Annotated in this window: 110 protein-coding genes and 11 pseudogenes; 50 read left to right on the forward strand and 71 right to left on the reverse strand. The window is 68.9% G+C overall.

Annotated elements, in window-relative coordinates; all coding sequences use genetic code 11:
* Positions 1–91 precede the first annotated feature (91 nt).
* Positions 92–1,182 (reverse strand): annotated as a pseudogene (locus ACH4K4_RS27940) (IS630 family transposase).
* 245 nt (positions 1,183–1,427) lie between these two features.
* Between ACH4K4_RS27940 and ACH4K4_RS27945 the strand changes: the two are divergent.
* Positions 1,428–1,586, forward strand: a pseudogene (locus ACH4K4_RS27945) (transposase); the annotation flags it as partial.
* 106 nt (positions 1,587–1,692) lie between these two features.
* On the opposite strand, the gene ACH4K4_RS27950 reads toward ACH4K4_RS27945, so the two are convergent.
* From ACH4K4_RS27950 to ACH4K4_RS27970, 5 genes are all read right to left on the reverse strand, one after another.
* A complete protein-coding gene (locus ACH4K4_RS27950; RefSeq protein ID WP_398171069.1) occupies positions 1,693–2,097 on the reverse strand; it encodes a DUF6010 family protein in 405 nt (134 codons plus the stop codon).
* Positions 2,094–2,390: a DUF3817 domain-containing protein gene (locus tag ACH4K4_RS27955; RefSeq protein WP_398171317.1), complete on the reverse strand. Its 297-nt coding sequence runs from the start codon at positions 2,388–2,390 to the stop codon at positions 2,094–2,096. The genes ACH4K4_RS27950 and ACH4K4_RS27955 overlap by 4 nt, the downstream gene beginning before the upstream one ends.
* A 2-nt stretch (positions 2,391–2,392) precedes the next feature.
* Complete coding sequence (locus ACH4K4_RS27960) at positions 2,393–2,869, reverse strand: DUF2269 family protein (protein WP_398171070.1); 477 nt, start codon at positions 2,867–2,869, stop codon at positions 2,393–2,395.
* Complete coding sequence (locus ACH4K4_RS27965) at positions 2,866–3,183, reverse strand: hypothetical protein (RefSeq protein ID WP_398171072.1); 318 nt, start codon at positions 3,181–3,183, stop codon at positions 2,866–2,868. The genes ACH4K4_RS27960 and ACH4K4_RS27965 overlap by 4 nt, the downstream gene beginning before the upstream one ends.
* Positions 3,184–3,247: 64 nt before the next feature.
* Positions 3,248–3,937, reverse strand: coding sequence for a DJ-1/PfpI family protein (locus ACH4K4_RS27970; protein WP_398171074.1), 690 nt, complete (start codon positions 3,935–3,937; stop codon positions 3,248–3,250).
* A gap of 199 nt (positions 3,938–4,136) precedes the next feature.
* Here ACH4K4_RS27970 and ACH4K4_RS27975 point away from each other — a divergent pair, with 199 nt between their 5' ends.
* Entirely contained in the window at positions 4,137–5,075 is a 939-nt protein-coding gene (locus tag ACH4K4_RS27975; RefSeq protein ID WP_398171075.1) for a GlxA family transcriptional regulator, read from the forward strand.
* A gap of 89 nt (positions 5,076–5,164) precedes the next feature.
* A pseudogene (locus ACH4K4_RS27980) lies at positions 5,165–5,485 on the forward strand (transposase); the annotation flags it as partial.
* Positions 5,486–6,173: 688 nt separating this feature from the next.
* Here the strand turns inward: ACH4K4_RS27980 and ACH4K4_RS27985 are convergent.
* The 3 genes from ACH4K4_RS27985 to ACH4K4_RS27995 form a co-directional block, all read right to left on the reverse strand.
* Positions 6,174–6,443: a lamin tail domain-containing protein gene (locus ACH4K4_RS27985; protein WP_398171076.1), complete on the reverse strand. Its 270-nt coding sequence runs from the start codon at positions 6,441–6,443 to the stop codon at positions 6,174–6,176.
* Between the two features lie 7 nt (positions 6,444–6,450).
* Positions 6,451–6,633 (reverse strand): hypothetical protein, encoded by a 183-nt coding sequence (locus ACH4K4_RS27990; protein ID WP_398171077.1) that lies wholly within the window; start codon positions 6,631–6,633, stop codon positions 6,451–6,453.
* Positions 6,634–7,114: 481 nt separating this feature from the next.
* Entirely contained in the window at positions 7,115–10,762 is a 3,648-nt protein-coding gene (locus ACH4K4_RS27995; protein WP_398171078.1) for a hypothetical protein, read from the reverse strand.
* A 242-nt stretch (positions 10,763–11,004) separates the two neighbouring features.
* Between ACH4K4_RS27995 and ACH4K4_RS28000 the strand changes: the two genes are divergently transcribed.
* Both ACH4K4_RS28000 and ACH4K4_RS28005 read left to right on the forward strand, forming a co-directional pair.
* Positions 11,005–11,415, forward strand: a complete 411-nt coding sequence (locus ACH4K4_RS28000; RefSeq protein WP_398171080.1) for a peptidase inhibitor family I36 protein — start codon at positions 11,005–11,007, stop codon at positions 11,413–11,415.
* Between the two features lie 80 nt (positions 11,416–11,495).
* Positions 11,496–12,371 (forward strand): hypothetical protein, encoded by an 876-nt coding sequence (locus ACH4K4_RS28005; protein ID WP_398171081.1) that lies wholly within the window; start codon positions 11,496–11,498, stop codon positions 12,369–12,371.
* Between the two features lie 161 nt (positions 12,372–12,532).
* On the opposite strand, the gene ACH4K4_RS28010 is transcribed toward ACH4K4_RS28005, so the two are convergent.
* Positions 12,533–12,688: a hypothetical protein gene (locus ACH4K4_RS28010; protein WP_398171083.1), complete on the reverse strand. Its 156-nt coding sequence runs from the start codon at positions 12,686–12,688 to the stop codon at positions 12,533–12,535.
* Positions 12,689–13,425: 737 nt separating this feature from the next.
* On the opposite strand from ACH4K4_RS28010, the gene ACH4K4_RS28015 reads away from it, so the two are divergent.
* Complete coding sequence (locus tag ACH4K4_RS28015; RefSeq protein ID WP_398171085.1) at positions 13,426–13,761, forward strand: helix-turn-helix domain-containing protein; 336 nt, start codon at positions 13,426–13,428, stop codon at positions 13,759–13,761.
* Positions 13,762–14,047: 286 nt separating this feature from the next.
* Here the strand turns inward: ACH4K4_RS28015 and ACH4K4_RS28020 are convergent, their stop codons facing one another.
* Complete coding sequence (locus ACH4K4_RS28020; protein ID WP_398171086.1) at positions 14,048–14,815, reverse strand: alpha/beta fold hydrolase; 768 nt, start codon at positions 14,813–14,815, stop codon at positions 14,048–14,050.
* 144 nt (positions 14,816–14,959) lie between these two features.
* Here ACH4K4_RS28020 and ACH4K4_RS28025 point away from each other — a divergent pair, with 144 nt between their 5' ends.
* Together ACH4K4_RS28025 and ACH4K4_RS28030 are read left to right on the forward strand one after the other, a co-directional pair.
* Entirely contained in the window at positions 14,960–15,865 is a 906-nt protein-coding gene (locus ACH4K4_RS28025; RefSeq protein WP_398171319.1) for a LysR family transcriptional regulator, read from the forward strand.
* A gap of 1,032 nt (positions 15,866–16,897) precedes the next feature.
* The gene (locus ACH4K4_RS28030) at positions 16,898–17,335 is read left to right on the forward strand and encodes a flagellin (protein WP_398171088.1); all 438 of its coding nucleotides are present in this window, start codon (positions 16,898–16,900) and stop codon (positions 17,333–17,335) included.
* A 288-nt stretch (positions 17,336–17,623) separates the two neighbouring features.
* Here ACH4K4_RS28030 and ACH4K4_RS28035 read toward each other — a convergent pair whose 3' ends face one another.
* Together ACH4K4_RS28035 and ACH4K4_RS28040 are read right to left on the reverse strand one after the other, a co-directional pair.
* The gene (locus tag ACH4K4_RS28035) at positions 17,624–17,839 is read right to left on the reverse strand and encodes a hypothetical protein (RefSeq protein WP_398171089.1); all 216 of its coding nucleotides are present in this window, start codon (positions 17,837–17,839) and stop codon (positions 17,624–17,626) included.
* Positions 17,840–17,885: 46 nt separating this feature from the next.
* Positions 17,886–18,155: a hypothetical protein gene (locus tag ACH4K4_RS28040; RefSeq protein WP_398171090.1), complete on the reverse strand. Its 270-nt coding sequence runs from the start codon at positions 18,153–18,155 to the stop codon at positions 17,886–17,888.
* Positions 18,156–18,491: 336 nt separating this feature from the next.
* Between ACH4K4_RS28040 and ACH4K4_RS28045 the strand changes: the two genes are divergently transcribed.
* The 3 genes from ACH4K4_RS28045 to ACH4K4_RS28055 all read left to right on the forward strand — a co-directional run bounded on the left by ACH4K4_RS28045 (position 18,492) and on the right by ACH4K4_RS28055 (position 19,901).
* Positions 18,492–18,782 carry a hypothetical protein gene (locus tag ACH4K4_RS28045; protein WP_398171091.1) on the forward strand — a complete coding sequence of 97 codons (291 nt, stop codon included), beginning with the start codon at positions 18,492–18,494 and terminating at the stop codon, positions 18,780–18,782.
* Between the two features lie 815 nt (positions 18,783–19,597).
* Positions 19,598–19,726, forward strand: a complete 129-nt coding sequence (locus ACH4K4_RS28050; protein WP_398171092.1) for a hypothetical protein — start codon at positions 19,598–19,600, stop codon at positions 19,724–19,726.
* Complete coding sequence (locus tag ACH4K4_RS28055) at positions 19,713–19,901, forward strand: hypothetical protein (RefSeq protein ID WP_398171094.1); 189 nt, start codon at positions 19,713–19,715, stop codon at positions 19,899–19,901. Before ACH4K4_RS28050 ends, ACH4K4_RS28055 begins: the two co-directional genes overlap by 14 nt.
* A 153-nt stretch (positions 19,902–20,054) precedes the next feature.
* Here the strand turns inward: ACH4K4_RS28055 and ACH4K4_RS28060 are convergent, their stop codons facing one another.
* A complete protein-coding gene (locus ACH4K4_RS28060; RefSeq protein ID WP_398171096.1) occupies positions 20,055–20,435 on the reverse strand; it encodes a DUF6415 family natural product biosynthesis protein in 381 nt (126 codons plus the stop codon).
* On the reverse strand, positions 20,435–20,593 hold the full coding sequence (locus ACH4K4_RS28065; protein ID WP_398171097.1) for a hypothetical protein: 159 nt from the start codon (positions 20,591–20,593) through the stop codon (positions 20,435–20,437). Before ACH4K4_RS28065 ends, ACH4K4_RS28060 begins: the two co-directional genes overlap by 1 nt.
* A gap of 325 nt (positions 20,594–20,918) precedes the next feature.
* On the opposite strand from ACH4K4_RS28065, the gene ACH4K4_RS28070 reads away from it, so the two are divergent.
* Positions 20,919–22,382 carry a helix-turn-helix domain-containing protein gene (locus ACH4K4_RS28070; protein WP_398171099.1) on the forward strand — a complete coding sequence of 488 codons (1,464 nt, stop codon included), beginning with the start codon at positions 20,919–20,921 and terminating at the stop codon, positions 22,380–22,382.
* An 86-nt stretch (positions 22,383–22,468) separates the two neighbouring features.
* Here the strand turns inward: ACH4K4_RS28070 and ACH4K4_RS28075 are convergent, their stop codons facing one another.
* Positions 22,469–23,110, reverse strand: a complete 642-nt coding sequence (locus ACH4K4_RS28075) for a type III effector protein (RefSeq protein WP_398171101.1) — start codon at positions 23,108–23,110, stop codon at positions 22,469–22,471.
* Positions 23,111–23,238: 128 nt separating this feature from the next.
* Here ACH4K4_RS28075 and ACH4K4_RS28080 point away from each other — a divergent pair, with 128 nt between their 5' ends.
* From ACH4K4_RS28080 to ACH4K4_RS28090, 3 genes are all read left to right on the forward strand, one after another.
* Complete coding sequence (locus ACH4K4_RS28080; protein WP_398171102.1) at positions 23,239–23,670, forward strand: Hsp20/alpha crystallin family protein; 432 nt, start codon at positions 23,239–23,241, stop codon at positions 23,668–23,670.
* Between the two features lie 98 nt (positions 23,671–23,768).
* Positions 23,769–24,164 carry a DUF2267 domain-containing protein gene (locus ACH4K4_RS28085; protein WP_398171103.1) on the forward strand — a complete coding sequence of 132 codons (396 nt, stop codon included), beginning with the start codon at positions 23,769–23,771 and terminating at the stop codon, positions 24,162–24,164.
* Between the two features lie 65 nt (positions 24,165–24,229).
* Positions 24,230–24,673, forward strand: a complete 444-nt coding sequence (locus ACH4K4_RS28090; RefSeq protein ID WP_398171105.1) for a DUF2267 domain-containing protein — start codon at positions 24,230–24,232, stop codon at positions 24,671–24,673.
* Positions 24,674–25,446: 773 nt separating this feature from the next.
* Here the strand turns inward: ACH4K4_RS28090 and ACH4K4_RS28095 are convergent.
* Complete coding sequence (locus ACH4K4_RS28095; protein ID WP_398171106.1) at positions 25,447–26,034, reverse strand: VanZ family protein; 588 nt, start codon at positions 26,032–26,034, stop codon at positions 25,447–25,449.
* Between the two features lie 291 nt (positions 26,035–26,325).
* Here ACH4K4_RS28095 and ACH4K4_RS28100 point away from each other — a divergent pair, with 291 nt between their 5' ends.
* Entirely contained in the window at positions 26,326–26,517 is a 192-nt protein-coding gene (locus ACH4K4_RS28100; protein ID WP_398171108.1) for a hypothetical protein, read from the forward strand.
* Between the two features lie 1,031 nt (positions 26,518–27,548).
* Here the strand turns inward: ACH4K4_RS28100 and ACH4K4_RS28105 are convergent.
* Positions 27,549–28,106 (reverse strand): TetR/AcrR family transcriptional regulator, encoded by a 558-nt coding sequence (locus ACH4K4_RS28105; protein ID WP_398171109.1) that lies wholly within the window; start codon positions 28,104–28,106, stop codon positions 27,549–27,551.
* Positions 28,107–28,194: 88 nt separating this feature from the next.
* Between ACH4K4_RS28105 and ACH4K4_RS28110 the strand changes: the two genes are divergently transcribed.
* Complete coding sequence (locus ACH4K4_RS28110) at positions 28,195–29,352, forward strand: FAD-dependent monooxygenase (RefSeq protein WP_398171111.1); 1,158 nt, start codon at positions 28,195–28,197, stop codon at positions 29,350–29,352.
* 544 nt (positions 29,353–29,896) lie between these two features.
* Here ACH4K4_RS28110 and ACH4K4_RS28115 read toward each other — a convergent pair.
* The 3 genes and pseudogenes from ACH4K4_RS28115 to ACH4K4_RS28125 all read right to left on the reverse strand — a co-directional run bounded on the left by ACH4K4_RS28115 (position 29,897) and on the right by ACH4K4_RS28125 (position 31,727).
* Positions 29,897–30,265: a hypothetical protein gene (locus tag ACH4K4_RS28115; RefSeq protein WP_398171112.1), complete on the reverse strand. Its 369-nt coding sequence runs from the start codon at positions 30,263–30,265 to the stop codon at positions 29,897–29,899.
* Positions 30,266–30,474: 209 nt separating this feature from the next.
* Positions 30,475–30,840, reverse strand: a pseudogene (locus ACH4K4_RS28120) (transposase family protein); the annotation flags it as partial.
* Between the two features lie 284 nt (positions 30,841–31,124).
* Positions 31,125–31,727 carry a TetR/AcrR family transcriptional regulator gene (locus ACH4K4_RS28125; protein WP_398171114.1) on the reverse strand — a complete coding sequence of 201 codons (603 nt, stop codon included), beginning with the start codon at positions 31,725–31,727 and terminating at the stop codon, positions 31,125–31,127.
* 694 nt (positions 31,728–32,421) lie between these two features.
* Between ACH4K4_RS28125 and ACH4K4_RS28130 the strand changes: the two genes are divergently transcribed.
* Positions 32,422–33,378 carry an alpha/beta fold hydrolase gene (locus ACH4K4_RS28130; protein ID WP_398171321.1) on the forward strand — a complete coding sequence of 319 codons (957 nt, stop codon included), beginning with the start codon at positions 32,422–32,424 and terminating at the stop codon, positions 33,376–33,378.
* Between the two features lie 411 nt (positions 33,379–33,789).
* Here the strand turns inward: ACH4K4_RS28130 and ACH4K4_RS28135 are convergent, their stop codons facing one another.
* The 6 genes and pseudogenes from ACH4K4_RS28135 to ACH4K4_RS28160 form a co-directional block, all read right to left on the reverse strand.
* Entirely contained in the window at positions 33,790–34,041 is a 252-nt protein-coding gene (locus ACH4K4_RS28135; protein ID WP_398171335.1) for a hypothetical protein, read from the reverse strand.
* Positions 34,042–34,220: 179 nt separating this feature from the next.
* Complete coding sequence (locus ACH4K4_RS28140; RefSeq protein WP_398171116.1) at positions 34,221–34,409, reverse strand: alpha/beta hydrolase fold domain-containing protein; 189 nt, start codon at positions 34,407–34,409, stop codon at positions 34,221–34,223.
* Positions 34,410–34,485: 76 nt separating this feature from the next.
* Positions 34,486–34,878: pseudogene (locus tag ACH4K4_RS28145) on the reverse strand (alpha/beta hydrolase); the annotation flags it as partial.
* On the reverse strand, positions 34,815–35,006 hold the full coding sequence (locus ACH4K4_RS28150; protein ID WP_398171117.1) for a hypothetical protein: 192 nt from the start codon (positions 35,004–35,006) through the stop codon (positions 34,815–34,817). The gene ACH4K4_RS28150 and the pseudogene ACH4K4_RS28145, both read right to left, overlap by 64 nt.
* A 529-nt stretch (positions 35,007–35,535) precedes the next feature.
* Complete coding sequence (locus tag ACH4K4_RS28155) at positions 35,536–36,402, reverse strand: proline iminopeptidase-family hydrolase (protein WP_398171118.1); 867 nt, start codon at positions 36,400–36,402, stop codon at positions 35,536–35,538.
* The gene (locus tag ACH4K4_RS28160) at positions 36,399–36,638 is read right to left on the reverse strand and encodes a hypothetical protein (protein WP_398171120.1); all 240 of its coding nucleotides are present in this window, start codon (positions 36,636–36,638) and stop codon (positions 36,399–36,401) included. Before ACH4K4_RS28160 ends, ACH4K4_RS28155 begins: the two co-directional genes overlap by 4 nt.
* Positions 36,639–37,251: 613 nt before the next feature.
* Between ACH4K4_RS28160 and ACH4K4_RS28165 the strand changes: the two genes are divergently transcribed.
* Complete coding sequence (locus ACH4K4_RS28165) at positions 37,252–37,668, forward strand: hypothetical protein (protein WP_398171122.1); 417 nt, start codon at positions 37,252–37,254, stop codon at positions 37,666–37,668.
* Between the two features lie 9 nt (positions 37,669–37,677).
* Here the strand turns inward: ACH4K4_RS28165 and ACH4K4_RS28170 are convergent.
* A pseudogene (locus ACH4K4_RS28170) lies at positions 37,678–37,980 on the reverse strand (transposase); the annotation flags it as partial.
* Between ACH4K4_RS28170 and ACH4K4_RS28175 the strand changes: the two are divergent.
* Positions 37,981–38,187 (forward strand): annotated as a pseudogene (locus ACH4K4_RS28175) (tyrosine-type recombinase/integrase); the annotation flags it as partial.
* Between the two features lie 249 nt (positions 38,188–38,436).
* Here ACH4K4_RS28175 and ACH4K4_RS28180 read toward each other — a convergent pair.
* A complete protein-coding gene (locus tag ACH4K4_RS28180) occupies positions 38,437–38,943 on the reverse strand; it encodes a MarR family winged helix-turn-helix transcriptional regulator (RefSeq protein WP_398171123.1) in 507 nt (168 codons plus the stop codon).
* Positions 38,944–39,153: 210 nt separating this feature from the next.
* On the opposite strand from ACH4K4_RS28180, the gene ACH4K4_RS28185 reads away from it, so the two are divergent.
* Positions 39,154–40,656 carry an MFS transporter gene (locus ACH4K4_RS28185; RefSeq protein ID WP_398171125.1) on the forward strand — a complete coding sequence of 501 codons (1,503 nt, stop codon included), beginning with the start codon at positions 39,154–39,156 and terminating at the stop codon, positions 40,654–40,656.
* Between the two features lie 258 nt (positions 40,657–40,914).
* Here ACH4K4_RS28185 and ACH4K4_RS28190 read toward each other — a convergent pair whose 3' ends face one another.
* The 3 genes from ACH4K4_RS28190 to ACH4K4_RS28200 are packed head-to-tail and all read right to left on the reverse strand — an operon-like array spanning position 40,915 to position 43,759.
* Positions 40,915–42,090, reverse strand: coding sequence for a cytochrome P450 (locus ACH4K4_RS28190; RefSeq protein ID WP_398171126.1), 1,176 nt, complete (start codon positions 42,088–42,090; stop codon positions 40,915–40,917).
* Between the two features lie 29 nt (positions 42,091–42,119).
* Positions 42,120–42,686, reverse strand: a complete 567-nt coding sequence (locus ACH4K4_RS28195; protein ID WP_398171128.1) for a cupin domain-containing protein — start codon at positions 42,684–42,686, stop codon at positions 42,120–42,122.
* Positions 42,683–43,759, reverse strand: a complete 1,077-nt coding sequence (locus ACH4K4_RS28200; protein WP_398171129.1) for a type III polyketide synthase — start codon at positions 43,757–43,759, stop codon at positions 42,683–42,685. Before ACH4K4_RS28200 ends, ACH4K4_RS28195 begins: the two co-directional genes overlap by 4 nt.
* Before the next feature lie 854 nt (positions 43,760–44,613).
* Between ACH4K4_RS28200 and ACH4K4_RS28205 the strand changes: the two genes are divergently transcribed.
* The 4 genes from ACH4K4_RS28205 (at position 44,614) to ACH4K4_RS28220 (ending at position 50,302) form a co-directional block, all read left to right on the forward strand.
* Positions 44,614–45,972 (forward strand): sensor histidine kinase, encoded by a 1,359-nt coding sequence (locus ACH4K4_RS28205; protein ID WP_398171131.1) that lies wholly within the window; start codon positions 44,614–44,616, stop codon positions 45,970–45,972.
* Between the two features lie 47 nt (positions 45,973–46,019).
* Entirely contained in the window at positions 46,020–46,637 is a 618-nt protein-coding gene (locus tag ACH4K4_RS28210) for a response regulator (protein WP_398171323.1), read from the forward strand.
* Positions 46,638–46,956: 319 nt separating this feature from the next.
* Positions 46,957–47,691, forward strand: coding sequence for an ABC transporter ATP-binding protein (locus ACH4K4_RS28215; protein ID WP_398171325.1), 735 nt, complete (start codon positions 46,957–46,959; stop codon positions 47,689–47,691).
* Positions 47,692–47,746: 55 nt separating this feature from the next.
* Positions 47,747–50,302, forward strand: coding sequence for an FtsX-like permease family protein (locus tag ACH4K4_RS28220; RefSeq protein WP_398171132.1), 2,556 nt, complete (start codon positions 47,747–47,749; stop codon positions 50,300–50,302).
* Positions 50,303–50,530: 228 nt separating this feature from the next.
* On the opposite strand, the gene ACH4K4_RS28225 is transcribed toward ACH4K4_RS28220, so the two are convergent.
* Complete coding sequence (locus ACH4K4_RS28225) at positions 50,531–50,668, reverse strand: hypothetical protein (protein ID WP_398171134.1); 138 nt, start codon at positions 50,666–50,668, stop codon at positions 50,531–50,533.
* A gap of 1,241 nt (positions 50,669–51,909) precedes the next feature.
* The gene (locus ACH4K4_RS28230; RefSeq protein ID WP_398171136.1) at positions 51,910–52,623 is read right to left on the reverse strand and encodes an SDR family oxidoreductase; all 714 of its coding nucleotides are present in this window, start codon (positions 52,621–52,623) and stop codon (positions 51,910–51,912) included.
* A 71-nt stretch (positions 52,624–52,694) separates the two neighbouring features.
* On the opposite strand from ACH4K4_RS28230, the gene ACH4K4_RS28235 reads away from it, so the two are divergent.
* Positions 52,695–53,510: a helix-turn-helix transcriptional regulator gene (locus ACH4K4_RS28235; protein WP_398171138.1), complete on the forward strand. Its 816-nt coding sequence runs from the start codon at positions 52,695–52,697 to the stop codon at positions 53,508–53,510.
* A gap of 104 nt (positions 53,511–53,614) precedes the next feature.
* On the opposite strand, the pseudogene ACH4K4_RS28240 reads toward ACH4K4_RS28235, so the two are convergent.
* From ACH4K4_RS28240 to ACH4K4_RS28260, 5 genes and pseudogenes are all read right to left on the reverse strand, one after another.
* Positions 53,615–53,809: pseudogene (locus tag ACH4K4_RS28240) on the reverse strand (IS5/IS1182 family transposase); the annotation flags it as partial.
* A 45-nt stretch (positions 53,810–53,854) separates the two neighbouring features.
* A complete protein-coding gene (locus ACH4K4_RS28245) occupies positions 53,855–54,385 on the reverse strand; it encodes a lasso peptide biosynthesis protein (protein WP_398171140.1) in 531 nt (176 codons plus the stop codon).
* Positions 54,382–54,657, reverse strand: coding sequence for a PqqD family protein (locus ACH4K4_RS28250; RefSeq protein WP_398171142.1), 276 nt, complete (start codon positions 54,655–54,657; stop codon positions 54,382–54,384). Before ACH4K4_RS28250 ends, ACH4K4_RS28245 begins: the two co-directional genes overlap by 4 nt.
* Before the next feature lie 77 nt (positions 54,658–54,734).
* On the reverse strand, positions 54,735–56,450 hold the full coding sequence (locus ACH4K4_RS28255; protein WP_398171144.1) for an asparagine synthase-related protein: 1,716 nt from the start codon (positions 56,448–56,450) through the stop codon (positions 54,735–54,737).
* A 74-nt stretch (positions 56,451–56,524) separates the two neighbouring features.
* Positions 56,525–56,641: a lasso RiPP family leader peptide-containing protein gene (locus ACH4K4_RS28260; protein ID WP_398171146.1), complete on the reverse strand. Its 117-nt coding sequence runs from the start codon at positions 56,639–56,641 to the stop codon at positions 56,525–56,527.
* 323 nt (positions 56,642–56,964) lie between these two features.
* Here ACH4K4_RS28260 and ACH4K4_RS28265 point away from each other — a divergent pair, with 323 nt between their 5' ends.
* Entirely contained in the window at positions 56,965–57,963 is a 999-nt protein-coding gene (locus tag ACH4K4_RS28265; protein WP_398171327.1) for an ATP-binding cassette domain-containing protein, read from the forward strand.
* On the forward strand, positions 57,960–58,835 hold the full coding sequence (locus ACH4K4_RS28270) for an ABC transporter permease (RefSeq protein ID WP_398171148.1): 876 nt from the start codon (positions 57,960–57,962) through the stop codon (positions 58,833–58,835). The genes ACH4K4_RS28265 and ACH4K4_RS28270 overlap by 4 nt, the downstream gene beginning before the upstream one ends.
* A 304-nt stretch (positions 58,836–59,139) precedes the next feature.
* Here the strand turns inward: ACH4K4_RS28270 and ACH4K4_RS28275 are convergent, their stop codons facing one another.
* Both ACH4K4_RS28275 and ACH4K4_RS28280 read right to left on the reverse strand, forming a co-directional pair.
* On the reverse strand, positions 59,140–59,331 hold the full coding sequence (locus ACH4K4_RS28275; protein WP_398171150.1) for a hypothetical protein: 192 nt from the start codon (positions 59,329–59,331) through the stop codon (positions 59,140–59,142).
* A gap of 214 nt (positions 59,332–59,545) precedes the next feature.
* On the reverse strand, positions 59,546–60,295 hold the full coding sequence (locus ACH4K4_RS28280) for a helix-turn-helix domain-containing protein (protein WP_398171152.1): 750 nt from the start codon (positions 60,293–60,295) through the stop codon (positions 59,546–59,548).
* 6 nt (positions 60,296–60,301) lie between these two features.
* Between ACH4K4_RS28280 and ACH4K4_RS28285 the strand changes: the two genes are divergently transcribed.
* Positions 60,302–60,673: a hypothetical protein gene (locus tag ACH4K4_RS28285; RefSeq protein WP_398171154.1), complete on the forward strand. Its 372-nt coding sequence runs from the start codon at positions 60,302–60,304 to the stop codon at positions 60,671–60,673.
* Between the two features lie 67 nt (positions 60,674–60,740).
* Positions 60,741–61,883, forward strand: coding sequence for an NAD(P)/FAD-dependent oxidoreductase (locus tag ACH4K4_RS28290; RefSeq protein ID WP_398171156.1), 1,143 nt, complete (start codon positions 60,741–60,743; stop codon positions 61,881–61,883).
* A gap of 737 nt (positions 61,884–62,620) precedes the next feature.
* On the opposite strand, the gene ACH4K4_RS28295 is transcribed toward ACH4K4_RS28290, so the two are convergent.
* Positions 62,621–63,016, reverse strand: a complete 396-nt coding sequence (locus tag ACH4K4_RS28295; RefSeq protein WP_398171158.1) for a tetratricopeptide repeat protein — start codon at positions 63,014–63,016, stop codon at positions 62,621–62,623.
* Positions 63,017–63,916: 900 nt separating this feature from the next.
* Here ACH4K4_RS28295 and ACH4K4_RS28300 point away from each other — a divergent pair.
* Positions 63,917–64,177, forward strand: a complete 261-nt coding sequence (locus ACH4K4_RS28300) for a hypothetical protein (protein WP_398171160.1) — start codon at positions 63,917–63,919, stop codon at positions 64,175–64,177.
* Positions 64,178–64,526: 349 nt separating this feature from the next.
* Here ACH4K4_RS28300 and ACH4K4_RS28305 read toward each other — a convergent pair whose 3' ends face one another.
* Together ACH4K4_RS28305 and ACH4K4_RS28310 are read right to left on the reverse strand one after the other, a co-directional pair.
* The gene (locus ACH4K4_RS28305) at positions 64,527–65,678 is read right to left on the reverse strand and encodes a transglycosylase family protein (RefSeq protein WP_398171162.1); all 1,152 of its coding nucleotides are present in this window, start codon (positions 65,676–65,678) and stop codon (positions 64,527–64,529) included.
* A 97-nt stretch (positions 65,679–65,775) separates the two neighbouring features.
* Positions 65,776–67,197: an FG-GAP-like repeat-containing protein gene (locus tag ACH4K4_RS28310; RefSeq protein WP_398171164.1), complete on the reverse strand. Its 1,422-nt coding sequence runs from the start codon at positions 67,195–67,197 to the stop codon at positions 65,776–65,778.
* A 507-nt stretch (positions 67,198–67,704) separates the two neighbouring features.
* Here ACH4K4_RS28310 and ACH4K4_RS28315 point away from each other — a divergent pair.
* Together ACH4K4_RS28315 and ACH4K4_RS28320 are read left to right on the forward strand one after the other, a co-directional pair.
* Positions 67,705–67,854: a hypothetical protein gene (locus ACH4K4_RS28315; protein ID WP_398171337.1), complete on the forward strand. Its 150-nt coding sequence runs from the start codon at positions 67,705–67,707 to the stop codon at positions 67,852–67,854.
* Positions 67,812–68,147, forward strand: a complete 336-nt coding sequence (locus ACH4K4_RS28320) for an erythromycin esterase family protein (RefSeq protein WP_398171166.1) — start codon at positions 67,812–67,814, stop codon at positions 68,145–68,147. Before ACH4K4_RS28315 ends, ACH4K4_RS28320 begins: the two co-directional genes overlap by 43 nt.
* 12 nt (positions 68,148–68,159) lie before the next feature.
* On the opposite strand, the gene ACH4K4_RS28325 is transcribed toward ACH4K4_RS28320, so the two are convergent.
* The 3 genes from ACH4K4_RS28325 to ACH4K4_RS28335 all read right to left on the reverse strand — a co-directional run bounded on the left by ACH4K4_RS28325 (position 68,160) and on the right by ACH4K4_RS28335 (position 71,692).
* Complete coding sequence (locus ACH4K4_RS28325; protein ID WP_398171168.1) at positions 68,160–68,663, reverse strand: hypothetical protein; 504 nt, start codon at positions 68,661–68,663, stop codon at positions 68,160–68,162.
* A complete protein-coding gene (locus ACH4K4_RS28330; protein ID WP_398171329.1) occupies positions 68,660–69,403 on the reverse strand; it encodes an alpha/beta fold hydrolase in 744 nt (247 codons plus the stop codon). Before ACH4K4_RS28330 ends, ACH4K4_RS28325 begins: the two co-directional genes overlap by 4 nt.
* A 732-nt stretch (positions 69,404–70,135) precedes the next feature.
* Entirely contained in the window at positions 70,136–71,692 is a 1,557-nt protein-coding gene (locus ACH4K4_RS28335; protein ID WP_398171330.1) for an FAD-dependent oxidoreductase, read from the reverse strand.
* Between the two features lie 101 nt (positions 71,693–71,793).
* Between ACH4K4_RS28335 and ACH4K4_RS28340 the strand changes: the two genes are divergently transcribed.
* Both ACH4K4_RS28340 and ACH4K4_RS28345 read left to right on the forward strand, forming a co-directional pair.
* Positions 71,794–72,516 (forward strand): TetR/AcrR family transcriptional regulator, encoded by a 723-nt coding sequence (locus ACH4K4_RS28340; RefSeq protein WP_398171170.1) that lies wholly within the window; start codon positions 71,794–71,796, stop codon positions 72,514–72,516.
* Between the two features lie 249 nt (positions 72,517–72,765).
* Positions 72,766–73,155, forward strand: a complete 390-nt coding sequence (locus ACH4K4_RS28345; protein WP_398171172.1) for an SH3 domain-containing protein — start codon at positions 72,766–72,768, stop codon at positions 73,153–73,155.
* 368 nt (positions 73,156–73,523) lie between these two features.
* Here the strand turns inward: ACH4K4_RS28345 and ACH4K4_RS28350 are convergent, their stop codons facing one another.
* The 3 genes and pseudogenes from ACH4K4_RS28350 to ACH4K4_RS28360 form a co-directional block, all read right to left on the reverse strand.
* Entirely contained in the window at positions 73,524–74,267 is a 744-nt protein-coding gene (locus ACH4K4_RS28350) for a cyclase family protein (RefSeq protein ID WP_398171173.1), read from the reverse strand.
* Positions 74,268–74,485: 218 nt separating this feature from the next.
* Positions 74,486–75,312, reverse strand: a pseudogene (gene ddaH / locus ACH4K4_RS28355) (dimethylargininase).
* Positions 75,313–76,040: 728 nt separating this feature from the next.
* On the reverse strand, positions 76,041–76,940 hold the full coding sequence (locus ACH4K4_RS28360) for a LysR family transcriptional regulator (RefSeq protein ID WP_398171175.1): 900 nt from the start codon (positions 76,938–76,940) through the stop codon (positions 76,041–76,043).
* 122 nt (positions 76,941–77,062) lie between these two features.
* On the opposite strand from ACH4K4_RS28360, the gene ACH4K4_RS28365 reads away from it, so the two are divergent.
* On the forward strand, positions 77,063–78,001 hold the full coding sequence (locus ACH4K4_RS28365) for a ketopantoate reductase family protein (protein ID WP_398171177.1): 939 nt from the start codon (positions 77,063–77,065) through the stop codon (positions 77,999–78,001).
* Between the two features lie 72 nt (positions 78,002–78,073).
* Here ACH4K4_RS28365 and ACH4K4_RS28370 read toward each other — a convergent pair whose 3' ends face one another.
* Together ACH4K4_RS28370 and ACH4K4_RS28375 are read right to left on the reverse strand one after the other, a co-directional pair.
* Positions 78,074–78,403, reverse strand: a complete 330-nt coding sequence (locus tag ACH4K4_RS28370; protein WP_398171179.1) for a branched-chain amino acid transporter permease — start codon at positions 78,401–78,403, stop codon at positions 78,074–78,076.
* Entirely contained in the window at positions 78,396–79,157 is a 762-nt protein-coding gene (locus ACH4K4_RS28375; protein ID WP_398171181.1) for an AzlC family ABC transporter permease, read from the reverse strand. The genes ACH4K4_RS28370 and ACH4K4_RS28375 overlap by 8 nt, the downstream gene beginning before the upstream one ends.
* Positions 79,158–79,219: 62 nt before the next feature.
* Between ACH4K4_RS28375 and ACH4K4_RS28380 the strand changes: the two genes are divergently transcribed.
* Complete coding sequence (locus tag ACH4K4_RS28380; RefSeq protein ID WP_398171183.1) at positions 79,220–79,678, forward strand: Lrp/AsnC family transcriptional regulator; 459 nt, start codon at positions 79,220–79,222, stop codon at positions 79,676–79,678.
* Between the two features lie 120 nt (positions 79,679–79,798).
* Positions 79,799–80,197: a GNAT family N-acetyltransferase gene (locus ACH4K4_RS28385; RefSeq protein WP_398171184.1), complete on the forward strand. Its 399-nt coding sequence runs from the start codon at positions 79,799–79,801 to the stop codon at positions 80,195–80,197.
* A 1-nt stretch (position 80,198) separates the two neighbouring features.
* On the opposite strand, the gene ACH4K4_RS28390 is transcribed toward ACH4K4_RS28385, so the two are convergent.
* Both ACH4K4_RS28390 and ACH4K4_RS28395 read right to left on the reverse strand, forming a co-directional pair.
* Entirely contained in the window at positions 80,199–80,585 is a 387-nt protein-coding gene (locus ACH4K4_RS28390) for a hypothetical protein (protein ID WP_398171186.1), read from the reverse strand.
* 5 nt (positions 80,586–80,590) lie between these two features.
* Positions 80,591–80,956, reverse strand: coding sequence for a recombinase family protein (locus ACH4K4_RS28395; RefSeq protein ID WP_398171188.1), 366 nt, complete (start codon positions 80,954–80,956; stop codon positions 80,591–80,593).
* A gap of 260 nt (positions 80,957–81,216) precedes the next feature.
* On the opposite strand from ACH4K4_RS28395, the gene ACH4K4_RS28400 reads away from it, so the two are divergent.
* Entirely contained in the window at positions 81,217–81,942 is a 726-nt protein-coding gene (locus ACH4K4_RS28400; protein ID WP_398171190.1) for a dienelactone hydrolase family protein, read from the forward strand.
* A 19-nt stretch (positions 81,943–81,961) separates the two neighbouring features.
* Here ACH4K4_RS28400 and ACH4K4_RS28405 read toward each other — a convergent pair.
* The 4 genes and pseudogenes from ACH4K4_RS28405 to ACH4K4_RS28420 form a co-directional block, all read right to left on the reverse strand.
* Positions 81,962–84,766 (reverse strand): annotated as a pseudogene (locus ACH4K4_RS28405) (Tn3 family transposase).
* A gap of 75 nt (positions 84,767–84,841) precedes the next feature.
* Positions 84,842–85,622: pseudogene (locus ACH4K4_RS28410) on the reverse strand (integrase core domain-containing protein).
* Positions 85,623–85,797: 175 nt separating this feature from the next.
* Entirely contained in the window at positions 85,798–86,907 is a 1,110-nt protein-coding gene (locus tag ACH4K4_RS28415) for an IS30 family transposase (protein ID WP_398171191.1), read from the reverse strand.
* A gap of 96 nt (positions 86,908–87,003) precedes the next feature.
* Positions 87,004–87,369, reverse strand: coding sequence for a VOC family protein (locus tag ACH4K4_RS28420; protein WP_262036924.1), 366 nt, complete (start codon positions 87,367–87,369; stop codon positions 87,004–87,006).
* A 95-nt stretch (positions 87,370–87,464) separates the two neighbouring features.
* On the opposite strand from ACH4K4_RS28420, the gene ACH4K4_RS28425 reads away from it, so the two are divergent.
* The 3 genes from ACH4K4_RS28425 to ACH4K4_RS28435 all read left to right on the forward strand — a co-directional run bounded on the left by ACH4K4_RS28425 (position 87,465) and on the right by ACH4K4_RS28435 (position 89,488).
* A complete protein-coding gene (locus ACH4K4_RS28425; protein WP_398171193.1) occupies positions 87,465–88,430 on the forward strand; it encodes a helix-turn-helix transcriptional regulator in 966 nt (321 codons plus the stop codon).
* Between the two features lie 178 nt (positions 88,431–88,608).
* Complete coding sequence (locus tag ACH4K4_RS28430) at positions 88,609–89,184, forward strand: hypothetical protein (RefSeq protein ID WP_398171195.1); 576 nt, start codon at positions 88,609–88,611, stop codon at positions 89,182–89,184.
* Positions 89,185–89,218: 34 nt separating this feature from the next.
* Complete coding sequence (locus ACH4K4_RS28435; protein WP_398171197.1) at positions 89,219–89,488, forward strand: hypothetical protein; 270 nt, start codon at positions 89,219–89,221, stop codon at positions 89,486–89,488.
* A 64-nt stretch (positions 89,489–89,552) separates the two neighbouring features.
* On the opposite strand, the gene ACH4K4_RS28440 is transcribed toward ACH4K4_RS28435, so the two are convergent.
* The 3 genes from ACH4K4_RS28440 to ACH4K4_RS28450 form a co-directional block, all read right to left on the reverse strand.
* Complete coding sequence (locus tag ACH4K4_RS28440) at positions 89,553–91,328, reverse strand: hypothetical protein (RefSeq protein WP_398171199.1); 1,776 nt, start codon at positions 91,326–91,328, stop codon at positions 89,553–89,555.
* Between the two features lie 614 nt (positions 91,329–91,942).
* Positions 91,943–92,839, reverse strand: coding sequence for an SDR family oxidoreductase (locus ACH4K4_RS28445; protein WP_398171201.1), 897 nt, complete (start codon positions 92,837–92,839; stop codon positions 91,943–91,945).
* A gap of 238 nt (positions 92,840–93,077) precedes the next feature.
* Complete coding sequence (locus ACH4K4_RS28450; RefSeq protein WP_398171203.1) at positions 93,078–94,568, reverse strand: MFS transporter; 1,491 nt, start codon at positions 94,566–94,568, stop codon at positions 93,078–93,080.
* A gap of 187 nt (positions 94,569–94,755) precedes the next feature.
* Between ACH4K4_RS28450 and ACH4K4_RS28455 the strand changes: the two genes are divergently transcribed.
* From ACH4K4_RS28455 to ACH4K4_RS28470, 4 genes are all read left to right on the forward strand, one after another.
* Positions 94,756–95,331 (forward strand): TetR/AcrR family transcriptional regulator, encoded by a 576-nt coding sequence (locus ACH4K4_RS28455; protein ID WP_398171205.1) that lies wholly within the window; start codon positions 94,756–94,758, stop codon positions 95,329–95,331.
* A gap of 239 nt (positions 95,332–95,570) precedes the next feature.
* A complete protein-coding gene (locus tag ACH4K4_RS28460; protein ID WP_398171207.1) occupies positions 95,571–96,293 on the forward strand; it encodes a PhzF family phenazine biosynthesis protein in 723 nt (240 codons plus the stop codon).
* A 598-nt stretch (positions 96,294–96,891) separates the two neighbouring features.
* The gene (locus tag ACH4K4_RS28465; RefSeq protein WP_398171209.1) at positions 96,892–98,253 is read left to right on the forward strand and encodes an MFS transporter; all 1,362 of its coding nucleotides are present in this window, start codon (positions 96,892–96,894) and stop codon (positions 98,251–98,253) included.
* 54 nt (positions 98,254–98,307) lie between these two features.
* Positions 98,308–98,661: an ArsR/SmtB family transcription factor gene (locus ACH4K4_RS28470; protein WP_398171211.1), complete on the forward strand. Its 354-nt coding sequence runs from the start codon at positions 98,308–98,310 to the stop codon at positions 98,659–98,661.
* Positions 98,662–98,744: 83 nt separating this feature from the next.
* Here the strand turns inward: ACH4K4_RS28470 and ACH4K4_RS28475 are convergent, their stop codons facing one another.
* The 3 genes from ACH4K4_RS28475 to ACH4K4_RS28485 all read right to left on the reverse strand — a co-directional run bounded on the left by ACH4K4_RS28475 (position 98,745) and on the right by ACH4K4_RS28485 (position 101,018).
* Positions 98,745–99,635 carry a GNAT family N-acetyltransferase gene (locus tag ACH4K4_RS28475; protein WP_398171213.1) on the reverse strand — a complete coding sequence of 297 codons (891 nt, stop codon included), beginning with the start codon at positions 99,633–99,635 and terminating at the stop codon, positions 98,745–98,747.
* 155 nt (positions 99,636–99,790) lie between these two features.
* Complete coding sequence (locus tag ACH4K4_RS28480; RefSeq protein WP_398171215.1) at positions 99,791–100,162, reverse strand: signal peptidase I; 372 nt, start codon at positions 100,160–100,162, stop codon at positions 99,791–99,793.
* Between the two features lie 118 nt (positions 100,163–100,280).
* On the reverse strand, positions 100,281–101,018 hold the full coding sequence (locus tag ACH4K4_RS28485; protein WP_398171217.1) for a TioE family transcriptional regulator: 738 nt from the start codon (positions 101,016–101,018) through the stop codon (positions 100,281–100,283).
* A gap of 58 nt (positions 101,019–101,076) precedes the next feature.
* Here ACH4K4_RS28485 and ACH4K4_RS28490 point away from each other — a divergent pair, with 58 nt between their 5' ends.
* Both ACH4K4_RS28490 and ACH4K4_RS28495 read left to right on the forward strand, forming a co-directional pair.
* Entirely contained in the window at positions 101,077–102,288 is a 1,212-nt protein-coding gene (locus ACH4K4_RS28490; protein ID WP_398171219.1) for an erythromycin esterase family protein, read from the forward strand.
* 13 nt (positions 102,289–102,301) lie between these two features.
* Positions 102,302–102,721, forward strand: a complete 420-nt coding sequence (locus ACH4K4_RS28495) for an SUMF1/EgtB/PvdO family nonheme iron enzyme (protein WP_398171221.1) — start codon at positions 102,302–102,304, stop codon at positions 102,719–102,721.
* Here the strand turns inward: ACH4K4_RS28495 and ACH4K4_RS28500 are convergent.
* The 4 genes from ACH4K4_RS28500 to ACH4K4_RS28515 all read right to left on the reverse strand — a co-directional run bounded on the left by ACH4K4_RS28500 (position 102,648) and on the right by ACH4K4_RS28515 (position 105,939).
* Complete coding sequence (locus ACH4K4_RS28500) at positions 102,648–104,036, reverse strand: hypothetical protein (protein ID WP_398171223.1); 1,389 nt, start codon at positions 104,034–104,036, stop codon at positions 102,648–102,650. The two genes, ACH4K4_RS28495 and ACH4K4_RS28500, sit on opposite strands and share 74 nt — an antisense overlap.
* A 301-nt stretch (positions 104,037–104,337) precedes the next feature.
* Positions 104,338–104,529 (reverse strand): hypothetical protein, encoded by a 192-nt coding sequence (locus ACH4K4_RS28505; RefSeq protein WP_398171332.1) that lies wholly within the window; start codon positions 104,527–104,529, stop codon positions 104,338–104,340.
* A gap of 50 nt (positions 104,530–104,579) precedes the next feature.
* Positions 104,580–104,855, reverse strand: coding sequence for a hypothetical protein (locus ACH4K4_RS28510; RefSeq protein ID WP_398171225.1), 276 nt, complete (start codon positions 104,853–104,855; stop codon positions 104,580–104,582).
* A 121-nt stretch (positions 104,856–104,976) separates the two neighbouring features.
* Entirely contained in the window at positions 104,977–105,939 is a 963-nt protein-coding gene (locus ACH4K4_RS28515) for a GNAT family N-acetyltransferase (RefSeq protein ID WP_398171227.1), read from the reverse strand.
* Positions 105,940–106,293: 354 nt separating this feature from the next.
* Here ACH4K4_RS28515 and ACH4K4_RS28520 point away from each other — a divergent pair, with 354 nt between their 5' ends.
* On the forward strand, positions 106,294–106,524 hold the full coding sequence (locus tag ACH4K4_RS28520; RefSeq protein ID WP_398171229.1) for a hypothetical protein: 231 nt from the start codon (positions 106,294–106,296) through the stop codon (positions 106,522–106,524).
* Positions 106,525–106,586: 62 nt separating this feature from the next.
* Here ACH4K4_RS28520 and ACH4K4_RS28525 read toward each other — a convergent pair whose 3' ends face one another.
* The 3 genes from ACH4K4_RS28525 to ACH4K4_RS28535 form a co-directional block, all read right to left on the reverse strand.
* Complete coding sequence (locus ACH4K4_RS28525; protein ID WP_398171231.1) at positions 106,587–106,898, reverse strand: hypothetical protein; 312 nt, start codon at positions 106,896–106,898, stop codon at positions 106,587–106,589.
* Positions 106,899–107,036: 138 nt separating this feature from the next.
* Entirely contained in the window at positions 107,037–108,053 is a 1,017-nt protein-coding gene (locus ACH4K4_RS28530) for a metallophosphoesterase family protein (protein ID WP_398171233.1), read from the reverse strand.
* 255 nt (positions 108,054–108,308) lie between these two features.
* Positions 108,309–108,632 (reverse strand): cupin domain-containing protein, encoded by a 324-nt coding sequence (locus ACH4K4_RS28535; RefSeq protein WP_398171235.1) that lies wholly within the window; start codon positions 108,630–108,632, stop codon positions 108,309–108,311.
* Positions 108,633–108,745: 113 nt separating this feature from the next.
* Here ACH4K4_RS28535 and ACH4K4_RS28540 point away from each other — a divergent pair, with 113 nt between their 5' ends.
* Positions 108,746–109,219: a MarR family winged helix-turn-helix transcriptional regulator gene (locus ACH4K4_RS28540; RefSeq protein ID WP_398171237.1), complete on the forward strand. Its 474-nt coding sequence runs from the start codon at positions 108,746–108,748 to the stop codon at positions 109,217–109,219.
* Positions 109,220–109,547 lie beyond the last annotated feature (328 nt).

Raw genomic sequence — 109,547 nt, forward strand, 5'->3', positions numbered from 1 at the left:
AACGGCTCGATCCACTTCGGATCATCTGCCGAGATCACCCCACCCATGCCCAACCAACGCGCCAACCGCACCACTGGTTACGGGACAACCTTTAGTGATCTGAGTCAGAGATTCGGTGGCAGTAAGCGACGACTTTGTCGAGGATCTCGTCGGCGGTCTTCGTCCAGGCGAAGGGCCTGGGGTGTTCGTTCCAGTCGGCGAGCCAGGCCCGGATGTCGCGTTCGAGGGCCTGGACGGAGCGGTGGACGCCGCGCCGGAGTTTCTTCTGGGTCAGTTCGGCGAACCACCGCTCGACCAGGTTGAGCCAGGACGCGCTGGTGGGCGTGAAGTGCAGGCGAAAGCGCGGGTGCGCCAGCAGCCACGTCTTGACCGCAGGCGTCTTGTGCGTCGCGTAGTTGTCGAGGATCAGATGCACGCCGAGACCGGCCGGAACCTCCTTGTCCAGCCTGGCCAGGAACTTCTTGAACTCCACGGCCCGGTGTCTGCGGTGCAGCGAGCCGAAGACCTTCCCGCTTGCCACCTCCAGGGCGGCGAACAGCGTCGTGGTGCCGGCCCGCACATAGTCATGGCTGCGCCGCTCGGGCACCCCGGGCATCATCGGCAGCACCGGCTGGGACCGGTCCAGGGCCTGGATCTGCGCCTTCTCGTCCACGCACAGGACCAGGGCCTTCTCCGGCGGATCGAGATAGAGGCCCACGACGTCACGGACTTTGTCGATAAACAGCGGGTCCGTGGACAGCTTGAACGTCTGCGACCGGTGCGGAGCCAGGGCGAACGCCCGCCAGATCCGCGAGATCGCCGACTGCGTATGCCCGTGGCCGCCGCCATCGACCGGGTCGACCAGTGGGTGGCGTTCTTCGGCCTCTCCTCCAGCGTCTTGACGATGACCCGCTCGACATCCGCATCGGTGATTTTGCGCGGGACACCCGGCCTCGGCTCATCGCACAGGCCGTCCAGACCGCGGTCGAGGAAGCGCCGTCGCCAGGTGCGGACCGTGTCCGGGGCGATCCGCAACCGGCGCGAGACCTCCATGATCGAGTGCCCCTCGGCACACTCCAGCACGATCCGCGACCGCAGGGCCAGCGCCTGAGCCGTCGTACGCCGACGCACCCACCCCTCCAGCACAGCCCGCTGGGCATCAGTGACCGACAACGGCGCAATCTTCGGACCCGGACGACTCATACCCAACCAACGACGAATCTCCGACTCAGGTCACTAGCAGGTGCCAGGCGTACTCCACGCCGACCACCCGGCCGCCGCATCACCGTCCCCCTGTCGGCCCCCCGGCCGCAGCACCGCAGCACCGCAGGAACAATCCCGCGCCGCTCCACCCGCAACACCCCGGCCCGCCGATACGACTCGAACAGCCGACGCAGGGCCACAGACATGTCGGCACCTGGCCGCGGCCAAGATCCCGCCCCCCACCGATGCGCCGGCGCCGCTACCCTTCCGACACCACCGATGCCGAACGGGCCTTGCTTCAGGCCCTGCTCTCGCCGGCCGCCTGCGAGATCGGCCGGGGCCGGCCCGAGAAACATCCTCGCCGCGAGATCGTTGACGGTATTCGCTATCTGGTCGATAACGGCATCACACCCGGGCGTGCGTCTGCACCCGCGCCTACTGCGACCTCATCGACCGTCAGGTGCCGGTGCAGTCCGGTCAGGAGGGCAGAGGCGTGATCGTGCGCATGGTCTACTGTCGGGCTGGACCCAACCAGCGGCGGACGAGCGCGATCAGGGAAGGTCCTCCGCGGAAACACCACAGGGCGATGACCGGATCGCAGATGGCGCATGCCAGGGATACGTCGTGGGAGAACGGCAGGATCGGATTGCCCTTAAGGTGGTGGGCCATGTCCCATGCGGTGTGGAGCAGCCAGCCGATGCCGATGAACGCCCAGGACTCCAGGCCGCGGTAGGCGACGTAGGCCATGAGCGCGACGAACGGGAGCTCCCATGGGCCAAATCCGCCTCCGCTCAAATATGCGGCGCCGGCTCCGCCCACCATGATCGCGTTGAAGCGGCGTCGGTGCGGTTCTTTGATCAGGGACATCAGCAGGCAGTAGATGATGCCGACGATCACTGGTGACACAAGGTTCATGAGGGTATGACTTCTTCCGGCTGGGCGCGGGCCGTATCGATGCGGTCGAGCTGTCGCAGCGCGAGCAGTCCGCCGATGCCCGGAACGATGGCCAGGACCTTGGCGGCGGCCGGGGCCTGCTTGAGGCGCCAGGTCGCGATCACGACGAACAGGTAGGCGCAGCCATGGGTGGGGCCCATCAAGGACGAAATGGGCTTGAGGTGGACGGTGAACACGTTGGCCAGCATCACGATCAGGGAGATCAGCTCGGCGTGAGCCGCGATGCGCAGGTGGCGCGGAGACCGGAGGTACATGGTCACACCCCCGTGGTGGAGCCAGGACGGATGATCATCAGTACGGTGACTGTGGCCCAAAGCAAGTTGAAGATGCCGGTGAGCATGGCGAGACGGCCCGGTGCCAAAGGGGTTGGCGCTGGCAACGGCGAGGCGGAACTCGTTGTCTCGGCCAGAGCACGGTCCTGCGCGGGCAGGACCAGCAGGGCCAGGACGGCGGCGGCCGCCGCCGTCAGCAGGATCGAGGTGATCAGCCAGGTGTCGCCGAGGACGCCGAGACTGCCGGCCGTGGTGAAGCCGAAGAGGGGAACGGCGATGCCGATGCCCGCGTAGACCCGGCAGCTGCGGTGCAGTGTCCGCAGGGTCGTACGGGCGCCGCCGTCGCCGGAGGTGCCGAGGGCGCGGCGCAGAGTCGCAGGAAACATGCTCGCGGCGACCGTGACCGGGCCGACGGCGACGATGGCGGCCAGGACATGCAAGGACCGAAGGAGCTTGGTCACGCCTGGTACTCCGGGGCGGTCTGACGCTCGCCGGTGACCTTCGAAGACGGAAGGCGGCCAGCCTTGGAGGTGCCCTGGAGGGTGTCGCCGTCGACCGTCACGTCGAACGCCAGGTTCAGCCGCATGGGCTTGGTGATGGCCTGCTTCCAGGTGAGCCGGTCGCCGTCGAGGATGATGTCGCCGAGTGGTATTTCCTCGCCGGCTCCGCGGGCGACGCCGGTCAGGGTGCCGGCCTGCTCACGGAGTTCGACCACGGCCTTGATCTTGCCGATGGGAGTGGAGACGGACAGGTTCCAGGTGCCTTCGACGGACATGCCGGTGTTCTTCCTGACTGTGCAAGGGGGATGGTGAGCGACTGACCTGCGAAGGGCCGAGTGCTCAGAGGGGGGTAGGCGTCGGGCCCTGGGCGCGCCAGACGGTGCCGCGCCGCTCGTGGCAGAAGAGCTCTTCGACGGCGTGCGCGACGCGGGGGCCGATCTCGCGCTCCAGCAGATACAGGCCCAGATCGAGCCCGGAGGTGACGCCCGCGCCGGTGATCAGATCGCCGTCGTCCACGATGCGGGCGCGGACCGCGTGGGCGCCGGTGGCGTCCAGCATGTCGAGGCCCAGGTGATGGGTGGTGGCGTGGCGTCCCTCCAGCAGACCTGCCATGGCCAGGACAAGCGAGCCGCCGCAGACGGTGGCGACCGTGACGTCCGGGGCGTCCATGGCCTGCTTGAGGAGCGCAGGGAGCTCGGTGGTCAGCGTGCGGCCCAGCAGCACCGGGATGAACTCGTCCTGCTTCCACTCGCCGGCACCCGCCTCTTCTCCCGGGACCTCGCCGGGTTCACCTACGCGGCCGGAAGCGCCGGGCACCAGAAGCATGTCCGCGCGCTCCAGGTCGAGGACGCCAGTGGCGCGCAGTGCCAGTCCTCCGGTGCCGCTGATCACCTCCCGAGGGCCCTCCGCGGAGACCAGCTCGACGGTCACCGCGCCGTCCGACGCCGAGCCGCCGGCGTACAGCACCTCGTAGGGGGCGATGGCATCGAGCGGGTCGAAGCCATCGAACAGGACGACCTGGGTGTGCATGCATATTCCTTCGGCGGGGGCGATTTCCATCGGACGCCCCGAAGTCAACCGGCTGGCGTCGTGATCGCCCAGTGGCACTAGTGACGGATTTCAACGGGATAATGCCAAGAGCTTCCAGAAGGCTCAGGGCTGCAATGACATAGAGCTGCCCGAGTATCGGTCCAGGTCCGTCAAGCCGATGGGAAGGTACGTTCTGGCCATGCACACCGTTGCTGTTCTCGCGTTGGACCAGGTGATCCCGTTCGATCTGTCCACTCCGATCGAGGTCTTCTCCCGGACCCGCCTGCCCGACGGGCGGCCCGGCTATCAGGTCCGGGTGTGCGCCGAGCACGACGAGATCGACGCCGGAGCCTTCACCCTGCGCGCCCCCTGGGGCCTGGAGGGCCTCCAGGACGCGGACACGATCATCGTGCCGGGTGTCACCGATCCCACTGCATCACTCCCTCCCGCCGTGCGCGACGCACTGCGGTCGGCCGCTGCCGACGGCACGCGGATCGCCTCCATCTGCGCAGGCACCTTCCCCCTGGCTGCCACCGGGCTCCTCGACGGGCTGCGCGTCACGACCCACTGGCGTGCGGCCGGGCTTTTGGCCGCCACCCACCCGGACATCGACGTCGACCCAGACGTCCTCTACGTCGACAACGACCAATTCCTCACCTCGGCCGGCGCTGCCGCGGGTATGGACCTGTGCCTGCACATGATCCGCCGTGACTACGGCTCGGCTGTCGCTGCCGACGCCGCCCGCCTGTCGGTGATGCCTCTCGAACGGGAGGGCGGACAGGCGCAGTTCATCGTCCACGACCACGCCCCCGCACCCCAGGGCTCCGAGTTTGAGGTGCTGCTCGCCTGGCTACGGGAAAACCTGGCCCGCGACCTCACCCTCGCCGACATCGCCGAGCGGGCCGGGACCAGCACCCGAACCCTGATCCGACGCTTCCGCGAGCAGACCGGCACCACCCCGCTCCAGTGGCTCCATCGAGCCCGCGTCCGCCAGGCACAGCACCTGCTGGAAACCACGGAACACTCCGTGGAGCGCATCGGCCACCAGGTTGGCTTCGGCTCACCCACTACCTTCCGTGACCGCTTCAAACGCACCACCGGCGTCAGCCCGCAGACCTACCGACGCACGTTCAGCTGAACCGGCAACTCGCAGCCGCCCCCGATCCGATTAGGCGCTGTTTCCCGGATCTCCTGACGCGAGTGGGTTGTTGGGGCCAGGCTGGCTATATGGGGCGTGGGGATCTGACGAATGCGGAGTGGGACCGGCTGGAGTCGTTCTTACCTCGTGGTGGTACGCGTGGGGGCCGGTGGAGCGATCATCGCCGAGTGATCAACGGGGTGCTGTACCGGGTCCGTACGGTCCGTACGGGGGTGCAGTGGCGGGATCTTCCGGAGCGGTTCGGGCCGTGGGAGGCGGTCTACAAGCGCCATCGTCGCTGGTCGGCGGATGGAACCTGGCGGATGTTGCTGTCGAAGGTGCAGGCCGCCGAGGACGCCGCCGGCCGGGCCGACTGGGAGGTGTCCGTGGACTCCACGGCGGTGCGTGCCCGCCCAAAGACGCCGACAGCGCACGCAGCACCGCCTCCGGATGGTAGATCGCGCACGTGGTGGCCACCTCCGGTCCCTGGGCCAAGAGCCGGAGGGCGTCCGCGACGGTGGCCAGGCTGCCGCCCTCCGATCCGGCGGCGCAGTCCAGGCGGTGCACCAGGCGGCGTCCGTCCCGCGTCATGTCGACGCGCCAGCGGGTGCGCTGCTCCGGGGATGGCGGATCCAGGACGGCGTAGCCCTCGCCCCCGATGGGCTGCACGATCGGATGCGGAGCGCTGAGCTCGACGATGTGCGGCTGCTGGATCGGGCCATGCGCGGTGTCCACCCAGTCGGGCAGCGTGAGCTGGTAGGTGTACCCACCAGGTGCCCAAGCGGTCGCGGCGGCGACGGGTGACGACCGTCCGGACCGTCTGCCCGTCCGGCAGCTTCACCTTCACCAGGGGGCCGTCGCCCCAGTGCGCCGCCGCCTCGTCATACCCCTGCACACCTCTGACCCTGGACGCCGCACAGCCGCAGCGCGGCCTGCCCGCACGGCCCGGCCGCCAGCCCCAGCGCCCCTGCGCTTCGTAGGACACCCCTGGTCGGCGCCCGGTCCGGGCCGTGTCGTGGGAGTGCGCCACCGCCCCGTCGGGAGGTGGCGCACTGGCCGTTCGTCAGCGTTATCCCGCTGCCGTCACCGGCGATCAGGTCAGCGGCGTCCCCAGTGTTCGGTGTCGATGGTGTGGCGGTGCTGGTCGCGCAGGGTGGCGACATCGCGCTTGTTGTCCCATATGTGATCGCGACGGTTCTGGAAGACGTGCTGGAGGTTGTCGTGGCCCCGGCCGGTGTGCACCCGTACCGTCTGGTGGCCGCCCAGACGCAAGGGGCTGAAGCGGTAGGTCTGGTGGCTGCGCTCGCCGGTCAGGGACCAGCCCTTGAGGTTGACCGGGTGCCGGCCGGTGTCTGCACGGTGACTCACTCCCCGTTCAGGCTCCGGTTGGCGCGGGTGTCCCGTCCGGGCTGTTGGCCTGCACCGCGCCGATCACGATCGGCGAGCGGTGCTTGGCCGGGGTGTGGTGGACGATGGCCGACGCCGGCAGCGCCACGGTGGCGGCCAGGGCCGCCGAGCCCAGGACGGTGGCGGCGAGACGTGATGCGAAGCGGTTCACGTAGACCTCCCGCGAACAGGCAGCCATATTCGACGGAGCTACCTTCACCGGGCTCGCCGCGTTCAACCAAGTGGCCTTTACCTACGCTGTCCGGTTCCACGGGGCGACGTGGCGATATCCGCCTTCGTATGGAGTCCGGGCAGAAGACAGGACAGGACTGAGCCGGGCGGGGTGAGCGCCGAGCGTGCCCGCGACCCGTGCGGGCACGTCTGGTGAACAGCCTCCGGAGGGCGTCCTCGCACGCCAACGCTTCCTCGGCGTACCCCATGCCCAGGCCCCATGCGCAGCGCAGCTGTGCCTCGCGGGGCGTCGGCCTGGGGATCACCCCGCACGTCGGCGAGCTGGTGCCGGTCTGACTTTCGAGGTCCAGCCGTCCGGCTGTGCTGCTTCCTGATCTGCGAGGTACGGACACAAGAACAGCCACACTCTGGTGACTCGCGCGCGTTCGACCCGGAAGTGTTTCGCAAGGGAGTGCTCTGATTCAGGACGCACGCTGTGGGCAGAGTTCCTTGACCGTCGGATCCGCAAGGAGCCGGGGCCAGTGGTTGGCCCTGCTGAGGCCGCAGATGCGGGTGGCGACATCGTCGATGTCCGTGCTCCACAGGCGTGCAGTGCCGTTCTGGCCGCGGGTGGCCACGGTACGGCCGTCGGGCGAGAACATCACCTTCAGCACCGCGTCGGTGTGGCCGGTGAGTACGGCGGTCGTCCGGCGGGAGCGCAGATCCCAAAGGCGGGCGGTGTGGTCCGTGCCGGCGGTGGCCAGGGTACGGCCGTCGGGGCTGAAGGCCAGCGCCGACAGGGCGTTGGTGTGGCCGGTGAGGGTGGCCAGTCGTCGGTGTGAGGCGGTGTCCCACAGGCGGGTGGTGCTGTCGGTGCCGGCGGTGGCCAGGGTGCGGCCGTCAGGGCTGAAGGCCAGTGCGGCGATGGCGTAGCTGTGGCTTTTCAGGATGGCGGACATGCGGTGGGAGTCCACTGCCCACAGGCGGGTGGTGCCGCCGATTCCGGCTGTGGCTACCGTACGGCCGTCAGGGCTGACGGCGACCGCGGTGGTCGTGCCGGGGGCTCCGGTCAACGTGGCGGTGGCGCGGCTGGTGGCGACGTCCCACCGGCGTATGGTCCCGTCGGCTCCGCAGGTGATCAGTGTCCGGTTGTCGCCGCTGAAGGCCATCGAGCGGATGACGCCGGGAGGCCCGCGCAGGGTGGTGGTCTGCCGTCCGGCGAGCATGTTCCACAGGCGTACGGTGCCGTCCTTGTCGGCGGTGGCCAGGATGCGGCCATCGGCCGTCGTGGCCCCTACCAAGGGGGTGGAATGAATGCGGGGCATGGCCGGTCCCGGTGCTTTGAGAGTCCACCACGCCACGCCATGGAGGTAATCGAAGGCGGCCTGGGCGCCGCTGCCGTCCGCGAACGCGGTGGAGGTGGCAATGCCCGAACGGCCGGCCAGGACGGTGATCTTCCGGTGAGAGGCGGTGTTCCACAGATGCACGGTGTGGTCTTGGCCGGCGGTGGCCAGAACCCGTCCGTCGGGGGAGAACGCGACCCCGTGGACAGCGCCGTTTCCGGTGAAGGCGGCCAGTGGCCGGTGCGTGCGCAGGTCCCAGAGGCGAGCGGAGCGGTCGCTGCTCGCGGTGGCCAGCACGCGTCCGTCCGGCGAGAACGCCACATCCTGCACCATCTGTGTGTGGCCGGTGAGGGCAGCAGTCTGCCGGTGGGAACGGGTGTCCCAAAGTGTGACGCCGCGGTCGCTGCTCGCGGTGGCCAGCGTGTGCCCGTCGGGAGAGAACGCCACCCGCATCACCGCCTCGTTCCGGCCGGCGAGAGTGGCGGTCATCCGGTGCGAGGCCACGTCCCACAGGCGGGTGGTGCGCTCACCGCCCGCGGTGGCCAGCGTGCGGCCGTCGGGAGAGAACGCCACCCGCATCACCGCCTCGTCCTGGCCGGTGAGGGTGGCGGTCATCCGGTGCGAGGTTACGTTCCACAGGCGGGTGGTGCGGTCGCTGCTGGCGCTGGCCAGCGTACGGCCGTCGGGGGAAAACGCCACCCCTTCGACCATGTTGGTGTGGCCGGTGAGGGTGGCGGTGGTCCGGTAGGTACGGGTGTCCCAGAGTTTGATGCTTCGATCGTTGCCGGCGGTCGCCAGGACCCGCCCGTCGGGAGAGAACGCCAGGTCGTTGACCGAGTCGGTATGGCCGGTGAGCGTCGCGATGAGGCGGTGGGAACGGGTGTCCCACATCTTGACGCTGTGATCGTAGCTGGCGGTGGCCAGCGTGCGGCCGTCGGGAGAGAACGCCACACCGTCCACTACGTCGGTGTGGCCGGTGAGTTGGTTCGCATAGTACCCGGCGTAGGAACTGAGCAGGCTGCTGCGGGCCTCGACGGTAGGCGCCTTCCGGTACCCCCGCAGGGCAAGAAGCATGGCGGCCTCTGGGTGCTGGCCGGTCATCGCCTCGGCGCGGGCGGCCAGCTCACGGGAGACCGCGAGACGGCGCTGGGTGTCGGCGTCAAAGGCCTTCTGCACGGCGGAGGTTGTCGCGGCAAGCGCCAGGACCAGCAGGATGCTGAGCGCCGCGATGAGCCGGCGGGTACGACGGGTCTGGCGCTGTGCAGCGACGAGGCTGGCCTGGAGGAAGGCGTCCTCCAACGCCGTGAGGTGGGCGCGGTGCCGCGGCGAGGCGAAGAGGTCTTTGGCAGCGGAAAGCCGCGTGCCGCGGTAGAGCGCGCCGGGATCACGCTGAAGCTGGTCCCAGGCTTGGGCCGCTTCGGTCAGTTTGCGGTGAGCGACCAAGCGCTCGCGGTCTTCTTCGATCCACCTGCTGAGCCGGGGCCAGGACGTGATCAAGGCCTCGTGGGCGATGTCGACGTTCTCGTCGTCGACGGTGATCAGGCGGGAGCGGGCCAAGGCTTCCAGGGCGACAGCGCGATCCGCCGGACGCCCGGTCCGTGTCTCGCTGTGGGCCAGGGGACGCCGGGTGTCCTGTGCGCCCTCTCCCGGGGTGATCATTCGCAGCAGGATGCGACGGGCTGCTGCGGCCTGTGGGGGCGTGAGGCGGGTGTAGAGGTCCTCGGCGGTGCGGGCGATGGCGCCGTGAATGCCGCCGGCGGCCTGGTAACCCTCCAGCGTCAGGGCGCGACCGCGGCGCCTGCGCCAGGTCTCCAGCAGCGTGTGCGACAAGAGTGGCAGAGCCCCCGGCTCCTCGCTCGTCTCCTTGAGGAGCCGGGCCGTCAATGCACGCTCCACTATCAGTCCTGCGGTGGCCGCGGGTTTGACGATCACCTCCCGCAGTTCGTCCGCCGTCATCGAGCCGACCGGCAGGCTCGCCGTTGCGAGGGTTTCCACCAGGCCCTCGTACTCGAGGCAGCGAGCGTAGAAGTCGGCCCGGACTCCCACCACTACGCGCAGGCGGCTGAGGGCGTTCCGGGCCGACAACAGCAGGTCGATGAATTCCCGTCGCGCCCCCGGGTCGTTACAGAGAGTGAAAATCTCCTCGAATTGGTCTACCACCAGCCATGTGTCTCCCGCTCCAGGGGCCGGAGTGAACAGCTTGCGGTGTTCGTGCACCGGCCGGGGACCGGGGGTCAGGATACGGATCGCCGCCGCACGCAGCGCCGGCTCCTGAGCGCTCTGCAACCGGGGGATGAGCCCGGCGCGCAAAAGGGAAGACTTTCCACTGCCCGAGGGGCCGAGCACCACGACACACCGACACGTTCGGACCAGGGACATGAGGTTGTCGGTGAGGCGGGTCCGGCCGAAAAACCGGGAATGGTCACAGGGTTCGAAGCGGGCCAGGCCACGGTAGGGAGGGTCCGTCAGCTCCTCGTCCGGGTCACGGGGCCGATGGGCCTCTTCATCACGCGCGGTCTGCCACCGCTGCTCCCATTCTTGCGGGTTTCCGCCGCAAGCCTGCACATAGGCCAGCGTCAGCGGCAGTGACGGCAGTATCTCGCCCGCCGCCGCGCGGGACAGCGCAGCGGTCGAATATCCCGCCTTTGGGGCCATCGCTCGGTAGGTCGGGCTGCCGGCCTCTTCCCGCAGCTTGCGCAATGCGAAGGCGAACCGCTGCACCGGCCCCGCACCCGGATCGATCGGCTTTTCACGTCGCCCCACTGCAGTCCAGCCCTCCCCGTTCACGTGAGACCGTCCACCTCAGCACGGCCGCCACAGCGCCACAAGACGCCCGCGGGCCAACTCCGGTCCCCCAACCGGACCACCGTTGCGTTGTCTACCAGCACGAACAGGGGGTGCGAGACAACCATCCGGCCGCTGAGATCACTAGGGCACGGCCTGGACCGGCACTGCCCACGAGAGCGGCCCGGGCCTGCGCAGAAGTGCCGAACACACCGCAGCTACACCATTATCGAAGGGAGATCATCATGCGCATGGGCCGTATAGCCGCGCTGGGCATCGGTATCGTCACGCTGACAGCTGGGGCGGTCGTTCCCGCAGTCGCCAACAGTTCCGAGGGCGCCACCCAGACTCGCCAGACGCAGTCCGACTCCGGTGATCTGGCCAGGGGGGCTCTGTGGCTGTACCAGAACAGCCACTACAGGGGCGGAAAGAAGAAAATCACGCAGAAGGACCCGAACTTCAAGAACAATCACTTTAACAACGGCAAGAGCCTCAACGACCGCGTCAGCTCGGTGAAGAACCGCTCCACCAAGGCGTGGAGGCTGTACAAGGACGCCGGCTACCACGGGCCGAGCACGAAGATCCTCCCGGACCACCAGCTCTTCACCCTGCGGTCCACCAATGTGGGCAACGACGCCGCGAGCAGCGTCAAGTAGGCGAGCAAGCAAGGAGCGCGGGTGGTGCCGACCGAGCCGTCGGCACCACCCGTACCGCCTTCCCACGAGAAGAGGCCGCCGTGACCGTCTCCGTCCGCCCGAGGGCCGTCGCCCTGCTGCTCCTTCTCGCGGCCACCGGCTGCGCGGGAACACAGCCGCAGCCTCCCGCTCCCCGAACGACGGCGGGCCCCGCCGCCAGCGCGGAAGCCAGGAATCTCATCCTGCCCTTCGACTCCTACGCCCAGTCCGACGCCGACCTGCTCACCATCTCCTCTGCCGAGGACGTGCTCATGGGCCCCTGCATGCGCGCCCAGGGGCTGGCCTGGAAGACGCTCCCCCGCGTCTCCGGCGAGAACGCGGACCCGCCGAACCGCCGCCGTTACGGGGTCATCGAACCCGAGGTTGCCCGCCGCTACGGATACCACCCGCCGTCCGACCCTCCCGCCTTGGCACAGCGCCAGGCCGACGAGAAGGCGCGAGACGCGGCGCTCGGCCCCCGGGAACGGCGAGCCGCTTACGGCACCGACGGTGTGGGCGGCTGCTGGAAGAAAGCGCACGCCCGCCTGCAACAGCCCATACCGGAATCCGCCGAATCCCTGTTCAACGACCTCAACCTGCGCCTCTTCGACAAGTCACAGCGCGACGCCGGCGTCGTCCGGGCCATCCGGGCGTGGAGCGCCTGCATGGGGCGCGCGGGATGGCATTACGCCTCCCCCGCGCAGGCCTCCGACGCCCCCGGGTGGAACAAATCCCCACGGGTCACCGCCCGCGAGATCGAGGTGGCCGAGGCCGATGTGCGCTGCAAGCAGGAGAACCACCTCGTCTCCACCTGGGCCGCTGCGGAAACCCGTATGCAACGAGCCGCACTCGTTCGACACGCCGCAGCTCTGGAGGCGTTGAAGACGGGATTCACACGCTGGCTGGTAAACGCCCGCGCGGTCCTCAACACCACATAGGGGCGGTGGCCCGGCCGCCCTGACCACCGCGCGGACGCAGCGGAGCCTGAGAACGCCTCCCTCGCCAGCGGACCCCATCGCTCATCCTCCACCCTGACCGGGAAGGCCACCACGCCGGGTACGTCCGCTTCCACGCAGGTGCGCACCACACTGTCCACTTCTCAGGGCGCGTCCGTGTCCGCGGGCGGAGGCAGCGTACGCAGCACCGCCTCCGGCCGGCAGATCGCGCACGTGGTGGCCACCTCGGAGCCCCGCGCCAAGAGCCGCAGGGCGTCCGCGTCGGTGGCCAGGCTGCCGCCTTCGAACAGTCCAGGCAATGCACCAGACGCCGCCCGCCCCGCGTCACGTCGACGCGCCAGCGGGTGCGCTTCTCCGGCGGCGGATCCAGGGCCCGTGATGGCCTCCGGTGCCTACTTCGCACCTGTGTTCCCTACGGAACGGACGAGCATCTCCGCAATCCGTCACGCTTCGCGGGCGACGAAACCCCCTTTCGTCGCCCGTGGAGCCACGACTCAGACAAGGACATGGCGCGATGCCGGGTTATTTTCCCCAGCAACCTGTGAAAACTGCGGGCATCTGCTGAAAGAGCAGTCCACGGGGCGGCCTGGAAAATACTGCGGCACCCAGTGCCGCCAGGCGGCATACCGCAAACGCCAGCAGAGCCAGGCCGAGGTCGATACCGCCGAGCTGGACGAGAAACTCGCCGGGCAGGCAGAAACACTTGAAGAAAAACGATCTGCCTGCGCCAGCAGTTGGCGACGTCCTGCGGCACCGACGACCTCCTGCAGACCCTGGTGCAGATCCAGCTCCTGGCAGAGAAGATGCTGCCGGCCGCCGTCCGGCGAACCCGCCGTCGCGGCGCCGACTGGGCCAGCATCGGCACCGTGCTGAACCTGAACAAGGACACCGCCCGGCACAAGTACGGTGAGGGCTGCGACCGCCCCCGCCCGCACCCCGCGCACCCGCCCCGCCGGCGCCTTCCGACGAGCGCCCGGCCACAGGGACCGGCAGCATCGGGCCATCGGCGGACCACCCCACCTCCGAACCGCCCCCAGTGCCGGAACCGACCGGGCCACCGGGCCAGCTCGCCCCCGTTCTGAGCAAGCTCCAGCGCGCCTTCCGACCGAGCCTGCGCAGCCTGGGCGATGTCACCCGCCTGTCCCCCAGCTACCTCTCCCGCATCATGAGCGGCGAGCGCTTCCCCTCCTGGGACGCCACCGCCCGCCTGGCCCGCGCCTGCGGCCGACCCAGCGGTCCTTCGCAAAATCTGGGAAGACGCCCGGACCCACCGCGCCACGCCGCGCGCCGACCACACCCTCCCCTCGGCCCTGCGCTACCAGCACCGGCGCGCTGGCTCCCCCACCCCGCCATAGGAGATTGGATCAAGTAACCGACGGGGAGTACGCACATGGCGGCAGAGGCCGGCACCCGGCACGAAGAGCGCGTCGCGGCACGGGCATGGACCGTGCGCCTGGCCCCCTACGGCCGTCCTTGCGCCGGTGCGGTGCGGCTCTCCTGCTTCCGCCCGGCCTGCCCCAACCAGCGCTTTCCCGAGGGCGCGGCGGCCGGGCGCAAGGCTGCGGTCGCACACGTCAACCAGAGAACCGGTCTGTACAGCGGTGATGAACTGTCCGGCAGGGCGCAGGAGATCGAGACCGGCGTGCCGGGGGGCGGGCTCACTGGCGCAGGGCCTCGCGAAGAGCCTGGGTGAAGCGCTCGGCTTGGTCCTGCTGGGGCATGTGGCCGGCGCCTTCGATGATGGTCAGCCGGGCGTTGGGGATCAGGTCCACGCACTCCCGAGGGATGGCGAGCGGGACTTCGGTGTCCAGTTCGCCGTGCAGGAACGTGGTGGGTACACGCACCTGGCCCAGGCGGCCGCGCGGGTCGTAGGCGGCCTGGTCGGCGACGAGTTGGTCGATGCGGAAGGTCGCTTCCAGGACCTGGCGGACCGTCCAGTCAGTCATCGCGGCGCTGACGCCGGGGCGATACCACTGCGGGATGAAGTCGGCGAGCGTGCCCGCCCGGTCTGCGCGCAGGTCCGCCAGCAGCTGGTCCATCGCCTCCCTCCTCCCTGAGAAGTGGTGCATGCCGGCATTGACGGGGATGACGGCGCCGATGTTGTCCGGAGCGGCCAGGGCGGCCTCGATGGCGAACGCCCCCGCGATCGATGATCCGATCAGCACGGGGTTGTCCAGTGCCAGGGCGTCGATGAAGTCCAGGATGTCGTGAGTGACCTCGGCGATGGTGTAGCCGGTGGCGGGCCGGTCGGAGCGGCCGCAGCCCCGCCAGTCGACGGTGATCACGCGGTGGTCGGTCATCAGGTCGGCTGCCTGGCTGTCCCACACCCGACCACTGGTGCCCCAGCCGTGCAGGAACACCAGGGGCCGGCCGGTGCCGTGCTCCTCGTAGTAGAGCCGGATGCCGTTGACCGTCGCGTAGGTCATCTTCTCGTCCTTCCTCCGACAGGCCGGCCGGAACCGCCCGTACTGAGCTGCGCTGACGTAGCAATTGCAGCGAAGGGGCCGGTGACGACCAAGGGGTGATCCGCTCCTAGACTGATCACAGATCGTGATGAATGCGAGATGCTCGTGGAACTGCGCCAGGTGCGTTACTTCGTGAGCGTGGCCGAGGAGCTGCACTTCGGGCGCGCCGCAGAGCGGCTGCACATCGTGCAGCCGGCCGTCAGCCAGCAGGTCCGGCGACTGGAGCGCGAGCTCGGGCTGGAGCTGTTCGACCGCACCACCCGTACCGTGTCACTGACCGCGGCGGGCCGGGCCTTCCTGCCGCACGCCCACGCCATCCTGCAGGCTGAGTACGCGGCGACCGAGGCGATGGACTTCCTGCGCACCGAACAGGAATCGACCTTGCGGCTCGGCACCAGCGTCGGGCTCGGCGACCGCCTGGACGCCTTGCTGGGCGTACTGGCCGAGCGGGCTGACCAGCTCATGGTCGAGCTGGTCAGCGTGCCTCTGGAGACTCGACTCCAGCAGGTGCGCACCGGAGAACTGGACGCCGCTCTCACCCGGGGCATCGATCACAGCCCGGAGTTGGAGCTGCTCCCCCTGTGGCCCGATGTCCTGGTCGCCGCGCTGCCCGCACGGCACCCACTGGCAGCCCAGCGGGAAGTCACCCTGGCCGAGCTGGCCAGCCTCCCCCTGCGTATCGCATCCCGAGGAGCCAACCCGCACCTGGTCGACACCGTCGTCGGCGCCTGCAGGACAGCTGGATTCGAACCTGTCATGGGCCCTGCTTTCACCACCGACCAGGACACTCTGGCCGCCATCGCCTCCGGCAGGCCGAGCTGGACGGTCTACTACGCGTCCCAGGCGCAGATCCAGCCGGCCCCCCGCGTCGCCTTCCGGCCGTTCGCCGGGCCCGCCCCGGCCGTACGGACCTGCCTGGCCGTACGCCCGGGTCCTCCGTCCCGCCGGCTGACCGCGCTACTGGACGCCTGCCACGAACTGGAGCGGGCTGACCAACCGGGACGTCCGTAGGCGAACGGCGTGTCAAAGGGGCATGACCTGCACAGGAACCCGCTGGCACAACGGCAGGCGAGGGGGTGAGCGCGGTGTTCCCCGACCGCAGCCTCTCCCCCGCGGCCGAGGCTGCGTCTTCCCCGGCCGCCACCACGTCGGCGTCGGCCCCCCGGCCCCGCGCCGCCGCATCGCGTACCAAGCGGTGGGGAAGATTGCGCAGCGGACCGTGCCGCACGACCTGGAGTCCGAGGCCCTGCGGACCGAGCTCATCGAGCTCGGGGACGCCTTCCGTTCCTAACAGCAGCGCGCCGAGCCCGACCTCGCCCTTCTGGCCGAGCTCCACGACCGCAAGGCCCGCGCCTTCACGCTGTGGGCCGACGTCAGCGGCGACCTCTCCCTGCGCCGCGAGGCCCAGCGCGCCGAGCAGGCCGCGCACGCCCGCACCGTACTGGAATACACCGCCGCCCACACCCGCCCCGACGGCCGCCTCGAACCCACCGAGGACGACGGCCTGGACCTGGCCCAGACCGCCGCCTTCAGCACCCTGCACCCCGACCAGATCCCCGAGTACGCCGGACTGCTGGTCACCGCCGACTGGCTCACCGAGGCCGACACCCCCGTGCACCGGTTTCGCGGCCAGCTCGCCGAACGCGCCTGGCCGCTGGCCGGACTGCTGTACATCGGACCGTACCGCCGGCCGTCTCCTCCAGAGTGCTCTCCCAGGGTGTCGCGGGCATTGACGGGCGGGGGCCATGCGCCGATGCCTGCGGCGAGGACCATTTGCTGGGCGAGGGTGGTTTTGCGTATGGATCCGTCGGTGAACCGCCGCTCGGTGAGGACTTGGCCGACCCGGTCGGCAGCCTCCGCGGCGGGTAGGGACACGCAGCCTGGCCGCGCAGTGGTGGTTCGGCGGCCCCCGGGGCAGTGGTCACATGCCAGCCATCTCACCCAGCACCCGATGAACGGGACGTCCCTTAGTTATGAGCTGTCCCGTAAAGATGTTGGCTCCGAGCACGGAGCAGCGTGAAGAGCTGGCGAGGTGCTCAGCCGGTGGTTCGTGAGGTGTACGGGGAGCTCGGCTCCGCACAGCACCGGTCCCAGTCCGAGTTGGACACCCTCCACGCCACGATGTCGAACCTGAGCACCGAGCACGGCCGCATCCTGGACGCCGACGAGGCGGTCGACACCGCGCACTTCATCCAGACAACCCTCCTCGTGGAGGGCGGTAATGCGGTGCTCGATGCGGTCAGCAAGGAGCCCCAGAAGGTTCTGGAGCTCCTCCGCGACATGTCAGAAGGCGCCGGCGGCAGCTGCCTGGGCGGCGGAGGACGAGTACTGCGCCACGTCGTGGTGTACGGGCCGGTGCCGTGCTGGTCGCAGACCGGGCCGGGCGGGCGGCTGCCGCCCGGCCCTGGCCACACACCACCGCCGCCTGCCCCAGCAGGTCACAGCGGTGGGTACCGGGCCGCTGCCGAGAGCCGCCGCTGATCGGCCGCCGTGTGCGCCAGACGCCGTCCCGCGGCTCTCGTCCCCCTCCCGGGCCCGGTGCCGCGGGGGGAGGCCGTGCCGAAACCGTGCCCGGCGCTGCACGGCGGGCAGTTGGCCGTCGTAGGCGGGAAAGGCGCCCCGCCGGTCGTGCTCCGTGAGGACTGCAGCCGCACCTTGACGGAGGCCGAGGCTCCGAATGACGCAACATTTCGGGCGTTTTAACCCGGCTACAGTCCCCTATCCTCACGGGCCCGGACCCACAGGGGTGCCGTTGGCTTCAATGCGTGGTCAGCCGCGCACCGTATTCAAAGCCTGCTGTACGGCAGCTGTAGCCTGCCTGCCGGTCTCCTTGACGACGTCGTCACCGGGGATCGCCTGAGCAGGAGCCGCGGTGAGGCACGCGGCGAGTGCGGTGGCGCCGATGACGCCAACTCGTGGGAGCCACGTGCCGCCGCTGGTGTGGCGGTCGGTGCCGACTTCGGGGGAGGTTTCGAGCTGGTGCATGAGATGCCTTTCCACGGGTTGCTGCTGGTGGGGGCCGGAGCTGGGGTCAGGTGAGGTTGGCCAGGCCGAGCATCGCGGTCAGGGACGGGTGGTGGGCCTGTCCCACGGCGCCGCACTGGCGGGTGTCGTCCTGAGGGTCGACGTTGTACGTCGGCGACAGCACGGCGGCGGCCCCGTAGCTGCTGCGGCAGTCGATGGTGGGGTTGGCCTCGTGGTGGTTGTCGCTGGCACCGGCCTGCGCGGCGCCGGCCGCACCGGCCACGGCCGCCAGGCTCAGCGTCGCCACAGCCACTGCCCTGCGGACCATGCGGTTCATCACGCTCTCCTTTGATCCGATGAGCACTACGTCCGGGTAACGCCCCCCAAACGGAAGACGCGACTCCGCAGAGTGAAACCCAGACGACACGCTCGACCTACCGCGACCAGCCCGAACGACGGTCCCGAGAGGCGTTGAAGACCAGCGTCAGCCTCCGGGAGGCTGACTGCCGCCCGGCCGCCTCTTGGCGTGTCTGGCTCACAACCAAGTTCTGACCCGCACGGGCTACTGCACCGAGCGGGACACCGCCGCCCACGGTCCACTGGAGGTGAGGACGAGCGCTCCCCTTCCGCCTCAGTGGCGGTCTCCTCGGGAGCGGATGAAAGAGAGACTGGCATGTCTATTCGCCGAATTACGGGCGCGACTGTGGTGCCTGTGGTTGCGTTTGCGACGCTTCTCGCAGGCAACAGCGCGATCGCAGCCGAACCTCAGACGCCCGGTGCCTCCTCCGCGAGTTCTGCTTCCATCCCGGCAGCGGGGCACTGGGTCTACGTCCGCGACTACTACTACAAGTCCGACTGTGAAAATCAGGGCAAAAAGGCTCCCTACGGCTACAAGTGCGATCCGGTGAACGGCGGGTCCGGAGTTTTCGGCTACTACATGCTGTTTGTCTGGGATCCCAGGTAACAGCGCGCCCGACGTACCCGCAGGCACCCGGGAGACAGTGGAAGCCACCGCTGTCCGCGGTTCGCGGACAGCGGCCGTGCGATGGCAGGCTGCCGATCTTTCGGCTCAGCTCTCGCCTTTCGCTCCCCGCCGAGCCGGCGAGTAGCTGCCCGCGTCGGTTCGGCGCTCACCTCCTGCACCAGGCTTTCAGCGAGCGCCTCTCCCGTTGTGTCGTCCGCGAAGGTCGTCACGGCCGTCTCCGCTCCTCGTTGCCCGGGGCATCCCGCACCACTGTGCCGTGCGGGCCCGGCCGCAGAACGGGCCCACACCCAGCAGGCCCCCATATGCCCCTGCGGACAACCCATTGCGTTGCAGCCCCGGGACCGAAAGCGCGCTCACAGGTACCCAGGGCCAGGCACCTGAGTTCCCTGACAGAGACAAGCTCAGACCTGTTCAACCAACCCGCCGGGCGAAAGCCCACAACGGGAGCCAGTAGCCTCGGGTTCCCGACGAAGGCCCTTCAGTTTCCCTGAACTTGTGGGCCTCGGGGGATGAGGGAGCTGACGCCGCGCCTGAGGGGCGTACGGGGTGGCTGAGTCGGTGCTGTGGTCACCGCATCAGTGTGCCGCCCGGCGCGCAGCCGTGCCGCCGGCGGGGCGGACCGTGCCGTCCCGTGCCTCCCGTTGGGCCCGTTGGGTCCAACGGGGGCAATTGGGCGCGGACGGCCTGTCTTGTGGGGCGGGCGCATCCATGTCGGGTGCGGGGGCCACCGGTCCTTGACGCCCCTGGCCGAGGGCCGGACGCTGGCTGGGTCGCCGCGCGGGAAGGGGACGGTGGTGGCCCAAGGACCGGGTGTACCCAAGGAGGTCAACGGCTATCCGCTGCTGGATGCCGAGACCGTCGCCGAGCCCCAGGACGACGCCGGCGACGACGAGGCGAACGGTGACGACGGTGGAGCGAGATGAGTCGGGGCGGCGCTGGGCCGAGGCGTACCTGCTGCGGCCCCCGGTACGGCGCCTGCCGGTGACCACCGATCCGTTCTGCTCCGTGCACCCGGACACCGAGCCGGTGCGCGTGCTGGGACGGGTGCCCCTGTGCCCGGCCTGCCTGTGCCAGCCCCGCTACGGAGCACCGGAGTGAGCACCGCAGCGCCCCGGTCGGCCGCCGCGCAGATGTGCGGTGTGCGCCGACCGGAAACCTCCGTCTTCCCGGTCGGCGCGCACCGCTGAACCCTGTTGGGACCAATACCCCCGACCCCTCTTGACCTGGTGTCCCGCAACAGGTTCGCTGCTTTCAGCGGGCGCGGTCGGTGAGGCGGCCCAGGCGTTCGTAGAGGGCGCGGACCATGCGGGCGCGGCTGCGGGCGCAGCTCATGGTGCCTTGCAGCGGCGGGGTCAGGCGCCGGTCGGCTTCGCCGAGGACGACTTCGGCCAGCGCCCGCCGACCGCTGCCCTTCGGGAGGCGGGCGGCGTGCTGCCGGACGTCGGCGGCCACCGCGCGGGCGTGCCCGGTGAACTGGAGTGCGATCTGGACGTAGTCGCGTTCGTGCAGGGCGGGTTCGTCGGGCCAGGCGAGCACGGCGGCGACCAGGGACTCGTAGCGGGCGCGGTCGAGGGGGACGTGCGCCCGGATCAGGTTCGCGGGGTCGTACAAGGCCGTGTGGTGGCTGGTCATCAGGGCCTCGCGGTGGTGTCGGAGGCCGCCTGGGCCGGGGGCGCCGGGTGGTCTGTCTGTTCGTGCAGGATGACGCGTACGAGGATGTCGGCGGGGTTGGCGCCGGGCTGCTGGGCCTCGTTGCTCAGCGTGCGGCAGCCGGGACAGTCACTGGTCATCCGCACCGCCTGGGGTGCGGACGGGCGGGACGCCGGCGGGCGGCTCGTGGTGGTGCGCGGTGGGCATGGCGTGCCTCTCGGGGTGTTCTGCGCCCGGTGATTGAAGGGGGCGGGCGCGCGGTACCACGCTGTCAACCCCGGCGAAGCGGGTCGCGGGCTGCGGCGTCCAAAGTTCCTGGACACGGGTGGGGCGCCGCCGTCTGCGCCGATGCCGTCGGCGGTGCTCGGTCTTGGGCACCGGGGCGGGTGGGGAAGTGGCGATCCGGGTTCGGCGGGGTGGCTGCGGCTCTACCGTGGCCCCAGCACCAGCACGAAAGGGGGCGTTGTGGGCCCCAGTCCCGGCTCGAAGGCGGGCGCGAAGTACGCACGTGACTGGCTGCGCCAGCAGATGACCGACCATGGTTGTACCCGGCGGGACATCGCGGCGGAGATGCGTGTGCGGTTCGGAGTCCGTCCGCGTGAGGCGTGGCGGCACGCGCTCGGGCTGACGCTGCAGCAGGCCGCCGACCGCCTCAACGCCTTGGCGGCCGTACGGCCGGAGCAGGCGGTGGCGGCGGATGCCTCGCTGCTGGGCAAGTGGGAGAAATGGCCGGGCTCGCGGCGCAAGCCGTCGCCGGGGCTGGTGTCGCTGCTCGCCGAGCTGTACGGCTGCACGGCCGGTGACCTGCTGGACTTCGAAGACCGCCAGGCCCTGCACGCCGGTGATCCCCTGCTCCTGCTGGGCACGGCCGCCGCTCCCGCCAGCACCGCCCCGGCGGATCCGGCGGATCCGGCGGAGCCGTACGCGTCCGTACCGGCGGCCGCGGACCCGGGTCCTGCCGAGCTGGTGGAACTGGCCTCCGAGGAGGCGGCCGCCTGGGCCCAGTGGGCGGAGTCCTCCAACCTCGGCGACATCGCCTTCGAGCAACTGCTCGCCGACACCCAGACCCTCGCCGCCCGCTACCTGCGCGAGAAACCCGGCACGTTCTTCCGCGACACCCGGAAGCTGCGCAATCGCGTCTTCGCGCTGCTGGAGGGCCATCAGCACCCGAGGCAGTCCGCCGACCTGTACATGGTCGCCGGCTACCTGTGCGGGCTGCGGGCGTGGATGTCCTCCGACCTGGGCCAGCCGCGCCGGGCCGACACCCAGGGCCGCACCGCTTGGCTGTGCGCCGAACTCGCCGGGCACGACACGCTGCGCGCCTGGGTCCTGTCCACCCGCTCGAAAATCGCGTTCTGGGACGGGCGGCTCAAGGAGGCCATCACCCTCGCCCGCCGCGGGGCCGAGCTGAGCCCGCACAGCACCGCCGGCGTGCTGCTGAACTGTCAGGAGGCCGACGCCTGGTCGCGCCTGGGGGCCGCCGAGGAGGCCCGCGCCGCACTCGGCCGGGCTGCCGAGGCCCAGGAGACGGTCCGCGGCCGCGACGACGTCAACGGGCTCTTCTCGTGCGGCGACTTCCGCCACGTCAACTACGCCGCTGCCGTGCACCTGCGCGGCAGCGCTCCCGAGGCTGCGCTGCGCGAGGGCACCGGTGCGCTGTCGGACCCGGCGCCGCACGCGTACGGGACGGCCGCGCAGCTGCACATCACCGTCGCAGCCGCCCACCTGGCGCTCGGCGGGCCCGAGGGCGCCGCCGAGGCCCTGGGCCCGGTCCTCGCCCTGCCGCCCGAGCAGCGCCTCGCCCCCATCGCCAACCGGCTGCACGGCCTGGCCGCCGACGTCGCACGCTGCCCACGTGCTGACCAGCAGCTCGGCGTCGGCGTCCTTGCCCAGGCCCGGCTCGCCAAGGGAGCGGGTCAGGTGGCCTGAAGGCCGGTTGCTCCGCCCTTCAGGTCTCCGCGCGTTCACCCGGCGCGGGGGTTGACCGGGCTGCTGGTGCGGTGCGCCGGGCGGAGTCAGGGAGGTGCCAGGGTGTCGAGCCGGGCGGCCAGGCCGGGGTGGGCAGCGGCCAGGTGGGGGCGGGTGGCGGCCAGGGGGGCGATGAGGTCGGCGGGGTCATCGTGGGCGAGGGCCGCGTGGAGCTCGCTGAGCGGGCGGCGGGCGGTGGGGGGAAGGTCGGTGAGGGCAGTGATCTGGCCGGCGAGGCGGCGCAGGTCGGCTGCGTTGCGGCGGGCCCAGGCGGCGGTGGTGCGGTCGGCGGCCCGGGCCTGGCGGGTGGCCTGGACGCGCTGCTCGCCGGTGGTTCCGGCGGGGCCGGGGCGGCCGCGCAGGTAGCGGCGCTCGGCGGCCTGGCGGCTGGCGACACCGAGGGGGCGGGCGAGGTCTGCCCAGCTGGCGCCCGCATCTCGGGCCGTTTCGATCAGGCCGGTCTCCCACCCGGCGAGCTGCTCGCGGACCTGCCGCAGCAGCGACAAGGAAGCCAGCGCCTGTTCCGGACCGGGAGCGTCGGGATGGGGCGTGTCGGGGACGTTCGGGGTCTCGTGTTGGGCTTCGCGCAGGGCGTCGTCTATGGCGCTGAGGGCCGCCGCGGCGGCAAGGAAGGACGCCGGGCTGCGGGCGTCGGTGCTGGGCGAGGACGGCTGGTGGGCCGGGGTCACGGACACCTCCCTCGGGTTGTCGTCAGGTAGATGACCTCGTGTTTGTCATCCATTGGATGACATGCTACAACAGTCTCACTGAGGCGCATTGGCAGCAACTGCCTGAACCCGCTGGAGGTGTTTTCACGATGTTGATGCGCACCGACCCCTTCCGTGAACTGGACCGGCTGACGCAACAGCTGATGAGCCCGGGCACCTGGTCGAGGCCGTCGGCAATGCCGATGGACGCCTCCCGCGAGGGCGACGAGTATGTCGTGGCCTTCGACCTGCCCGGTGTCACCGCGGACGCGATCGACATCGACGTCGAACGGAACATGCTCACCGTCAAGGCCGAGCGCCGGCCGGCAACGAAGGCCGACGACGCGCACATGGAACTGTCCGAGCGGCCGATGGGCGTCTTCTCCCGCCAGATCGTGCTCGCCGACACCCTCGATACCGAGCACATCCGGGCTGACTACGACGCGGGCGTGCTTACCCTGCGCATCCCGATCACCGAGCGCGCCAAGCCCCGCAAGATCTCTGTCGGCACCGGGGCCGGCCGCAAGGAGATCTCCGGCTGACACCGGCCAGACAGGTGCGGAGGACAGGCACCTGATCTCCCCTCATTCCGCCTCCGCACTCCCTGGGCAGTCCGAAGAACAAGAAGGGGGCGGCCGAGATGACTCTGCGACGCGAAGCGTTCCTTGACCACGTGAAAGAACGCGGCGAGTACGGCACTGCGAGGGAAGCGGAGCGCGCGGCCCGTGTGGTGCTCGCCCTGCTCGGTGCGCACCTGGTCGGCGAGGTCCGCGCCCAGCTCGCAGCACGCCTGCCGGAGGACTTTGCCCTGATCCTCCTCAACCCGCTCCAGAGCGCCGAACCGCTGCCCCCGGAGCGGTTCGTCCGGGCGACCGCGGCCTGGATCGAGGGCGCCACCGAGCAGACCGCGACCTGGGACGTCAGTGCCGTGCTGTCCACCGTTGCCGACACGGCCGGCGACGACCTGCTGGGGCAGGTCCTGCTCCAGCTCCCCGCCGGCTACGACCTCCTCTTCGGCCGCCCCCAGCCCACCTGATCCACACGTTAGGTGCCACACACCGGCACCATCCCGCCCTGGCTCCACGAAAGGCATGCACCGCAGTGATCACCGACGTGCGCGTACCGCATGAGCACCAGCAGCCGCACGGGACGGCGTACGAGCAGATGCTGGAGAAGGTCCGCTACGAAGGCGCCTACCCCACCCGCGAGAGAGCAGAGGAAGCCGTCCGCCTAGTCCTTTCCGGGCTGGGACGCCAACTGACCGGCGACGAACGCGTCGACCTGGCCGCCTGCCTGCCCCTGGAGGCCGCTCGAGTCCTGACCGTGCAGGTTCCCGCCACCCAGCCGCTGACCGGATGGGCCTTCGTCAAGGACCTCGCCGCCCGCTCCGGCGCCTCCCTGGCCACCACCCGGTGGGACACCGGGTCCGTCTTCGGCGCCGTCGCCGCCCACGCTGGCCCCGACCTCATCACCCGCATCCTCCACCAGCTCCCCACCGGCTACGCGCTGCTGTTCGGCCGCGCCGAACTCACCCCGGCCGCGTAAGCCAAACGGGCACCCGGCCTCCCCCGGGCCGCTGCAGGGCTCGCCCCGATCCCTCCGCCAGACTCGTCCGCCGGACGTCTGTCGGCTCCCGGCCGCAACACCCTGCACGGCGTCCAGCACAGCGCCCGGCTGATCCGCGCGCTGTACGACCGGCTGGACCGCCTCGAGGACTCGCCGCCCGCCGCATCGACTGCTTCGGCGACGCCCTGAGCGCCAGTCGTCAATCTTCAGCAGCGGTGGTGCTGGGCGTGAACGTCTTGAGAATGAGGTCGGCGAGCCGTACGCACTCCGCCGTCGTGCGGGAACGCGGTGCCCTGGTTCCAAGAGGACAGGGCCAGCATGAGCCGCTTCAGCCCGGCGCACCGCCCGGCTCTATCCGGGCGGTGCGCCGAGGCCGCCTGCTTTTCACAGCGGCCGTCAGCCCCAAGCCGATGTCACGTAGCAACCTACGGCTGGAAGGATTAGCACTGGCACGGTTTTCCAGCGTTTTTCGCCTCAAGCGCTGTCTTCATCGCATTTCTCAGGCGTGACCTTCTTTCCCGTTACGGCATCCAGGAAGATGTTGGACTTCCTGTCAGGGTTTGGAGGTCGCTCTTCGGCCTGAGGCCGATCAGCCACACCGGCCGCCAAGTACCGTCGAAGCGTTGCGCCATGAGAGAGACCGGTTCGGCCTGTGTTCCTGCTTCCTCGCGTTCGGCCTGCTGTTTCTCTTCCGCTTTGCTGAGGGTGGCGGTCGGCAGAGCCGGGTCCGGAACGCTTCGGGCAGTCACCTCTTAGTTGACGCTGGAGGAGGGCGACTGGAAGAGCACTGCGACGGCAACTGTGACTGCAACTGTCGCTCCGGTGCCCCATACCGCGTCTTTGCGAGTGAAGGGGAGCTGCCTCCGGCGCCCCCACAGGTATAGGCAGCCCAGCAGAATGCCGAGTATCCCGCTGAGGGCATTCGCCTTGACGTCGTCGTAGCTGCACGAACGTCCCAGGGTCGTCCACCTCTGCACCAGCTCATTTCCGCAGGCCAGCGCAAGGATCGCGGCCAGAGTCAGTAGGGGCCGGCGGAAGAGGAGGACGGCGAGGAAGCTTGCGGGTACGAACAGCAGGACATTCAACTGGGCCGACTCGGAGGCCAGGAAGTCAAGGCCGGACAGGCCGACATCGCACGAGTCGGCCTGCCCGGTTCCGGCGATTCCCGGCATCATCGTCACGGCGAAAACACCGGCCAGCGACAAGGCCAGCAGCAGCGGCAGGCCGACAGGCCAGCCTTTGACTTTGGAAATCAGGAACGCCGGCACCCCAAACAGAGCAGAAGCGATCAAGAATACCGGAATGAGGCCAGGGAGCGCACCGACCGATGTTTCAATCACCGGGTATATATTTCAGAGAGCGGGAATGAGGTAGCGCCGGGTCAGCAGAGATTCCTGATGGAAGGCGTCTCGTACAACTTTCCGCCCGACCTCATGAACCCGATGGCGTAGCACTTCGGGATGTCACTGACCGGATTTCCGCCGAAATTGTGGCTTACCGTCTGCCCGGACTTCACCGCCTTCGCGCCGGAGTTGTATTCGGCGGTCTGAGTGTCAAGGCCGAACGTGAGCGACACCGCGCTTCCGCCCGTCTTGTGGTAGCTGGTCGAAGAGAAGGAATTGGTTCCGGTCGTGCCGATGTATCGTCCGTTGACCGCAGCGAAGCTGAGCGTTCCGTTCGACAGCTTCGTCGACGTGGTGTCACCGGCGACGTACGCGACCGTGGTTCCTCATAGCGGCGAGCACGACCCCTCCGACGGCAACGATCCGTGCCGCCTTCTGCGGGAATATATTCACGATTCCCCCCTCGAAATGCACGCGTGACGCAGGCATGAACGGTTTACCTACGCTCGACCGGAAAGCCGCTCGAATCCCCACCATCCCGCCATCACCCGTTCGGACGCGCGATCGATGCAACTTTATCCGAAACTGATCACGCGCCCAAGGCGCTTTTCCGCGCCGGAACGATCTGGGAATGTCGCGCGCAGCACACGAATTCGGCACTACGAAGCCACTTCCGCGAGGGGGTCGTGCGCGGCCGCGAGTTCTTCCGCCAGTTCTTCGCCGTCGAGACCTGTGGGCGCCCTCCGGGGCGACCGGATGTGGCGGTCGGCAGCTTCCCTGCCACGGCGAAGCCACCGCCCGCCCAGCGGCTCGACGACCTGCCGGCCGCGTTCAGCAACACCCTCACCGCTCCCCTACAGCACCTGAGCACCGCCGAAGCCGGCACCTCGCCCGGCCCCCTGCCCCGCCCTCCCCGACTCCGCCGTCCGCCGCCGCCCCGGCCAGCCCCACTGGAACATCCGCTGGCCGCCTGCCGCGGTCGAATTCGTGGTGAACGGCCACCGCCCGGCCGGTCAAGTCCCCGTGTAACCGCGGCGGGCGGTGACACACTGGCCTTGCGGCCCTTCGAGCATCCCCGTCGCGAAGAGCCGGCCGCTCCCCGCCGGATCGGGTTCGCACGGGCGGGAGCCGGGGCGGACCGGAAACTCCAGGCATGCCGATCCTGCGGGCGGTTTCTTCAGCGCGGACACGCGCGGGACCTGTCGGAGCGACCGCCCGCTGCCACGGACCGGCGGGCCAACACCGGAGCGCACGGGCAGCGGTGAAGCCTGGCCGACCGGCCGCCGGCCTCTCTTGCAGCCGGTCGGTGCCACCTACGCGACGGTGTACTCCGCGCCGGTGTGGCCGCAGCCCGCGGCCAGCCGGTGCAGCGCCTGCCGCTCGGTGGTGTCGACGGGCAGCTTCGTCGAGGCCCAGTCGCTCGCGTAGGCACAGCGCCCAGTCGCTCGCGTAGGCGCAGCGGGCGTCGGCGGACGGCGGCAGCCACTGGGCCGGATCCTGGTTGGCCTGGGCTATCGGAGCGCTGCCGCCACCAGTCCGCGGATCTCCTGGTCCGACACGGTTCCGCCCCCCACCAGGCGATCGAAGACCAAGCCGTCCACACAAGTCAGCAGCGTGACAGTACGGTCCTCGGCGTCTGCGACGCCGTGCGCGGCCAGGAAGTCGCGTGCGGCTTGCCGTGCTGCGTTCTGGCGCGGCACGAGGATCTCCTGCAGTTCGGGGTGGTGCACACTCTCGATGGCGCACGCGTAGCGCGCGAGGGAGCGTCGTCGTCCCTCCCCTGTGAGCCGCTGCTCGACGAAGGCAGCGATCCCGGCTACCAGTTCCTCGGCGCTCCGCGGCGCCGGCGCCTGTTCCCCGATCGCCTGGAGGTCTGCCTGGTCAAGGGCGACCAGACGCCGGACCAGTGCGGTGAGCAATGCCTGGCGGGTGCGGTAGTAGGCGGACGTGGTGCCGGGTGGCAGGCCTGCTGCCCGGTCCACTGCGCGATGGGTCAGGCCCCGGATTCCGGCCTCGGCGAGTACGCCGATGGCCGCATCGGCGAGGACGGTACGGCGATCTGTGGGCATCCCCCATTTCTACACCTGTAGAGGAGCGGGGTACTCTCCTTCTACACCTGTAGAAGGATCACGGCAGGGCGGACGAGGGAGGGCCGGTATGGGTGGCAGCGCGGTGGTGGTGGGCGGAGGCATCGGCGGGCTGGCAGCCGCGATCGGTCTGCGCCTGATCGGCTGGGAAGTGACGGTTGCCGAACGCGCCCCCGTCCTCGCTGACGTGGGTGCGGGCATCTCCCTGCACGCCAACGGCATCCGTGCCCTGGACGTCCTCGGCGTCGGCGAGGCGGTGCGCACGGCTGCGCGGCCGCAGTACACCGGAGGCACCCGTGTCCCTGATGGCGGCTGGCTGGCACGGATGGACGGGACCGCTCTTGAGCGCGAACTGGGCACGCCGATCGTGGGCATCCCCCGGGCTGTGCTGCACCACCTGCTGCGCGCGGCGCTGCCGCCCGAGTGCCTGGTGGCCGGGGCCGAGGTGACGTCCGTCGACCGCTCCGACCCCAACCGGGTCCGGCTACTGCTCGGGGACGCCGCCCTCGAGGCAGATCTGGTCGTGGCCGCCGACGGAGTGGGTAGCCGGCTGCGCGCCCAACTGTTCCCGCAGCACCCCGGCCCGGCCTACAGCGGGTCGACCGTGTTGCGCGCCATCACCGAGCGCCCGGTCGAGTTGGCCACCGACTTCGAGCTGACCTGGGGTAAGGGCGCCGAGTTCGGCCACATTGCGTTCGCCGACGGCCGGGCCGAGTGGCACGCGGTACTCAACTCGCCGCCCGGGGTGCGGCACGCGGATGCCCTCGCCGCGATGCGCCGCCGCTTCAGCGACTGGCACGATCCGATCCCCGAGCTGCTGGGCGCGACCCGTTCCTACGCCGTCCTGCACCACGACATCCACGAACTGGCGACGCCCTTGCCCTCCTTCACCGCAGGCCGGATCGTGCTGCTCGGTGACGCGGCCCACGCCATGACCCCGAACCTGGGCCAGGGCGCCTGCCAGGCACTGGAGGACGCAGCCGTGCTGACCGCCGCACTCACTACCGAGCCCACCGTCGAATCGGCGCTGGCCCGTTACGACACCGAGCGCCGCCCGCGCAGCCAGTCCGTCGCCCGCGCCGCCCGCCAGGCCGGCCGGATGGGCCAACAACTGACGCACCCCCTGGCCGTCGCCGTGCGCAACACCGCTCTCCGGCTGGCCCCCTCCCGCATGTCCGTCCACACCATCCTGCGGCATGCCAATTGGACACCGCCGGGCCTGGAATGACGGCGCCGGGCCCGCTCCCACGGCCAGGTTGGCGCTGGGCTGCTGGGCGTCGTCGCGGAGCGCGCGGCAGCCGGGGCAGTCACTGATCACCCGCCCGTCCTCGGGTGCGGGCAAGCGGGACGCCGGCGGGGCGGCTCGTGGTGGTGCGTGGTGAGCATGGGGTTGCCTCTCGGGATGGTCTGCGCCCGGTGGTGAAGGGGGCGGGCGCGCGGTACCACGCTGTCAATCCCGACGAAGCGTGCGATAACCGACCACGGCTGCACCCGGTGGGACATCGCGGCGGTCTCATCCCGGCCGGGTCCGCCTTCCACAGCCCGGACAAAGGCTTTTGCTCTTCCGCTGCGCACCGTCGTCCAGATGAGCCCGGCAGCCGCCACGGACGGCCCCATCCGCAGCCCTCACCACCACGCTCCCGGACCGCTTTCAGCAGCCGACCGAACCGATCGACCCGCAGCCCGGCAAACGTCTCCCCCACACCCGCTCGGCCCCCAACACCCCAGCCATACGACAGAGAGGCCCAGTTCACAGCCTTCTGCAACACGCTTTAGCTGGTGTAGCGGAGGTATGTCTTCCAGGCGCTCGCCTTGAAGTGGTGCCGGTCGCCTGGCGTCAAGGAGAAGCTGGCCCACCGACCCTTCCCGCACACCCTTGCGGACAGGTCGGTGTCACGCAGTTGGCCGTTCTTATACCAGCGAACCATGATCTGGACGCACCATCCGTCATTGGCGTTGTCCTTGACCCAGCCCCTGGCTCCGTATCCGTTGAGCTGGTTGAAGTGGTAGCTCGCGCTCGACCTATTGGCGCTTTCTGTGTTGCCGGTGGCCGGTGAAGCAGCAGCAGTTCCGGCTCCCGTTGCTACCATCAGGGCGCTTGCCAACGCCATTCCTGGGATGACTTTTTTCCACGCATTCATGAGTCGGGCTCCTTCGTGCGTCGTATGCCCCAGACGGACCACAGCATCGCTCCTCCCAAGGGGGAGCGTGATCGACTGTAGGGGTCAAAGCGGCTTGTACGTAGAGCTGTTGCCAGGCGCGAAGGTTCGTCTAGGGGCGCACGGGCGGCGCGCTAACACGAGCGACACCGGGACTCCGTTCCTAAAGGTTGTCCCGTATGGGGTGTGAGTTATCCAGTGAGGGATAGGTTGTGTAGCCGGGCGCTGCCGAGCATGGCTTGGTGAACGCCGTCGCCCTTGAGCTGGCAGTCCCGCAGGGTCTACCAGTTCTTCAGCCGCGACAGGGCGTGTTCCACGCGTGCTCGCGTCCGGCGGTGGACGGCGTTCTCCTCTTCCTGCTGCGGGATGAGGCGCGTTTGGCCTCGCCGTTTGCGGTGCGGGATGAGCAGACCGGTGCCTTGGTAGCCACCGTCGGCAACGGTCGGGGCGCCGCGGCAGGCCCGCTCGACGCCGGACTCCGTGAACGCCCGGCAGTCGTTGCGGCTACCGGGCAACGGCAGGCCGATCGCCACCACCAGGCGGCTGTTGACGTCTACTGAACTGCAGGCCAAGGGCCCGAGCTACCACCCCGAACACGCCCCCAAGCCACGCCCATCACGTCCGAACGCAACCGCTCCAGCCGTCCCAAGTCCCGCCCCGAAAGACGGGTCACCACACCAAAACAGTCCAACACCCTGCAAAGCACAGCTCCGTCACCGTGGTGCGCTGAACGGTGCAGCACGTCGGGAAGGGGGCTATGGACTCCGGCCGCCGGGGCCGAGCTACGAGGGCACGGCCGTCTACGCGACGCACCATCTCTGCGATGGGACGGCCGACCATGTCAACAGCCATCTGACGCTGCCCGGGTGAGAGACTCCGCCACCGTGGCACCTGCGAGCCGGGCAACGGAGCGCAGCTCGGCGTCCGAAGCGCCGGCACGGCTCAGTACGGCCAGCGACTGGTTGACGGCGACGACGAAGGTGGAGAGTTCGTCGAGGGTTTGGGTGCCGGCCGAGGAGTCCGCCAGCGCCGTACGTACCCGTTGGCGCTGCAGGTCGAGCAGGTCACGTACCAGATTGCTGTTTTCCTCCTTCAGAGTCGGTGACTGCGCGGCGGACTGTGCGATGAGGCATCCCGCGGGGACCGACGGGTCGGCGATGCGGCTCAGGGTGACGTCGAAGAATGCCTCGATCGCATGTACCGGATCACCGGGGTGTGCCGTCAGTGCCTGCTCGTACTGCGCGCCGTAGATCGATGCGTAGCGGTCGAGGCACTGGCGGAACAGGGCGTCCTTGGTGCCGAAGGTGCCGTACAGGGAGCCGCGACCGAGACCGGTGGCGGAACCGAGGGCGTCGAGCGAGGCGTCCGCGTAGCCGCGCTGCCAGAACACTCGCATGGCCTGGTCCAGGGCCGTACCGACGTCGAACTGCTTTCGGCCGGACATGGCCTGCACCTCCAGTTTCACAGGTTCACTGTGAGCGTACCCACATCTTGGATCGATCGGTCAAATTATCTTTGACTGATCGATCCACGATGGCTAGCGTCATGGACACCCGTTCCGCCTTCGAAAGGCCGCACGATGATCCACGACATCGCCCCAGACGGCCGCACACACATCGTTCCGCCCGCCGCCGGGCGCCGGACGCGCGTGGGTTCCGGCCCGTAGCCGCGGTGTTCACCCTGGTCACGCTGGGGCGCTGCCGACTCCGCTGTATACGTTCCGGGGCCGCAGATGGACTTCGGGCCCTTCAGCACGACGCCGAACGTCACCGTTCACGCCTGGGGTGCTCAGACCGACGCTGTTCGCGTCGCTTTACGACCGCGCGGGCCGCCGTCCTCCCTGGCAGCCGACCGGCACCGGCCTGGCCTTCCGCGGCAGCGGGCCCGCCCAGCAGCTCACCGGTCCACGGCTCGGTACGGACCCGCTCTTGACGTACTTCCTGTTCGCCTACACAGGCTCGATCCTTCTCGCGCCGGCCTCGGGCTCATCGACCAGACACCCAACCGGGACGTCGCAGCCCCGCTCCTCGCCGGCGCACCAAGCCCGCCCGCCACCTCGCTACTTGAGCGAGAGCCGCACCCTGCGGCCCGCTTTCTTCCGACCGCGCCATGAAACCCCGTCAGCACTGCCGCTAAGGATGATCGTGAGTCTGCCGTCAACCCACCTGCCCACGCCCGAAGGTCTCGGCTCCGTCTTTGAGGCGCCCAACCTCCCGGCCCGGTTCACCGACACCTTCACCAGCCAGTTCATCGATACCGGCGAGCTGCGCCTGCACGCCGTGACCGGCGGTGAAGGCCCCGCGCTGCTGCTGCTTGCCGGCTGGCCTCAGACCTGGTACGCCTGGCGCCTCCTGATGCCCGCGCTGGCCCAGGACTTCCAGGTTGTCGCCGCCGATCCACGCGGTGTCGGACTGTCCGGCAAGCCGACGGACGGATACGACACCGGCACGCTCGCACGCGACATGGTGGCGCTGATGGACGCACTCGGGCATCAACGCTTCGCCATGGTCGGTCACGACGTCGGGATGTGGACCGGCTATGCCCTGGCCGCGGACCACCCTGACCGGCTCGAACGCCTGGCCGTCGCTGAGGCCGCAATCCCGGGACTGTCCCCCACACCACCACTTTTCGGCAGCCAAGAGGCCAACGACCGCCTCTGGCACTTCGCCTTCAACCGTCTCGCCGGCGTCAACGAGCAGTTGGTCAGCGGACGGGAACATCTCCACTTCGGTCACCAGTTCGCCACGAAATCCGCGAAGGCACTGCCCGACTATGCCATCCAGCACTACATCGACATCCTCGCCGCCGATCCGGAAGCCCTGCGATCCAGCTTCGAGTTCTACCGCGCACTCGATACGACCATCGAACAGAACCAGAAGCGCAAGACTCGACCGCTGTCGCTTCCCGTCCTGGCGATCGGGGGTGCGGAGAACTTGGGCGCATCGGTCGGCGCAACGATGAAACGTGCCGCCGACCACGTGGAGAGCATCGTCCTCCCTGAGTGTGGCCACTACCCCGCCGAGGAAGCACCAGAGGCGATGCTGTCGGCACTGACCGCCTTCCTGTCCCCGTACCGTGACAAGCCAACCGCATAAGACTCGCGCGCGGATAGATCATGCGGGGAGCTGCCTACCTTCCCCGTCCCAGCCTGAACCCACCCCTGCCCCGTCCGAGCCGCCCTGTCACCGCATACCGGCCACCACCTGATCGACGCCCGGTTGCGCGCCGCACTCGGCGAGCCGTGCGCCTCTTGAGCGCGCCCCTCCTCGCCACGCTGAGGATGCTTGCCGCCATCGCGGGCATCGTCAGCGTGGCGCCCGACATTCCCTTTCCGCACGCGCTCGGCACCATCGCGCGGGACCTTGGCAGCCAGACCATTTCCGTAGCCGATGCCCCATCGACGCTGCCGACTCGACCGCACACCTTGGCCCACCGGCAGCGGCGGGCACGCGCCCGCCGGGCCCCAAACGACCAGGAAGCCGGCCGGGGCCCGGCGCTGGGCTTCGTCACGGGCCGATCTGCCCGGCGAACACATGGCGATCGATGTAGGGGGCGACGGCGGCAAGGACCAGGCGCTGCAACTCGTGCCGTCCGAGGGCTTCGCCCTCCCACTGCGCCGGGCGTACGGGATCGAAGCCGTGGCAACGGGCGAAGGCCGGCCATCGCAGGTCGCCCCGCCGGCCCTCGGTCGCCGGCAATCCGTACGCGCGCACCGGCATCTCGTTTGTCGCGGCCCTGCTCCCCATCCAGGTATTCATGGGCTCGCCTCGCGGGCCCGGACCCGTCACGCGTGGAGGGCTTCGCGCAAGACGCGTACCTGGTCGGTGAGGTTGCATTCGCTGATGGGGGTCTGGGGGAAGAGGAGGTCGAAGCTGTGGATGGCGTCGAGGACCTGCACAAGTTCGGTGGTGACGCCGGCGGCGGACAGACGGGCGGTTTAGTCGCGGCCCCCGTCGCGCAGCGGGTCGACCTCCGCCACGGCGATGTAGGTGGGCGGCAGTCCGCCGAGGTCGGTGGCGCGGAGCGGAGAGGCGTACGGGTCGGCGTGACTGTCCTTCGCGTAGTACTGCCAGGCCAATTCCATCGTGCCGCGGTTGAGGAGCGGGGTGTCGGTGAACTCCCGCACCGGCGCTCGTCAGGCTGCCGTCCGCGCCCGGGGAGGTCAGCAACTGGAACAGTACGTGCGGGTCTTGCCGGTCGCGGGCGCGCAGCACGGTGGCGGCGGCGGTGTTCCCCCCGGAGCTGCCGTCGGCCACCGCGATGCGTGGACGGTCGCCGCCGAGTTCGGCCGGGTTGCCGGCGATCCAGGTCAGGGCGGCGTAGGCGTTGTCGGCCGCGGCCGGATAGGGGCGTTCGGAGGCGAGACGGTAGTCGGCGGAAACCACGACGGCCCGGCCATCGCGGGCATAGTGCAGGGCACGTCCCTCTTCGGCCTCGGGGGATCCGTAGGTGAAGGCGCCGCCGTGCACGTAGAGGACCAGCGGCAGGTCTTTAAAGGTGTCGGGCCGGTACACGCGCAGCCGCAGAGGCCTTACCAGCCCGGGTATGGACAGGCCGTGCACCTCGACCGGGCCGTCGACGGGGTGTCGGGGCATACGCGCAGGAGTGCGTAGCGCTGCGGGGCGGTGAGGACCTCGTCCAGGCCGTAGACGGGGAAGACGCCGGTGTCGGCGGCATCGAGCGGGGCCTGCCTGGTTCCCGGGGCGACAGCGGGGACAGGCATGGCTGATGCCATCTTCCAGGTTAGGGGTGAGGGGTGAGGGGGTGAGATGGACGAGTGAGAGGGATGACCGGGCACTCCCGGGCTGGGGTGCGGAACTGGCAGTTTCTGCCGATCATCAGCAGCGCAAGAGTGGCCCGAGAGCCACTGCCTGCACACCTATTGCGCCATCACTGGCGCACCGACGTTGCAGCGCGTCTGGGATGGTGTCGGTCACGGCATGGCCTTGGGCCGTTCCGAAGCTGTCTTGCGCACCGCCTGCTGGCTGACATTCCTCATACGGCGCCTCGACACGCCCCGGAGGCCAGCCCTGTCCTATCGCGCCCGTACCCCGCCAGGTCAGGTTCTTGGGCCCAGCAGGAACGTACTGAACGTACTGCGGCTGCCAGCGCCTGCTGGGCCGCCCAGCTTGTGCGGTACGCCGGCGCCACCGGCAGCACTCAGGAGGCTCAGTCGCAGTCAGACAGGGTCACGGCGCTGTACGCGGCGTCCGGCTCCTCGGGTGTTCCGCCCACTCGGCAGTTTCGTTCGGTTACGCGCGTGCTTCAACGCGCGCCATGTAGTCCTGAATGAGGAAGACGTACGCCTCGCGAAGGGGCTCCTCCTCCAGAAACCCCATGTGGGCTGCGCCGGGCTGCGTCACATGCTCGGAATCCGGAATTCTTGCGGCAATATCAGAGAGATGGGCGGGTACGCATTCGTCGAACTCGCCACCGAGAACGAGTGTAGGGACCTGAATCCGTTCCAGAGTGTCGAAGATGTCCCAGTCCTTGAGATTGCCGGTCACGTGGTAGTCCGCGTGGCCGATCATCGTCCGGAACGTCGTCAAGCTCATGAGTTCCGGGTCCAGGCTCAGGGAAGAGGTGCGCACCACGCACGCGCGCACGTACTCCTCTTGGGCCACCCGGTAATCAGGGTCGTCTGTCTCACCTCTCAGCTCCCGGCCGTAGGTCCGGTCGAGTACATTGCCCGGCAGTTTCGCCATCAGATCCCGGACTTCCTGCTCGAACCGGGGCACGCTCGCCAGACCATTGGCGCAGACCAGGCTGGTCCAATCCGGCGCCCGCTCCGCGGCGTACTGAAGGCCGAGCATCGCGCCCCAGGAGTGGCCGTAGACGTGCGGGCGTTCCAGCCCGAGCCCCTCGCACACCGCGCCCAGTTCGTCGAGGAAGCGGCCTACCGTCAGCAGCGAGATGTCGTCGACCGAATCCGAACGTCCCACGCCAAGCTGGTCGTACCAGATGACCTCACGTTCCTGGGCGAGTGGTGCGAAGGCATCGAACAACGGGTCACTCGGGTAACCCGGTCCGCCGTGGACGAGCAGCAACGGCACACCCCCGCTGCCCATTCTGCGATACCACACCTTGCCCCCCGGCACCGAGATCCTGCCTTCCGTCATGCCGGTTCCACCTCATAGGAATACTCCTCCATCCGGTCGATGAGATGTCCATCGAACCGGAAGTACATCTCGGCGTGGGCCTCACTGCGCGCCCCGTCCGGCATGGCCAGATGGAGAACGTGCTGCTGTAACACCTCGTTCGCGCTGTGGAACTGGCGTGTTATGCCGAACCGCAGTGAATCGACCATGTCGGCAAGAGTCTTGAGCTGTTCCAGTTTTTCGTCGATCTTCCTCATGTCACATTCCTCTGAGGGACTGGTGTGGTGGCCCCAAATATAGGAAAGAAGGCCCGCGGAGATAAGTCTTGACTTGGTTCTGTGCTTCAGGCAGACGGACAGCAAGTGCGAAAACCCGCAGGTCAGAGGAGTGACGGCACGTTCGCGAGGACCTTTCCTGGGAGGAAACCGGTAGTCGGCTCGCGGTCAGCGGGCTTCCTTCACCTCAGTCCCGTATTGGGTGGTCGCGGCCTCCCGCTCCTGGTAAGCCCGCATATTTAGGCGTCACGTATTTGTGAACAAGACGATGAGTCGTCACGATGAGTGACGGCACCGACGATGCGGCGGCAGCCTAAACCAAGACCTGGTCATGAGGTGCGATCCCCTAGATGACGTCATGCCATATTGGCCGTTCGCGTGACCGCGACTCGTCTCTCTTCCTCGACTTCGATGATGCCCTTAATCCCATCCATGTGATCAGGGAACACCTCCACCTGAACGTGAATTCTGCTCCTCTGACTGGCCAAGGCGAGCGCCCGGCCGGGGCCATGACACAGGCTTGGAGCTTGTCTTTTAACCAGGCGGTCGGTTCAGGGCCGGGCTGAGTGTCAGTGCTGGCGCGTAGATTGTGCGGGTGAGCTGGGATGTATACATCATGCGGTTTCCGCCCGAGATCGAGGCGATAGACGAGATCCCCGACGACTGGGAGCCACCGAGTCTGGGCGCAGGTCGCGACGTTCGTGCTGTCCTTGCAGAGATGCTGCCGGGCATCGAGTACTCGGCGAGCGGTTGGGGCGACTACGAGGGTCCCGGCTTCTCCATCAGCACCCCGGTCAACGAGGCTGACGACGCGCCGGTCGCCGGAGTCAGCCTCTTCATCCACGGCGGCAGCGAAGCAGCAGCTCACGCCGCCATCGCGGTCGCCGATGCGTTGAAAGCACGGGCCTTCGACACCGGGTCGGGAGACTTCCTCACTGCGGGCTGCGCCCAGTCGGCTTTCGATGCCTGGCGTGCATACCGAGACCGCGTCCTGGACCAGCATGGGCCCTGAGCACGTCTTCTAACCTCTGAGGCTGTCGCGTTCGATGCTGCTCCCGGGCCGTCTGGTCGTCTCCCCGACGTCATAGAGGGTCGTGGGACGGCAATTTTTGGAGCCAAGCGGTCTTCCTGGTCCAGGTGTTGAGGGTTTCGGTGCACGGGCTGGACAGTGCAGGCGCGGGCGGAGGTTCCGGAACCCCCGGCGGACTCAGGCCGGGGTGAGCCGGCCGGGCTCGGCAGGCTGCTCCCCCGGCCGCCGCAAGTCGGCGGTGGCCCCGCGCAAAAGGCGGACCTGGGTGTGCGCGGCGATGATCAGCCAGGTCCAGCCCTCGATTTGCATGGACTGCGCCATAGCTACGTGACGCATCTCGTCGAGTTCGGTTATCCCGAGCGGTTCGTGCAGGACCAGGTCGGCCACGAATACGCCAGCACCACGGCGCTCTATACCGGCGTCTCGGACGAGTGCCGCAACCGGCTGCTCCTGCGCACTCAGCTGCAGCGTCACCCGAGGCTGTGGGGGCACCAGACGTGATCAAGAAGATGGGGTACCGGTGGCATCCGCCGCGCTCGCCCGAGTACCAGGACCGCCGCACCTACGTCTGAGGCAACCGCCGCGACACCGCCACCCTGCGCAACGACCACCGCCACCTCGTCGACATCAAGCACTGGGGCCGCCACTGAGCACACGGGGCCGCCCCGGCGGCCCGGACTCCAGGTGCGCCGCAGCCGAAAGAGGGCTGATGTCCGGCTGTGGTACGGCTCCTGGCAAGGCGCGAGGGTGTCAGGGTGTCCGGCCGGGGTCTGCCGGGGCCTGTGCCGCTTCGTCCAGGTGGGTGCGGTTGGCCTGGTGGATGTCGTGCAGGAGGGTGGCGAACTGGCGCAGCACGTCGGGCGGGTAGTGGGCCATGGCGCGGTCCAGGCGGTCGGCCAGGGGGGTGAAGTACTGCTCGGCGAGGGCTTTGGCCTGTTCGCCGGCGCGCAGGGTGACCACGCGGCGGTCACTGTGTTCGCGGGTGCGCACGATGTGGCCGGCCTGTTCCATGCGGTTGAGCAGGGCGGAGGTGGCGGCCGGGGAGAGGTTGATGCGCTCGCTGAGGCGGGCCGGGGTCAGGGGCGTATCGCTGTGCTCGGTGTTGGCGATCTCGATCAGGGCGGCGGCGTCGGTGGGGTGCAGCTGGAGCCAGGTGGCGAAGCTGCGCCGCAGGTCGGTGTGGTCGGCCCCGTAGACCAGGAGCCGGTCCTGCACCTGCTCCTGCAGGGCTTTCCGCTGTTCGTCTGGGTGGTCCATCTCGCTCGTCCGTTCCTCCGTTGCACTCCCTGCCCGCTCAGGGGCGCTTCCAGCGTCGATTGTACTTCCATCCCAGAATGATTCTATGGTGGAAGTACTTGCGGGTGGCGTTGCCCCCGCCCTTTCCCGCGGGCAGCCACACCCGGCCCGGCAATACGCCGCCGCACTACTGTCCCGCCCCGTCCTTCACAGTCGAGAGGTAGCTCTGTCATGTCTCTGCCCACCCATGCATCCCAGCCAGATCCACGGCGCTGGCGTGCCCTGGTATTCATCTGCCTGGCCCAGCTGATGGTCGTCCTCGACGGCACAGTCATGAACATCGCCCTGCCCTCAGCCCAGCATGACCTGGGCTTTTCCGACACCAGTCGGCAGTGGGTCGTCACCGCCTACGCCCTGGCCTTCGGCGGCCTGCTGCTCTTCGGTGGGCGCATCGCCGATCTGTGGGGCCGCAAGCGCGCCTTCGTCACCGGTGTTCTCGGCTTCGCCGCCGCCTCCGTGCTCGGCGGGGCGGCCGTCAACACCGGCATGCTGCTGGGCGCCCGGGCACTGCAGGGTGTCTTCGGCGCGCTGCTGGCGCCCGCCGCCCTGTCCCTGCTGACGGTGATGTTCACCGAGGCCAGGGAACGCGCGAAGGCGTTCGGTATCTACGGTGCGCTGGCCGGCGGCGGAGCCGCGATCGGCCTGCTGCTGGGCGGCGCCCTGACCGAGTACCTCAACTGGCGCTGGACGCTGCTGGTCAACATCTTCTTCGCCGTCGCCGCCGCGGCCGGCGCCATAGCCCTCGTCCGCGACCCCGGCACCCGCCACGACCGCAGCCGAAAGCTGGACGTCCCCGGTGTCCTGCTCGCGACCGGCGGTCTGGTCTGCCTCGTGTATGGACTGACCCAAGCCGAAACCAACGGCTGGACCTCCGCCGCCACCCTCGGCCTCACCGGCGCCGGTCTGGTCCTGCTGGCCGCCTTCGTGGTCCTGGAACGCCGGGTGACGACTCCGCTGCTGCCGCTGCGGGTCGTCCTCGACCGCAACCGCGGCGGCGCCTACCTCTCGCTGGGCCTGGCGGTCATCGGCATGTTCGGCCTGTTTCTCTTCCTGACCTTCTACCTGCAGATCGTCCTCGGCTACAGCCCGCTCGTGTGCGGTGTGGCGTTCTTGCCGATGACGGCCGGCATGATGATCGGCGCTACCCAGATCGGCACCCGCCTGACCCCGCGCCTGCCGGCGCGCCGGCTGATGGCACCCGGCTTCCTGGTCGCCGCCGCGGGCCTGGCCATCCTCGCCCAGATCACCCCCCACAGCTCGTACGCGGCCGTGGTCCTGCCCGGCCTGTTCGTCATGGGCCTGGGCCTGGGCGCCGCCATGATGCCCGCCATCAGTCTGGCCACCGTCGGCGTCGAGCCTCAGGACTCCGGCGTCGCCTCCGCCATGGTCAACACCTCCCAGCAGATCGGCGGCGCCATCGGCACCGCCCTGCTCAACACCATCGCCGCCAGCGCCACCACCACCTACGCCCACCACCACCCGACAGCTGGACGCCCGCCGCTGGACGCTCTCGTCCACGGCTACGCCACCGCCATCTGGTGGGCCGCCGGCATCCTCACCCTCGCCGCCCTGACCGCCGCCGCCCTCGTCCGCCACGACCCCCGCCAACCAGCCCCCCGGACCGCAGCCGACACCCAGCACGACTCCCGCCACGCCCTCGCCGGCAAGGACTGACCCCTGAAACCACCCCGGCCCCGCCCGAGACAGGGCGGGGCCCCGAGGTGCTCGCCCCAGCCGAGCGGTTCGCCAAGCACGACCTACAAGGCGTACGGCAGGCCTTCACCACCGTCGACCACCTCGCCGCAGGTCCCTCCTCCACCGTCGCGAATCGACAACGACGTCGCGCGGCGAGCACCCCTTGAGGCTGGGGACGTGCGCCTCCAGACCCTAAGCGCCCAGCTGTCTGCCGCCGTGTGTCGCGGGATTCGGTGTCTACCAGGTGACCGGGAGTGCCACCGGCCCTCGGATGAGTACGTCCTTCTGCCAGGAAACGGCTGCGGCATCAATGGCCAGCCGCAGGCCGGGGAGGCGCGTGATGAGGGTGGTCAGCAGCAGTTCGGCTTCCATGCGAGCCAGCAGTGGTGCCAGGCAGCTGTGGGGGCCGTAGCCGAAGGCCAGGTGGGGCGGGCCTTCGCGGTCGATGTCGATCCGGTGCGGTGCGGTGTAGCACCGCTCGTCCCAGTTCGCTGCCACGTAGGAGACGTAGACGGCCTCGCCGCGGCGGATCAGCACGCCTTCCACTTCGACATCCTCGGTGGCGATGCGGGCTTGTCCCACGCCGTGCTTGTGGGGGATCCAGCGCAGCAGTTCCTCCACGGCCACCGGTACGGCGTGGGGGTCGGACCGCAGCCGGTTCCTCAGGCTGTCATCGGTGAGCAGGAGATAGACCATGTTGGTGGTGTGGTTGCGTACCGCGTGCCAGCCGTTGATCCCCATCAGCATGGCCAGGGCCAGGACTTCTTCTTCCTCGATCCTGCCGCTCTGGGCCGCGGCTGCCAGTTCGCTGATGAGGTCGTCCTGCGGATGGAGCCGACGTTCGCGGGCCAGTTCACGGAAGAATGCGCGGCCTTCCTCTTTGGCTTGCCGGGCGCGCTCGACCCCGGCCTCGTCTTTCGCCCGGGTCAGGATGGCGCCCGCCCACGAGCGCAGGCGCGGGCGGTCAGCCTCCGGCACGCCCAGCAGCGCTCCGATGACATGCAGGGGGAAGGGGGAGGTCACGTGCTGGACGAGGTCGGCGGGTGGTCCGGCTGCGACCATGGAGTCGATGTGTTCGTCGAGTACGTCTTGAGCGCGCGGCCGCAGGTCTGCCATGCCGGAGCGGTTGAACGCCGGGGAGACCACGGAGCGGACGCGGGTGTGGCCGGGCGGGTCGACGAAGCTGACCGCGCGGTCCAGCGGGACGAGGTACTTGTTCATGCTGGGCAGGGGGCGGCCGACGATGTCGCGGCTGAACCGGGGATCAGAGGTGACGAACCGGACGGCGTCGTGCCCTGTCGCCAGCCAGCACTCGCCGGGGGCTCCGTGCGGCAGCCGGACCCGGATGACCGGTCCGGCCCGCAGCGCGTCGCGCAGGAAGGGGTCGAAGTCGAGGGCGGGCAAGTCTGACACCTCGTACAAGGGAGCGGGTCCGTCCTGCATTACTGGCTCCTCGCCGGTAGGTCATGGCGCAGCGGTGTGAGCTGCTCGATGTCGTAGCGGCGGCGCAGTGCGGCGATGGCGCCATGGTCCACGGGCCCGTCGGCGGACAGGATCGTCAGCAGTTCTTCGAAGTAGCGTTCGTGGTCCGGGGGTGGGGAGGACTGGAAGAACATCCGGGCCGGGACGTCGGTGGGGTTGGCGAAGGCGTGCGGGCAGCCGGGCGGGACCAGGATGACGGTGCCGGGCGTGGCGCGGACCACCCGCTCGCCCTTCGGCGATCGCCATCCCCGCCAATCGTCCGGGGTGCGCACCTGCGGCTCGAAGGCGAGGACGTCGAGTTCGCCTTCAAGGACGTAGAACAGTTCCTCGCTGCGCGTGTGGACGTGCGCGCCGACGTCGAAGCCTGGTGGTACGCGTACTTCGAAGCTGGATGCGAAGCGCGACCGCGCGCCGGTCACTTTGAAGGTCACGTGCTGGGCGGCGGCATGAAGGGTGCGGCCTGCCCCGGGGGGCACGATCAGAGCGCTGTCCGCGGGTAGGGGGGCGGTGTGAGCGTGCTCGGTCATCGGGTTTCCTTGCGCGAGCGTCCTGGCGTGCGGCTCCAGCGGCCCAGTGCCATCTCGGCCGTGATGCCCGGGCCGAACCCGGCCAGGAGGCCGCGCGCCTGGTCGGCGGCGCCGCCTTCGTCGAACAGCCGGCGTAGCGCGTCCAGGACGACGGCGCTCGCGATGTTGCCGTATTCGGTGAGCGTGGCCCGGCTGTGCCGGAACGCCTCCGGTCTGACGTGGAGGAAGGTGCTCAGGTCGTCGAGGATCCGCGGCCCGCCGGCATGCACGATGTAGAAGTCGAGGTCTGAGGCGTCCCAGCCGTGCTCATCGGCGAGGCTGCGCAGCACGGGGGCGAGTGGCTCCATGGTGCCCGGCACGCGCTTGTCCAGCAGGAAGTGGAAGCCCGTGGCCCGTACGTCGTACGCGATCCAGTCCTCCGTCCCCGGGATGAGATACGAGCCGTTGCGCTCCAGGCGGATACCGTGGCCGCCCGTCCCGCGGACGACCGCTGCGGCCATCCCGTCGCCGAACAGGCCATTGGACAGCAGCGATCCGATACCGGTATCGGTGGGCTGATAGCACAGGGAGCAGAACTCGCATGCCACGATCAGCGCGTTCGCCTGCGGATAGGCCGTACAGAAGTCGTGGGCCCGGTTGATGGCCGCCCCGCCCGCCGCGCAGCCCAGCTGAGCGATCGGTATCTGCCGGGTATGGGAGGGGAAACCCATGGTGTTGATCAGCCAGGCGGTGAGCGAGGGCATCATGAACCCGGTGCAGGACACATAGATGATCATGTCGATCTCTGCGGCCGACAGCTCGCCGTCCTCCAGCGCGCGCCGCACGACCAGCGGTACCCGCGCCTTGGCCTCGGCCGCATACAACTTGTTGCGTTCCTCGAAGCCCGGATGCGCGAGTGTCTCAGCGAGCGGCTGCACGAGGTGCCGGGTCCGCACCCCGGTGTTCTCCATCAAGCGCAACGCGAGACCCAGCTGAGGATGGTCCGCATGCCGCGAGCGTGCGAGTTCGAGCGTCTCCTCCATGGTGATGACGTGCTCCGGAACCGAGACGGCCGGCCGGCACAAGGTCGCCATGCGACCCCCTTACCCCATCGGCACGAAAGTGCCTCCGTTGCCCCCGACGCGCACGTGTCGATCATCACACGTCCAGTTCCCCCCTACCTGCTCACGGGCCATACGGGTGATCCGAGGAAGACCGCCCCGGGGGATGCACTGTGCGGGGCAGCACTGTGCGGGGGGGCAGGGCAACAAAGATGTCGATGCCGAGCTCGCCGGGCACGGGTCCAGGGGGCGCCGCCGGCCTGCGGGGCGGTGCGGTCCGGGCGGAACCGTGCCGCAGCCGCTGCGTCCGTCTCGGCGGTAACCCGGTTCTCAGGGGACGTCGCCGCCCCAGTCCCACCGGCCCGTATCTCCCGGCTGGGGCTCGTACAGTGCCCGGTCGCCGGCGCCGAGCTGTCCGATCTCCTTCCGCGCCTGGCAGACGCGGCCGCTGAGTCGGTGCCGGTCGTTCGGCCGTCGGTGCTCCGTCGTTCGACGGAGGCGGATCGTTCCGTGGGGTTACATCCGTGTATGAGGCATGTGTCGATACTGGGGGCATGTCCCTGGTTAGCCGTACCCTTCGCACCATCGTGAGCGCCCGCGCGGTTCTGGCCCCGGGGCGGGGGCGCGCGGTGATGGAGGGGGCTCTGGCGGCCGTGTTCACCGGTCTGCTGGGGGCGGCAGTGCTGGGTCGATGGGCGATGCCGCGGCCGGGCATCCAACTTGCGGCGGTCGGTGTAGCTGCCCTCGTGTATCCGCTGCGCCGCCGTCATCCGCAACCGGTCCTGCTGCTGTTGACCGCCTCGGCAGGACTGTTGCCGTTTCTGGGGCCGGTCGCTGCGGCAGCCACCTACACGGTCTCCCGGGTGCTGCCTCCCGGACGGCGCCGCATGAGTTTGTGGGCTCTCACAGCCACCCTCCCGGTCGGTTCGGCGATGGTGGCCACAGCCACCGCGTGGACGGGCCCGGCCTCCCTGCCCTTCGCCATCGTCCTGGGCCTGGTGCTGATGGTGGCCTCCGTCGTGCTGCCCGGCCTGGTCGGAACCCTTGTCGGGCAGGAGGCCCGGCTGATGGAGGCCCTGCGGGCGCGGGCGGAGGCGTCCGAACGGGCCCGCGCCCTGGCCGACAGCGAGGCCCGCACCCAGGAACGGTCCCGGATCGCCGCCGAGATGCACGACCTGGTCGGCCACCGGTTGAGCCTGGCCTCCTTGCACGTCGGCGGCTTGGAACTCGCCCTGTCGAAGACTGCTCCCACGCTGCGCCCGGACGCCGCCACGGTGCGCACCACCGTGGGAGACGCGCTGCGCGAACTGCACCAGGCGCTGGGGGTCCTGGACCCGCTGGGCACGAACACGCAGGCCGGGGCCGCACTGACCGGCGGGATCGGCACACGTGCCGACATCGAGGAGCTGGCGGCCCAGTCGGCTGCGGGCGGGATCAACGTCACCTCGCAGTGGACCGGGCCGGACCTGACGGACGCGCCGGTGCCGGTCCGGCGCGCGGTGCACCGCGTGGTGCGCGAGGCCCTGACCAACGTGCACCGGTACGCGACGGGCGCCGAGGTCACCGTCGCGGTCACCCACGACGCGGATACCGTGCAGGTCGTCGTGCACAACACCGCCCCGCCACGTTCCGCGGTCGCCGAGGGCGCGGGTACGGGCCGCGGGCTGTCTGCCCTGCGGGAGCGCGTGGAGGTCCTGGACGGGTGCTTCACCGCCGGGCCGCTGCCCGAGGGTGGTTTCCGGCTCGCCGCGCACCTTCCCCTGCGCGGCGCCGGCGCGGCGATGACCCGTTCCGCGGCCGAGGAGCCTGCCCCGGTGCCCGACCCGGTGATCGCGCCGGCTCTGGCCAGGAGGCGAACTCCGGGGGCGATCCGGTCCTTGATGCTCGCCGGGGGCCTGGCCGCCGTGACGGCGCTGGTCCTCTCCGGGATCGGCTTCGCGTACGCCGAGCCGCCCCGGCCATCGCCGCCGTTGCCGGAGCCCCGCATCGGTATGACCCTTGAGCAATTCCATGCCGCCGGGGGCAACGATTCCCTGGACGCCAGAGCCGCCGCAGCCGGGCGGGAACCCGCCCGGCCTTCTGCGGCGACCGTCTGCGCCTATGCCTTCGTCCCGCGCCCCGATCACCGGCCAGCCGACACCGTGCCTGTGGTGCGCCACTGCTTCGACGCTCACCGGCGACTGATCGCCATCGATTCCTTCACCGTTACGACGGTGCACGACACCACCCCCTGGAAGAGCCCGTGACCGACACCACCGCACCCGTCCGTGTCCTGCTCGCCGACGACGAAACGATGATCCGGGCCGCGGTCGGGATGATCCTCAGCCATGCGGAGGGCATCGAGGTGGTCGCCGAGGCCGGCGACGGCCGCACGGCGGTCGAAGAAGCCGCCACCCACCACCCCGATGTCGTTCTGCTGGACGTCTACATGCCTGTGCACGACGGGCTCGCCGCGATCCCCTCGCTGCTCGCCCTGGATCCGGTGCCCCGCGTACTGATGCTGACCACCTTCGGCACCGACGACAACGTCCTGACCGCGCTGCGCGAGGGAGCGTGCGGTTTTCTCCTCAAGAACGAGGGGCCCGAGGAGCTGATCCGTGCGGTGCGGGCGGCGGCCGCCGGGGACTCCGTACTGTCCCCGCAGGTCACCGGCGTGGTCGTGACGCGCATGATCCAGGGTTTCAAGCCCGCTGTGCCCGAGCTCGACGAGCGCATCGCCCGGCTGACCTCCCGGGAACGGCAGGTACTGACCCTGCTCGGCGAGGGGCTGCCCAACCAGGACATCGCCGACCGGCTCGGCATCACCCTCGGCACCGTCAAGACCCATGTCGAGGCCGTCCTCGACAAGACCGGCGCCACCGGCCGTGTCCAGGCTGCTCTCCTCGCCCACCGCACCGGTCTGATCGCCTGACCCGGTCCGCGGCGTACCTTCCGGCGGCCCCGGCGCCGACGGCTTGGCCGGGGCCCGCTCTCCGCCGGGCGACAGAGGCGGGCGTCCCCTTCCAGGGGGAACCGACCGGGCTGCCGGCCCTTGATCCATCTGTCCGGCGACGGAGGGCACATCCAGCCTCACGGGCGATGTCTGTGCAGGTCAGGCAGGGTGATGATGGTGCGCGTTCCCGGTCCGTGTCCGTACACGGCCCTCTCCTCGCCCGCTGCCGGAGTCTCCCCTATGCCCTTCCCCCAGCACACGCCCCACGCCTCGCGCGCCCTCGCCGCCCACGTCCGGCATCGCGGCGTGCACGTCGGACCTGTCAAAGGCCTACGGCAGCGGTGACACCCGCGTGGTCGCCTTGGACCGCATCAGCATCGCCTTCCGCAAGGGCGAGTTCACCGCGATCATGGGCCCCTCCGGCTCCGGGAAATCCACCCTGCTGCACTGCGTCGCCGGCCTGGACTCGGCCTCCTCCGGATCCGTGCGCATCGGTGCCACCGAACTGAGTGCGCTGGGCGACCGGCAGCTCACCGAGCTGCGCCGGGACCGGATCGGCTTCATCTTCCAGGCGTTCAACCTCCTGCCGACCCTGACCGCGCTGGAGAACATCACCCTGCCCGTGGACATCGCCGAACGCGATGTCGACCGCCGGTGGCTGGACACCATCGTCACCACGGTCGGCCTGTCCCATCGCCTCGGCCACCGCCCGGCCCAGCTCTCCGGCGGGCAGCAGCAGCGCGTCGCGGTCGCCCGTGCTCTGGTCTCCCGCCCGGAGATCATCTTCGCCGACGAGCCGACCGGCAACCTCGACTCCCGCGCCGGCGCCGAGGTCCTCGGCTTCCTGCGCGACTGCGTGCGCGAGCTGGGCCAGACCGTCGTCATGGTGACGCACGACCCGGTGGCCGCCGGATATGCCGACCGGATCGTCTTCCTCGCCGACGGCCGGCTGGTCGACGAGATGACCGAGCCCACCGCCGACCGGGTGCTGGACCGCATCAAGGACTTCGACGCGCACGGCCGCACCAGCTGACCCTGGCTCTGGCCGATCCCCCGCCTTTCCCCTTCTACGCTCCGGAACCGCACTCATGCTGAAAACAGCCCTGCGCAACGTGCTGGCGCACAAGGCCCGCCTGCTGATGACCGTCCTGGCAGTCTGCCTCGGTGTCGCCTTCATCAGCGGCACTCTGGTCTTCGGCGAGACCTCCACGGCCGCCCACCGCGCCGCTGCCTCCGCGAACTATGCCGACACTGCCGTCCGTATCAGCCCGAAGCCGCCCCGGCCCGGGCAGCGCGCGCCGAAGGACACGAGCCCGGTACTCGACGACGCCCTCGTCGCGCGGCTGGCCGGCCTCAGCGGTGTCTCCTCCGTCCGGCCCTCGATCTACGGTTCCGCCGTACTGAACGCCGCCGACGGCAGCCCGCTGCGCAGTGACGACGGGCACGGCAACCGGGCGGATGCCTGGCTTCCCGGCCAGGACGGCAACGACCCGCGCTTCCCGGTGGTCAAGGGCCACGCGCCCCGGAGCGCCGATGAGATCGCCGTGGACAGCACCACGGCCGCCCGCGGCAAGCTCGCCCTCGGGAACACGGTCACCCTTGCCACCGACGGCCCGGTCATGACCAAGCACCTCGTCGGCATCGTCACCACCAAGGACACCCGCATCACCTCCGGTGACGGAACCCTGACGCTGTTCGACAAGGCCACCGCCCGCCGGCTGTTCTCCATGCCCGGCTACTCCTCGATCGACCTGACGGCCACGCGCGGCGTCTCCGACGATCAGCTGGCCCGGCGTGTCACCGCCCGGCTCCCTGCCGACCATGCCGAGGTCCGGACCGGCAGCGCCCTCACCGAGCAGCAGAACCGGCACATCAGCGTCTTGCTCCGGGGCAACGAGAAGATCGCGCTGAGCTACGCCGTCGTCGCGCTCTTCATCGGCTCGTTCCTGATCGTCAACACCTTCACCATGCTCGTCGCCCGCCGCAGCCGGGAGATCGCGCTGCTCCGGGCGATCGGCGCCGCCCGCCGCCAAGTGGTCCGCGCCCTGCTGTGCGAGGCCACCCTGACCGGCCTGGTCTCCTCCGCCCTCGGCTTCGTGCTCGGCCTGGGCATCGCCACCGCCATGCCCCGCCTGATGACCGTCCACGGCAAGACGCTGCCCACCGGGCCCCTCGTCATCGGCCCGGTGCCCGTGCTCGCCGCCCTCTTCGTCGGCGTGGGCATCACCGTCCTCGCCGCGTGGCTGCCCTCCCGCAAAGCTTCCAAGATCGCGCCGGTCGAGGCGATGCGCACCTCCCACCAGCCGCCGCCCGCCGCCCGCTCCCGCCTCCGGGCCATCGCCGGGCTGCTGCTCTCCTTCGGCGGCGCCGCACTGCTCATCTCCCTCTCCGCAGCCCAGGACGCCTCGGACGAGAACCTCCAGAACGCCATGCTCGGCGCCGCCCTCCTCGGTACCGGCCTGCTCCTGCTCGCCCCGACCCTGGCCGGCCCCACGATCCGGGCCGCCGGACGGCTCACCACCCGAACCGGCGTCACCGGCCGCCTGGCCCGCGACAACGCGCTGCACGATCCCCGCCGCACCGCCGCCACCGCCTCCGCCCTCTTCGTCAGCACCGCCCTGGTCGCCGCCCTCGCCACCATCGGCCACTCCAGCGCCCAGGCTCTCGACCGGCAGGCCGCCGACGGACTCACCGCCGACTACCTCATCAGCACCGAGCAGACGGCCGGCATCGACCCGGCCACCATCCAACGCATCGCCCGCACACCAGGGGTACGGACAGCAAGCGCCATCGCCGACAGCCCGCTGCCCATCGGCAAGGTGCTGAACGTCACCGGCGTCGACCCGGCCACCCTCACCTCCGTCCTCAAGCTCGACTTCGTCACCGGCTCCCTCACCGGCCTCAAGCCGGGCAGCATCGCCGTCTCGGAAACCACCGCCCGCACCAACGGCCTCAAAACCGGCAGCAAGACCACGACCGCCCCCGGCCCGGACCGGGCCAACCCCACGTCCTACACCGTCATCGGCGTCTACCGGGACAACCCCACCGCCCCCGACGCCATCGGAGACCGAAGCGAAATACAACACCTCAACAAGAACACCGAATACTTCCAGCGCGTCCTCGTCTCCGCCAACACCAACGGCCTGTCCAAAACCGAACTCCTCGACGCCACCGGCAACAACCCGCTACTGAAGATCCAAAGCCGCGACGACGTAATCCAGCAGGCCGCCGGCGCGATGGGCCCCCTCCTCAGCATGCTCTACGCCCTGCTCCTCCTCGGCAGCGCCATCTCCGCCCTCGCCATCGCCAACACCCTCGCCCTGTCCATCGCCGACCGCACCCGGGAGATCGGCACCCTGCGCGCCCTCGGCATGCACCGCGCCGGCATCCGCTCCATGATCCGCCTGGAGGCCCTCACCGTCGCCGCCTTCGGCACCGCCCTTGGCTTGGCCGGCGGCATCTTCGGTGCCTGGACCGTCGGCTCCCTGGCCAACGGCTCCATCAAGCAGTACACGTTCTCCCTCCCGTGGGGAACACTGCTGCTCACCTGCCTGCTCTCCCTCACGGCCGGCGCCCTCGCCGCCGCCCTCCCAGCCCGCCGAGCCGCCAACCTCAGCCCCCTCGAAGCCATCGCGGAATCCTGACCTCACCCCGCCCCATGAAGGTCGGCCACTGCTGTCTCCGGATCAGGGCAGGGCCCGGATCGCCCCGGCAATGGTGTCGGAAACTGCTGCGCCGTCACCGCCCGCTCGTGGCAGGGCAGGCGGCACCGCTCCCCGCTGAGCCAGGTTGGGGTGAGGGCGGCCGTACGCACCGGACACCGGCGGGGGCCTGGTCGGCGCCCGGTCCCGCTGCCGTCACCGGCGACCAGGTCAGCGGCGTCCCCAGCGTTCGGAGTCGATGGCGTGGCGGTGCTGGTCGCGCAGGGTGGCAGTGTCGCGCTTGTTGTCCCACATGTGATCGCGGCGGTTCTGGAAGACGTGCTGGAGCTGGTGGCTGCGCTCGCCCACCACCTCGTTGAAAATGCGACTGGCCCTTACAGAACACGGACATTTGCACACCCACTCCGCGACCGGCACGCACGCCCTCGCCCCCGGCACCCCGCATACGCCACTCCCCCACCCCGAGCCTGCCATCCCACTGACCAGCACAGCAGCAACAGTGCTGCGCCTTCGCGTGCAGAACCGTTTACCGTGGTGCGCCTGCACGGCGCAGGGGCAGGCCTGTGCTTTGCGGGCCGTTGACACAGGCGCGCAACAGGCGCCGCGCCGCGCACTGGACGACCTGGCACAAGGCCGCGACCACCTGTACGAGGCGAAGATGCGGGAAGCCCGTCGCACTGCCGCCCCCGACCGCCGCGCCCGCCTGGACAGCCCAGGAGGGGGTTCGGTGGAGCGACGGGGCTTCGCCAACGACACCCTTGCACGTGGCGCGCAACCTACCTCGATCACCGCTGCGGCATCACGGAATCGCCGGGTCGGTGTATCAGGGAATGACGCAGATCACCCAGGTGATGGTCCTCGCCTCCGTGTTGCCGGTGACCTCGACCAGTTCGATGGAGTCGATGTGAAGGGGAGCGTGGCTGGGGCGCACTCGGCGTACCCGTCGATGGGTCCGGTGGAAGTGTTCCAGGGACTTCGGCGGTGGCGTACGACTCGGTGATGTGGAGGACGGCAGTGTCGTAGGAAGTGGCGTCGGCGCCCAGCACGGCCTCGAAGGCGCGGGTGGCGGCAGCACGCAGAGCGTTCAAGGGCTCGTCGGGGCTGAGATCGAAAATGATCCCCGAGCCGTACGGCAGTGGGCTGCCCACCGTGACGGTGAAGGGCTCGACGGAGTGCATCTGTACGGTCAGGGCCTTGATGAGGTTTTGTCGTTCAGCCTCGGAGACCTCGGCTGCAGCCTTCTGGCTCAGCTGGTACAGGGTGATGTGGAACCACGGGTCGCCGGCGTGGGCGAGCGGGTCGTCCTTGGCGCGGTACGGACGCCGCGGATGAGCTCGGCGAGCTCCGGGTGATGCCCGAGATCAACGACAACGTAGGCGTGCAGAAGGGAAGGAGTGGTCCCTCCTGCCATAAGTCCTGCCCTTGCTGGAAGGCGGACGGCTTCATGGCCGATCGACCTACCGAGCCAATGATCAGATGATGCCCTCGTAGCCTGGGAGGGCTTCCGTCCTCGTCTGGGCCCGGAGCCGGATCTCGGCATCAGCCAGCACCACCTCCGCCCCGCCGAGCGCTTCCGGATCTCAACGCGCTCACCAGGGCACGGGCGTTCCGTCCCAGGAGAAGAAGCCGCCGGTGGGGCCGTCGTCCGGCAGCAGGGCCAGGCGGAGTGCGCCCTGCGCGGCTTCGGCCGGGTCACCGCCGGCGGCGGCCCGGGCGTTGAGGTCGGTGGCCCGCAGGCCGGGGGCGAGCGAGTTGACCTTGAAGCTGTCCTTGTCCAGCGTCTGGGCGTAGAAGACGGTGAGGGCGTTGAGGGCGGCCTTGGACGACCGGTAGGCGGCGGCGCCACCGCTTCCCGGGGTGAACTGGGGGTTGGGATGTGTGCTCCAGGTCAGCGACCCGGTGCCGCTGGAGACATTGACGATACGCGGGTGCGGGGACCGGCGGAGGGCGGGCAGGAAGGCATTGGTCACCGCCACCACCCCGAATACGTTGGTCTCGTATGCCCGCCGGTATTCCTCGACGGGGGTCTCGGCCGGCGGGGCGAGGGAGGGCGCGATGCCGGCGTTGTTGACCAGCACGTCCAGGCGGTCCACCTGAGCCGCGGCCTGTGCGATGCCGTCGGGGTCCGTCACGTCGAGGACCAGCGGGCGGGCGCCGGCGCCGATCTCCTCGACGGCCCGCTGTCCGCGCCCGGGGTCGCGGGAGCCCACGTACACGGCGAAGCCCTCGGCCGCGAGCAGCCGGGCGATATCCTTGCCGATGCCCTTGTTGGCACCGGTGACCAGAGCAGTGCGATCGTTCATGGAACTACGGTCCCCTCGCGGTGGGTGCCCTGCCAGGGACAGTCTGTACCAGGCAAGCGACCGGAGGTGACATGGCACGTCAGGAACTGGCCCGCTTCCTGCGGGACCGCCGGGCGGGCCTGCGCCCGCACGAGATCGGCCTCCCGGCGACGGGCACCGCTCGCCGCACACCGGGCCTGCGCCGCGAGGAGATGGCGGAGCTCGCCCACATGTCGGTCGACTACTACACACGGCTGGAGCAGGCCCGGGGACCGCGGCCATCGGCCCGGATCCTGGACGCGCTGGCCCAGGCACTGCGGCTCACGCCGGCCGAGCGCAGCCACCTGTTCCGTCTGGCGGGATCGAGCGCGCCGCCCGGCATCAGCGCCGTGCGGCGAGTACGCCCGCACGTGGCCCGGATGCTGGAGCGGCTGCCGGAGACCGGCGCCATCGTCACCGATGCGGCGTACGGCGTCGTCGCCTGGAACCCCCTGGCCCAGGCACTGCTCGGGGGCGACCTCGAAGGCGGGACGACGAACCTGGCCCGGCGCCGCTTCCTGGGCCGGGGGCGGACGTACGAGAGCTCCGGCACCGAGGAGTTCGGGCACATCGTGGTGGCGCGGCTGCGCCGGGCCGCCGACCGCTACCCGCATGACCCGGAGTTGACCGCTCTGCTGGCCGAACTGCATGCCGGAAGCGAGGAGTTCCGACAGATCTGGGAGACACGCCCGGTCCATGCTCCCGGGCACCGCACCAAGACGCTCGACCACCCGGAGTCCGGCACGCTGCGGCTGAACTGCGACGTCCTGCTCGTGCCCGAGGACGACCAGGAAGTCGTCCTGATCACGGCCGACCCCGGATCACCTGCCGCGCGGACCCTGCACAGGCTGGCCGGGCAGGCGGCCTGAAACAGCGGGAAGCCGGGCCGGGCCACTCCAGGTCCCTGCGGCCGGCCGCACCAGCACCGGTCTGCCGCCCGTCCGCGGCAGCACAGCTAAGTCTGTCTCTTTGGTCAGCGTCCGGTCCAGATGAGGAATCGGTAGGCGGTGGCGTCGGTTCGTGTGGCCAGGCCGCGCCGCTGCTTGAGCCGGTTGTTGCACCGTTCAAGGGTGTTCCGCTCCTTGTTGGCCTCGCGGTCGAAGCCGGGCGGTTGGCCGTCGCGGCGGCCTCACCGCTCGCGGTGGCCGATCTGGTCTGGCCCGATGGGTCCTTGCCCGAGGACGGCCGCTTGGACGGTGGTGGGCAGGCCCGGTCAGTGGAGCGCGGTGCACCCGACTCGTTGGAGCACCGTGTGGCCGCTCTGGACGACCGGGACGTCGTTGAGGACCTCGCCGTGCAGTTCGGTCCATGAGTGGAAGGCGAACCGGGCTCCGATCGACGACCGTTGCCGGGCGATGATGGTCTCGGCCGGCAGTCCGAGCACTGACAGGTGGACGGCCAGCGCGAATGACCTGGCCAGACACAGTGCGTTGGGCTCGGTCAGCCGGACCACGAGCTGGCAGCGGGCCAGTTCCCGGCGGGCGAGGCGGACGGCCGTGGCCTCCGGCAGGCCGAGGTGGGCGCCCGTGGCCGGCCGCAGATCGCGTAGACGGCTCTGCGCCACGCCCCAGCCGTGCCGCCTCAGGACCCGTAGTGCCCGCGCGGTGTGCACGGCGGCGGTCAGGTGCGCCGATGGGGGCGTGCGAGGCACGGGCCCGGCCGCATCCTCGCCCCACAGCAGGAAGGCCCAGTCCGCGGTCGCCCGGTCAGCAGCCGTCCGGTTCCCGCTCGCCCAGCTTGTCACGGCGACACACCACTCGGCACGATGAGGCGGCTCTCGGCGAGCTGGGCGGCGAGCGAGGTGATGCCCTCGCGCAGTTCGCTGTCGCCGGCGTCGATGCGTGTCGCGAGGTCGCGGACGGCTTCGTCGTAGGTCTCGCAGCGTATGGCCGCTTCCAGGATGAGGGTCGCGGTGGGGTTCAGCTCGAAGTAGACGCCTTCGGTGGTGTCCAGGAGGACGCCCGTACCGTCGGCAGGGTCGAATACGGTCTGTTCGGCGAGGTGGATCAGCGGCATCGTAGATCTCCTGTCGCAGGGGCCGGAACCATGGCGGTCGTTGCGTGGACATGGGCCCCGGGGCGTGCGTCCGGTGTTCATGTGCCGGGCACCGGGGCGGTCTTGTGCGCCAGGTCACGCAAGAAGAGTTCGACCATGGCCGTACACAGCAGGCTCTCGGCGTTGCGGCGCAGTGCGCGCGGGTCGGCGAGGACGGTGGCCAGACGGTGCGGGTCGACGATACCCAGGGCGGTCAGCCGGGTGTCGGTCCCGCCCAGGATGTCCGCGATGGCGTCCGGGTGGCGCAGGCACCACGTCTCGTCCGGTGAGCCGAGCCAGTCCCGCCCGTAGTGCCGCCACACGCAGGAGGGCACCCCGCGGCGCGCGGCGGCGAGACGCAGCACGGGTTTGTCGATGGTGCGCCCGCCGTACGGGATGAGCCGGTAGGCGTTGGGCAGCCGGGCCGACAGTCGGCGCAGGTCGCGCCCGCCCCAGGGCTTGGTGCAGTGGATGCCGTACGGCCGCCAGACCGTGAGATTCAGCGTGTGCTCCTGCGCGGCCGAGTCCGGCTCGTACCGCTCGGGGCCGGTGTCGGGGGCGGGGACCAGAAAGTCGCTGGCACGCTCGGTTTCAGCGGTTGCTTCGGGGTCTTCGTAGAGCGAACGTCCGGGGCGGAGGCTGCGGATGATCCGGCTCAGTTCCCATCGGGAGCTGAGCAGTCCGTTGGCCATGGCAAACCGCTCGCGCCACAGCACGTCGGCGACGGCGACGTCGTACAGGCCGTAGCGCAGCGGGCCGAAGACGATGTCTCCGTCCAGGCCGGTGAGCAGCGTACGGACCCCGTCCTGGGCAATCCGGCGGGCCGTCAGGTCCAGGCGGCGGAACCAGACGTGGTTGAAGGGCAGCGGGAAGTCGTGACGGTCGGGGAAGTAGGGCTCGTCCTCACCGGGCGGGTCCACCGACACCAGAGGAACCGACAGCGCGCGGCACACCTCGCGCGCCCGCGGCGATTCGTCGGCGAGCGGGTCGGTGCTGCGCATGTGGTACGCGGTGACATCGGCCCCGTGGTCGGCGAGCGCGGCGAGCACGGTCGCGGAATCGACGCCGCCCGAGAGCAGGACCCCGGTACGGCCGGCGGACGCGTACCGGCGGGTTTCCTCCCGAAGCAGTTCGTAGCCGACTTTGGCGTAGGTGCGCAGTGAGGTGCGGCGCGGAATCGGCAGTTCCGTTATTTCCTCGTACGTCTCGGTATGTGCAGACCAGCCGTCCGCCACGACGAGCCGGCCGGGAGACAGCCGCTCCAAGCCGGGGAAGACGAAGACATCCTCGCCCCGGCACGCGCGCCAGAGGGTTTCGTGGTCGAAGCGCGGCGGGCCGTCGAGCAGGTCGCGCGGGTCACTCGACCAGCGGGTCCAGCCATCGGACGCGCGGAAGAAGAGCTGATCGGCGCTGCACACCCCTCGGAAGAGAACAACGCGCCGAGGCGTGACAATTGCGCCGGCGACATCCGGCCCCAGTCGGCGTAGGGCGGCGTACGCGCCGCGGTCCACGTCGCGGATCAGGCTCTGCACCCGTTCCGGTGGTAGTTCGCGCGGGGTCGGGCCGGCGAGGGCAAGGGAGAAATGGGAGAACGGCTGGAGGGTGCCGCTTGCGGGAGTGGCCATTCCCTCCGGGAGCCACTGGCGCACGTAGCTGCCGGGCGGGCGGTGGCTGCGGCGGGCGCCGAACGGTACGTACGCGTGGTCCACGACGGTCGCACCGGCGGCCACTCGTCCGGAACAGCCGGGAAATTCCGTCAGGCACTGGACAGCCATCGCTCTCCCCGCTCCCCGGGTTGGTCCCCGGCACGGGGCGGAACCGCCCGGCTCCGCCCCGTACTGAGAGTCGGTCAGAACAGGTTGCCGTGGCCAATCAGGTCGGGGGTTCCCCGCCGCAGCTGCCCGGTCAGCTTCTCGACTCGCCCGATGCGGACGACCTTCGGAGGCGTGTAGCGCAGGCGCATCATCGTCACCTTCCTTCTGCTGTCAGGTCGGCGCCGCGCAGAACTTACGCGACATATAGGGTATTTTTCCCTCCATTTCCAGCGTGAGGGGTGCAGCGTGCCACGTCAAAAGGAAGCGAACAGATGAGCCGGGCGGCGAACCTGGTGGGCTGGCCAGCGGGGCCGCACGGCCGGGCGCCGCACGTCGGTCGCGCACCGGGAGCGGGACGGTGACCGGCGCCGGAGACGATGCCGGTCACACCGATCGCAATGATCACACCGACGACGGTGATCACGCGGGCAGCACCGCCGAAGTCGGCCATGCTGACCACACCGCCCGGTACGCGATCTGCGTCCACGGCCTGACCAAGCACTATCCCGGCACGGAGGCGGTCCGCGGAGTCGACCTCCATGTGCGCCCCGGGGAGACGTTCGCCTTTCTCGGTCCCAACGGCGCCGGCAAGACCACCACCATCGCGATGCTCTGTGCCCTGGCCCGCCCCACCTCGGGGCAGGCCCGGGTGGCCGGGGCCGACGTCCGTACCCAGCCGCAGCAGGTACGGCGCGGTGTCGGTCTGCTGTTCCAACACAGTGCCGTCGACCCCGACCTCAGCGTCGAACGCAACCTCCTCCTCCACGCGCGCCTGTACGGCCTCTCCCGCAGCCGCTCCCGCACGCGCAGTGCCACACTCCTGGAACTGACCGGACTGACCGAGCGGCGCCGGGACCGTGTACGCACTCTCTCCGGCGGGCTACGCCGCCGCTTGGAGATCGCCCGCGCCCTGCTCCACGAGCCCGGCGTGCTCTTCCTCGACGAGCCCACCGTCGGCCTCGACCCGCGCGCCCGCGTCCAGGTCTGGGACCACCTGGCGCGGCTCCGCGCCGAGCACCGCACCACCCTGTTCGTCACCACCCATTACCTGGACGAGGCCGAGCACTGCGACCGCATCGCCATCCTCGACCACGGCCGCGTCGTCGCCCACGGCACCCCGGCGGCCCTGAAGGCCGCGATCGGCGACGACCAGGTACGCGTGCGCACCGGCGACGATGCCGCGGCGGCCACCGTCCTGCGCCACGACCTCTCCCTGCGCCCGGCCACCGGACCGGACGGCCTGACGGTCGCCGTGGCGGCGGGAGCTCAGCAGGTACCCCGGGTGTGCGCCGCCCTGGCCGCGCGCGGCATCTCCGTGCATGCCATCACCCTCTCGGAACCCACCCTGGACGACGTGTTCTTCCACCACACGGGCCGCCGCATCACCCACCCCGGCCCGCCACCAGGTCACGTCGACACGGCTCCCGGTCACGGTGACGCCTCGCCTGATCACGAGGAGGGGAGACAGCGGTGACGGCCCCCGCGGATCGCCCCGCACCACCGCGGCAGCCGGCCCCGGCACCACCCGCCACCGACGCTCCGGGCCCTCTCGTACGGGAACTGCGCGCCGTCCACGCGCTCGTCCTGCGCGACCTGCTGCGCATGTTCGCCCAGCCCGCGCAGACCACCCTGATGCTGGTCCAGCCCCTGCTGTTCCTGCTGCTCCTCGGCGGCGGCCTGGCCGCCCTGGTGCCCGCTACGGCCGTCGGCGGCGACTACCGCGCCTACCTCTTCCCCGGCGTGCTGGTGATGACCGTGCAAACTCCCGCAGTGACCGTCGGCATGCGCCTGATCACCGACCGGGAGAGCGGCTACCTGCGCGAGACACTGATGGCGCCGGTACGCCGCTCCACCCTGCTGTACGGCAGCTGCCTCGGCGGTACCACGGAGGCCACCGTCCAGGGCGCGGTCCTGCTCGCCACCGCAGGCGTCGTCGGGCTGCCCTACGAACCCGTGCTGCTCCTGTCGCTGCTGGCCACGATGGCGTTGACCTCGTTCGTCCTCACGGTCCTGGCGGCGGCGCTGGCCATCGGCATCCGTACGGTCGAGTCCTTCCACATCCTGCTCAGCCTGGCCCTGATGCCGCTGCTCTTCCTGTCCGGAGCCTTCTTCCCACTGACCGCTCTGCCCGGCTGGCTCGCCCAACTGGCCGCCGTCAACCCTTTGGCCTACGCCGTCGACATCCTGCGCCGCGGCATCGCACACCACGTCCCCGGCTCCACGGCCGCCACCGGGGTGCTCTGGGATGGCTGGCAGCCCCCGGCCGCACTGGAAATCGTGGTCCTGGCCCTGCTGGGCGCGGGCGTGCTGCTGTGGGCCGCCCGCCGTTTCGGCCGACTGGAATGAGGCGCGGGAGAACTCTCCCGAAGAGCAGGAGTAACGCCCCGCGCGGCAGACTGCCGGCCGCGGTGCACTGCGGTGGGATGAAGCGGCGTCCACACACAGGTCAGTGCTCCCTCTTCCCCAAGGGCGTCGGCGATCCCCCGGTGCTAGAGCATCCGCTGATACCGCGAACCCGCTGGTCACCGACTTGCCGCCGCCGGGCGAGGCGTTGACCAGAATGGGCGGGGATTCGGCGTCCAGGCCGACGGCGACGACCCGACCGCCGGCGCCGATCCCAATGACCGGTGCGGACTCCCTCCAGAGCGAGCTACTGGGCGATGAGGTCGACGACCACGTCCCGGGAGAAGCGCAGATGGACCGACAGGTCGATGCGTACCTGCGCGTCGTCGTCGCAGAAGTTCTTCGGGATGTGCAGGTAGCGGCGCGGATCGGTCTGCTCTGCGCCCCCCAACGGAACGGCCAGCGCCTGGTGCAGCGGGACGACCCACTCGCGCATCATCTCCCGCCGCTCCCGGCCCAGGACTCCGTACGCCAGACCTCCCGCAGCCGCAACACCGGCCGCACCAACACCGCCGGCCCGAAGTGTCGGCGTACATCTGATTGCGGCCAGTCAGGTACAGCCGTACGGCCCCTGCTGAAGGCGGTCGAATGTCGGGCGGGCCGGGGCCATCGGGTGCCTCCGAGGGGGCATGTCGGGTTGGCAAGGGCGCGCCCTACGCTTCAGCGCGCCGCAGGGAGGCAGGCGTACGCCCGATGAAGTCCCGCGCGGTACGGGTGAGGTGGGCCTGGTCGGCGAAGCCTGCGGTGGCTGCGGCCAGGGCGGCGGTCGAATCCGGCAGGTCGGCGATCGCGGTGCGGAGCCGGCCCCATCGGCGCAAGCGGGCGAGCGCGATGCCCACGTCCTGCCGGACCAGGGCGCGCAGCCGTGGGGCCGAGAGGCCGACCTCGTTGGCGATGGAGGTGATGGGCATGTCCGGATCGCTCGACGTACTCAGGTGGACGGCGTGGACGACTCTCGGATCGAGCCGGGCCGGGCTCCCGGCGAGTGCCCGCAGCTCGGTGTATCCGGCGGCCGGGTCCGCATCGGTGCCGGGGCCGTCGGAATCGGTGGTGCCGAGCGCGGCGAGCAGGCGGCCGACCTCGCCGGCATCGAGCCGTATCGGTCCTGGGCAGGGGGGAAGCAGCCAGGGGTCGATGAACAAGGCGATGTAGGGCGAGGTCGCCGTACAACTGTGGGCCAGCTGGGGCGGAACGATCAGCCCGGGCGCCGCCACCAGGGGCCGCCCCGGCTGGAGGAGTTCGGCGTGGCCGCCGATCGGCAGCACGGTCTTCCACGCGGGCAGCCGGTGCAGGGCGACATCGAACGGGCGGGATTCGGCGAACATCGTCGCCTCGGTGCCGGAGACGAAGACGATGCGGCGATCGTTTTGTTCAAGTGCCCAGGCACGCGTTGAATGGATCATCGTGCCATGCACGCTATCGCTTCCATCGGGTTGGCGACCTTCCTGGCCGGAACGGGGGTCATGCACTTTGTGGTTCCCGGCTACTTCCGCAGGCTGGTGCCCGCATGGCTGCGCCGGGAACGGCTCCTCGTGGCCGTCACCGGGGCAGCGGAGGTCGTGTCGGGTGCGCTGTTGCTGGTGCCATGCACCCGGTCGGCCGGCGGCTGGGCCGCCGCCGTCCTGATCACCGGCTACCTGGTGTCCCACGTGGATGCGCTGTGCCGCGCGCGTCCAGACCGGCCCCGGCTGCTGGAACGGCCGGCCGGCGCGGTGGCTCGGCTGGTGGTGAACGTCCTGTACATCGCCTGGGCGGTCGCCGTGGCCGGATCGGCAGCCTGACACCGATGTGCGGTCCATTGTCCGAGGTGGCAGCGAAGCCGCCCGTACTCCCAGAGGAAGTCCTGCCATGAGTCATCGCCTCGTCGTCGTGGGTGCCGGTTACGCCGGCCTGCTGGCGGCCAAGCGCCTCGCCCGCAAGCTGCGCCACAGCGATGTCACCGTCACGCTGGTCAATGCCTCGGACCGGTTCGTGGAACGGGTCCGGCTCCATCAGCTTGCCGCCGGCCAACGATGGGCGGCGCCTTCGTTGCGCCAACAGCTCAGCGGCACACCGGTCCAGTTGGTCGTCGCCCGCGTGACCGCGATCGACACCACTGGCCGGACCGTGTGTACGGACGGCGCGCCCGGCGCGATCGGCTACGACACCCTGGTGTACGCGCTGGGCAGCCGGGCGCGGCTCGACGAGGTCCCCGGGGCGGCCGAGCACGCCTACACCGTCGCCGACCTTGAGCAGGCGGCACGGCTGCGGTACAGGATCGCCGAGATTGCCTCCGCAGGCACGGTGGCGGTGGTCGGCGGCGGACTGACCGGCCTGGAAACCGCCTCGGAGCTGGCCGAGAGCTACCCCGGGCTGCGCGTCCGGCTGTTTACCGGTGCCGATGACGTCGGCTCCGGACTCGCGCCGCGAGCCCGGGCCCACCTGCGGCGCGCTCTGGAACGGCTGGGCGTCTCGGTTCATCCGAAGACTGTCGTCGCGACGGTGCGGGAGGACGGCTTGGACACCCGCGACGGCACGTCGTACGACGCTGACGCCGTTGTGTGGACCACCGGATTCCGTGCGCCGGAGCTGGCCCGCGCGGCAGGCTTCGCCACGGACGAGAGCGGCCGGATGATCGTCGACACCACCCTGCGCTCGGTCTCGCACCCTGAGGTGTACGCCGTCGGCGACGCAGCCGCCGCAGTGTCGGTGAGCGGAGCACCAAGCCGTATGTCCTGCCAGTCGGCCCTGCCCATGGGCCGGGGCGTGGCCGATGTCCTCGCGGCCCGGCTGGCAGGCCGAGAACCCGGGCCCGTCCGGATCGGTTATGCCTTCACCAACATCAGCCTCGGCCGGCGTGACGGTGTCGTCCAGTTCACCCACGCCGACGACCGCCCGCGCAGGTTTGTCCTGACAGGACGCGCCGCGGCGGTCTTCAAAGAAGCTGTTGTGCGAAGCACTGTGGGTTCCGGCCCGCGCGGCGATGCGGGCAGTGACGGCTCGGGTTCCTGAGTCCACCCGCCCATCGTGGACGATCTTGTGACCTCGCGAGGTCCTCTCACGAACGCGTATCAGCATCAGGGACACGCACCTGCACGCTACTGGGGAGCCAAGGCCCTACGCCGCCCCGAGCGAGCGGGCTCAGTAAGGCCCGCGGGCGGCAGCTGTGAGGAAGAGGGACCCGGAGCCGCAGGAGATGCACGAAGGCTCGCGCATGGGCCGACCGGGCTGCGCCCCGATGACCGCGACGCTCCCTGCTCCACGCCGGTTCCGGGCCGGGGCCAGGCTGGATCCGGGCTGGGGTCCGGGCTGGAGCAGGCGCGGTCAACGCGCTGCAGCCACCGAAATCGACGAGCCTGTGGCAGTCCATCGGCTCTGCCGCCCGCAGCGGCGGCAACGTGATCCCCAGCCCCCCGCGCGGCAACGCCGGCCGAGGGGGCTGGCAGCGGCGAGGCCCCGGTTCACGTCCGGGTGGTGAGTCGCGCGAGGGCCGCGTCGCATCGTGCCTGGAGTCGGGCATCGGCTGATACGCGCAGCAGAGCGCCGAGCGCCCGTACCGCGCCATCGTCGTAGCCGGAGGACTCCGCTTCCCGGGCCGCCAGCCGAGTTGCCTGATGCCCTCGGTTTCGTTCCCGAGCCCCAGCAGGCGCCTCTCCTTTCACCATGAGCAGCAGTGTCCGAGAGATGTCGGTCGTGCCCGGCCGGTCGTGGAGAGCCAGGGCCTGGGTCGCGGTGTCGAAGGCCTGGCGCTATTTGCCGGCGTCGGCCCAGCGGCGGGCAAGGTGCTGCATGGCCAGTTTCTCGATGGTCCGATCGCCGGCCTGGCGCGCCAGCTCCACCGCCCGCTCGCATCCTTGCGCGGCCTCGTCCAGGCTGCCGAGCGCCGCTTGTGCCATGGCCACAACGACCAGGGCGTTCGCCTCGGCCACCGCGTCACCTGCCCGGGAGGCGAGTGCGCAGGCGGCCCGCAGGTGGGTGAGCGCCTCCGGGATGCGCCCTTCCTCGAACAGGATCCAGCCGAGCACGTTGAGCACCCGTGACTCGCCGTGCTGGTCGGCGTCGGCCCGGGCCGCTTCGAGCGCGGTCTCAAGGAGCGGGACCCAGCCGTCCAGCCGTCGCGCACGCGCCACACGATCAACGGCCACAGCGTCAAGACGATCCGCCAGGTCCGCTCGTGCAGTGCGGCGGCGTGCGCCGCGGCCACCGCCCGTGTGGGGTCGTCCCTCTCGGCCGCGTACCAGGCCACGGCGGCGGACCGGTCGCCGAACTCCCGCACGGCGGCGGGCGGCAGGTAGTCCTTCGGCAGCGGGAAGCACTCCTCGTTGCCGGGCTCGGCCGCGGCCACCGCCGCGAGGCCCGTGGCGATGTAGTGGTCGAGCACGCGCTTGAGCGCATCGGGCCCGGCCTCCAGGCTCCGTGCGTAGAGCCGTACGAGATCGTGCATCGTCCAGCGGCCGGGCGCCGTCTCCGTGACGAGGTGCGCGACGGCCAGCCGCTCCAGACAGGCCTCGGCGGCTGCCGGGCCCGTGTCCGCCAGGGCCGCCGCGGCATACCGGTCGACGTGCGTGCCAGGGTGGCAGCCGAGATGGGCGAACAGGCGACAGACGTGCCCCGGGAGCTGTTTCAGCGTCACACGCAGCGCCGCTCGCACGCCGGTGTCCTCCACGTCCAACAGGCTCAGCCGGCGCGTCTCGTCGGACAGCTCGGCAGCCATCGTGCCCAGCGGCCAGGTGGGCCATTGCGCCAGCCGGGCGGCCGCCACCCCAACGCCAGGGGCCACCCGCCGCACAGCTCGGCCAGCCGTCGCGCAGCCGCCGGCTCTGCGCGTACCCGTTCGGCGCCGAGTACCCCGGCGACGAGCATCGTGGCGTCCCTCGGCCCGAGCACGTCCACGGCGACGGGCCGGGCGGTGTCGGTGACGATCAGCCCCGGCAGCCGGTGTCTGCTGGTGACGACGGTGACGCAGCGGCGTCGAGGAGGACGGCGTCATCGGCTCCTGGCCCGAACCGCTCGCTGAACTGTCCCGGGGCACCGAGACATACAGTGTGCTGACCACCGACGGCCTCGACGCCTTTCAGTTCTGGCGCGACGGCGCATGCGTCGAGAACTTCGAGCCCGGCATGGAGCACACCCGGACCGAGCAGACCACCCCCTGGTGGGGCCGGGTCAAGGCGGCACTCGCCGCACACGACGGCGAAGATGCAGGGGTGGCACCCGTAGTGGCCCTTGTACTCGATCACCTCGGCATCACCTACGCGGGCGAGGGACCCGTCCCGCCCGGGACCATCCTGGATTTCGGCGCTTGACGTAGGCGCTGACCGGGGCGTGGCTCTTATCGACCCCGGGGGCGAGCTGGCCGAGCGCCTTTGAGACGCGGGCGAGCGTGTCCTGGTTCTGCCGATGGCAGGCGGCGATGGAGGCGGTCATGCGGCGTCGTCTCCGTCGCCTCCGGGACCGAATGCTGGCTGGTCACCTGCCAGGCAAGCTGGCGGATGGTGTCAGCACATACCAGCACCTCCAGGCCCACGCTCACACCCCCTCACCCACCACACGCCCCTCGCCCTCGCCACACCTGGACGACCTGTCGTGGGCGGAGACGGTGGTTACGGCGCTGAGGCGCGGCTGAGGCGAGGAGGTTGGGTCCGTCTGGGACGGTCAGCCGGCGAACTGGAGTCGGTGGTCGTTCAGGTAGGACCCGAAGCCCTTCGCGATGGTGTGGTAGTTGGTGAAGCCGTTACCAGTGCCCTCGGCCAGGGTCACGGTGCCGTCCTTCTCCAAGGCCAGGAGGTCCGCCTTGCCGTCGCCAGTCACGTCGGCGTACTTCAGGCGGTCATCGTTGACGTAGGCGCCGAAACCCTTGGAGATAGTGTGGTAGTTGGCGAAGCCATTACCAGTGCCCTCGGCCAAGGTGATCGTGCCGTCCTTCTCCAGGGCCAGGAGGTCCGCCTTGCCGTCACCGGTCACATCCGCGAACTTCAAGCGATTGTCGTCAAGGTAGGCGCCGAAACCGGTGACGACGGTGTGATAGTTGGTGAAACCGTTACCGGTGCCCTCGGCGAGCGTGATCGTGCCATCCTTTTCGAGAGCGAGGAGGTCGGCCTTGCCGTCACCGGTCACATCCGCGAACTGCAGACGGCTGTTGTCCACGTAGGAGCCGAAGCCCTTCGCGATGGTGTGGTAGTTGTCGAAGCCATTACCCGTGCCCTCGGCCAGGGTCACGGTGCCGTCCTTCTCCAAGGCCAGGAGGTCCGCCTTGCCGTCGCCAGTCACGTCGGCGTACTTCAGGCGGTCGTCGTTGACGTAGGCGCCGAAACCCTTGGAGATGGTGTGATAGTTGGCGAAGCCGTTACCAGTGCCCTCGGCCAGAGTTATGGTGCCGTCCTTCTCCAAGGCCAGGAGGTCGGCTTTGCCGTCACCGGTCATGTCATAGCCGGGCGGGTACGGATTCGCGTGGTCCTGCCCCAGGCCGGCGCGCGGACCGCAGGTGGGCCAGGCGCCCTGTCCCTGTCCGGCGAGCACCTTCTCGCCTATGAGGATCTGTTCCTTTTTCGTCGCCAGGTCCGCGCGTGGCGCGTAACCGGTTCCTCCGTACGCCTCCCACGTGCTTTGTGAGAACTGGAGCCCGCCGTAGTAGCGGTTTCCGGTATTGATGCTCCAGTTCCCCCCACTCTCGCACTGGGCGACCTTGTCCCAGGTGCTGACGGATGCTGCTCCGGCGGGAGAGGCGGTGGCGCCGAGCGCTGCGAGGGCGGTCGCCGCCGTTGCCGTGAACGAGAGCAGGCGGGAGCGCTTCTTGTGCGAGGTCATGTTGAACCGTTCCGTTGGGGGGAGGCCATGAAGGCGCACACGGGCTTTCAGTACGGCGGCCGCAAACCGAGAGCCCGTGTGCGGAGAAAGGTGAGGATCAGCCGGCGAACTTCAGCCGGTGGTTGTCCACATAGCTGCCGAAGCCCTTGGAGATGGCGTGGTAGTTGGCGAAGCCGTCTCCGGTGCCTTCAGCCAAAGTGATCGTGCCGTCCTTCTCCAGCGCGAGAAGGTCCGCCTTGCCGTCACCCGTGACGTCGGCGTACTGAAGCCGGTCGTCGTTGACGTACCCGCCGAATCCCTTGGAGATGGTGTGGTAGTCGGTGAAACCGTTGCCGAAACCGCGGCCGAGGGTGATGGTGCCGTCCTTCTCCAACGCGAGAAGGTCCGCCTTGCCGTCACCGGTCACATCCGCGAACTTCAGGCGGTTGTCCTTCAGGTAAGCCCCGAAGCCCTTGGTGATGGTGTGGTACTTGGCGAAGCCATTACCGGTGCCCTCAGCCAGGGTGATCGTGCCGTCCTTCTCCAACGCCAAGAGGTCGGCCTTGCCGTCGCCGGTCACGTCCGCGAACTGGAGCCGGCTGTCGTTGACGTACTCACCGAAGCCCTTGGAGATGGTGTGATAGTTGGTGAAGCCGTTACCGGTGCCTTCGGCGAGCGTGATCGTGCCGTCCTTTTCGAGGGCGAGGAGGTCGGCCTTGCCGTCACCGGTCACGTCGGCGTACTTCAGGCGGTCGTCGTCAAGGTAGGCGCCGAAGCCCTTGGTGACGTTGTGGTAGTTGGCGAAGCCATTCCCGGTGCCCTCAGCAAGGGTGATCGTGCCGTCCTTCTCCAACGCGAGAAGGTCTGCCTTGCCGTCACCCGTCGCGTCATGCGTACCGGCAGCGGTCGCGCCGTCCTGGATGTTGACGTAGCGAATGGGCTTGAAGGTGCCGTGCCCGCTGAAGTACGGGTAGGGGATCTGGCGGTAGTGGACACCGCTGGGCGTGAACTCGTAACCCCAGTAGGTGTCCTGGGACGCGTCGGTCCACTTCGCGAACAGGACGACGTGTCCGCTGGCGAGCGTGGCATCGTTGAGCAGTGCGTCGCCGGGCTTCAGGTCGCCCTTGGAGATCCACTTGGCGAGGCCGGTGGGGACGAGCGTGTCCGTCGTCTCGGACCGGTCCAAGCCCCAGGCCATGGAGACATAGCCCGAGCAGTCCGTGCGGTACCCCTGGTACGAGCCACCCCAGTTGTACTTCAGCCCCTGGTCGACCCAGGAGGCGGCGCGTTCGAGGGCTTCGCCGCGGGTGAGCGATGCCTCGGCGCTGGCAGCGGCAGCTACGAGCCCTCTGACCTCCTTCTGCGGCACGGGGGTGACGGCACCCTGGCCACCCCCGCCGTGGTCCTGCCGGGTGTCGGGCGCGGTCGGCGACGTGTCGGCGCTCGCGACAGGCGCGGTGGTCACCACGGGGCCCAGAGCCAGGGCCGTCGTGGCGATAACGGTAAGGGTGCACCTGCGGGCTATGCCGGAGAGCTTCATGACGTCCTTCTGTTTGCGCACAGCCTGCAACCCGGCGGTTGTTCGTGGAGGCTGCGAGGAGCGAATGGTGGCAACGAACCGGGATGCCGACCGTCGGCGCGTCGTTCTGACTTGTGGCATGTCGACGGAATAACGGTCAATCCGGTTCGTATGTCTTTAGTGAGGCGGAGCCGGGCGAACGGCAGCATAAGCAGTACCTAAATGCGTGGCAAACAAGGCAATTCATGGGACATAAAGTGTGAATCCCTTGTTATCTCTGCATGTATAGCTGATGCCCGTTTTGAGAAGAGGGTTCATTCCGCGTTACGTTGGGAGGTTTTCCATGGGTGCGGGCTTGCTTCGCGGCTCGGTCCCCCGCCGCCCCGAACTGAAGCCATTCCGGGGCGGTCGCACGAGCATGCGACGTCTCGCGCGGTGGGCACGCCCAGTGGTCGCCAGACGCCTATTTCCGGCCAATCTGCCACGGGTGCCGTCCGATGTACCCTCGTGCGCGGTTTTTACCGCATCGTGATCACGATGGACGTAGGCGTCGTCGACAATCACCGCTTCTCAAACGTGCCGCCGCGCTTCCGCAGCCGCAGCCAGCATGCCCGGCACGCCGGCACTCTCGCTCGGTGGCACGAGGGAACCGGCGACAAGGTCGTGCACTTCGGCTGACGTTTCATCACGGCTCGCTTCCGTCCGCCCGCCGTTCCCGCCCCGCCCCGCCCCGCCCGAAGCGTTCGCCCGACGCCGTTCTGGGCAACTACGGCATGGACGCGTACGTCTGGGACCTGCGCGCGTCCAGCCCGCCTGCCGTACGGGAATGGCTCGCCGTACCAGCCATGCTGCGCCTGATCGGCCCGCACTACGACGCCCGGGACGACGCCGCCCACCACCTCTCCGATGGGTCGCTGGCCGACTGGTTCGACGTGCTCGTACACGTCCGCCCTGGCCCCAGTTCTCCCTAACCCTCGCGGGTGTCAGCCTTCGTCGTCCTGGTCGTTTCTGGAGGCACGCCGCCCCCGTGTGACCGCGAGGACGCTGCCGGCGACGGCGATCACGGCGATGGCCAGGGCGATGCTGACTCCGCCCTCCGTGTCCCAGTACACGTCTTCCAGGCTGATCAGCAGCGCCGCCTCGTCGACGACGAGGGCCAGGCCCACCCCGTAGGCCAGCCCCAGCCAGGCACGTGCCCGCGCCGAACGTTCGGCCAAGCTCGCCGCACCCACCACCGCGAGCAGCAGGATTCCCCACACGTAGTGGTGCAGGTGTACGCCGCCGGCCTGCACGTCGCCGACCCCGGCCACGTCGATGTGGATGAGCCAGGTCAGCAGGCGCATCCCACCGAAGGTCAGGGCGAAGCCCCACCAGGCCAGGATGAAGCCCCGGCGTTTCGGGGAGATGCCGGGCAGCAGGCGCAGCCAGGGCGACGGGCGCTCCGTGTGCCCCGACGATGCCTGGCCGGACGTCTTCGAGGACTTCATCCGGTCTCTCCCACCGTGAATTTCCCGATCAGTGCGGCCATGGTGTCTGGCGCACTGTAGTGAGCCGCGTGTGCCGCGCCCGCGACGTCTTTCGCGTGCCCATCGGCGACCAGGCCGGCCACGCGCCGCGTCCATGTGCCGGAGGCGATGGTGTCACCTGCTCCCCGTACGACGAGTGTGGGCGCGCGGACCTGGGAGAGGTTCACCTCGAATGACTCGGCCGCGTCCCGCAGTGAATGGCGAAAGGAGGCGGCGCAGCGCAGGGGGCCAGTCACCAGGTAGTCGAACGCGGCCAGAAACAGCAGGCCGAGGGGCTCGTGGGGGGCGTCCGCGACGAGTCGTGCGAACTGGCGCCACGCGGGAACCCTCGGTTCGAGTGCCGGGCCGATGAGCACCAGGCGGCTCACCAGGTGAGGATGGCGGGCGGCCAGGGCCGCGGCCACCTGGCAGCCGACTGAATTGGCCACCACCAGGCTCGGGCCCGAGAACAGTCCACGCTGCAGGCCGGCCAAGGCATCGGCGAGCTGTCCGACATCCGGTGCGCGGCGCGCGGCGGTCCTCGAACGCACGTTGCCTGGCAGGTCCGGCACCACTACGGTCGCCCCGCTCGCGGCCAGCCGATGCGCGAGCGGGGTGAAGTATCGCCCCGAGAGTCCGAGTCCGTGTACGAGCAGCACGGCTGGGCGGTCCTCGCGTGGCAAAGGCCCGTAGCTGCGGACGAAGAAGCCAGCGTCAGTCATGTGATCCACGTGCCCGCCATCATCTCCCGCGCAACCCGGATCGCGGGTCCAAATCGGCGCGCTGGGTCTGGCCTCAGTGGCTCTGGCCGCCGCGCCGGCGTTCGCCAAGGGCAGTGCGGACGTCACGGCGCCGCACACGGCGCAGGTCGGCAAGGCCTTCACCGTCACAGCGCACGGGGACGACGACGCTTCCACCTACCTGCGGGTATGCCTGGAGAACCGTAGCGGCGGGCAAGCCTGGCGCCAGCTGACTTGCGGCGCCGTAGTCGGCACAGGGGCCGACGCGCAGGCCACCGCACACGTAACGGCTGCACACCGCGGGGTCCAGGAATATCGTGCGGTGGTCTACGGTCTGAGCAGTCCGACCGCCCTCCACCCCATACGCCAGAGGACCTCAGCCCCGGCAACGGTCGACGTCCGCTAAACCCAGCAGCGCAACCGCAGACAGCCAGCGCCAACGCCGCCGGGTCCCGGGGCTGCCATCATCGGACCCCCGGGGCCCATGCTGCGTCCAGGGCGCCGACTGTTGGGGCAAGCCGCTGGCCCAGGCACCTGACAGCAGCCACGCCGCCAACTTCTCCTCCCCATCGACCACGCGGTGCCTTCGTGGCCGACCAGCGGCGCTGCAAGCCAGCCCAGCTTCGGAAGCAGACCGTGTCAGCGCGGCCACCCTTCATCTCACCAACGCCACCCCATCCGGCAGTACACCAACTGGGTACGACTCGGTCGGGTTCAGCCCACCGGCTCCTGCTTGAGCGGGTACGATGGCACGCCGGCCCACCGGTGCAAGGCGGCTTCGAGGCCCGCGACGCCAGCGACGTCGGCGGTGTCTGAGGCCCAGGCGACCACCCCGTCTGGACGTACCAACACTCCGGTGGGTGCCGCGGGGGCGTCGATCACGCTGCTCACCCGCCCGGCCCAGGCCGCGGCGAGGCGGGCGAACGCGCCGTCCGGAGTGCGGTCGAGCAACAGGAATCCGCCGCCGTGACCGTGGTCGGCCAGACGGGAGCCGTCCCTCAGCCACAGGTCGGGGACGAACCGCCCGACCAGCGGGTGGTCGCCGGGCAGGTCGATGCGCTGCGTGACACCGGAGATCTTCTTGACCGCGTAGGTCGTGCCCGCCCGAGTGCCCAGCAGATCGGCGACGACCTCCCGGAGCGCGGCCGACTTGGCGTCCCCGCGCATCACACCGATCTGGGCCCGCGTCCAGTCCAGCACCCAGGCACCAAGGGGACGGCGCTCGGCGTCGTACGTGTCGAGCAGGCCTTCGGGCGCCCACCCGGCAACCACGGCACCGAGTTTCCAGCCGAGGTTCATCGCGTCGCCGACGCCGAGGTTGAGCCCCTGACCGCCGAATGGCGAGTGCACGTGAGCGGCGTCGCCGGCCAGCAGCACCCGCCCCGACCGGTACGTCGCGGCCTGGCGGGCGTTGTCGGTCCAGCGGGTCGCGGCGCCGCGCAGCGCAGTCAGCGTGACGTCGGTACCCGAGACCCGGCGCAGACTGGTCTGCAACTTCTCCAGGCTCACCGGTGCCGAGCGGTCGGCCGGCGGAGCCTCGAACTCCACGGTGACCACCCGCCCGGGTTGCGGCCCGTAGCGGTACGCCCCTCGGGCCGACCATGCCCATCCGTTCGCTAGCTTCTCGGGGTCGGCGATATCAACGACCGCCAGATGTCCGGTCAGCTCGGGGTCGGTGCCGGGGAAGTCGATGTCCGCGAGGCGGCGCACGGTGCTGCGCCCGCCGTCGCACCCGACCAGCCACCTGGTGCGCACCGTGCCGGCAGTGGTGCCGACGAGCACGCCGTCGCCGGTGTCTTCGAGCGCGGTGACCTCCACCCCGCGGCGCACCGGTACGCCGAGTCGCGCGACATGGCCGGCCAGCAGCTCCTCCAACTCGCGCTGCGGCACCATCCTCGCTCCGGCGACCGCGGTGTGGGCGGCGAGGTCCGGATCGGACCAGTCCACGAGGTCGGCGTCGAGGATCATTCCCGCGAAATGCCCGGTGAACCGCGTCTCGCGCGCTCCCCCACTGCCGCCGGACTGCTGGCCGTCGACCGCACGAGCGAACGATCCCACCCGCTCAAGCATCTCTCGCTGCACCTGCTCGGCGGCAGGCAGCAGGCCGCGGCGATCGAGCGCCTCGGCCGTCGGCACGTTGATCGCCCCCGCCTTCATCGCCTCGTCCGGCTCGGCCCGTCGCTCCAGTACCTGCACCGTCGCCCCGGAGAGCGCCAGCTCCGCAGCGAGCACAAGCCCCACCGGCCCGGCTCCGACCACGGTCACGTCCACATCCACGCTTACATCCACGTCCACGTACCGGTCCTTCACATTCGTCGTAACGAACAGTGTTCTACTAACGAACAACGTTCGCGTCAAGCTATGATGGTTCGGTGAATCCGAGAGAGCGGCGCGCGGCGCGCCACCAGCCACCGACCATCGACACCGAAGCCACTCCCAGGCCACGGCGCCGCAAGGCCCCCATCACCGTGGACCAGGTCATCAACACCGCGCTCGACGTAATCGCCACAGAGGGTTACGAAGCGCTGACCATGCGCCGACTGGCCGGCGCGCTCGACACCGGCCCCGCCTCGCTCTACGCCCACGTGGTCAACAAGGCCGACCTCGACGAACTGCTCATCGGGCGACTGTGCGCCGAGCTCGTACTGCCCGAGCCCGACCCCGCGGCCTGGCGAGAGCAGGTTCGCGACGTGTGTACACAGATACGCGACCAGTACCTGAAATTCCCCGGAATCTCCCGCGCCGCGCTCGCCATGGCCCCCACCGACCTCGAAATCGTGCGCGTCAGCGAAGGGATGCTGGCGATCTTGCTCGCCGGTGGCGTCGCCCCGCAAGCCGCCGCCTGGGCCATCGACGCCCTCTTGCTGTACGTGGCCGCCTACTGCCTGGAAACGTCGATCGCACGCCAACGATCGGCATCCGATGACACCGCTTGGGTCCTCGGCCGCGACGAGCTGCTACGCCGGTTCACCGCCCTGCCTGCCGACACCTTCCCCCACACCACTCGCCACGCCGCCGAGCTCACCGCCGGCGAGGGCCACGACCGGTTCGACTTCACCCTCGCCCTGATGATCAACGGCCTCGCACACCGCTGACCCGACGCCGCCGACTTGATGCGACTCGGATGGTGCCAGCCCCGCCGCCCAGTCGATCGAGGCGCGCCTCGTGCACGAACCGGGTCTTCTCCGAGCCAGAGCCACCTTGCCGATGCGCGCCTACCACGCCCTACAGAACGACGACTTCCGGACAAAAATCACCTGAACCTCATGCATCACAGCTCTACACGGCATGCTCAGAACAATCAGGGCAGCCGTACGGGCGCCCGTCAGACAGAGGGGGATCCCATGAACCGACTGACGAAACGCGCGCGACTCGCCATGGCCGCCGCCGCACCGCTCCTGCTGACGGGCGCCACACTCACCGCCACGGCGCCCGCAGCCAACGCCGCACCCGCAGGCGCGGACGCGTGTACCCACCCCGGCTGGTCGAACAAGTCCCCCGGCAAGGGCAAGGTCAAGATTGACAGATCCCCGCTCCGCAGCGGCCCCAGCGAGAGCTGCCCAGTCAGTGTCTGGCTCACCGATACCTACACGCTTCAGTACCACTGCTGGGTGAAAAACTCGGCAGGCAACATATGGACACACGTCCGGATCGACAACGAGGAGACCTACGGCTGGGTCTACAACAAGAATCTGAACGACGGCGGTTCCGTGCACCCCGACAACAAGTGCTGACCTGAACGGCACCGTCCTGCACGGCCTCGGGAGCGAGTTCACTGCCACAACAGGGCCGCTCGCTCCCGCAGGCTGGCGGCTGTCAGCACTCGCTCACCGAAAACGGATGCGTGAGCAAGGAGATTGGCGAATCTGAACACGTCCCACCGTGACGGTCCAAGGAAGAATACCTGCAGGCCAACCACTGGGTACGCATCGAAGCACCACTCCCCCGGCCGTCCAGCCCGCGTCTGCGGCGAGTTCGTATCAGGCCGTGGACCACGGTGACGTAGCGCGGCAGGTCCTCCTACCGAGGAGGCGTGCACATCGGCATCTTCGGCAGTCCCGTCTCCTGCCAGATGCCCCACACTCCGCCTTCATCGGAAGAGCTAAGGGATCAGGGCCAGAACGCGGGCCGGAAAGGCGGTGCCGTGTTGCGCCTTGCCTACGCCAACCACGATGTGTGCACCGGTCGGAGGTAGGGCGTGCAAATTGGTGAGTAGCTCGACCTGGTAGCGATCGTGGTCGAGTACGTAGGCCTCGCAGGCGTATCGGCGGCGTGCGTTCTCCGCCGCGGTCGCGCCGTCGGGGCCGCCTGCGGTGGTCCACATGCCGGGGTCGGCGTCGATGGTTTCGTGGCCGATGGCCGTGACGGACCGTTCGACCAGGAGATAGCGAAGAGCGTCCAGGGTCCAGCCAGGGGTGTGGGAAATGCCGTCCGGGTCGACGTTGCGCATCGCGTCGATGTCGGGCCATCTGTGGGACCAGTCGGTACGCAAGGCAACGAAACAGCCTGCGGGGACCGGGCCATGGCGTTGCTCCCAATCGAGTACGTCATCCCGGCCGAGGCAGCGGTCGGGGTTGTCGGCGACGTCGTGGGAAATGTCGAGGACAATCAGGGGAAGGACCAGCTCCTCGGCCGGCAAGGCATCGATGGTGCGGCCCCCGGCCACCATCTCAGCAGGGGCGTCTACGTGTGTGCCCCATGAGCCTGCGATGCGGTGGTAGACCGCGTCGAAGCCGTCTCTTTCAATGGTCATTTCCCGGTGACGCTGCTCGTCGTCGAATTCTGGGTCGCGCGGCTGTCCAGGGCCGAAGGCGTGCGTCAGGTCCAGCACCCGCATGGAGATCATGTGGCCCATCATGTTCGGTTCGGCTTCCGTGAAGCGGGAAGCGGTAGCCGGATGCGGATCACGTTGCCTCTAATAGCTCATGCCGTTGTCCTGCGTGGTGGTGAGAGGACCCCGGTGGTGGTGAGTGGGCCTCGACAGAGACTGCTTTCAGCAGGGCGAGCGACGCCAGCACGGTCGGCAGGGCCGCTTCGTGGATTCGGAGATGCCTTTCGTGCGTGTCAGTGAGAAGCGAGGCCGCGAATTTCTTGTACGCAGCACTTTGCGCCACCGCCGCTCTTCGCGAGCTCGCTCAGGTCGATGCCGATCGGCTCGAATCCGCGGGCGCGTAGAGCGGAAAACAGACCCTGGGCGGCCTCGGGGAGCAGGACGTGCCGTCCATCGAAGACGGCATTGAGACCCAGGGCCGCGGCGTGGGCGGAGTCTGCGAGCACCGCGTCGGGGAAGCGATGTCGCAGCACGGCGCGGCTGGCCGCAGAGAAAGCCCCCGGGTAGTACATGATTTCGTCCGCGGCGGGGTCCAAGACGGCCAGAGCCGTGTCGAGGTGGTAATAGCGGGGGTCTACGAGTTCGAGAGCGAGTACGGGGCGATCGAAGAACTCCTGCGCCTCGGCGTGCGAGGACAGAGTAGTGCGGAAACCATGGCCGGCGAGCAGCCAGGAAGAAGTGACCGCGTAGTCGCCCTCGCCTTCGTTGAGGTGTTCCGGCTCTCGATACGCGGTGACGCCGTGCGAGAGGAACCACTCACGGTGGACGGCTGCCTCCGGGACACGTTCGCGGTGCGTGAAGCGCGCGCCCAGCACACGCCCATCGATCGTGGTGGCACCGTTGGCCGCGAAGACCATTTCCGGCACCCCGGGGCGCGGCGGCAATTCCTGCACGGTATGCCCAAGGGCGCGAAGACGATCCCGCAGCTGCTCCCACTGCCGGCAGGCCACGGCAGCGTTCACCGGTTCGTCAGGATCCATCCACGGGGTACGGGCCTCGGTGACCTCGAAATACGTGGGGGGCACATCAAGTAATGACGGGGGATGGCGTAACGCGACAAGGCAGCTCCTTACAGACCTGGTATCTCTCTACCCCCGTCGCGACCGGCCCCTCCTGCTGGTAAGGAGTTTCCCACGCCCGACCGGGCTCCGCCGGTAACTCGGTCAACCACTCGCCAAGCTGCATCACGTCCCCGTGGTCCCCGTCGTCTCCGCCGTCCTCGCCATCCGCGACATCGGGCTACGGCCGCGTCCTTGGCCTGCCCGAGACGGGCAATAGGCGTCGCGCTACAACCGCCTAGTTCCTAGCCCGAACTCGATCGACGGACCACGCGCCCAGCGCCACCAGCACGGCTGCTCCGGCCGCGTAGACCGGCAACCACAGGACGCAGATCGAAGACCAGGCGTCCACGTCGGCAGTCGGTAATAGCAGGAGATCACCGCCAGGAGCGTCACCCCGATGTACGTAGCGAACCACTGCCACGAATCCTGCGCGAGTGCGGCTGTCAGCACGGCGGCGAGCGCGATGCCGATAACCCCCGGCTGACCGGACGCCTCATGGCTCACATTGGTGGATGTCGGGTTCCGGGCTCCTTGACGGCTGGGATCGTCCACGGTCTCTCCTGCCTGTTTCGGCTATCAGCATCCAGACGCATCGCACCGTCTGCCTGACGCCATGCCGGACCGCCCGAAAACCTGACCCGGATGACCGGCGCGTTGGCAGCCTTGTTGTCACCTGGGGCAGCGCGCTGAATACCGCCCGGATCACTCGTTCTGGGCGCGATATTCACTACTCCCGTCGTTGTGCGCAGGTGGAACCTACAGCGTCGGCGAAAGCGCGAGCGAGTGGGGTGAGGGCGTCCCAGCGACGTACGGCCCAGCCCACCGACAGTTCGGGCAGGTCGGGGATGGGCAGGAAGCGGAGCGGGCCGGGCCCGTCGGAGGCCTGTTGGTCGGGTAGAGCAGGCACAACGGCGTGGCCGAGGCCGAGTTCTGCCAGAAGGATGGCCGTGTCCCAGTCGGCGACGCTGGTGTCGGACCTCACTTGGATGCCCAGCTTCGCGAAGGCGGTGTCCAAGTGGGCTCGGGACGAGGAGCTTTCCGGGAGCCTGATGTGCCGGATGCCCGCCAAGTCGGTGGCTTCGATATGCAAGCGCTCCGCGAGGGGGTCGTCGGCCCGTACGGCCAGCACCCAAGGCAGTTCGACGACAGAGCGCTGTTCGATGCCGCGGACCGGGCTGCCGAGGGTGATCCAGGCAAGGTCGAGGGTGCTGGAGGCAAGCGCGTCGAAGCAGCTACGGCTGGAGGTTTCCGTCTGGAACTCCAGGCTGACCTTGGGGAATCGCCTGCGAAAAGCCACGACGGCCTCGGCCATGAAGTGCCGCACGGTGGTGGCGCCGGTGGTCACCCGTACGGAGCCTGCGTCGCCGCGCACCAGCTCTTTGAGGTTGCGAAGGGCCGAGTCGAGGCCGGCGATGCCGTCGGCTGCCGCCGCTTGCAGTATCTGTCCGGCCGAGGTGGGGGCGACGCCTCGGGGCTGGCGTTCCAGGAGTTGCACCCCTGTCTCCCGTTCCAACCGTTTCACATGCTGGCTCACGGCAGATTGCGTACAGGAGAGTTCCCGGGCGACGGCGCTCAGGCTGCCGGCCTGGCACACCGCGACGAAGACGCGCAGATCGTCGAGAGTCATGCCCCCAAGCTATCCCTTGGGTGAGGTCGATAGAACCCGAGGATTGACTCTGGCCTTCCGAGGGATCGATGATTTTTCGGGGCGGCAACCTGTCCCGCACACGAGAGGAAACACGCGTGCCCATGCCCCCATCTCTCACCAACGTCCCCTCCTCCACCCACCAGTGGACCATCGCGGTACTCGGTCCAGGCGGAGTAGGGGGCCTCCTGGCCGGGGTACTCTCCCGGGCCGGACACCGGGTCATCTGTGTGGCCGGGCGGGACACCGTACGGACACTGCGCCAGGACGGCATACGCGTGCACAGCAGGCAGTTCGGCGACTTCACCACGCGCGTCGAAGCGGACACCGAACTGCGCGAACACGTCGACCTGTGCCTGATCACGGTCAAGCACACGGCACTCGACGCGGCACTGGAACGGGTGCCGGCCCAAGCACTCGGCGACGCGCTGATCCTCCCCCTGCTCAACGGCGTCGAGCATCTGCCGGAGTTGCGCCGGCGTTACGACGCGCAGGATGTCGCGGCGGGTGTGATCCGGGTCGAGTCGACCCGCACTGCTCCGGGCACCATCGAGCACGGCAGCCCGTTCACGGAGATCGACCTGGCCGGAGCGTACGAGCGCCTTGTGCCGCTGGCCGCGATGCTGACTGATGCCGGGGTGCGCACGCGCGTGACCGATGATGAGACTGCCGCGCTATGGGCAAAATTGGCCTTTCTCGCGCCCCTTGCCCTGCTCACCACCCGGTACGGGCTCGCCATCGGCGCAGTGCGCACCGAGCGACGCGAAGAACTGGTGGCTCTCGTCGAGGAAACCGGCGCAGTGAGCAGAGCATGCGGGGCGCCCACCGACCCCGTACAGGCTCTGGCGCTGTACGACACGTTCCCCGCCGACAGCAAGTCGTCCATGCAACGCGACGCGGAGGCGGGCCATCCGCTGGAACTCGATGCGATCGGCGGGGCGGTGCTGCGGGCGGCCGAACGGCACGGAGTTCCGGTACCAGTGATGGGCCGGCTGATGGCCGTACTGGCAGCTGACTCGTCCCGCAGCGAAACGACTCGGTAGCGGTCGCGGGATCGGGATCCGTGCGGATGCGTACAGATCGTGGATGCGTAGGGACGCGTTCGAACGCGGGCTTCAGGAGGTGAAGACCGTACTGGCGAGGATCACGTGGACGGCTGTACCACCGAGGATGCTCAGCAGCGCGTTGCGGCGCCACAGGTGCAGGCCGATGGTGACGGCCAGAGCGGCGAGCGGGGCCAAGCTGCGTGCGTGGGTGAAGGAGAGGTCGCGCAGGCAGTAGGCGAGGAGGATCACCATGACGCCGGCGGGCATGCGGGCGCTGAGGTACTGGACGGTCTTGCTGGCGCGCAGGGGCGTGAGGGCGGCGAATGGCAGGGCGCGCAAACCCCAGGTGATGGCGGCGGCGACGAGGACGGCGGCGATGGCGTAGCGCGTGTCAGACATGGGTCGGCTTCCTGCCGGTGGTGAGTTGGCGGGCCAGGAGGGCGGCCGCGAACAGGGCGAAGGCTGCCAGGAGCATCTGGTCGGGGAACAAAAACCGGGCGGCCAGGGCGCTGAGCAGGGCGAGCACGGGGGTGGGCAGGTCGCCGCGCAGGTCCCGGACGGCGTCGAGGGCCAGGACTGCGAACAGGGCGGTGAGGGCGAAGTCCAACCCGGTAACGCTGTCCGGGATGAGGGAGCCGAGCAGGGCTCCGGCGGTCGCGCTGCCGGCCCAGGACAGGTGCAGGAAGAACTGCAGCCACAGGATGCGCCGACTGGACCAGGAGCGGGCCTGTTCCCCAGTGGCCAGAGCGTATGCCTCATCGCACAAGGCGAAGGCACTGTACGTCTTGCCGAGGCGGCCGGATATGCGGTGCAGGGGGAAGGACAGCGCGTAGAAGACGTGCCGTACGTTCACCATGAACGCGGACAGCGCGATGGCTGCCAGCGGGGCCGCGGCGGTGACCATGCCGATGAGCAGGAACTCGAACGAGCCGCCGAATGCGAGCGTCGCGGACAGCCCCGCCCACCACCAGTCCAGGCCCGACTGTGTTACCAGCGCCCCGAAGGCGAGCCCGACCACGAGGAACCCCAGGCCGGCGCCGGCGGAGTCCTTGAGCGCCGCACGCGCTTGCGACGGTGTTGCGGAAGGAGCGGGAGGAGGGGCGGACATGGGCGGCCGAGGCCGGCTGTCGACAGCGGCAGAACTTTCTCGCATGGCGAAATTTTAGAAAGATTCGCGCCTCATTTGATTGCCGGCTGTCGCTCTAGGATGATCATGTGAGCAATAAAGTGAGCCTTGATTCCGTAGATCGCGACATTCTGTTTCACCTGAGACAGGACGGTCGGCTGACCAACGTCGAGCTGGCCAAGCGGGTCGGCCTGACCCCGCCGCCCTGCCTGCGCCGGATCAAGCGGCTGGAAGAGACCGGCGTGATCTCCGGGTACCGGGCCGTCATCAATCCCGAGGCCATGGGCCGCGGTCTGGAGGTTCTCGTCGCCGTCGAGATATACGCCCAGGACCGCAAGAGCTTCGAGGAGTTCGAGGACACCGTGGCCTCATATGAGGAGGTCATAGAGTTCCGTCGCATGTACGGGCGCCCCGACTACTTCCTCCGCGTCGCCGTCGCCGACCACGCCGCCTACGAAAGCTTCCTCACCGGCAAGCTCAGCTGCTTGCCGGCCGTCCTCCGCCTCGAATCCCACCTGACCATGAAGGAGATCAAGGCCAACCCGTGATCACAGCCCGGCTCCGACAGCTCATGCGGTCGGCTGCTGCCGGATGTCCGTAGAGAGAGGCCCTCGGAGAGGTGTTCTCGACGACTGGATCCGTACGTCTCACAACCTACGATGCGGTCCATGGCGATCACATATGAGTGGCGCGGCGATTTCGACAACGCCGCCGTCAACGCGCTTCACGCGGAGGCGTTCGATCACGGCCAGGTGCCCATCGATTGGCACACACAAGTGCACCGTCACAGCCTTGGCTGGGTGTGCGCCCGGAGAGACGACAGGCTCGTGGGGTTCGTCAACGTCGCCTGGGACGGTGGCGTCCATGCCTTCATTCTCGACACGATGGTCGCCCAGGACATGCGCAAGACCGGTGTCGGTACCGAACTCGTGACAACCGCCGCGAAGGGGGCCCGCGCAGCGGACTGCGAATGGCTCCACGTCGACTTCGACGAGCATCTGCGTTCCTTCTACTTCGACGCGTGCGGCTTCAGGCCGACGGACGCAGGGCTCATCGCCTTGCGCTAGATCACGCTTGCTCCGCAGTCGGCTGCCCGTCCGGCCAGGGCACCACGCTGGAACCCGCCGCCCGAACGCGCCGGGTGAGCGGCGGCGACGTACCGTACCGCCTCGCGAGGCCGCTCCCCGCGGCGCCTGTCCGTACGCCTCGACGGGTCCGACGACCTGCCTCTCCCCTCGCACGGCCTGGCGCTTGCCCCCTCACCGCGCAATCTCCCAGCGCGGCGGTGGACTGGCCCTCCAGGTAGGCGGCCCGTACGTCGGCGGCCGTGTCGCCCGCGAGGACGGGGCGGCGTCCGCCCTTGTTGCCCTTGGCTTCGGCGGCCCGCAGCCCGTCGTACGTCAGCTCGCGTTGGAGATCGCGCTGGAGTTCGTCGGCGGCGAGGGTCTGCACCATGAACTTCACGATGGACAGCAGCTCGCCGGTGCGCGGGGGGGGCGGGCGGTGAGGCCCATGCCGGAGAACGCGCCGTCGTGAATGCGCAGCGCGAGCCGGTCGCGGTGCAGGACGTCGAGCACGTCGAGGATGTGCTCTGTGCCGCGCACCAGGCGGAACATCTCGGAGATGTGCACGGCGTCACCCGGCCGTGCATAGGTGAGCAGGTCGCCGAACTTCGGGCGCTCAGGCGGGTGTAGGCGGCTGGAAGTGCCAGGCTCCTCCTCGAAGACGGCCGTGTCCTCGATCCCGGCCTCGTCCAAGACGAGGTTCTGCCGGCCAGTCAACTGCTGGTCGGTCGGCACCCGCTTGTAGACGAGATTGGCTGCCACGCTCTTCCCGCTCCTGCCGGCGCATCGGACCTCGGGCGTCATCTAACCCTGTCGCCAATCACCATCGGATCTCATTGGATCGGAGCCGTCGTCAGACCCCGGAATCACTGGGTTCATTGGACGCATGCCGCCCCTGTCGTCATTCGATCGTTTGACGACAGGCGGACGACGCGTCCGGGTGAGGTAGTCGGGGCAGGCTGCTGTCTGCCATCGGTGAACACCACCCCGAGCGGGCGCAACGGTCATTACCGTCCAGTCGCATGACGACGATAACAACCCGTACGGTCGAATACCCGGCCGACAACCTGACGATGATCGGATACCTCGCGCTCCCGGCCGGTGCCGAGCGCCGGCCCGCAGTCCTGATCGGGCCCGAGGGGACGGGGCTCAGCGACGTCGAGCGCCGCCGGGCCGATGCCCTGGCCGAGCTGGGATACGTGGCGCTGGCCTTCGACCTCCACGGCGGACGCTATGTGGAAGACCCAGAGGAAATGTTGGCCCGTTGCATGCCGCTGCTCGCCGATCCCGACCGCATGCGAGGAATCGGTCATGCCGCGCTCAACGTGTTGCGTGCCGAACCACGGGCCGACCCCGACCGGACCGCCGCCGTCGGCTACGGCACCGGGGGCGCAGTCGCACTGGAACTCGGTCGCGATGGCGTCGACCTGCGCGCGATTGGCACAGTCAACGCACTGACCACGGGCCGACCGGGCGAGGCGGCACGCATTCGCTGCCCGGTATGGGCCGGGGTCGGGTCGGAAGACCCGATCATGCCGCCCGCGCAACGGGAGGCGTTCACCGCAGAGATGCAGGCCGCGGGCGTCGACTGGCGCCTCGTGGTCTACGGAGGAGCCCTTCACGCCTTCCACCACCCACCGGTCGACCACACCGTGCGTCCCGGCGTCGGCTACCACCCACGGCACGCACAGCGTGCCTGGCGTGACATCGTCGCCTTGCTCGCCGAGTGCCTGCCCGTCACGGATTGATCCGATCGGCTCCTGATGCTCACTCCTGCCCGCCGTCGTCGTCTTCGTCCAGTTCTGGGGCGTCCGGGTCGCGCAGCGGGCGCAGGGCGCCGGCGGCCGGCGTGGAGGCGGTGAAGCTGTAGCGGCCGAGCAGGTTCAGGTTGCGGTGCTTGAGCGGCGACAGGCGGGCGATGTCCTCGTCTCGGATCTCGTGGCCTTCGGCGTGAAGCACGGCGACGGCGGCGTCGATGTACTTCGTGGTCCACAGCTCGATGGCGTTGAGGACCAGGCCGAGCGCACCGAACTGATCCTCCATCCCGTCCCGGTATGCCTGGTGGATGGTGCCGCGCTTGCCGTGGCACACGTCCCGGGCCAGCTTGTGGCGGGACTCCTACAGGGTGAGCTGCCGGTTCATCTGCCGCCGGTAGGTGTCGTCGACCGGGTCGACCACGCGCAGCAGGTGCTCGGTCTTGGCGATCCGCCCGAACTCCGCGAACGCGGCGCCCAGCGGGGGCGGGCGGCCGTCGCGTCCGAACATGCGCAGCAGGTCGTAGGCGCGGACCTGGTTGGTGACCAGGGAACCGGCGACCTTCAGCATGTCCGGCCAGTGCGTGATCACCTTGTTCAGGTTCACCCGGTTGCGGGCCAGGTCCTCCACCGCGCCGTAGCTGCCCGTCTCGACACCGGGCATCGTGGCCCGCCAGAACCGCTGGTCGTCCAAGTCGCGGAACCGTCACCGAAGTACTTCGGGTTCAAGCGCAGCATCACTTGGCTCAACGCCGTCAACGACCAGGTCGCGGGCACCGCGGGCAGATGGTCGTGCCCGGCACTCCGCGCGAAACTTCACGATGGGCACCTCGGCCTGGGCGGCAATCAGCGCGGCGTTCGCCGCGACGATGGTGTCGGCGCGCAGGTAGTACTGATCGACGTGCACGAGCCGGGCCCGGGCCATGGCCTAGCAGCCGGGGTTCACCACCGGGGCCAGGCCGATGTTGCACGCCTCTGACACCAGCAGCGCGACCGCCGAGGTGGACCGTCCTTCATCCGGGTGGTGCCGTCCCCGAGGTGCACGAAAGCGTCGAGGAACCCGGTCCAGGCGCTCACCTCGAACAACAGGTCCGGCAGGCCGATCTTCTGGAGTATCCTCTCGACCCGCTTGCGCAGCCAGGTCAGGGACTTCGGCTCGCCGAGCGCGCCGAGCTTGTCGACGTTCAGCTTCACCCGCCCGTCGTCCTGCACCTCGATGGATACCTTTGCCGCCGGCCCTGCCTCTTCCAGGCGTTCGGCGAGCTGCTTCCACCCGGCGTCCAGGCCCCGCACCAGCTCCGCCAGGTGTTCGGTGACGGGCATGTCCAGCCTCAGCCCGGCCAGCACGTCCTCCTCGACCGCATCCCAGTCGGGCCCGTCCAGCAGACGGGCGCGCGGGTTGGACCAGCGGTGCGACGGAGCGGCGAACACGTCGCGGTTGTTCAAGGCCCGGTGCAGTTGCTCCAGCGCGCACACCACATACGCGTCCCGGTCCACCGCTCCCTGCGGCAGATCGGGGTTGGCGTACACCGCCTTGCGCCACCTGGGCGGCACGATCTTTTCGTCCACCTCGCGCGGCAGCAGCGGCTTGCCCCCACCTTCCGCCGCGCCAGCGCCGGAAGGCCGCGCACCCGGCTAGGACCCGCTTCCCGGCGCTCGCCGCGTCCAGCGCCTTCGACTCGCCCAGCAGCGACAGGAACGGGCGCACCGTGGCGTACCGGGCGGCGAGCGCAGCCCGCATCGCGACGTCGGCCGTGTTCTCCTCCTCGGGCACCAGGGTGACCACGGTGGCCGCGGCCGTCGTCACGGCGGCGCGCGGGGCGGCCTCTTCCACCGCCGCCCACAGCGCGGCCACGTCCAGGTCCGCCTCCTACTCCTCGACCAGCTCCAGTGCCTCGAACAACACCTCCGCCGCCCGCGCGAGCACCCGTGACGCCTTCTCCAGCTGGGGCAGCATGGACAGCCGCTCCTCCCCCGTCTTCCGCTTCGCCGTGTTCAGCAGCCGGGCGGCCATGAGGACCTGGAACCGGGCCAACGCCGCCATCCAGTTCTGCGGGATCTGCGACAACTTCAGCCGCCCGAGCCGGTAGGCGCCGATCTCGTCCACCCGCTCCAGCGCGCGGGCGAACGCCGTGCCGGTGCTCCGCGTCGGCGGCCGGCGCAGTCGTTCCAGCTCCGAGAACCGGGAGCCCTCCGACGTCTTCAGCGTCGCCACCAAATCCCTGGGCAGCGCCGGGTCCGCGCGGCGGGCGGCGTCCGCGACGGTGGCGTGCAGCCGCTTGTCCGCGACCTTCCGTACCTCCGACACCTGCCGGGCCAGCACTGAGACGCCCGGCAGCAGCACCCGGTTGCGGCGCAACCAGCCCACCGCGTGGTCAAACAGCGCCTTCGGGCCCTCGGCGTACGTCCAGGCCCGGCCGTGCAGGGGGGTGCGGAACCGCCGGGACCACTCCGGGTCGTCGTACTCGTGGTACTCGTAGGCGTCCCGGATCTCCCACACATGCTCGTACGCCGTCTTCAGCCGCTCGGTGTACCGCTTCACCACCAAGGCGTCCTCGATACCGAGTTGCCCGGCCATGTGCTCGATCACCGGCCATGGTGCGTCGAGCGGGTCGTCCTGTAGGAACCGGCCGATGTAGCGCACCGCGCACATCTGGAGCGCGAAGCCGAGCTGGTGGTGCGTGGAGCGTCGCAGCGCGATCAGATCGCGGTCGACGTCGTCCAGGAAGAAGAACCGCTCCAGCCCGGGGCGGGTCGGCTCCTCGGCGAACTTCCCATACGCCTCGGCCTGCTCATCAGTCAGAAACTCCACCGGCACGAGCGGACCGTAGCCAGCCCCGGCAGCCGCGCGGCGATCTTTCCGCGAACCCCAGCGGAGCCCTCAGCCGGTGCGCTAGCTGTACTGATCGGGGACGTTAGTCAATCGTGAGAAGGGCGGCTGGTTGCCGCAGGCCGTGTGGGGCCGGTGCTGGTTGTAGTGGTGTAGTCACATCTTGAGTGCGTCCCGTCGCTCTTGTTCTGACTGGTAGCAGTGGGCGTAAGCCCAGCCGTCGGCCATTGTTCGATGGAAGCGCTCCACCTTGCCATTCGTCTGCGGTCGATAAGGGCGTGTGCGCTTCGGCGTGATGGCCAGGGCCTCGCAGGTGTCGCGCCAGAGGAAGGACCGGTACGCGCCTCCGTTGTCCGACAGAATTCGCTGGATGGTAACGCCGTGTTCGGCGAACCACGCCACTGAGGGATGTTCCCGAATTTCTTCACGTCCACGTGCACCAGCGAGCCGGGGTACGGGTGCTCGTAAGCGCGGATGGGTTCTCCAGTGGCACGGTTGAGATAGGACAGCCTGTTCAGCCACGCCGCGGTGAGGATACGGTGGACTGTCGACGCGGCGATGCCGAGTCGTGTCGCGAGTTGAACTGGGCCCTCCCTCAATCGCCTCCGCAGGCTGACGCAGCGCATCGATACTGCCTTGGGCGTCTTCTTCGGCGAGGTCTTCGGTCGGGACGAGCGGTCTTGCATTGACTCGCCAGCAAGGTGGCGGTCGACCCAGCGCTTCACGATGGGCCAGGAGACCTGGAAACGGGCCGGACTTCGCTGATTGGCCAGCCGTCGTCAACGACGAGTCGCGCGACTTTCAGACGGTGGCGCGGAGTGAGGGCAGCGTTCGGATGTGACACGCCTGAGCTCCTGGACAGGTTGAAGGGCCGGCCATTGTGGGCGGTTTCTAGGGTTCGTCGCAACACGTGGTCGGTTTGATCAGGCCGCGAGTAGTTTATGCAGACGCTCGGCTGTTCCCGGCCGAGTGTTTTGCGTGGGCGGCGGTTGAGCTGGTCTGCGACTGCGGCCAGGTGTTCAGGGGTATGGACCGTCAGGTCGGTGGCCTTGGGGAAGTACTGCCGCAGCAGGCCGTTGGTGTTCTCGTTCGAGCCGCGCTGCCAGGGGCTGGCGGGTCGCAGAAGCAGACCGGGATGTCGGTGGCGAGGTGAACTCGCCGTGCCGGGCCATCTCGCCGCCCTGGTCCCAGGTCAGGGACCGCTTCAACTCGGCGGGCAGGGTCTGGACGGTGGAGGTCAGGGAGGTGGGGACCGCCTCGGCACTGTGGTCGCCGGGCAGGTGCAGGGGCATGACGTAGCGGGTGGCGCGTTCGACCAGGGTGCCGATCGCGGACTTCCCGTCCTTGCCGATGATCAGGTCGCCCTCCCAGTGACCGGGCACGGCCCGGTCCTCGGTCTCGGCGGGGCGTTCGCTGATCACGACCATCGGTGTCGTGAAGCGGGGCCGGCGACCGTTGGCCTGCCGCTGCGGCCTGCGCCGGGCACGGCCAAAACGCAGGGCACCGGCGAGCTCACGCCGCAGCCGGCCCCTGCCCTGGACGTAGAGTGCCTGGTAGACGGTCTCGTGGACCACGTGCATCTCCGGCCGGTCAGGGAATCGTGTCCGCAGAGCGTGGCATATCTGCTCCGGCTCCACTTTCCGTCCGGCATCGCCTGGACGGCGGCCCGCAGCTCGGGATTCCTCAGGATCTTGCGGGGCTTGGGGCGGGGCCGGCGGGCATCGGCGCGGGCCTGGCGGCGTGCGGGCGGTAGGCCCCGCTTCCGGGGGACGGTTGCGGCGGATCTCACGGCTGACCGTGGACGGGCTGCGGCCCAGCTCCGCGGCGATCGCCCGCACCGTGGCCTTCTCCCGCAACCGGTCGGCGATGTGCATCCGCTCGTCCTCACGCAGGAACCGGGACGGGCCGGAAGGCGGCACCACCAGGTGAATCGGTGGTGCCGCCTTCTGTCGCCGGTCGGCACTGCGGCCGTTGCGCCACTTCCGGCCGGTCCGCGCATCGACGCCGACGATTCGGCACGCCTCGGTGTTGCTATATCCCTGCTGCACGAGCCGGGAGTATGCCTCCCGCTCCCATGACAGCTTCCCGGGGCCCTGCGGCGTCCGGTCCCCTCGGATCTTGAAGTCCATCGCACCCCTTGAGCTGGGGTGTTGCGACGACTCCTAGAACCCAAGGTGTGTGGCCGACCCTTCGAGAACGAACATAGTGGGTAGGGGTCGTGCAGCTCAGTCCACCGGGGAGACCCGGATGAGGTTGCCGTCGGGGTCCGTGATCACGAACGTGCGGCCGAAGACAGCGTCGTACGGCTCCTCCACGACATGGACTCCCTTCGAGACCCAACTCGTGAAGATCTCGTCAACTGCGGACGCTGCTCCCGGCACCATCAGCCCGACTTCGCTCGTGCGAGGGGTGCTCGGGACCGCGTGTTCGCTGCCCCCCGTCCACAACGCGAACAGGACGCCGGGGGCTACCTCGAAAGCCACGTAGTGGGGACTGGTGAAGGTCGGTTCGATCTCGAACAGGTCGCTGTAGAAGGCCGTAGCGGCCTCGGCGTCGCGGACGTAGATCAGGAACAGGTTGGGTGCGGGCATAGAGCGCTCCTCAGATCGTTGCGTTCTCGGTACCGCTTCAGTTGATCGCCTAACCGCGACAGAACCTGTCACCTTTTCTGCGAACATTGGTCAGCATGAAGGCTTCAAGGCTGTTGCACCTCTTGCTGCTCCTACAGACCCGTCAGCGCATCACCACCACCGAGCTCGCCAAGCGTCTGGAGGTGTCCAGGCGGACTGTGCTGCGGGATGTCGAGGCACTCTCTACAGCAGGTGTGCCTGTTTATGCCGAACGCGGGCGGAACGGTGGGATCGTTCTGCTCCCCAGTGCACGGCTCAACGCATCCCATTTGGAACCACCAGAGCTGGAGGCCCTCTCCGTGGCTGGTTTGGACAGCGCGCAACTTGAGTGCATGGGCCTGTCTGCGGTGCAGGAGTCGGCCGCGCGCAAGATCGCCGCCCGTCAGGCCGCAGCACCTGAGTCGTCGAGCCTGCTGCGACTGGCGGACCTGGTACTGGTGGACAGCAACGCGTGGCTTGCTGACTCAAAGCCAGCGGTGGACGTATCGGATCTAGCCTCGGCCCTGCGACACCGACGTCGGCTGCGAATCCAGTACCGACGCAGCGCCGAGAAACAGGCCTCGACGCGGGTGGTCGACCCGTACGGGATCGTGGCGAAATCAGGCCGCTGGTATCTCATTGCCGACGACCAGGGGACCGGTCGGCTGTTCGCTCTGGAACGACTCTCGGCCTACGAACAACTCGACGCGCCAGCTGTTCTCCGACCAGATGAGACCCTCCGCACCAGGTGGGCTGCGTTGAAGGAACGCACCGAGAGGCCAGGCCGCGTGAGCGTGACCGTCCGTCTGCGAGAAAATGGCCTCGACCTGGCACGGCGCATCCTCGGCACCCGCATCCACGATGTCTCCGACACGGAAAACGGCTGGCGCACCATCGTCGTCCGCTACCCCGACATCGAGTCAGTGCGCCAGCTCCTCCAGTTCGGCAACCACATCGAGATACTCACCCCAGAGACAGCCCGCAAACGCATCAGCCAGCTTGCCAAGGACCTGGCTGAAAGACACTCGGCCCCAGCCTCGTGACTGCTAAGCGGCACGCCCTGCTCTCGATCAATGTCCCCGGTCGGTACAGCTAGCCGACCATGATCAATCTCAGCGCCAACCGCTGTGCCGATATTCCCCGAGGCCGGTGCCCAGCACTTGGACCACCGATCTGCGCACCGTCTTCAGGGACATCGGCCCGGGTCAAGGCACATTCGGCATGCTCATGGTGGCGAACGACAGCCGGGCCAAGACCCGGCAGGCACGACTGGCGGAGTCGGCCCGGGCAGTCCCCTGGGCGGTCTACTGGTTCATGCTCGTCCTGCTTTCCATCGCCATCGTGTCCCTGTGCCTGTGCATTCCCAGACGCCACAACCGGCCCCGGCTCGCCGCCTTGACCATGGTGACCGCGCTGCTCACCGTCACACTGCTGCTCGTCCACGGCGCCGAGCGGCCCTTCGGCGGAGCCATCTCCGTCGATTCCGCCATCATCACCGACGTCGAACACCAAGCCATCCGCGCCTTCGGCTCCGACAGCCCCGGCACCGAGCTTCCCTGCGATACCCATGGCCGCAAAGAGGCAAAGGGCGTCATCCTGTGTGCCATGCCCCGGGTGCGCCGGGGCTGGTCTGCCGGTGGTACGCCCGTCCCGGCCATCGGCCCCGCCTGCCGCCCGCGCTCCGGCGCGCCCTTCCGATCACCTTTCGAGGCAACGACCCTTCGCGATCAACTGCGACCGTTGACGACAAAGCGGACTCCCTCCCTCCGATGCTGCGGTACGCAGAGAGGAAGTTGAACCGCATCAACCGTGCGCCTTCAAGGGGCTTGTCATGGCAGACATCATTCAGATTCGCGCGAAGATCGATACTGCCGTCCTGGATCACTACCCCGCCTACCTGCGGGCGGAGGACACAGAAGATCCGCACGGGTGGTGCCTGGAACGCGCCCGGGTCACGGTCCGCGCAGCCGACAGCAGCGGTTACAAGTTCGACAACCACCGCCTGGAAAAGATCGCCGAAAACCGCCGGATCTGGCTTCACGAGAAATACGGCAAGCAGTTGCTCCTGCACCGCGCCGTCGAGCGGGCCGGCACCCCATGAGCAGGTGCCGGAACGGCTGAAGGGTGGCTCGCTTCCGCTCGGTGCTGCTCGCCCTGCCCAATCTTCAGGGCTGGTCTTCGCTGAGCCAGAACGGATCCCAGCATCGATGCTGCGGCCTGGTCGCAGGGTGGAAGCGAAGGCCGTAGGGTCCGTCGGGGCCGGCCTGCGGCATGTCTATGAGCCAGTCGAGAACGTGGTCGGGAAGCTCGTCGGGATCGTCCAGATCGGTCAGAAAGGCAGCCGGGCCGCGGGTGTCATAGGGCGTCGGCAGCGCTATTTCGGCAGCGGTCGCGCTCTCGATGATGCGCTGGCAGATGCTGTGCCAGCGACCCTGCCCCCACCAGGAGTCCGTGTAGCTGGTGGAGCCTCCGATGGTCATCAGGATCAGAGTGGTCTCCGTCCCCAGGACCCGGTGGTCAAGTTCCTTCCAGCGGGTGAGCTCGTCGGTGACCGTGGAGGCTACTTCGCTCCAGCCGGAACCAAACAGCGAGTGGACCGGGGTGCCGTCGGGCAGGGCCCACTGCGGCTCCATCAGCGCGGAGCGAATGCCGTCCCAGTCGATGCCCTCCAGCGGGCAGACGCACTCCTGGACGATACGGGTGACGGCGATGTTGACGCGTGCCATCAGCACGTCGGTATCCAGATGGTGCTGCTCCACCGCGGTGTTGTTCCGCCAGCACCAGGCGGCGACGCCGAGCGCCGCCGCGTCCGGCACGATGTCGGGCGCGACGTCCCGGCCCGCCATCCCGACGACCCATTCCAGGTATGTGCTCAGCCATTCGTGCTCGCTGACTTCCCGCAGGATCTCGACCAGCGGCAGTCGTCGGAAAGCGGCTGCCGGCTCGAATATTCGGCGGATTCGGGCCAGGGCGAACTCCTGCTTGGCCTCCTCAGGGGCGGTATCGGCGACGCGGACGTGCGTGGCGTCCAGAAGTCCCGCGTGGCCTGCGGCGCGGGCGACTGCGATCACCGCGTCCTCCCCGGACGCCCCTACGGCCAGTTCGATGGTGTCGTCCAGCATGGTGTAGGACTCGGGCCAGTCTCCCATGACATCGTCGAACGGCTGCAGCTCCAGCACTTCCTCCTGGGGCCGGTACTCGGCCACTACACATCCGTCACCACGCCACAGTTCCGAGAACAGCAAGGCTCCCGCCTCGGGGTCGAATTCGCCGTCCCACTCCTCCGGCAATTCGAAGCCCGCCCATTCCAGCGGCGCCAGCAGGTCGTGCAGTCGGTCCACGAAGTCGCTCCATTGGTGGTCCGTGGGGCGGTTCACTGACGCGGGTTGCGGCGTCCCGGTGCGGGCAGGCGTGTCGGCCATGGCCGGCAGTTGTTCGCGGTCCGCGTGAGTATCGGCTTGAGAGCTACTGGGCAAGGTCCACAACTTCTCGGCCTGCTGAACGTCCTGCTCCCTCTCCGCAGTGCGGCAGCGTGCGCACAGGTAGCGGTATTCCTTGCCGAAGCGCGCCGAATAGCGCGTCAGGGAACGCGTCTTGCCACAGTCACGGCATGGGCCGCGGCCGTTCTTGGGCCACCACAGCCACCATTGACCTTCGTAATGCCACGGCTGTGGAACTACCCCCCGGCCGACCAGTTCCTCGGCCAGCCGCCGCAGGCACCCGGCGTCACGGTGGCGAGCCGCGCTCGCGTGGAGCAGGTCGTGAGCGTCCAGTACGGCGGCGTCGGGAACCTCTTCGCCGCTTTCCACCTGGCGCAGCACACCCAGTGCCGCCGCCAGTTCGGCCACCCCTTCGGTCTCCGCGCCCGTTGTGCGTCCAGGACGTGAGGTGGTGGCTATGGCTAATGCGATGTCTGCCTGAGAAGGCGCGGGGATGGTCACCCGCGCAGCGTAACCCAGCCCTGTGACACCGGCGGCGGACTGTCCGTGCGGTCGGCTGTTCCCGCGGTGGGCTCTCCCGGCGGCGGCTTGTCAGTGGCCGCGGTTAGTCTCGGAGAGCAATGTGGAGGGGGTTTGCATGACGTACGGTCGGTTGTCGCCGGAGGTGCCGCTGGGGCCTTTTGCGAATACACCCGTCGAGGTCTGGTCGGCACCAGGCAGGGCGGACATCGGCATGAACCCGCGGTGGGCGGGATTGTGCGTGCATGGTAGGCGCGGTTGCGTGTGCGCGGTTGGCGGGGTGTGGTCACGCTCTGGTATCCGTTCGCCGTGTCACGCACGTAGTCGTGGTACGGCTCGACGGTCTCGAATTCAACGTCGTCGGCGACCACGAGGCTGCCGGTCGCCTGACGAGGTTGTAGAGCAGCTTGCCGCCGTTGGCGGAGATCGGCATGTAGATCTCTTCAGCCGCGTCGGCCAGTTCCTGAGGAGTTGACGGTATGTAGCCGGAAGACCGTTGCGCCCTGGCGCGTGTCGCGGTTTTGCTGTCGCGTGTCGTGCCCTCGAACATGCGGGGCAGGGCAGCGGCGACTCGGGGGGCCGGGCGGAGCGTTGCCTCAGGCTGTGGTGTAGGCGCCGGCTTCGATGTCCTGGACCAGGGTCGGCCCGGTGGGGGCCCAGGAGAGCATCTGGCGAGTCAGTTCGCTGGTTGCGGTCATGGTGGTTGCGAAGAAGCTGCCGACAACTCCGAAGTGGGCGGCGGCGTCCTGCGGGTCGATCGAGGCAACAGGGATGCCGAGGTGCCGGCCGATGGCTTCCGCGATTGTCTTGGTGGTGATGGCCTCCTCAGTAATGGCGTGCAACCGTGTCCCGGCCGGCGCCTTCTCCATGCCGAGGCGGATGGCCCAGGCTGCATCGCCACGGTGCACCGCCGACCAGGTGGTGGAGCCGTCGCCGACGTAGCCGGAAACGCCCTGCTTACGGGCGGCGGCAACGAGGAAGTTGACGAACCCCCAGTCGCCGACGCCGTGGACGCTCGGCGCGAAACGGGCGATCACTGTCCGCACGCCCCGGGAGACGTAGTCCAGCGCGAGGTTCTCGCTGCCACCCCGGTTCGAGTCCAGGCCGACGGCCGGAGAGACGTCGGTTTCCGTGGCGGGCCGACCCTGGACGAGGCCGGATATGGGCGCGGCGACGATGAACGGGCGGTCGGTGCCGGCGAGCGCTTCGGCGAGGGTGTGCACCGCGGCGCGCTCGGAGCGGTCGGTCTCGGCCGGGTTACCCCAGTCGTGCTTGTTGGCCATGTGGATGACCGCGTCGGCCTGTGCGGCACCCCGGCGCAGGGAGTCCAGGTCGTCCAAGTCGCCGCGGAGGATGCCGACGCCCTTGGACGCCAGCGCCTGCGCGGCCTCGTCCGATCGGGCCAGGCCGACGACCTGGTGGCTTGCAGCGGTGAGCTCGTCCACGACAGCGGAGCCGATCCAGCCGGTTGCTCCAGTCACAAAAGCACGCATGTGCATGGTCCCCTTCGTACTTTCGTACAGGATGAGATTCGCGAGAGTTCGACAGAGGGGGTGTCCGGGCCGAGCTGGGAGCTTCGCCGAACGAAACCTCAATTGCAGAACATCGTGTCTTGAAATTAGTAGGTGCGAGACCTTCCACGACTGCGGACACGTCGACACGGGACGGTCCCGCCTTACGGCCCAGGTGCCGATACCTCGGCAGACACGCACGGCCGTTGAGCCTGTACGCCTATCCCACGGCGGCGTTTCGGCGCACACGTGTCGCCCCGGCGACGACAAGAGCCCCGGCGATCAGAGTGAGGACGCCGGCCGCGCGCAAGGCAGTGTCTGCGCCGCCGATGAACGCCTCGGTAATAGCGCCCTGTTCGGCCGGGGCCAGGGCCAGCGCTTCCGCTACGGTACGTGGAACCGGGGTGTGATGGGCCAGGCTTGCCGGCAGATGTTGAGTGAAACCGGTGGTGAGGACGGTGCCGACGACGGCAACTCCCAGCGCACTGCCCAATTCTCTTGTCGCCGACTGCAGTCCGCCGGCGATCCCGGCCTGTTCGACAGGCAGGCTGGCGGCGATCTCCGCGGTCAGGCACGGCCCGGCGAGCATGATGCCGAGGCCGATGACGAACAGCGCTGCCGCGTAAACGGGGTAGGGCATGGCCGAGGTGAAGGACAACCCGAACAGGCCGGCACTCACGAGGAGAAAGGCTGCCGCGAGGATCACGGGCAAGCCGGTACGGCGGATGAGCCCGGGGACGTAACGGGTGCCCAGCAGGAGCGGGAGGGTCAGCGGAATGATGCCGAGAACCGCCTGCAGGACGGTGAACCCGCGGCCGTACTGGAGCAGCGAGGCGTTGACGTAAAAGAGACCGAAGCTGCCGAAGAATATGACGGTCATACCGATGCTGGCACTGCTGAGCAGAGGGTTGCGGAACAGTCGAGGGTCCAGCATGGGATGGGGCATTCGTAGCTCGACCAGAAACCAGACAAGCCCCAGCACGAGACTGCAGACGAAGGCGACAAGGACGACAGCGCTGTCCCACCCCTGCTCAGGGCCCTCGATGATGCCGATCAGCAGTGCGACGACGGTGGCCACAAACAGCACCGCACCGGCCGGGTCCAGTCTGCGGGCGTGGTGTGCGCTGAGCGGCGCCCAGGCCGCCACCCACACCAGACAGCAGACCGCAACCATCGCTACCGCCACGAACAGCAGGCGCCAGGAGCCGATGCTCAGTAGTGCGCCGCCGCCGACATTGCCGACGACACCGCCGATGCCGGTGGCTGCCGCCCACACCGCCAGCGCGTGGGCGCGGCGCTGGGGCGCGGTGGCGTGAATGAGGACGCCGACGCAATTGGGCAGCACACATGCCGCCCCAAGACCGGTGATGGCGCGTCCGATCAACATGACAGGCACGCTCGGCGCCACTGCCGAGAGGATGGCGCCGACCGCGAAAACGCCCAACCCTGTCAGGAGCGTGCCCTTACGCCCGAACTTGTCACCGGCGGCGCCGGCGGGAATGACCAGACATGCGAAGACGACGACGTAGGCGTCGACGATCCACAGCAGGCCGGATGACGTCGGATGCAGCGAGCTCGCCGCGAGCTTCGGTACCGCGAGGTTGATCGCCGCGACGAACCCGACGACCAAAGCGGTGCACACGCTCATGCCGGCGAGCACCAGGCCAGGCCGTTGCGCCTGACTGGCAGGGCGTTCCACCGTGGAAGTCATTGATCTCGTTTCCTTTTCGGATACTCCTCGAAGGCACGGCGAGGCTCGGGGTGAGAGCCGACCTCAGGCGGCTTGGTGCACGCATGGGAAGGGAGGATCGGGAACACCGCAGACAGCAGCACTTTCGAGTCACCGTGCCTCGCAACCGTAACATATACGAGGCACGGTGACTCGTTATAGTGGTGTCATGGTTGAGGAACACGGCCGCAGTGGACGGCCTCGCAGCGAGCGCGCCCGAGTGGCCGTCTTGAACGCAGCAGACGACCTGCTCGTCGAAGTCGGATACGCGGCGCTGACCATGAAGGGCATCGCGGAGCGAGCCGGTGTGGGACGGCAGACCGTCTACCGATGGTGGTCGAACAAGGCAGAGATCCTCTACGAGGCCAGCGCCATCGACGCCCAGCAGGAACTCTCGGTGCCCCTGAGCGGCGAACCGTCAAGAGATCTCGCGACCTATCTCGACGCGTTCGTGAGCTTCCTCGTGAACTCCGATGCCGGAGCCGCCTATCGGGCACTCATCGGAGAGGCCCAGCACGACACCGCTGTCGCGGCCCTGCTCTCCTCCAAGGACATCCTCAGCGAGAGCGCCGCAACAGTCATCGAACCGGTACTCAGCACAAACGACAGCGCGCTGTCGATCGAACAGGCAACGGCGCTTCTCCTCGGCCCGCCCTTCTTCCACATCCTGTCGGGACGCAGCGCGGAAAGCATCGACACCCATCAACTGGCCAAGGAATTCCTGCGCGGACTCACCGCTCGCTGACGCCGGCCGCCGCGGCGCCCTGGCCGTACGGATCGAGACGGTTCCGGTGACCTCACTGCCAGGTGCGGCGTACCCCCGTATGCGGTACTCGTAGCTCCCGACCACCATCCGGCATCCGGCATCCGGCATCCGGCATCCGGCATCCGGCATCCGGCATCCGGCAGCGCGTACCGTACGGATCCGCGATGGGGCATGCTCGGCCAGGACACGCGATCTTATCGACGCATGAGGAGACAGACATGGTGGACTGCTTACTGGCACACGCATTCGTCGACGATGGCGGGGAGTTCGGGAATCCCGTACTTGTGGTGATCGAACCGGACGGTGGCGGGCTCCCCGACGACCAGCGGCAGGAGTTGGCCGACCGGCTCGGCATTCCCGCGGTCGCCTTCGTCCGCTCCCCACCCGCACGGCGCACGTCCATCGCCATTCACGGTTCGTACGGGCTGCCGATCCGGTTCGGCGGCCACCCTGTGCTCGGCACGCTCGAAGCCCTCCACCGCCTGGGACATACGGTCGACGAGATCGTCCCGGAGGCCGGACCGGTCGCCTGTCGGCGCGACACGGAAGGTGTCTGCTGGCTGACCGCCCCCGCCGCCTGGTCCAAACCATGGCGTCATCTGCGGATGGCGTCCGCCGCGGAGATCGAAGCGCTGACCGAGCTGCCGGACGGGGAGGACTTCACGCAGGTCTGGGCCTGGACGGACGAGGACGCCGGCGAGGTCCGCGCGCGGCTGTGGGCCCCACGGATCGGAAAGGGTGAGGACGAGGCGTGCGGCAGCGCATCGATGCTGCTCACCCTCCAGCACGACCGCCCGCTGCGGGTCCTGCACGGCCGGGGCTCGGTCATCCGCACCTCCCCGGCCGGTGACGGGCTGGTCGAACTCGGCGGCCGGTGCGCGGTGCGGCCGCCCGACGAGGAAGTGGCCGTCGAAGTGGAGCGGACCTACGCACGGGGCTGAGCGCTCGGGCCAGCCCTGGGCTTGAGGCGCCCCGGACGATCCACGATCCCAGGTCTACCCCGGCCGTTCGCCGCCTGTGCGACGAACGGCCTGTAGGCCTCGGTGAGGCTCAGCCCCATGTCCTCAGCAGCCCGCTCGGGCAGGTCTGCCAGGTTCCACCGGAGCGTCTGCTCCTCGTAGTGGACGTCTTCGGTGTAGACAGCCACCGTGGCGTCGAGGCCGTGCCGGGCGAAGCCGTCGCAAAGGCGTTGAAACGCAGCAATTTGCGTGGTGCGGTACACCAGTTGGGAGGCGGCACCGGCTAACAAGTCACTGCGCTCACTCCTGATGTCGGGGCTATGATTCCCCGTCCCCCGCGACGCACGGCAACTCGACGGCTCCGTAAGCCGATCAGGGCGGTGGGCGCCAGCTGCTGATGCTGTGGCTGTCGCGCGTCCCAGGGCAGGCCGGGCATGCCGCGGCCAGCTCAGTCAGTCGGAACTCGGGGCAGCGTCGACTCGCCATCCCCCCATCTCGTCACCTCGCCATCACGTGCATTCGTGCGCACTTGTTTCTATGGTGAGTGTGGCCGCGCGTTCAGAGGGGCGGGAGGGTGTGCATGCTGTCCGTACTGCGACACCGCACGTACCGTCGTCTGTTCACCGCTCAGGTGGTCGCGCTGGTCGGAACCGGGCTTGCGACGGTGGCCCTGAGCCTGCTCGCTTACGACATCGCCGGCCCGGCCGCCGGTTCGGTGCTCGGGACGGCCCTGGCGATCAAGATGGCGGCGTACGTCGGGCTCGCTCCGGTCATCAGCGCGCTCGCACACCGGCTGCCACCTCGGCCCCTGTTGGTGGGCGCCGACCTGATCCGTGCGTCGGTGGCGTGCGGCCTGCCGTTCGTCACGGAAGTCTGGCAGGTCTACGCCCTGATTTTCGCGCTACAGGCAGCCTCGGCCAGCTTCACGCCCGCCTTCCAAGCCCTGATCCCCGAGGTACTGCCCGCCGAGGAGGACTACACCCAGGCCCTGTCGCTCTCACGCCTGGCGTACGACCTGGAAATGCTGTGCTCCCCGGCGCTGGCCGCCTCGCTGCTGTCCTGGATCACCTACGACTGGCTCTTCACAGGGACTGCGGCCGGCTTCCTCGCCTCCGCCGCCCTGGTCCTGTCGGTTGCCCTCCCCACGACCTCTCGAAACCCGGCGGGCGGCGGCCCGGGATTCCTGTATCGCGCCACTCACGGGACCCGGCTGTTCCTGGCCACCCCGCGCCTGCGCGCCCTGCTCGCGCTGACCCTGGCGGTGGCTGCGGGCGGCGCGATGGTGATGGTCAACACGATCGTCTACGTACGCGACCATCTAAGCCGCGCCACCTCGGACGTACCCCTGGCCCTGAGTGCCTACGGCGCCGGCTCCATCCTCACCGCCCTCCTGCTACCACGCCTCCTCGCCCGTACTGGTGACCGTGTGCTGATGCTGCCCGCCGCCTTCGCCTCGGCGGGCCTGCTTCTCGCCCTGGCCGCCGCCACCCGGGCCGCGCCCGGCGGCTGGGGATGGCCGGCACTGCTGGCCGCCTGGGCCGCCTTCGGCGCCACGGAGTCTCTGATCACGACCCCCACCGGCCGCCTGGTGCGCCGCTCGGCCGCCCCCGGCGACCTGAACGCCGCCTTCGCCGCCCAGTTCTCCCTGTCCCACGGCTGCTGGCTCCTGACGTACCCGCTCGCCGGGTCACTCGGCGCCACTGCCGGTCTGCCCGCTGCCGCCCTCGCCCTTGGCACGGTGGCCCTCGCGGCGGCGCTCGCCGCCTGGCGTCTATGGCCCACCACAGACCCCCAGCGCCTCGCCCACATCCACACCGCCCTGGACCACGGGCACCCACACCTGATCGGCGCCCACCGGGCAGGCGCAGGATGGCGGCACGCACACGACTACGTCATCGACGACCTGCATCGCCGCTGGCCGGCGCGGACCGCCGCCGACTGAACGAACTCCCCTCTTGCCGGAGCCGGGTGGGTCAGGGACGCCTACCATGTGCGCATGAGCACACGCGTGCACGCCGCAACTGCGCACTCCACGCAACAACAGGACGACGAACGGCTGCAGACCGCCGCGGCCGTACTGGCGCTGCTCGCCGACCGCACCCGGTTGGCCCTGCTCCAACAGCTCACCGAAGGCGAGGCGGACGTCGCCACCCTGACCGCCCGGAGCGGGGCCGCCCGCCCCTCGGTCAGCCAGCACCTGGCCAAACTCCGACTGGCCGGACTGGTCGCCACCCGCAAAGACGGCCGCCGCGTCGTCTACCGTCTCCAGCACGGCCACCTCAAACGCCTGGTCGCCGAGGCACTCAACGTCGCCGACCACCAGATCAGGCACCTATCTCCGCACGACTGATTCCGGGGCGGCGCAACGTCTGCACTGACACGTTTCCATCGGCCGCGGCATCCGGCTGGTCGCGGCTGCCCTGAATTGAGTTCTCATGCTGTGGTGATTCGCTTCTCGAACCAGTGATGAGCGTACGGCTCGTCGTTGAAGGCGGAGACCTGCTGAAAGCCGCAAGATTCGTACAGGCTGATCGCGCCGCTGAGAGCTTTGTTGGTGTCCAAGCGGAGCACGCCACAGCCGTGGCGGACAGCCCGTTCCTCCAGGTCGGCCAGCAGCCGGCGGCCGAGACCGAGCCTCCGAGTGTGGGGATCCACCCACATGCGTTTGACCTCAGCCGCGGCACCGGGCGGTAGTTTCAGGCCGGCGCAACCGACGGGCTCGCCGTGCAGCCGGGCGACCAGGAACAGGCCGCTCGGCGTCCGGAGTTCGCCCGCATCGGGCAACAAACTCTGAGCAGGGTCGAAACCGGACTCGAACCGCTCGTGCAGCTCGGTGAAGTAAGACCTCAGGCAGTACTGAGCGTCGGGGTGGGCCGGGTCTACGACGTCCAGCGCGACCGTCGTGGCGGTCAGCAGTCGGTCGACCTCGGCCATGGCGGCGACCAGACGGGCACGCTGGGCGGTGTTGAGCGGCTCCAGCAGGGAGCCGGCCAACGCGTCACTGCAATCGTCAAGCATCGCGTGCTCCACGCGGCCCGCGTCGGTGAGCCGGACGGTGCGCACCCGTCGGTCCCGGGGATGAGGCTCCACCGTTACCAGGCCATCGGCTTCCAGCGAGCGGAGCAACCGGCTCACGTAACCGGAGTCCAGTCCAAGGCGCTCGCGCAGCTGTCGTACGTCTTGCCCCTGCACCCCGATCTCCCAGAGCAGCCTGGCTTCGCCGATGGGCCGGTCGCGGCCGAGGTAGCGATCGTGGAGCACACCCACGCGTTCGGTGACAGTGCGGTTGAACTGCCGCACTTGGCTGATCTGCTCAGCACCCATTCTCTGACTTTAGTCAGGCAATGGAGCCGTGGCTAGGGCTCCAGAGGCGCCGAGCCAAGATCGAAGAGTGAGTACAGGTGGGTGCGGATGCCGGGAGAGAACAACCACTGACCGTTGTTCGCGAGGGCAGCGCGCTCACTTCCGATACCGGGGGCCTATCCCTTCTGCACTACCGCATATCCAGGTACGGACGGCCATCGCACCGTCAAGACCACGGACTCCTCCTCCGCGTACCACGAATGGTCGACCCCACGCCCCCACACCACATAATCACCCTGTTCTTCCAGCAGAACGCTGCGGCCGGGAAGCTCGACACGAAAGCGGCCTTCGATGAGTACCAGAAGAGCCGTTCGTTGCTCGCCTGTCACCCATTGACTTCGCTTATCGCCACGCGGGTGGACACCCCACTTGATTTCTACAGTTTCGCTGTAGCGAGGGTCATCAGCGTCCTTGAAGTGCCCGAGCAACCACCCCTTGTCCAGCACCGCATCTTTCCCCGCATTTCCTACGTATACGCCGTCGTTCACATCCTCGGACGCTAGCAACTGCCGACGGAAGAGGAGGCACCGCCTCCGGGGCGGCGACGGGTCCTGCGGCGTGACTAGGGCTGCGAGAAGGCGGCTTCGGCGCTGACCCGATCAAGACTCATTCACGCTCGCGGAGGTACGCCTCCAGCTCGGCGGCGCCGGTCAGCATTGCGCGCCCGCGGGCGGACAGTCGGTCGTGCCAGTCACGCAGGGTGGCCTCCAGCGGCTCCAATCCACCGGCCGCCCGTACCTGCTTGACCAGAGGGGCGATCTGCTCCAACAAGTATCCGCCGCGCCTGAGTTGGTGAACCAGCCTGGTGTCTCGTACGTCGGCCTCGTCGTACACCCGGTATCCGGTCTGCTGGTCGCGACGCGGGCGCACCAGCCCGGCGCGCTCCCACTTGCGTAGCGTCGCGGGCCGGATACCGAGCTTGTCTGCCAGCGGTCCGATGAACATGCCGTCGGGTCCGGTAAACGGCACCTCGGGCTCGGGCGCTCCGGCGGTCGGACCCACATCGCGGATGGCACTCTCCACGGCTTGCAGGGTCCGCCGGTCGTCGAGGAGCTGGGCGTGGCTTTCGTCGATGAGGCGGAATGCCGCGTCGATCGAGTCCTGGTTCACCGCCCGCATGACCGACGTCGCTGTCTGATGGCCGTGGCCGGGTACCAGGGCGAGGAATGCGCGCAGGGCCCGCGCGTGCAGCGGGGTGTAGGTGCGGTAGCCGTGGGGTGTGCGGTCGGCGGCCGGAAGGATGCCGGCTTCCTCGTAATTTCTGACGGCCTGCGTGGACAGACCGTGCCCTCGAGCCAGATCAACCGGCCTTAGCCGTTCACCGGTTTTAAGGTTTTGCTCCATCGTCCTGCCGTTATCGCGGGAAAGTTTCAACCGAAGGTTCAACGATACCGTTGAAGGCATGGCAACTGACATCAAGGACATCACCCATGCCGTCGACGCCGCCGCCATCATGAAGTTGCTCCCGGTCCGGCCGCGGCTGCTCGCCTTGGGCGAGCCCACCCACGGCGAGGACACTCTCCTCGACGTGCGCAACGAGCTCTTCCGGCAGCTCATCGAGCAGGAGGGCTACCGGACGATCACCATCGAGAGTGACTGCCTGAGGGGCCTGGTCGTGGACGACTACGTGACCTCGGGCACGGGCAGCCTCGACGAGGTCATGGAGCACGGCTTCAGCCACGGGTTCGGCGCGTCCCCGGCCAACCGCGAACTCGTACGCTGGATGCGCGCGTACAACGACGGCCGACCCGCGTCCGAACAGCTCCGCTTCGCCGGTTTCGACGGCCCGCTGGAGATCACTGACGCCGCGAGCCCCCGGCAGGCCCTCACCTCACTCCACAGTTATCTCTCGCCTCAGGTGGACGCGGACCTGCTCCCATGCTCCGCGGAAACGCTCGACCGACTGCTCGGCACCGACGGCCGATGGACCAATCCCGCCGCGATGATGGATCCGTCCCAGTCCACAGGGCGGTCGGCCGAGGCCAGGGAGCTGCGGCTGCTCGCCGACGATCTGGCAGCGGTGTTGAACGAGCAGATGCCCCACCTCATCGCGGCGACCTCGCGGGATGACTGGGACCGAGCGTGCCTGTATGGGCGTACCGCCACAGGTCTGCTGCGTTACCACTACTGGATGGCAGACGCCTCACCGATGCGCATGACGCGGCTGGTGGGCGTGCGGGACCGGATGATGGCCGACAACCTCCTCGCCCTCGCCCAACAAAACCCGGCACTCATCCACGCCCACAACACCCACCTCCAACGAATCAAGAGCACGATGCGCATGTGGGACCAGCCACTGCTGAAGTGGTGGGGCGCCGGGGCGCTGGTAAGTGCCCAACTTCACGACAAGTACGCCTTCGTGGCCACGGCCCTCGGCACGATTCGGCACCAGGGCGTGGACACCCCGCCACCGGACACCGTTGAGGGACTTCTGTACGCGCTCCCGGAGGACCGTTACGTCATAGACGGCCCGCGGTTGGCCACCGCCCTCGCCGACACGCGGCCCGCGCCCCGGGTCTCCCCCTGGTTCGGTTACGCCCCGCTTGACCCAGCCCACCTGGCGGACAGTGACGGCATCGTGTTCATCAAGGACGTTCCGCAAAGTTCGTACTGAGGCCCGGCAGAGGATGTACGCGCAGGTCACCGGGCAGCAGCCGAGCGTCGCCCAGGGAGACACACTGCCGGTCGAAAGCGTTTCTTGGTGGGATGCGTCCGCGCGTCCGCCGACGGCTACCGGCTCCCGACCCAATCCGTGGGGCCTTCACGACATGCTTGGCAACAGCGGGGACTGGTGTTGGGACCTCTACGATGCCGAGGTATACGGCGCCTCCAGAGCGCAATGCCACCAGATAGTTGAGGGCGTTGGCCTCCCGTCGAGCGGGAGGCCAACGCCCTCAAGGCTGCCCTTCAGACGCAACGCACAAGTCTTCAAGCCTCAACTTGGGTGTGCGCATCTTCGGCTTCGGACATCAGTCAGTCCTGGTATTCCACCTTCACCGGCGCAGTGTTGTTCTCCTGATTGGGGTCGATCTCCGGGTCGGACGTAGCGGAGATGCTTCCCTGCGCACCCTCTACGCGCTTGTCGATACGGGCCCGCAGCCAGGTGCTGCCGTCGAGGCTTCCGGCACAGTGCACCAGGCCATTCTCCTGCTCTGCGTACCCGCAATAGAAGATTTCGCTCGGGTGGTCTCCGGGATTCACCGGCACCAAGCTGACGCCTTCGGGCAACTTCAGCCGCAGCACACCGCCATCGTAATTCCGCGGGTAGGGAACCTGCGTTTCCACCACCTGGCCGACCTTGCCCTTGATGGTGAATCCGATGGCCTGTACGTCGTTGATCTGGTTCGTGCTGAAGGTGAGGTCGCTGCTGGACATCTCCGCCTTCCAATACGACGACGGGATGAAATCGTCCCCGCTGCCGTCAACGGGACGCACGCCCAGCGGTCCCCCGGTACCGCGCGGCGCCGAGGCGGGCAACAGAGTGTTGCTAAGGGGGTCGTGCGCCCGGAGCACGGAGTAGAAGACCTTGCCGTACATCGCCGTCTTGTCGACCACGGCCGTCAACGGCCCGTCGGTCTCATACGCTGCCCCGGCCGGCAGCGGGCCGGGCAGTTCACACAGCGCCTTGGTGGGAGCTACGGCCTTGTCGTAGCGGCAGTTGCTGTACTGCCTGCGCAGCGTCGCTTCCTCCGTTGACAGCAAAACGATGAAACTGTCGTCGATCGCGGTGTCGCCCTTGTTGCCGAAGGCGGGTGTCAGCCGCAATGCAGAGCCGGGCTCTACCCCGGTCAGCGGCTGGTTCTGCCTTGCGGTCAGGACCGGCACCCCCATGACGATGTGGGTGGTATGCCGGATGGTGGGCGCGTTGGCGCTGGTCACAGTGATGTTCATGTCCCCGGCGGGGCCCGGTGCCGCGCCCGGCTCCGGCTTCAGGCGGAACGGGGTGAACAGCGCACCAGAGTCGATGTCCCCCAGCGCGCAGGTCATGAGGGAGCCCGAGCGCTTGCAGCCGTAGCCCGTGTTCTCCCAGGCGACGCGCACCTTGCCCTTGAAGGCGGCAAGGTCGATGTTCACCTTGACGTTCTTGACCGTGACCGGATCCCCGCCGGCGGAACGCCCGGTCGCCTTCAGGCTGACCTGGAATTCGGAGGGGCCTGCGTCGGGAGCCGACGCTTGATACTTCGGTATGTAGTACGTGTTCATCATGTGCTCAGCCTTCAGCTGCGCCCCCGTGGCCGGCTGTGCCCCGCCCCCGACGGCGGCCACCGGCGTAGTGCCACCGACCGTCACCACCGTGCCCAGTGCCAACAGCAGAGCTGCCGCCCCGGCCCCGACCAGGTGCTGCCCCCGTGTACTTGCCATAGATCCCTTCATGCGCGATCAGACTGGCGGGGACGCCAGATGGTTGTAACAGTTCCGCTTTCTGCCAGGAGAAGTCAGCGTCTGTAGGGGCCGCCGACCCGATCCGATCCGCTTCCAGCTGCTCAATCTGGACCGGCCTCGACGACTGGCAAGAGACTTGGTCGGCGCAGTACTTCACCGAGACACCGTGGGTGAATCGCGGGAAGGGCAACGCGGTTTGCAGGCACTACCTGGGCGTCGCGCCCGTCACGCCGTACGCAGCCCCCGCGCGGGCCAACGACCTGTTCGGCCTGCCGCATTATCAGGTGTAGACGAGGCGGACCACAGTGACAGTCAGTACCGCGGCGCTGACGTAGTAGCGGACCACCACACCGCTGACGACGGCTTCGCGCCGGTCCTCGTCGGCTTTGACGGCGGTGGAACCATGCCCGTACGAGTCGGCGGCCAGGCGCTGCATCCCGGCGTCGAAGGCGATCCGTAACGCGTGTGGCATGGCTCGGCAAGCCTGGTCGGCGGGCGGGGCGTACTGGAGTCGGTAGCGGCTCACGCCACCTCCGCACCGGGTGTGCCGGCGTCGGTGGCGCCGATGTCCTCATCGCGGGCGAGACGCTCGAAAAGCTCCTCGTCCTCTTTGTCGGCGTTGGTGCCGGCCAAGGCCCAGCGCACCAGCGCGGTGGGGAGCTCGGCTGCGGGGACGTGCTCGATGTCGCGGTCGAACTCGTCGGCCCGGTCATCGTCCAAGCGGGCGCGGATGGCCGCGATGGTGCCGGGCAGTTCCACGATCTCACCGGCGATGACGGTCTTGAGGGTGGCGTCCACTGTAGGCCTCCTTTCAGCCCAGTACGGTACGCCGCCGCCCCAGGCCAAGGCCCGTGTTCGCGGAAGGTTCATCTCCAGGCCCGCTCCGTGGCTTCTGCACTGCAAGCCGCTGGAGGGCGGCTCAGAGTTCGCGGCGGAAGGTGACCCGGTCCAGCGAGGGGCCGTCGTAGTCGGCAATCGGGGCGGAGGGGGTGAAGCCAAGGGCACTGTGGAATGCGATGGAGCGGTCGTTCTGGGGGGAGGTGATCGCCTTGACGACCGTCCGGCCGTTCGCTCGCGCCATGTCGAAGAACCGCTCGTACAGGAAGCGGCCGAAGCCGCTGCGCCGCCACGCGGGGGCAACCGCGGTGAAGTGGATGTACGCCTCCTCCGGGACGGACGGGGAAAGGAAGCCGATGACGAAGCCCGCCAGCTCGCCGTCGCGCTCGGCGATCAGGCTGGTGTCGTAGAAGTGGTTGACGAACACTCGGGTCAGGTCGCGGGAGGCGGCGCGGCCCCACCAGTCGTCGACCACCGCGACGACGGAGTCGAAGTCCTGCGGTACTGCCGCGCGCGTCGTGAAGGGCTCCAATGTGCGGACCTGTGGCGCGCCGAGTTTCTTGCGAAAGGCCACCCGTTCCTGGCCCGGTCCGTCGTAGTCGCTGTGTGCCGTCAGGCCGTCGACTTCCCGGTCCCCCGTATCCAGCTCGAAGCCCATGGCACGGTGAAAGGCTATGGATCCGGTGTTTTGCGGCGAGGTGATGGCGCGTATCCCGGTGCGGCCGGCCGCTGCGGCGCGTTCGAAAAATGTGGTGTAAAGGCGGCGGGCCACTCCCCGCTTGCGCAACTTCGGGTCCACTCCGACGAAGTGGATATACGCTTCGTGCGGGTGGTCGGCGGAGTCGAAGCCCACCAGGAACGCACGGATACCCGTCTCGTCCTCCAGCACCAGGCTGGTGCCCGCGAAGTGTTGCAGGAACAGCCGGGGCAGCAGCAGCGAAAGCTCGCGCGCCTGCTCCGGGGTCCGGGAGTCGCCCCACCACTGCTGTATGCACTCCACGAGCTTGGGGTAGTCGGTTGTACGGGCCCGGCGTATGTCGTGCATGTCCTGCCTCTCAGTCGGCAATGGCGTCGAAGTCGGTGGCGGTAGTCGCGCGGTCGATGCGTTCCCATCTCATGGGGCTCACGCGGTTTTGTCGAGGGCGACGTTGCTTCTGGGGCGGGCGGGATGCCGCGTCGGCCCCAAGAATCTGCCTGGTGACCGCGTGGAACGCGTGCACGCGGTGCGTCATCTCCCGGTAGGCGGACCGGCGCCGGTCGTCTTGCTCACGAAGAGCTGTGCGGTTGCGGTGGTCCGGGCCTCCGTAAGCGGCCACCGTCCTCGCACTGCTTGTGCACTGGTCACTGCCCGTGTTCGGGTTGTCCTCAGGCAGCCGTCCTGAGGACCTGCCCCTCGCAGATGAGTACATCTACTGAGTACATCTACGGATGGTCGGTCGGCAGCCGCGAGCAGCAGGATGGCTTCATGACTGGACACGAGAGTTACCGCCAAGACACCACTGGGCCCGCCCGCGACTACCAGGCCATAGAGAACGTAATGAAAGCCGTTCTTCTTGTGATGGCCGTCGCGGGCGTGGCCGTGGTGCTCTACATGGTCTTCTTTATCGGCATCTTCGCCATAGCCAGCTGACCAGTTGTCCAGTCGACCAGTTACCCAGTCGGCCAGTCGGCGACCGCACCGTGCGCCGTTTCTCAGCGCGGGTTGAACTTCACGCTCTTGAAGACGACGCTACGCGGTGCCACCTGTCCGGGGGCGAGGCGGCGGCTCTTTCCCTTGCAGTCTTTTCGGCTGTATACGGTGAGCGGCCGGTTCGTCTCGTTGCGTGGTGCGCGGGCCTCCTGGTTCATGCCGAGGCACCTGTTGTCCGGTGGGTTCTCTACGGAGTAGGTCTGCCGCTCAGGGCCTTCCCACACGAATTGGCCGCTGGAGGCCACCGCCGCACTCTGCGGCAGCGCGAGGGCGAGGAGTAGCCCGCAGAGGGCTGTGGCACGGGATGAACGCATCACGAATCCTTTGTGTCGTCGGCGCGCTATTCGGGGAAACTCCCCATGCGCTTAACGACAACCGCCGATATACGACACGCGTGATCACCACGAACGAGGTCGGCCAACCGGCTCATCGGCAGGCAGGCGGAGTGGAACTCAGCGGGACAGCGGCACGGTGATTTCCTTCAGCCAGGCACGGCGGGTGAAATCGCGGGCTTTGATGACGACTGCGTCCTGGCGCACCTCGACCTGGAGCCCTTGGTTGAAGGCTCCTCCGACGGCGACTTCGCCGCCCTTGCCGTCGTCCCGGTAACCGGTCTGGATCGCGCCCGTGTTGACCACGGTGAATCCGTTGAGATTCGCGGTGCCCGGCACGACGCGCCGCACCACCCAGTCGGAGAGTTCCAGGTCCCAGTGGGTGTGGCCGGAGAAGAGGAATACGTCGGGGTGCCGGCCGAGCAGGCTCAGGAGGCGGTCGGCCTGGAGGTAGTCGCTCGCGTAGAGCTTGTTGCGGGTGCCGGAGACCGTGTTGGGGAGGGGGTGGTGGGTCATCACCATGACCGGCTTTCGGCGGCGCGACCAGTGCCAGAGGCGGTTCTCCAGCCACCTGAATTGCGCCTCGCTGATCCAGACCTCGTCCCAGAGCTTGGCGTCGTGGTAGTGCGCGTACCACTCGGTGCCGAGCGTGAGGACCGGGATGCCGCCGAAGGAGGTCTCCGCGTGGACTGTGCCGCGCCTGGCGAAGCGGTAGAAGCTGCGGAAGAGTGAATCCTCGGTGGTGTTGTTGGGCCAGGTGTCCTGCGACAGCGTGTCGGGGTCACGCCACTTCGGCACGTAGAACTCGTGGTTGCCGATCGCCCAGGCCACGTCACGCGGGTGGGAGTGGCGCTCCAGTTCCGTGCGGACCTGCGCGTACTCGGCGTCGTAGCCGCGCGGTGTGATGTCGCCCGCGACGGCGAGCCCCGCGCTGCGCGGGTTGACGGCCGCCATATCGTCCAGGGCCCGGCCGAAGTCGCGTAGGTCCCCTTGGATGTCGCTGATGACGTTGAACCGTACGGTGTCCCGACCGCGCTCCCGCCCAAGGGCCCCGGCCGGGGTGGCGTGGGCCTGGGAGGAGCCGGCGGCGGCCGCCAAGGCGACTCCGCCGACGGCGAGCAGGGATCTGCGGTCCATGTGCGACTCCGTGTCCGTGAGGCGAATGGGCTGTCACTGTGCAGTGGGCACAGCGCCCTTGGCGAACATCACGGCGCCGGGTGCACTCGGTCCTAAGGTGAGTGGGCGCGTGCGTGTGCAAGGCGTGAACAAGCGCGTGGAGTAGCACGGAGGGCAAGCTACCGAGCAGTTGAATGTTTGGGCGAAAGGCGGCGTTGCGGCCGCGCGGGCGAGGTACGGCCGTTGGCCGGGCCGGGCGGCCCGGCGGCGTTCTGCCTAGACGGTCCAGGGCGGCACGGTCTTGTCGGCGCTGCCGGGAACAGACGCGGACGCGCCCGGTGGGGCGGCGACCACGGCGGCGAAGCCCTCCTGCGGATCGGCGCTGATGCGCCGTGGCGCCGCGGCGGGCATGACGAGGGTGTCCCCCGGCTCCACGAGGAGTCTCTCATCGGCGAGTTCGACGGTCGCGCGGCCGCCCACAACGGTCCACACCTGCTCGGCGTCGAAGGCGTGGAGGGGCCCCGTGGCGCCGGGCCGCATGTCGACGCGCCATACGGCGTGCCCGGCGCCGCCCAGGGTCGGCGAGGCGAGTGTGGTCATGACGGCGTTGGGTGTTTCGGTACGGCGACTCTCGGCGCGGCGGATGACAGACATCGTGGGAACCCCTAAACTCGACAACATGGTTGTCGAGATAGTGAACCTGGTTGTCTACCGTGTCAAGTGACCCCTCGCCCGGATTCGAGCTGCCGCTGCGACTGTTCCTGGCCTTCCGCACCCTCATCGAGGGTCTCCACGACGAACTGGCGCGCCAAGGACATCCCGACGTCCGTCCGATGCACGGCTTCGTCTTCCAGGCGATCGGCCCCACCGGCACCACCGCCGCGGACCTCGGCCGCCGGCTCGGCGTCTCCAAACAGGCCGCCGGCAAGACGATCGACGCGCTGGAGCGCCTCGGCTACGTGGAGCGCGGCACGGATCCGCGCGATGCGCGGCGTAAGACCGTACGGCTCACGGAGCGCGGCACGGACTGTCTGGACCGATCGGCGCGCATCTTCGACCGCCTCCGGGCCGACTGGGCCGGAGTTCTTGGTGAGGACCGCCTCCGTGCCCTGGAGGGCGACCTCCGCAGCATGACGTCCGCCGAGCCTTTCCTGCTCGACGTGCCGGGCTGGTTCGGCGGCGCTTAGCGGGCCGGACAGGGATCGCGTATTTGAGGGGCGCTTATACGTCGGCCCGCCAAGTATGCCCCTATGGGAGGTGGCTTCAGGGGGCGTTGCTCCTTCTTGTCCGGAGGGCGCCCCAGAGGGCTACGTAAAACACCGACCAGTCGGATAAACCATATGCGGCGCCAATACACCCATATGCTAATTAAATTAACACTTCCCACAAGCCCTCAATAAATGGACATGGATGGCGAATCAGCGTAACTTCGGTTCAAATCCACTACCGCCCGCACTCTCCTACACATGGTGCTGGCGCCAACCGAAGGATCGGACGAATGGTCAACGAACCCGT

It is taken from the genome of Streptomyces sp. NPDC017529, from assembly GCF_044329785.1.
In the GTDB taxonomy this organism is placed as follows: domain Bacteria; phylum Actinomycetota; class Actinomycetes; order Streptomycetales; family Streptomycetaceae; genus Streptomyces.

Excerpts from the sequence above, each read along its gene's own strand:
- ACH4K4_RS27950 (WP_398171069.1), bottom strand. The coding sequence starts at position 2,097 with ATGAACCTTGTGTCACCAGTGATCGTCGGCATCATCTACTGCCTGCTG.
- ACH4K4_RS27955 (WP_398171317.1), bottom strand. The coding sequence starts at position 2,390 with ATGTACCTCCGGTCTCCGCGCCACCTGCGCATCGCGGCTCACGCCGAG.
- ACH4K4_RS27965 (WP_398171072.1), bottom strand. The coding sequence starts at position 3,183 with ATGTCCGTCGAAGGCACCTGGAACCTGTCCGTCTCCACTCCCATCGGC.
- ACH4K4_RS27970 (WP_398171074.1), bottom strand. The coding sequence starts at position 3,937 with ATGCACACCCAGGTCGTCCTGTTCGATGGCTTCGACCCGCTCGATGCC.
- ACH4K4_RS27975 (WP_398171075.1), top strand. The coding sequence starts at position 4,137 with ATGCACACCGTTGCTGTTCTCGCGTTGGACCAGGTGATCCCGTTCGAT.
- ACH4K4_RS28000 (WP_398171080.1), top strand. The coding sequence starts at position 11,005 with ATGCGCATGGGCCGTATAGCCGCGCTGGGCATCGGTATCGTCACGCTG.
- ACH4K4_RS28020 (WP_398171086.1), bottom strand. The coding sequence starts at position 14,815 with ATGACCTACGCGACGGTCAACGGCATCCGGCTCTACTACGAGGAGCAC.
- ACH4K4_RS28035 (WP_398171089.1), bottom strand. The coding sequence starts at position 17,839 with ATGCACCAGCTCGAAACCTCCCCCGAAGTCGGCACCGACCGCCACACC.
- ACH4K4_RS28040 (WP_398171090.1), bottom strand. The coding sequence starts at position 18,155 with ATGAACCGCATGGTCCGCAGGGCAGTGGCTGTGGCGACGCTGAGCCTG.
- ACH4K4_RS28045 (WP_398171091.1), top strand. The coding sequence starts at position 18,492 with ATGTCTATTCGCCGAATTACGGGCGCGACTGTGGTGCCTGTGGTTGCG.
- ACH4K4_RS28060 (WP_398171096.1), bottom strand. The coding sequence starts at position 20,435 with ATGACCAGCCACCACACGGCCTTGTACGACCCCGCGAACCTGATCCGG.
- ACH4K4_RS28065 (WP_398171097.1), bottom strand. The coding sequence starts at position 20,593 with ATGACCAGTGACTGTCCCGGCTGCCGCACGCTGAGCAACGAGGCCCAG.
- ACH4K4_RS28080 (WP_398171102.1), top strand. The coding sequence starts at position 23,239 with ATGTTGATGCGCACCGACCCCTTCCGTGAACTGGACCGGCTGACGCAA.
- ACH4K4_RS28085 (WP_398171103.1), top strand. The coding sequence starts at position 23,769 with ATGACTCTGCGACGCGAAGCGTTCCTTGACCACGTGAAAGAACGCGGC.
- ACH4K4_RS28105 (WP_398171109.1), bottom strand. The coding sequence starts at position 28,106 with ATGCCCACAGATCGCCGTACCGTCCTCGCCGATGCGGCCATCGGCGTA.
- ACH4K4_RS28110 (WP_398171111.1), top strand. The coding sequence starts at position 28,195 with ATGGGTGGCAGCGCGGTGGTGGTGGGCGGAGGCATCGGCGGGCTGGCA.
- ACH4K4_RS28115 (WP_398171112.1), bottom strand. The coding sequence starts at position 30,265 with ATGAATGCGTGGAAAAAAGTCATCCCAGGAATGGCGTTGGCAAGCGCC.
- ACH4K4_RS28125 (WP_398171114.1), bottom strand. The coding sequence starts at position 31,727 with ATGTCCGGCCGAAAGCAGTTCGACGTCGGTACGGCCCTGGACCAGGCC.
- ACH4K4_RS28130 (WP_398171321.1), top strand. The coding sequence starts at position 32,422 with ATGATCGTGAGTCTGCCGTCAACCCACCTGCCCACGCCCGAAGGTCTC.
- ACH4K4_RS28135 (WP_398171335.1), bottom strand. The coding sequence starts at position 34,041 with ATGAATACCTGGATGGGGAGCAGGGCCGCGACAAACGAGATGCCGGTG.
- ACH4K4_RS28150 (WP_398171117.1), bottom strand. The coding sequence starts at position 35,006 with ATGCCTGTCCCCGCTGTCGCCCCGGGAACCAGGCAGGCCCCGCTCGAT.
- ACH4K4_RS28155 (WP_398171118.1), bottom strand. The coding sequence starts at position 36,402 with ATGACGGAAGGCAGGATCTCGGTGCCGGGGGGCAAGGTGTGGTATCGC.
- ACH4K4_RS28160 (WP_398171120.1), bottom strand. The coding sequence starts at position 36,638 with ATGAGGAAGATCGACGAAAAACTGGAACAGCTCAAGACTCTTGCCGAC.
- ACH4K4_RS28180 (WP_398171123.1), bottom strand. The coding sequence starts at position 38,943 with ATGGACCACCCAGACGAACAGCGGAAAGCCCTGCAGGAGCAGGTGCAG.
- ACH4K4_RS28185 (WP_398171125.1), top strand. The coding sequence starts at position 39,154 with ATGTCTCTGCCCACCCATGCATCCCAGCCAGATCCACGGCGCTGGCGT.
- ACH4K4_RS28195 (WP_398171128.1), bottom strand. The coding sequence starts at position 42,686 with ATGACCGAGCACGCTCACACCGCCCCCCTACCCGCGGACAGCGCTCTG.
- ACH4K4_RS28200 (WP_398171129.1), bottom strand. The coding sequence starts at position 43,759 with ATGGCGACCTTGTGCCGGCCGGCCGTCTCGGTTCCGGAGCACGTCATC.
- ACH4K4_RS28205 (WP_398171131.1), top strand. The coding sequence starts at position 44,614 with ATGAGTTTGTGGGCTCTCACAGCCACCCTCCCGGTCGGTTCGGCGATG.
- ACH4K4_RS28210 (WP_398171323.1), top strand. The coding sequence starts at position 46,020 with ATGATCCGGGCCGCGGTCGGGATGATCCTCAGCCATGCGGAGGGCATC.
- ACH4K4_RS28220 (WP_398171132.1), top strand. The coding sequence starts at position 47,747 with ATGCTGAAAACAGCCCTGCGCAACGTGCTGGCGCACAAGGCCCGCCTG.
- ACH4K4_RS28230 (WP_398171136.1), bottom strand. The coding sequence starts at position 52,623 with ATGAACGATCGCACTGCTCTGGTCACCGGTGCCAACAAGGGCATCGGC.
- ACH4K4_RS28235 (WP_398171138.1), top strand. The coding sequence starts at position 52,695 with ATGGCACGTCAGGAACTGGCCCGCTTCCTGCGGGACCGCCGGGCGGGC.
- ACH4K4_RS28250 (WP_398171142.1), bottom strand. The coding sequence starts at position 54,657 with ATGCCGCTGATCCACCTCGCCGAACAGACCGTATTCGACCCTGCCGAC.
- ACH4K4_RS28255 (WP_398171144.1), bottom strand. The coding sequence starts at position 56,450 with ATGGCTGTCCAGTGCCTGACGGAATTTCCCGGCTGTTCCGGACGAGTG.
- ACH4K4_RS28260 (WP_398171146.1), bottom strand. The coding sequence starts at position 56,641 with ATGATGCGCCTGCGCTACACGCCTCCGAAGGTCGTCCGCATCGGGCGA.
- ACH4K4_RS28275 (WP_398171150.1), bottom strand. The coding sequence starts at position 59,331 with ATGATGCGCGAGTGGGTCGTCCCGCTGCACCAGGCGCTGGCCGTTCCG.
- ACH4K4_RS28280 (WP_398171152.1), bottom strand. The coding sequence starts at position 60,295 with ATGATCCATTCAACGCGTGCCTGGGCACTTGAACAAAACGATCGCCGC.
- ACH4K4_RS28285 (WP_398171154.1), top strand. The coding sequence starts at position 60,302 with ATGCACGCTATCGCTTCCATCGGGTTGGCGACCTTCCTGGCCGGAACG.
- ACH4K4_RS28290 (WP_398171156.1), top strand. The coding sequence starts at position 60,741 with ATGAGTCATCGCCTCGTCGTCGTGGGTGCCGGTTACGCCGGCCTGCTG.
- ACH4K4_RS28305 (WP_398171162.1), bottom strand. The coding sequence starts at position 65,678 with ATGACCTCGCACAAGAAGCGCTCCCGCCTGCTCTCGTTCACGGCAACG.
- ACH4K4_RS28310 (WP_398171164.1), bottom strand. The coding sequence starts at position 67,197 with ATGAAGCTCTCCGGCATAGCCCGCAGGTGCACCCTTACCGTTATCGCC.
- ACH4K4_RS28325 (WP_398171168.1), bottom strand. The coding sequence starts at position 68,663 with ATGAAGTCCTCGAAGACGTCCGGCCAGGCATCGTCGGGGCACACGGAG.
- ACH4K4_RS28330 (WP_398171329.1), bottom strand. The coding sequence starts at position 69,403 with ATGACTGACGCTGGCTTCTTCGTCCGCAGCTACGGGCCTTTGCCACGC.
- ACH4K4_RS28345 (WP_398171172.1), top strand. The coding sequence starts at position 72,766 with ATGAACCGACTGACGAAACGCGCGCGACTCGCCATGGCCGCCGCCGCA.
- ACH4K4_RS28350 (WP_398171173.1), bottom strand. The coding sequence starts at position 74,267 with ATGATCTCCATGCGGGTGCTGGACCTGACGCACGCCTTCGGCCCTGGA.
- ACH4K4_RS28360 (WP_398171175.1), bottom strand. The coding sequence starts at position 76,940 with ATGACTCTCGACGATCTGCGCGTCTTCGTCGCGGTGTGCCAGGCCGGC.
- ACH4K4_RS28365 (WP_398171177.1), top strand. The coding sequence starts at position 77,063 with ATGCCCCCATCTCTCACCAACGTCCCCTCCTCCACCCACCAGTGGACC.
- ACH4K4_RS28370 (WP_398171179.1), bottom strand. The coding sequence starts at position 78,403 with ATGTCTGACACGCGCTACGCCATCGCCGCCGTCCTCGTCGCCGCCGCC.
- ACH4K4_RS28375 (WP_398171181.1), bottom strand. The coding sequence starts at position 79,157 with ATGCGAGAAAGTTCTGCCGCTGTCGACAGCCGGCCTCGGCCGCCCATG.
- ACH4K4_RS28385 (WP_398171184.1), top strand. The coding sequence starts at position 79,799 with ATGGCGATCACATATGAGTGGCGCGGCGATTTCGACAACGCCGCCGTC.
- ACH4K4_RS28390 (WP_398171186.1), bottom strand. The coding sequence starts at position 80,585 with ATGGTGCAGACCCTCGCCGCCGACGAACTCCAGCGCGATCTCCAACGC.
- ACH4K4_RS28400 (WP_398171190.1), top strand. The coding sequence starts at position 81,217 with ATGACGACGATAACAACCCGTACGGTCGAATACCCGGCCGACAACCTG.
- ACH4K4_RS28415 (WP_398171191.1), bottom strand. The coding sequence starts at position 86,907 with ATGGACTTCAAGATCCGAGGGGACCGGACGCCGCAGGGCCCCGGGAAG.
- ACH4K4_RS28420 (WP_262036924.1), bottom strand. The coding sequence starts at position 87,369 with ATGCCCGCACCCAACCTGTTCCTGATCTACGTCCGCGACGCCGAGGCC.
- ACH4K4_RS28425 (WP_398171193.1), top strand. The coding sequence starts at position 87,465 with ATGAAGGCTTCAAGGCTGTTGCACCTCTTGCTGCTCCTACAGACCCGT.
- ACH4K4_RS28430 (WP_398171195.1), top strand. The coding sequence starts at position 88,609 with ATGCTCATGGTGGCGAACGACAGCCGGGCCAAGACCCGGCAGGCACGA.
- ACH4K4_RS28435 (WP_398171197.1), top strand. The coding sequence starts at position 89,219 with ATGGCAGACATCATTCAGATTCGCGCGAAGATCGATACTGCCGTCCTG.
- ACH4K4_RS28445 (WP_398171201.1), bottom strand. The coding sequence starts at position 92,839 with ATGCGTGCTTTTGTGACTGGAGCAACCGGCTGGATCGGCTCCGCTGTC.
- ACH4K4_RS28450 (WP_398171203.1), bottom strand. The coding sequence starts at position 94,568 with ATGACTTCCACGGTGGAACGCCCTGCCAGTCAGGCGCAACGGCCTGGC.
- ACH4K4_RS28455 (WP_398171205.1), top strand. The coding sequence starts at position 94,756 with ATGGTTGAGGAACACGGCCGCAGTGGACGGCCTCGCAGCGAGCGCGCC.
- ACH4K4_RS28460 (WP_398171207.1), top strand. The coding sequence starts at position 95,571 with ATGGTGGACTGCTTACTGGCACACGCATTCGTCGACGATGGCGGGGAG.
- ACH4K4_RS28465 (WP_398171209.1), top strand. The coding sequence starts at position 96,892 with ATGCTGTCCGTACTGCGACACCGCACGTACCGTCGTCTGTTCACCGCT.
- ACH4K4_RS28470 (WP_398171211.1), top strand. The coding sequence starts at position 98,308 with ATGAGCACACGCGTGCACGCCGCAACTGCGCACTCCACGCAACAACAG.
- ACH4K4_RS28475 (WP_398171213.1), bottom strand. The coding sequence starts at position 99,635 with ATGGGTGCTGAGCAGATCAGCCAAGTGCGGCAGTTCAACCGCACTGTC.
- ACH4K4_RS28485 (WP_398171217.1), bottom strand. The coding sequence starts at position 101,018 with ATGGAGCAAAACCTTAAAACCGGTGAACGGCTAAGGCCGGTTGATCTG.
- ACH4K4_RS28490 (WP_398171219.1), top strand. The coding sequence starts at position 101,077 with ATGGCAACTGACATCAAGGACATCACCCATGCCGTCGACGCCGCCGCC.
- ACH4K4_RS28495 (WP_398171221.1), top strand. The coding sequence starts at position 102,302 with ATGTACGCGCAGGTCACCGGGCAGCAGCCGAGCGTCGCCCAGGGAGAC.
- ACH4K4_RS28500 (WP_398171223.1), bottom strand. The coding sequence starts at position 104,036 with ATGGCAAGTACACGGGGGCAGCACCTGGTCGGGGCCGGGGCGGCAGCT.
- ACH4K4_RS28505 (WP_398171332.1), bottom strand. The coding sequence starts at position 104,529 with ATGCCACACGCGTTACGGATCGCCTTCGACGCCGGGATGCAGCGCCTG.
- ACH4K4_RS28515 (WP_398171227.1), bottom strand. The coding sequence starts at position 105,939 with ATGCACGACATACGCCGGGCCCGTACAACCGACTACCCCAAGCTCGTG.
- ACH4K4_RS28520 (WP_398171229.1), top strand. The coding sequence starts at position 106,294 with ATGAGTACATCTACTGAGTACATCTACGGATGGTCGGTCGGCAGCCGC.
- ACH4K4_RS28525 (WP_398171231.1), bottom strand. The coding sequence starts at position 106,898 with ATGCGTTCATCCCGTGCCACAGCCCTCTGCGGGCTACTCCTCGCCCTC.
- ACH4K4_RS28530 (WP_398171233.1), bottom strand. The coding sequence starts at position 108,053 with ATGGACCGCAGATCCCTGCTCGCCGTCGGCGGAGTCGCCTTGGCGGCC.
- ACH4K4_RS28535 (WP_398171235.1), bottom strand. The coding sequence starts at position 108,632 with ATGACCACACTCGCCTCGCCGACCCTGGGCGGCGCCGGGCACGCCGTA.